This is a genomic window from Billgrantia sulfidoxydans, assembly GCF_017868775.1.
Classification (GTDB): Bacteria; Pseudomonadota; Gammaproteobacteria; order Pseudomonadales; family Halomonadaceae; genus Halomonas; species Halomonas sulfidoxydans.
Genome location: NZ_CP053381.1, coordinates 560,158 through 675,500 on the forward strand (window position 1 = coordinate 560,158; position 115,343 = coordinate 675,500).

A 115,343-nucleotide genomic window follows, 5' to 3' on the forward strand; every position below is an offset into this window, starting at 1 on the left:
GCCGCGATGCAGGGCGACGATGCCGCCGGTGAGATTGGTGTACTCGACCCGCTCCAGGCCTGCCGCTTCCATCATCGCCTTGAGCGTCTCCTGGTCGGGGTGCATGCGGATCGACTCGGCCAGGTAGCGGTAGCTGTCGGCGTCGCCCGCCACCATCTGGCCCATCACCGGCAGCAGGCGAAAGGAGTACTCGTCGTAGGCGCGAGTCAGCAACGGATTGCCGGGCTTGGAGAACTCCAGCACCAGCAGGCGGCCGCCGGGCTTGAGCACGCGGCACATGGAGCGCAGCGCGGCGTCCTTGTCGGTGACGTTGCGCAGGCCGAAGGCGATGGTGATGCAGTCGAAGCTGTTGTCGGGAAACGGCAGGCACTCGGCATTGGCCTGCACGTATTCGACGTTGCCGCCGACGCCGTGGTCGAGCAGCTTGTCGCGGCCGACCCGCAGCATCGAGGCATTGATGTCGGCCAGGACCACGCGACCGCGGGGCCCCACCAGGCGCGAGAACTTCAGCGTCAGGTCGCCGGTGCCGCCGGCGATGTCGAGCACGCTGTGGCCGGGGCGCACGCCCGCGCGCTCGATGGTGAGCCGTTTCCACAGCCGGTGAATGCCCAGCGACATGAGGTCGTTCATGACGTCGTAGCGCGCCGCCACGGAGTGGAAGACGTCGGCCACGCGCGAGGCCTTCTCCGCTAACGGCACTTCCTGGTAACCGAAATGGGTGGTGCGCTGGTCCCCGGAGGTGGAGTGAGGGCTCATGCGAAAGGGCTCCCGAGTCGCTGCGGAAAGGTGAGGCGGGCCTCGTTCAGGGCCACATTGTAGCCTTCGGCAACGGCGCTTGTCTTGACGCCCGTCTCCTACAGCTGCTTGATTTCGATGCCCAACGGCTCGCGGCTGGCGCCGGCCTTCTCCAGGCGCTCGAGGTAGTCGGCCCAGTAGGCCTCACGGTTCTCGATCAACTCGAAGAGGTATTCCCAGCTGTACAGGCCACTGTCGTGGCCGTCGTCGAAGGCGAGCTTGACGGCGTAGCGGCCCACCGGCTCGATGTTCTTCAGGCCGACATCCTTCTTGCCGACCTGCAGCACGGCCTGGCTGGGATGATGGCCGCGCACCTCGGCGGAGGGCGAGTAGACGCGCAGGTACTCGACAGCCAGGCGGTGGCTCTCGCCGTCGGGGTAGGTGAGCTCCAGCTCGCGGGCCTTCTTGTGATAGTGGATCTTGCTGGGGATGGGGGCTGTCATGGGCAGACTCCTGACGTCGAGCTTCGAGCTTCGAGCTTCGAGCTTCGAGCTTCGAGCGGCTCGTGGCCCGAAGCCCGTGGCACGTGGCTTACAGAATATACCGCGACAGATCCTCGTCCATGGCCAGCTCGCCGAGCTGGGAGTCGACGTAGGCGGCATCGATCGCCAGCGGGCTGCCGAGGTCGGCGCCCTTGAACGAGGCCTCTTCCAGCAGCCGCTCCATCACCGTGTGCAGGCGCCGCGCACCGATGTTCTCGGTGCCCTCGTTGACCTTCCAGGCGATCTCGGCGATGCGTTCGATGCCATCCTCGGTGAACTCGATCTCGAGTCCCTCGGTGGCCAGCAGCGCCTTGTATTGCTTGGTCAGCGCGGCGGAGGGCTCGGTGAGGATGCGCTTGAAGTCCTCGGGCGTGAGCGCCTCGAGCTCGACCCGGATCGGCAGGCGGCCCTGCAGTTCGGGGATCAGGTCGGAGGGGCGCGACAGGTGGAAGGCGCCGGAGGCGATGAACAGGATGTGGTCGGTCTTGACCATGCCGTACTTGGTCGAGACGGTGGAACCCTCGATCAGCGGCAGCAGGTCGCGCTGCACGCCCTCGCGGGAGACCTCGCCGCCGCTGGACTGGCCGCTGCCCTTGGCCACCTTGTCGATCTCGTCGAGGAAGACGATACCGTTCTGCTCCACGGCGTCGATGGCGCGGTGCTTGATCTCCTCCTCATTGACCAGCTTGGCGGCCTCCTCGTCGCGCAGCAGGGCGAAGGCATCCTTGACCTTGACCCGGCGGGTCTCGGTCTTGTGGCGACCCATGTTGGAGAACAGGCTCTGCAGCTGGCTGGTCATCTCCTCCATGCCCGGCGGGGTCATGATGTCGATGCCTGGCCCCTGGGGGGTGATCTCGATGTCGATCTCCTTGTCGTCGAGGTCGCCCTCGCGCAGCTTCTTGCGGAAGATCTGACGCGTCGAGCTGTCGGCACGGGGGCTCTCCTCCTGGCCGCGGGGCGGCGGCAGCAGGGCATCGAGGATGCGATCCTCGGCGGCGTCCTCGGCGCGATGGCGCACCTCGTTCTTGGCCTGCTCGCGCACCAGCTTGATGGCGGCCTCGGTGAGGTCGCGGATGATCGATTCGACGTCGCGGCCGACGTAGCCCACCTCGGTGAACTTGGTCGCCTCGACCTTGATGAAGGGCGCGCGGGCCAGTTTGGCCAGGCGCCGGGCGATCTCGGTCTTGCCGACCCCGGTGGGGCCGATCATGAGGATGTTCTTGGGCGTGACCTCGGGGCGCAGGTCGTCGTCGAGCTGCATACGCCGCCAGCGGTTGCGCAGGGCGATGGCGACGGCGCGCTTGGCGTCCTGCTGGCCGACGATGAACTGGTCCAGGGCGTGAACGATCTCGCGGGGTGTCATCTGGGACATGATGGCGGCCTTCAGAGCGTTTCGAGGGTGACGTGATGGTTGGTGAACACGCAAATGTCGCCGGCGATCTCGAGCGATTTCTCGGTGATCTCCCTGGCCGAGAGGTCGGTGTTCTCCAGCAGGGCGCGGGCCGCGGCCAGGGCGAAGTTGCCGCCCGAGCCGATGGCGATGATGCCGCGCTCCGGCTCCACCACGTCGCCATTGCCGGTGATGATCAGCGAGGCGTTCCTGTCGGCTACCGCAAGCAGGGCCTCGAGCCGGCGCAGGGCGCGGTCGGTGCGCCAGTCCTTGGCCAGCTCCACGGCCGCCTTGACCAGGTTGCCCTGGTACTTCTCCAGCTGCGCCTCGAAGCGCTCGAAGAGGGTGAAGGCATCGGCGGTGCCGCCGGCGAACCCCGCCAGCACCTGGCCGCGGTAGAGGCGGCGTACCTTGCTGGCGTTGCCCTTCATCACGGTGTTGCCCAGCGATACCTGGCCGTCGCCGGCCAGGGCTACCTGGTCACCGCGGCGCACGGAAACGATCGTGGTCATGGAGAGTGACTCCGTAACGGGGAGCCGGGGCTCCCGGTGACTTTCGGTCCCCGGCTGGCCGGGGACCGTGAAAGAGCATTCAGGGAAGGTGTGGGCGGCAGGGAGCGAATTCAAGCGCCATCGGCCGGTCCACCAGCGCGCCTCAGTTGGTGGCGCGATGGCGCAGCGGCGTGATCCCCTGGGTGGTCATCAGGTCCTCGGCGCGATTGAGCTCGCGGGTGTCGTCGTAGGGGCCCACCATGACCCGGTGCCAGGTCTCGCCGTCGGCGGACTGCACCTGGCTGACCTGGGCCATCAGGCTCAGGTTGCGCAGGCGCTGGCGCAGCTGCTCGGCGTCCTCCGGCTGGCGGAACGACGCCGCCTGCAGCATGTAGCGCGTCCCCGCCGGCGCTTCTGCCTCGGTGGCCGGGGTGGCATTCACCTCGTCGCGCAGGTTGGCGGCGATCACCTGGGCGATGGGGTCGTCGGCCGGCGCCGTCTCGCTGGCGGCACCGGCGTCGAGGGGCGGCGGCACCTCGACCGTCGGCTCGGGCGGCGAGGCGGTCGAGGCGACCTCCTTGGGGGCCACCACCTCTTCGGGCAGCAGGGTATAGAACTCGAAGGTGGGCATGGGCGGCTCGCGCGGCTCGATGGTCGGCGCGGGCTCGCTCACCTCGGTGGGCGTACGCGGGATCAGCTTGGCCAGCGGCGAGTCGCTGCCCGCCTGCCAAGGGGCGGTGCCGTGCTGGTGCTGGGCCAGCAGGAAGCCCGCCACGACCCCGCCGACGCCCCATACCCAGCCGGGCAGGCGAAAGCCCTCGCGCCGGGCCGGAGCGCGCTTGCGGCTGCTGGTGGCGCCACGTTTCTTCGGCGTGCGACGGGCGGCCATGGCTTACATCTCCTCCGGGGCGCTGACGCCCAGCAGGTCGAGGCCGTTGCGCAGCACCTGGCGCGTGGCCAGGCCCAGGGCCAGGCGGGCGTTGCGCAGCTCGTCGTCGTCGACCATGACCTTCACCGCGTTGTAGCAGGAGTGGAACTCGGCGGCGAGGTCTAGCAGGTACTGGGCGACCTGCTGCGGCTCGCGTGAGGCCGCGGCGTGATCGACCACCTCGGGGAAGCGCGCCAGGCGGTTCATCACCGCTTTTTCCTGGTCCTCCTCGAGCCGGCCCAGGCTGACCATCGCCAGGTCGTGGTCGAACCCCAGACCCTGGGCGTCGGCCTTGCGCAGCATGCTGCACACCCGGGCGTGGGCGTACTGCACGTAGTAGACCGGGTTGTCGTTGGACTGCGAGCGGGCCAGGTCGATGTCGAAGGTGAGCTGCGAGTCGGCGCGGCGCGCGGCGAGGAAGAAGCGCGTGGCGTCGCGGCCGACCTCGTCGATCAGGTCGCGTACGGTGACGTAGCTGCCGGCGCGCTTGGAGAGCTTCACCTCGACGCCGGAGCGGGTCACCATCACCATCTGGTGCAGCACGTAGTCGGGCCAGCCCTGCGGGATGCCGGCCTCCAGCGCCTGCAGGCCGGCGCGCACCCGGGTCACGGTGGAGTGATGGTCGGCCCCCTGCTCGTTGATCACCGTAGTGAAGCCGCGCTGCCACTTGTTCAGGTGGTAGGCCACGTCGGGCAGGAAGTAGGTGTAGCTGCCGTCGGACTTGCGCATCACCCGGTCCTTGTCGTCGCCGAAGTCGGTGGTGCGCAGCCACAGGGCGCCGTCCTGCTCATAGGTATGGCCCTTCTCGATCAGCCGCTCGACCGCTTCCTCGACCTTGCCCTCGCGGTACAGCGAAGACTCCAGGAAGTAGACGTCGAAGGAGACGCCGAACGCCTTGAGGTCGAGGTCCTGCTCGCGGCGCAGCCAGGCCACGGCGAACTCGCGGATGGCGTCGAGGTCGTCGGGGTCGGCCTTGGCGACGACGTGGCGGTCGTCGGCATGCACCGTCTCGCCGGCCAGGTAGTCGTTGGCCACCTCGACGATGTAGTCGCCGCGGTAGCCGTCCTCGGGCCAGCCGCCGTCGTCGGGCGTGAGGCCCTTGGCCCGGGCCTGGACGGACAGCGCCAGGTTGACGATCTGGGCGCCGGCGTCGTTGTAGTAGAACTCGCGGGTGACGTCGTGGCCGGTGGCCTCGAGCAGCCGACAGATGCAGTCGCCGATGGCCGCGCCGCGGCCGTGGCCCACGTGCAGCGGCCCGGTGGGATTGGCGGAGACGAACTCGACCTGGACCTTCTGCCCGCGCCCGGCCAGGCTGCGGCCGAACGCGTCGCCGGCGTCGAGCACCTGGCGCACGACCTGGGCGGCGGCGTCGGTGGCGGCGAAGAAGTTGATGAAGCCGGGGCCGGCGATCTCCACCCTCTCCACGGCGTCGCTCGCGGGCAGTGCCGCGATCAGCGCCTCGGCCAGTTCCCTGGGCTTGCGACCGGCCGGCTTGGCCAGCGTCAACGCCAGGTTGGTGGCATAGTCGCCATGGGCCTTGTCCTTGGTCGGATCGACCTTGATGGTCGGCGCGGCATCGGCGGGCAGCGTGCCCTGCTGCTTGAGCGTGTCGAGGGCGTTCTCGAGCAGGGAGATGATCGTCTCTTTCATGAAGCGGTTATGTCCTGTAGCGGCGGGCGCACGAGGTGACGACGAAGCCTGAGGCACTCGCGAACGAAAAGGCGCGGCCACGAAAGTTGGGCTGGTCGGCCATTATCGGCAATTGTGCCGACGCTTTAAAGGCCGCGTTCAGCTCAGGGTCTGCGGGTCGACGTCCAGCGACCAGCGCACCCGGCGTGCCTCGGGCGAGGCCTCGAGCCAGGCGGTCAACTGCGCACAGGCGGCGTGAAGCTGGCTGCGCCGGCCGGCGCTGAGCATCAGCTGCACGTGGTAGCGGTTCTGGCGCCGCTCCATGGGCGCCGGCACCGGCCCCAGGCAGTGCACGTCGGGGGCATGTTCGGCGACCCACTGGCGCAGCATGGCGCTCGCTTCGCGGCCAAGCGAGCCGGCCGCTTTCTCGCGCGGGCTCTCCAGTCGCAGCAGGGCGAGGAAGCGGTAGGGCGGCAGCGCGGCGGCGCGGCGCTCGGCCAGCAGCTGGCCGGCCAGGGCGTCGTAGCCGTGTTCGGCGAGCAGGCGCAGGTGCGGGTCGTCGGTGTGCAGGGTCTGCACCAGCACGCGGCCGGGGTGGGCGGCCCGGCCGGCGCGGCCGGCTACCTGGACGAGCAGCTGGGCGCTGTGCTCCAGGGCGCGGAAGTCGCTGGCGTAGAGCCCGGCGTCAGCGTTGACCACCACCACCAGCGTGACGTGGGGCAGGTGGTGGCCCTTGGCCAGCATCTGGGTGCCGACCAGCAGGCAGGGGGTGCCGCGCCTCACCTCACCGAGGGTCTGCTCGAAGGCGTCGCGTCGCCGCGTGCTGTCGCGGTCGATGCGGTGTACCGGCACCTTGGGGAAGAGGGCGGCCAAGGTCTCTTCGGTGCGCTCGGTGCCGCTGCCCAGCGGACGCAGGTCGGCGCTGCCGCAGCCGGGGCAGGCGTCCGGCACCGGGCGGTGTTTGTCGCAATGATGGCAGGCCAGCATCGGCGGCTGGCGGTGCAACGTCATGCGCGCGTCGCAGTGGTCACAGTCGGCCAGCCAGCCGCAGGCGTGGCAGGCCAGGGTGGGCGCGAAGCCGCGGCGATTGATGAAGACGAGGACCTGGTGGCCGGCCGCGAGCGTCTCGCGGATCGCCTCGATGGCCGGCGGGATCAGTCCGCCCTGGCGCGGGCGGCCGCGCAGGTCGATCAGCTCCAGCCGGGCCGGGGCGTGGCGGCTGGCGCGGCGGGTCAGGCGCAGGTGACGGTAGTTGCCGCGCTCGGCGTGGTAGAGGCTCTCCAGCGACGGCGTGGCGCTGCCCAGCACGAGGGGGATGCCGTGATGCTTGGCGCGGGCCACGGCCAGGTCGCGGGCGTGGTAGCGCAATCCCTCCTGCTGCTTGAACGAGCCGTCGTGCTCCTCGTCGACGATGATCGCGCCGGGCCGCGCCAGCGGCGTGAAGATCGCCGAGCGGGTGCCGATGACGATCGGCGCACGGCCGCTGGCCACCGCCTCCCAGGCGTCGAGGCGCTCGTTGTCGGTGAGCCCCGAGTGCAGCGCCACCACCGGCACCCGGAAGCGGCTGCGAAAGCGCGCCAGGGTCTGCGGCGTGAGGCCGATCTCCGGCACCAGCAACAGCGCCTGGCGCCCGCGGGCGACCACCGCCTCGATCAGCTGCAGGTAGACCTCGGTCTTGCCGCTGCCGGTCACGCCGTGCAGCAGGCAGGGGTGAAAGGCGTCGAGGCGCTCGTGAATCGCCGCCAGGGCCGTGGCCTGCTCGCGGTTGAGCGGCAGCGCCGGCTCGGCCAGCAGCTGTGAGGTGGCGGGCTCGGCGGCGGCGAGCGGTATCTCGTGGCGTTCGGCCAGCGCTTTCTCCACCAGCGCCAGCAGCTGTTCGCGGGAATAGCCCTGGGCCACTATCGCTTGGGTGGGCAAGCCGTGCGGATGCTGGCGCAGCATCGCCAGCAGCTCGGCTTGGCGCGGCGCACGTAGCAGCCGTGCATCGTCATCGCCGGGGGGCGCCAGGGCCTGCCAGCGTTCGCGCCGACGCCCGACCAGGGGGCGCCCCTGGCGCAGCAGCACCGGCATCGCCTGGTGCAGGGTGTCGCCGAGCGAATGTTGGTAGTAGCGCGCCGTGAAGCGGCACAGCCACAGCCACTCCTCGGGCAGCGGCTCGGCGTCCAGGCGGGCCTCCACCGGCTTCAGCTGCTCCAGGGGCAGGTCGCTGTGGTCGCGGCACTCCATCACCACGCCGATCACCTGGCGACGGCCGAAGGGCACGCGCACGCGAATGCCGGGCTGCCAGCCGCCAACCGGGGCGTCGCGGCACGGGCGGTAGTCGAACAGGCGTCTCAGGGGCGTGGGCACCGCCACGCGCAGCACGCGAGGCGAAGAGTGGGATTCGGGCAATTGGCCTCCGGCGTCGGCTCTGCTAGAATGTCCGGCCGTCGTGGCGCCTGGCTCTCGGGAACCAGGCCCGGCGGCTACCGGTTGGTGGAACGACGTAACGAGTAGCGACGACAGACAACCCGTATGCGGTGCCTGGCAACGGATCAGGTGGCGGCATACCGCTCCAATGAGGCTCAAGATGAAACAAGGTATTCACCCGGATTACAAGATGGTCACCGCGACTTGCTCCTGCGGCGCGACCTTCGAGGTCGGTACCACGGCCGGCCATGACCTGTCACTGGACGTCTGCTCCCAGTGCCACCCTTTCTACACCGGCAAGCAGAAGCAGGCGACCACCGGTGGACGCGTCGAGCGTTTCAACAAGCGCTTCGGTGCCGCCATCAAGCGCGGCTGATTCGCCCCTGCTGCGGCGATACGCCTCGAAAACCCGCCTTCATGGCGGGTTTTCTCGTTCTGGGGGGAAGGGAAGATATCGACCGGCGATAAGGAAAGGGTTATGGATACCGCATCTGGCATAAGTTGCAGCAAATGGTGGCGATTGTTCGCGAACGAGCGTTCAAAAGCGGCGAATGGCATGCTTGTTGAGTAATGGAAGCTTTTTCTATATTGTAGATGCCCTTACCCAAAAGTATGGATACCGGACCCTCAGCATGACAGACGCCAAGAAGCAGGCAGCGCTGGACTATCACGCCAAGCCGATTCCCGGAAAGCTCTCCGTGGAGCTGACCAAGCCCACCGCGACCGCTCGTGATCTCTCCCTTGCCTACAGTCCTGGTGTCGCCGAGCCGGTACGCGAGATCGCTCGCGACCCGGAGAACGCCTATCGCTACACCGGCAAGGGCAACCTGGTGGCAGTGATCTCCGACGGCAGCGCGATCCTCGGCCTGGGCAACCTGGGGCCGCTCGCCAGCAAGCCGGTCATGGAGGGCAAGGGCGTGCTGTTCAAGTGCTTTGCCGGCATCAACTCGGTGGATGTCGAGGTCAACGCCGAGAGCCCGCAGGCCTTCATCGATACCGTGGCGCGCATCGCCGACACTTGGGGGGGCATCAATCTCGAGGATATCAAGGCGCCCGAGTGCTTCGAGATCGAGCAGGCGTTGATCGAGCAGTGCAGCATCCCCGTGTTCCACGACGATCAGCACGGCACCGCCATCGTCACGGCAGCCGGCATGCTCAATGCGCTGGAGATCGCCGGCAAGCGCCTGGAAGAGGCCAGGATCGTCTGCCTCGGCGCCGGCGCGGCGGCCATCGCCTGCATGAAGCTGCTGGTCTCCTGCGGAGCCCGCGCCGAGAATCTGCTGATGCTCGATCGTCGCGGCGTGATCCACGCCGGCCGCGAGGGGCTCAACCCCTACAAGGCGGTATTCGCGGTGGAGACCGACAAGCGCACGCTGGACGACGCCATCGAGGGCGCCGACGTCTTCATCGGCCTGTCCGGGCCCAACCTGGTGACCGCCGAGCACATGCGCAAGATGGCGCCGAATCCCATCGTCTTCGCCTGTACCAACCCCGACCCGGAGATTCACCCCGATGTGGCACGGGAGGCGCGGCCCGACGTGATCATGGCCACCGGTCGCTCCGACTACCCCAACCAGGTCAACAACGTGCTGGGTTTTCCGTTCATCTTCCGTGGCGCGCTGGACGTGCGTGCCACGCGCATCAACGAGGAGATGAAGGTGGCGGCCGTGCATGCGCTCAAGGACCTGGCCCGTGAGCCGGTGCCCCAGGCGGTGCTCGACGCCTACGAGCGCGAGCACATGGCGTTCGGTCCCGAGTACATCATCCCCACGCCGGTCGACGTGCGGCTGCTGGAGCGCATCCCGGCGGCGGTGGCCCAGGCCGCGGTGGACTCCGGCGTGGCGCGTCGCCCCTATCCGGCCCACTACCCGCTGAAGGCCGTGGACGACGTCTACGGCGGCTGACGCCGGGCCACCTCGCCTCATGCCAGTGCGCCGGCCTTCGGGCCGGCGCACTGCGTTTCGGGGTGCTGCGGCGGATCACCAGTTATAGAGCAGTGTCACGTTGCTGGTGTGGTCGGTGTTCGCATCGGCCGTCTCGGGCGGGTTGGAGTTGTGTTTGACCTCGTGGGAGAGGCGCAGCGAAAGCCGCGAGTTGAGGCGTGTCGTGAGCGACGACACCGAGCGCGACGTGGTGTTCTCGTCGGTGGCTTCCACCGACATCTCCTGGCGCAGGTGGGAGTGGTCGGAGAAGGTCCACTGGTAGTCGAGGGCGCTGTAGACCACGCCAAGGCTCTGGCTCTCGCCCTGATCGATCCGGTCATGGCGAAAGCCCGGTCCGCCTTCGAGCGAGAGCCGGTGCCGGTCGGTGTCGATGACGTCACGCCCGTAGCCGCCGATGGTGGTGATCTGCTGGTCGTAGCCGCTGAAGCGGTCCTTCTCCCAGCGAGCGAAGCCGAACAGGTAATGTGGCCCGTTGAAGTCGTAGCGCTCGCGCCCCGAGAGCAGGTACTGCTCGGCGCTGGTCTCGCCGTCGCGGGCCACGTTGCGCACCTCGCCGCGCAGCGTGTGGGTCAGGCGACCGGTCAGCCAGGCCAGCCGGCTCTTGCCGATCAGGGTCTGGCTGTCGGTGTTGCCGGAGAGGTGGGTGTAGCCGAGTTCGGCTTCGCCGCTGAAGGTGGGGCTGTCTTCCTCGGGCTGCGGCGGGGCATAGAAGACGCTGTTGGCGAGGGCGGTGCCCGGCAGCAGCATCAGACCGGTGAAGCACCATGGAATAAAGCGTGGCATAGCAACGAACCTGTCCTGTTGTCCCGGTAACGGGCCGCCTGGGTGAGCGGCTGTTTGGCGGTTGGCAAGACGGTGGGCGGCGTCCTTGCCACCCCTCGCATACGTTCCGTTCAGAAGATTGCCTCGTAGCTGCCGGTGCCCTGCGAGCCGCTGCGCTGCTCGATCTCCTGCTCGACCCGACGCGGCTCCATGTCGGGCAGATGATCGGGATGGAAGATCTCGGTGATCCCGCCGGGCTGGCCGTCGGCCAGGCGTCGCCCGGTCTGCTCGTCGATGCGCATCCGGACCAGCTGGTCCGGCTCCTCGGGGATGGCCTCGGGCCGACCGTTCAGCGCGTTGCCCATGAAGTCGATCCAGACCGGCAGGGCGGCGTTGCCGCCATACTCGGCGATCGACTCGTTGTTGTCCTTGCCGATCCACACGGTGGCCACCAGGTCGTCGTTGTAGCCGGCAAACCAGGCGTCACGGAAGCCGTTGGTGGTGCCGGTCTTGCCCACCACGTCGCTGCGGTTGAGCGACAGGGCGGCACGCCCGGTGCCGCTCTCGATCACGTCACGCAGCATGTCGCGCAGGATGTAGACGGCCGTCGGGTCGGCGACCCTGGGCGCCACGTCGTAGCGCTTGCCGTCGATCTCGACCTCGGTCTGCCCCTCGCGACAGTCGCGGCAGGCGATCGCGGGGCGGGCCTCGCTGATGACCTGGTCGTCGCTGCCGCGGGTGATGCGTTCGATGAACCAGGGCGAGACCTGGAAGCCGCCGTTGGCCAGCACGGCATAGGCGTTGGTCATCTCCAGCGGGGTCAGGTCGGCGCTGCCCAGCGCCAGCGACAGGCCGCGGGGCAGTCGGCTCGGGCTGAAGCCGAAGCCCTCCAGGTATTCGATGGTGTTGTCGAGCCCCAGGGTCTGGAGGATGCGGATCGTCACCAGGTTGCGCGAACGCGCCAGCGCCACGCGCAGCCGGGTCGGGCCGAGGAAGTCGCCGCTGGAGTTCACCGGTCGCCAGATCTCGTTGCTGCCGTCCTGCATCACCACCGGCGCGTCGTTGACCACCGAGGAGGCGGTCATCAGGCCGGTGTCGAGGGCGGCGAGATAGACGAAGGGCTTGAAGATAGAGCCCGACTGCCGCTGCGCCTGCACCGCGCGATTGAACTTGCTGGCATTGAAGCTGAAGCCGCCCTGCAGGGCGAGAATGGCGCCGTTGGCCGGATTCATCACCACCAGCGAGCCCTCGGCGTCGGGGCGCTGGGAGAGCCGCCAGCTGCCATCTTCGCGCTGCAGGATCCGCACCAGGTCGCCGGTGTCGGCGATCTCGGCGGCGGAGCCGGGCTCGGCCCCGCGAGCCCGCGGGCTGCGGTACTCGCGAGCCCAGGAGAGGCCGTCCCAGTCGAGGGTGACGAGTTCGCCTTCCCGGCTCAGCACGCGCATCTCGCGGCCCTCGCTCCCGACCACGATGGCGGGCTGCAGGGGGCCGAAGCCCGGCGTGCGCTCCAGCACCCGCAGCCAGTTGCTGACGTCGCCGTCGATACCCTCGACGCGCGTCTGGCTGCGCTCCGCGGCCTGACGCGCGGTCTGCATGATCTCGGGCGACTCGTCGAGCTCCTCCTCCAGGCCGCGGCGCTCGGTGCGCTCCTGCGCCTCGGCGAGGCTGGCGGGGATGTTGCGCTCCTCCGGGCCGCGCCAGCCGTGGCGGGTGTCGTAGTCGATCAGGCCGCGGGCCAGGGCCTGGCGGGCGAAGGGCTGCAGCTCGCTGTCCAGGGTGGTGTGGATACGGTAGCCGCCGGTGTAGGCCTCGTCGCCGAAGCGCTCGATGGCGTACTGTCGGGCCATCTCCGCCACGTAGTCGGCGTCCACCTCGACCTGTGCCACGTAGCGGCGGGCGGTGGTCGGTTCCTGCACCGCGGCCTCGTAGGTCTCCTGGTCGATGTGGCCGAGCTCGCGCATGCGGTAGAGGATCCAGTTGCGGCGAATGAGCGAGCGCTCGGGATTGGCCAGCGGGTTGAACGACGAGGGCGCCTTGGGCAGGCCGGCGATCATCGCCTTCTGCGCCAGCGTCAGCTCGTCGAGCGGCTTGTTGTAGTAGACCTCGGCGGCGGCGGCGATGCCGTAGGCGCGGTGGCCGAGGAAGATCTTGTTGACGTAGAGCTCGAGGATCTCCTCCTTCGACAGGATCTTCTCCATCTGCAGCGCCAGCAGGATCTCGCGGATCTTGCGGGTGAAGGTGCGGTCCAGCGTCAGCAGGTAGTTGCGTGCCACCTGCATGGTGATGGTGGAGCCGCCCGACTGGATGTCGCCGCTGGCGACCAGCTCCACGGCGGCGCGTGCCAGGCCCTTGGGGTCGACGCCACGATGGTCGAAGAAGGAGGCGTCCTCGGCGGCCAGCAGAGCCTGGAGGAAGTCCTCGGGAATCTCGTCGAAGGTGACCGGCATGCGCCGCTCCTCGCCGTATTCGCCGATCAGCTTGCCGTCCCGGGTGAAGATGCGCAGGGGGGTGTGCAGCTCGAAATCCTGCAACTGGCGAACGTCGGGCAGGCCCGGCGAGAAATAGAGGGCTGCGCCGGCCACGCTGAGCAGGGCCGCGGCGGACAGCGAGACCAGCAGCCAGAAGGCCGAGAGAACTAGAGTCTTGATCCACTTCATGAAAAGACGTTATCCGTGGTGAGGGCAGGAAGGAGATGGCGATGAAAATGCGCCTTCACTGGCGTGGTCGCCATTATAAAGAACCTGAGCCGCTCGCCACCAGCGTTGAGGCAGCGCCCCGTCCAACTTTGTGTGCAGTGGCGAAATATCATGTAACCTCATTCCTAGTAATGCGGGTATGATCTTTCTCAGCCTTCCGCGCTCAGGTGCAACAGGCATACAAGAGCAGGATGACAACTAGCGGCTATCGCAACGGCATACGCAAGGGCAACGATTGATGCGACTCAGACCCTCCGGCAAGGGGTTGATCGGTGTCGATATCACCTCGGCAACGGTCAAGCTGATCGAACTCAAGCGGGTGGGCTCCCACTACCAGATCGAAAGTTATGCCGTCAGGCCGTTGCGCGAAGGTGCCGTGGTCGAGCGACGCATTCGCGACATGGGAGAAGTAGCCGATGCGCTGCGCCGCGCGGTCGAGAGCGCCCGGCCCGCGTCCCGGCTGGCCGCCGCCGCGGTGCCGGCCAGCGCGGCCATCACCAAGACCCTGACGCTGCCCGCTTCGCTCAACGATGACGAGATCGAAGCGCGTATTCAACTCGAATCAGACAAGCACATCCCGTTTCCGTTCAGCGAGGTCGCCTTCGACTTCCAGCGGCTCGGGCTCAACGCCCGCTACGGTGACCAGCAGGACGTGCTGCTGGTCGCCTGTCGCCAGCAAGACGTCGTCCAGCTCACCGATGCCCTGCACCAGTCCGGGCTGTCGCCCGCGGCGGTGGACGTCGAGACCTTCGCCATGGAGCGCGCCTTCGGCGAGCTGCGCCAGCAGCTGCCGCCGGCCGCCGGCGACGACGATTGCGTGGCACTGGTCGATATCGGCGCCACCATGAACGCTTTCCATGTGTTGCGCGGCGGGCGCATCGTCTACAGCCGCGACACCGTCTTCGGCGGGCGCCAGCTCACCGAGGAGATCCGCGCGCGCTACGGCCTGACGCTCGAGGAGGCCGGCCTGGCCAAGAAGCGGGGCGGGCTGCCGGAGGATTACCGGACCAGCGTGCTCGAGCCCTTCATCGACACCCTGGTACAGCAGGTCGGCCGTTCGCTGCAGCTCTACTACACCGCCGGACGCAAGCAGGAGGTGCGGCGCATGGTGCTGGCCGGCGGTTCCAGCGTCATCCCCGGCCTTGCCGAGCGGCTCGCCCGCGAGAGCGCGATGCAGGTGGTGATCGCCAATCCCTTCCTGCGCATGAGGATCAATTCCCGCATCGACGTCCAGACCCTGGCCAGCGATGCCCCGGCGATGGTCACTGCCTGCGGCCTGGCCATGAGGTCGCCGACATGACCATCGAAATCAACCTGCTGGCCTGGCGGGAGCAGCAGCGGGCGCGGCGCAGCCGTCGCTTCTACCTGGCGCTGACGGTCATGGCCCTGCTCGGCGGCGCGGGCGGCCTGGGGCTGACCTACCACTACGACGCCGCGCTGGCTGCCCAGCGCGAACGCAATGCGCACATTCAGGAACGCATGCAGCAACTCGATGGCGATATCCGCTCGATCGGCGAATACGAGGCCATCCGCGAGCGCATGATCGGCCAGGTGCAGGTCTTCAGCGACCTGCAGCAGGGGCGTTCGCAGACGGTCCGTGTCTTCCGCGACCTCACCCTGAGCCTGGTCGACGGCGTGCATTACCTGCAGATGAGCCGCCAGGGCGACCAGCTGCGGCTGACCGGGCGTGCCGAGAGCAACCATCGAGTCTCCGAGCAGATGCGCGCGCTGGCTGCCGCGCCGGCCTTCTCCGAGCCGGTGCTGTCGGAGGTGGAATCCGACGGCGGCGCGCGCCGCCGCTTCAGCCTCGGCGTGACCCAGCTCATGGAAGGCATGCCGCCCCCGGGGGATGAAGAGGAGGGCGAGCCATGAACCTGCGCGCCGAGGTACGCCGTCTTCGCGAGCTCGACTGGCGCGGGCTGGACCTGAAGGAGTCGGGTGCCTGGCCGCTGCTGCTGCAATGGCTCTGCTGTCTGCTGGTGCTGGGCCTGACCTTCGCCGCTACGCACTGGTACCTGGCCGGCCCCAAGGCGGACGAGCTCAAGCGCGCCGAAGCGGAGGAGGAGCGGCTGCTGATCGACTATCGCAACCGCGCCGCCCAGGCCGCTCGCCTGCCCGACATGCTCGAGCAGCTGGCCCGGCTCGAGTCGCGCATGGACGAGCTCATGGCGATGCTGCCCTCGGGGGCGGAGATCCCCTCGTTGATCGACAGCATCAGCGAGAGCGCCCTCGACCACCATCTGACCATCGACTTCATCCGCCTGCGCAGCACCGTCGAGCGCGACTTCTATGTCGAGCGCCCGTTCGATCTCCAGGTGGAGGGCGAATACCACCACATGGCGGGCTTCCTCGCCAGCGTGGCGGCACTGCCGCGAATCGTGACGCTGCACGACTTCGTGCTGGCGCCGGTGGAGGGCAGCGATCGCCTGCGCCTGTCGATGCTGGCCCGCACCTACAGTTACCGTGCCCAGCCCGAAGAGGAGGCGTCGCCATGATGCGGTCGTCGATGGCGCTGGTGGCCGGCCTGATCCTGGTGGGCTGTGCCGACCCCCATCTGGGCGAGCTGGACCGCCGGCTGAGCGACATTCGCGCCAACCCGGGGGCGCCGCGCGTACTGGAGATGCCGGAGATACCCACCTACCAATCGATACCTTACCAGGCCAGCGATCGTCGCAGCCCCTTCCGCCCCCAGCTGCCGGAGCCGGAGCAGGCGCCGGTGGGCGACAGCGACCTGGCGCCCGACCTCGAGCGGGCACGCGAACCGCTCGAGGGGTATGACCTGGAGGCGTTGAGACTGGTGGGCATCCTGACCATGAGCGGCCAGACCCATGCGCTGGTCCGGGCGCCGGAGGGCGAGGTGCATCGGCTGCGTCCCGGCAACTACCTGGGCCGTAACCATGGCCGGATCGTCAGCATCACCGGTTCGACGGTGCAGCTGGTGGAGCTAGTGCCCACCGGCGGAGGCGGCTGGATGGAGCGCACGACACAGCTGGCGCTGGAAGAGACGAGGCGCTGAGAATACTGCGGTAGCTCGTGGCAGGGCACCTGGAACAGGCAGGAGTAGGGCAACGATGAGAGATGTGATTCGCATAGTGGGAGGGCTCTGCCTGGCGCTGGTGGCAATGCCCGGCCTGGCAGCCACCGCGCTGACCGACCTGGACTTCCGCCAGGGCGAGCACGGCGAGCTGCTGATCGACCTCTCCTTCAGCGAGGGCGTGCCGGAAGTCCGTGGCTATCGGCTGGACGAGCCGGCGCGATTGACCCTCGACCTGACGGACACGACCAACGCCCTGGAGCGCCGCCGCATCGACCTCGGCATCGGCGGAGTCGAGCAGGTCACGGCGCTGGAGGCCGGCTCGCGCACGCGCCTGGTCTTCAACATGGATGGCCCGCTGCCCTACGACACGGTGCAGGAGGGCGATCGGCTGAGGCTGGTCATCGGCGGCAGGGAATCCGCCTCGGCGGCTGCGGCGCCGAGCCCCGAGCCGGCCGCTGCTTCCCGGCCCGCAGCGGCCGTACCGAGCGCGATGCCGACCATCACCGACATCGACTTCCGCCGTGGCGAGGAGGGCGCGGGCCGTCTGATCGTCACCTTCGACCGAGCCGGCATCGATGCCAGGGTGCGCGAGCCGGGCCGAAATCGCATCGTCGCCGAACTCAGCGGGGTCGAGCTGCCGGAGGCGTACAATCAGGCCCTCGACGTCACCGATTTCGGCACGCCGATTCAGCGTATCACGCCGCGCTCCGGACGCGACGGCGTTACCCTGGAAATCGAAGGCAGCGGCGAGTTCGCCATGCTTTCCACCCAGAGCGGGCGGCAGCTCACCATCGAGGCGCAGCCCGTCACCCGGCAGGAGCGCGAACAGCGCGTACGCCAGCAGTTCCCCTACACCGGCGAGCGCATCACGCTCAATTTTCAGGACATCGAGGTGCGTTCGGTGCTGGCGATCATCGCCGACTTCACCGGCCTCAACCTGGTCGCCAGCGACAGCGTCACCGGCGAGGTGACCCTCAACCTGCAGGACGTGCCCTGGGACCAGGCGCTCGACCTGGTGCTCAAGAGCCACGGCCTGGCCAGCCGCCAGGAGGGCAACGTCATCGTGGTGGCGCCGGCCAGCGAGCTGGCCAACATCGAGCGCCAGCAGCTCGAGGCGCGGGCCCAGGCCGAGACGCTGGCGCCGCTGGTGTCGGAGTACGTCCAGGTCAAGTATGCCCGCGCCGAGGACCTGGCCCAGCTGCTGCGGGGTGGCGAGGGCTTCGGGCTGCTCTCGGAGCGTGGCCGGGTGGCGGTGGATGCGCGCACCAACACGCTGCTGATCCAGGATACCGCCGACCAGATCCAGGAGATCCTCGCTACCCTCGAGCAGCTCGACGTCGCCGTGCGCCAGGTGCAGATCGAAGCGCGCATCGTCATCGCCCGCGACGGCGTGACCCAGGAGCTCGGCGTCAACTGGGGGGCCTCGGGCGGCGGCAGCCGCTTCAACCTGGGCGGTGCCTCGACCGGCACCCCCATCGCCGGGTTCGGCGACGGCCTCACCGGCCAGCGCGACGGCCGCGGGCAGTTCACCGGCGAGTTCGACGACCCCACCGGCAGCCGCTTCGAGCGCGGCGGGCTCGCGGTCGACCTGGGTAGCGCCAACCCCATGACCAGCTTCAGCTTCGGCTATCTCTCCGGCGACATCCTGCTCGACCTCGAGCTGCGCGCGCTGGAGAGCGAGAACAAGAGCCAGACCATCTCGCAGCCGCGGGTGATCACCGCCAATCAGCGCAAGGCGACGATCATCCAGGGCGAGGAGCGCGCCTTCCAGTCCATCGGCGAAGGCAACGTGCCGCAGACCGAGTTCAAGGAGGCCGAGCTGTCGCTCGAGGTGACCCCGCAGATCACCCCCGACAACCGCATCATCATGGACCTGGTGGTCAAGAACGACAGCTTCCGCGAGGCGGCGGTGGGCCAGGCGCCGCCCATCGACACCAATCGCATCGAGACCCAGGTGCTGGTCGACAACGGCGAGACGGTGGTGCTGGGCGGCATCCTCACCACCGAGCAGTTGAGCCGCCTGGCCAAGACGCCGTTCTTCGGGGACCTGCCTGTGCTGGGTAGGCTTTTCCGGTACAATGAGTCGAGCAACCAGAAAGTGGAGCTGCTGGTGTTCATCACTCCACGGATACTCGAGGACGGCCTGGCGATTCGCTGATGCAGGACTTGCCCAATCTGATACTGGTCGGCCCCATGGGAGCCGGCAAGAGCACCATCGGCCGCCTCCTGGCGGCCGAGCTTTCCCGCGACTTCCTCGACAGCGACCACGAGATCCAGGCCCGCTGCGGCGCCGACATCCCGTGGATCTTCGATGTCGAGGGCGAGGCGGGCTTTCGTCAGCGCGAAGTACAGATGATCGAAGATCTGACCGCGCGCGAGGGCGTGGTCCTTGCCACCGGTGGCGGGGCGGTGCTGCGCGAGGAGAATCGCCGGCGCCTGCGCGAGCGGGGCACCGTGGTCTATCTGTTCACCACCGTCGAGCAGCAGCTCAAGCGCGTGGCCAAGGACCGCAACCGCCCCCTGCTGCAGCGGCCCGACCGCGAGCAGGTGCTGCGCGAGATGTTCGATCTTCGCGACCCCCTCTATCGCGCCACGGCCGACATCGTGGTGCGCACCGACCGACGCAGCCCGCGGGCGGTGGTCAACGAGATCGTGCGCCGCGTGCAGCGGCTGGTCGATCCCCTACAAGCCAAGGCCTGAACCATGTCCATGAGCGAACCTCGAGCGAGCCGACGCAGCCTGCAGGTGGCGCTGGGCGAGCGCAGCTATCCCATCCACATCGGCACCGGCCTGCTGGGCGACCCCGCCTGGCTCGCGCCCTACCTGGCCGGGCGCCAGGTCATGGTCGTCACCAACGAGACGGTAGCGCCCCACTACCTGGCGCGCCTCAAGCAGGGGTTGCCGGGTGATGCCGAGGTCCGCGAGCTGGTGCTGCCCGACGGCGAGGCGACCAAGACCCTGGCCAGCGTCGGCCGCATCTGGGATGCGCTGCTCGAGGCCGGCTTCAACCGCCGCTGCACCCTGATCGCCCTGGGGGGCGGGGTGATCGGTGACATGGTCGGCTTCGCCGCTGCCTGCTATCAGCGTGGCGTGGCATTCATCCAGGTGCCCACCACGCTGCTCTCGCAGGTGGATTCCTCGGTGGGCGGCAAGACCGGCGTCAACCATCCGCTGGGCAAGAACATGATCGGCGCCTTCTGGCAGCCGCGGGCGGTGCTGATCGATACCGATACCCTGCAGACGCTGCCGGCCAAGGAGCTCTCGGCGGGGCTGGCCGAGGTAATCAAGTACGGTTTGATCCGCGACGCCGAGTTCCTGGCCTGGCTGGAGAGCGAGATGGCCGCGCTGAGAGCGCTGGAGCCGCAGGCGCTGGCCTGGGCCATCGAACGTAGCTGCCAGCTCAAGGCCGAGGTCGTCGCGGCGGACGAGACCGAGCAGGGCGTGCGCGCGCTGCTCAACCTCGGCCACACCTTCGGCCATGCCATCGAGGCGCACCAGGGCTACGGCAAGTGGCTGCACGGCGAGGCGGTGGGAACCGGCATGCTGATGGCCGCCGAGCTGTCGCAGCGCCTCGGCTGGCTGTCGCGCGCCGACGTCGAACGCACCGCCGCCATCATTGCCGCTGCCGGCCTGCCGCTGACGGCCCCCGCCGACATGGGGGTGGAGGATTTTCTCGCCCGCATGCGCCTGGACAAGAAGAACGTCGACGCGCGCCTGCGTCTCGTCCTGCTCGAGGCGCTCGGCCGAGCGGTGATCCACGACGAGACCCCTCCGCCGCTGCTCGAGGCGCTGCTGGTCGCCTTTCCGCGCCGTTGACCTGACGCGCAGATCGAGGTGGAGCTTGTAAAGAAGGCCGCACGAAGCGATTCGTGCGGCCTTTTTGCGTGGGCCTGCGCCTGGGGCGCTTTGCCCCTCAAGCATTGAATCCGTATGCCTCATGCCGGATCGGCATGGGGGAAATGGCTAATTTTAGACTAAAGTCGAATGCTCCGTTTTGGCCGTTTGGAATCCGTTTATGGGCCACGCAAGTCTTTGAACTGATGGTTTTTTTTGCTTTGCTTCATTCAGCAAGTTGCGGATTTGGCGAAGGTTTTGCTGGCGAGAGGGGAGGCTGGAGATTGCGCGTCGGGGGAGTAAGTGTCTATGCTGGGCGTCCTTTTCACGCGACGTTAGCCGGCTGTCTTTGTCAGCGCAAACGAAAAGAAAACAGATAAAAATACATAACGGCTAACGTTTGGTCAATAGTCATTCTCTGAGGCACGCCCATGAACCGAGGCCTTCATCATCCAGGCGAATTCCGTGACAACTGCGGCTTCGGCCTGATCGCGCACATGGAAGGGCAGGCCAGCCACGATCTGCTGCGTACCGCCATCGAGTCGCTCACCTGCATGACCCATCGCGGCGGCATCGCCGCCGATGGCAAGACCGGTGACGGCTGTGGCCTGTTGCTCAAGATGCCCGAGGGCTTCATGCGCGAAGTCGCCGCCGAGGCGCTGGGCGTCGAGCTCGGCGACCAGTTTGCCGTGGGCGCGGTGTTCCTGCCCGACGACGACGCCAAGGAGGCGCGCGCGCGCGGCATCCTCGAGGGCGAGCTGCGGGCCTGTGGCCTGGTCATCCGCGGCTGGCGCGACGTGCCGGTCGATCCCTCCTGCTGCGGTCCCATCGCGCGTGCCTGCCTGCCGCGCATCCGGCACCTGTTCGTCGAGCCGGGCAAGCTCGGCGATGCCGCGCGCTTCGATGTCGATCTGTTCATGGCGCGTCGTCGCGCCGAGCAGATGCTGCGCGACGAGGAGGACTTCTACGTCTGCTCGCTGTCATCCAAGGTCGTCTCCTACAAGGGCCTGATGATGCCGGTGGACCTGCCGACCTTCTACCGGGACCTGGGCGACGAGCGCCTCGAGACCGCTATCTGCGTCTTCCACCAGCGCTTCTCCACCAACACCGAGCCGCGCTGGCCGCTGGCCCAGCCGTTCCGCCTGCTCGCGCACAACGGCGAGATCAACACCATCGAGGCCAACCGCAGCTGGGCGAACTCGCGCAAGGAGAACTTCGTCAACGAGCGGCTTCCCGACATCGCCGAACTCGACGAGATCGTCAACACCGTGGGCTCCGACTCCTCGAGCATGGACAACATGCTCGAGGTGCTGCTGATGGGTGGCATGGAACTGCACCGCGCGGTGCGCATGATGGTGCCGCCGGCATGGCAGAACGTCGAGACCATGAGCGGCGAACTGCGCGCCTTCTACGAGTACAACTCCATGCACATGGAGCCGTGGGACGGCCCGGCCGGCTTGGTCATGACCGACGGTCGCCAGGCGGTCTGCATGCTCGACCGCAACGGCCTGCGTCCGGCGCGCTGGGTGATCACCAAGAACGGCTACATCACCCTGGCCTCGGAGATCGGCACCTACGACTACAAGCCCGAGGACGTGGTGGCCAAGGGCCGCGTCGGCCCGGGCCAGATACTGGCCGTGGACACCCACACCGGCGAGGTGCTGCACACCGCGGACATCGACGAGCGCCTGCAGTCCGCCTACCCCTACAAGCGCTGGCTGAAAGAGGAAGCCCACTACCTCGAGTCGGCGCTGACCGAGCTGGCCAGCTTCCAGAACATGGACGCCGAGCAGGTCAAGACCTGGCAGAAGATGTTCCAGGTCAGCTTCGAGGAGCGCGACCAGGTGCTGCGTCCGCTGGGCGAGAGCGGCCAGGAGGCGGTGGGCTCCATGGGCGACGACACCCCGATGGCGGTGCTGTCGCGCAAGCAGCGCCTGCTGACCGACTACTTCCGCCAGAAGTTCGCCCAGGTCACCAACCCGCCCATCGACCCGCTGCGTGAAGCGATCGTGATGTCGCTGGAGACCTGTATCGGTGCCGAGCTCAACGTGTTCAAGGCCACGCCCGAGCACGCTCACCGCATCATCCTGACCACGCCGGTCCTGTCGCCGCGCAAGTTCACCGCGCTGCTCGAGCAGGACGATCCGACCTTTGCGCACCAGCGGCTGAGCCTCGGCTACGACCCCGAGCAGGTGGGGCTAAAGGCGGCCATCGTCGAGCTATGCCGCCAGGCCGAGGCCGCGGTGCACGAGGGCAAGGTGATCCTGGTGCTGTCGGACGCCAACCTGGAGCAGGGCCAGCTGCCGATCCACGCCGCGCTCGCCGTGGGCGCGGTGCACCACCACCTGGGCAAGCTGGCGCTGCGCCCGCGCGCCAACCTGGTGGTCGAGACCGGCTACGCCCGCGACGCCCACCAGATGGCGGTGCTGTTCGGCGTCGGTGCCACCGCGGTGTTCCCGTGGCTGGCCTACCAGGTCATGGCCGACATGCATCGCACCGGCGAACTCACCGGCAACCCGGCGGATGCCCGCGAGAACTACCGCAAGGGCATGCAGAAGGGGCTCTACAAGATCCTCTCCAAGATGGGCATCTCGACGCTGGCTTCCTACCGCGGTTCGCAGCTGTTCGAAGCGGTGGGACTCTCCTCCGAGGTGGTCGAGCTGTGCTTCACCGGCATGGCCTCGCGCATCGAGGGCACCGGCTTCAGCGAGCTGCAGCTGCAGCAGGAGCTGCTGGCGCGCGACGCCTGGACGCCGCGCAAGGGCATCAACCAGGGTGGCCTGCTCAAGTACGTGCACGACCACGAGTACCATGCCTACAACCCCGACGTGGTCAAGGCGCTGCAGGAGGCCGTGCAGGAGGGCGACTACCGCAAGTGGAAGAAATTCGCCCAGCTGGTGAACGAGCGTCCCGCCGCGACCATCCGCGACCTGCTGGGGCTCAAGGCCGCCGAGACGGCGCTGCCGCTCGAAGAGGTGGAGTCAGTCGACGAGCTGATCCCGCGCTTCGACAGCGCCGGCATGTCGCTGGGGGCGCTCTCTCCCGAGGCCCACGAGGCGCTGGCCCAGGCCATGAACGAGGCCGGCGGGCGCTCCAACTCCGGTGAGGGCGGCGAGGACCCGGCGCGCTACGGCACCATCCGCAGCTCCAAGATCAAGCAGATCGCCTCGGGCCGCTTCGGCGTCACCCCGGCCTACCTGGTCAACGCCGAGGTGCTGCAGATCAAGGTGGCCCAGGGCGCCAAGCCCGGCGAGGGCGGTCAGCTGCCCGGCGGCAAGGTCAACGAGCTGATCGCGCGGCTGCGCTACTCGGTGCCCGGCGTGACGCTGATCTCGCCGCCGCCGCACCACGACATCTACTCCATCGAGGACCTGGCGCAGCTGATCTTCGACCTCAAGCAGGTCAACCCCGAGGCGCAGGTGTCGGTGAAGCTGGTCTCCGAGCCCGGCATCGGCACCATCGCCACCGGCGTGGCCAAGGCCTATGCCGACCTGATCACCGTGTCGGGTTACGACGGCGGCACCGCAGCGAGCCCGCTGACCTCGATCAAGCACGCCGGCAGCCCCTGGGAACTGGGCCTGCCCGAGGTGCATCAGGCGCTGCGCATCAACGGCCTGCGCGACAAGATTCGCCTGCAGACCGACGGCGGCCTCAAGACCGGCCTCGACGTGGTCAAGGCGGCGATCCTCGGCGCCGAGAGCTTCGGCTTCGGCACCGCGCCGATGGTGGCGCTGGGCTGCAAGTACCTGCGTATCTGTCACCTCAACAACTGCGCCACCGGCGTGGCCACCCAGCACCAGTACCTGCGCGACGAGCACTTCCGCGGCACTGTGGACATGGTCAAGAACTACTTCCGCTTCATTGCCGAGGAGGTGCGCGAGCTGATGGCCATGCTGGGCGTGCGCAAGCTGACCGACCTGATCGGCCGCACCGACCTGCTCGAGGTGCTGGAGGGCGATACCGCCTCCCAGCGCAGGCTCGACCTGACGCCGCTGCTGGCCAACGACTTCGTGCCGGCCGACGCACCGCAGTTCTGCCAGGTCAGCCGCAATGTGCCGCACGATCCCGGCACCAAGAACCAGGAGGTGCTGGCGACCATCGAGCAGGCCATCGCCGACAAGAGCGGCGGCGAGTTCGCCTTCACCATCACCAACTGCGACCGCTCGGTGCCGGCGCTCTCCTCCGGAGCGGTGGCCAAGCACTACGGCGAGGCGGGTCTCGATGACGCCCCGATCACGCTGCGCTTCACCGGGGTGGCGGGACAGAGCTTCGGCGTGTGGAACGCGCGTGGCCTCGACCTCTACCTCGAGGGCGACGCCAACGACTACGTCGGCAAGGGCATGAACGGCGGCAAGGTGGTGATCGTGCCGCCGCGCGGCAGCCGCTTCGAGAGCCACAAGACGGCGATCATCGGCAACACCTGCCTCTACGGCGCCACTGGCGGCAAGCTGTTCGCCGCCGGCACCGCCGGCGAGCGCTTCGCCGTGCGCAACTCCGGCGCCCACGCGGTGATCGAAGGCGCCGGCGACCACTGTTGCGAGTACATGACCGGCGGCCTGGTCTGCGTGCTCGGCGAGACCGGCGTCAACTTCGGTGCCGGCATGACCGGCGGCTTCGCCTACGTGCTCGACGAGGACCGCTCCTTCGTCGACCGCTACAACCATGAGCTGGTGGAGATCCACCGGGTCAATACCGAGGCCATGGAGGCCTATCGGCGTCACCTGAGGGAGATCATCGAGGAGTTCGTGGCCGAGACCGGCTCCGCCCGCGGCCGCGAGATACTCGACGACTTCAGCGACTTCGCCCGTCATTTCTGGCTGGTCAAGCCCAAGGCGGCGAGCCTGAACAGTCTGCTCGACGAATCGCGCAGACGCCCCGAGTGAGCCGGATTCCAGGAGACAGACAAATGGCCAACCGTTTGACCAGAAACGACTTCCAGTTCATCGACGTGGGGCGTCAGGATCCGCAGAAGAAGGACGCCCGCACGCGCTCGCGCGAGTTCGGCGAGATCTACGAGCCGTTCAAGCCCCAGGAGGCGGCCAGCCAGTCGCATCGCTGCCTGCACTGTGGCAACCCGTACTGCGAGTGGAAGTGCCCGGTGCACAACTACATCCCCAACTGGCTGCAGCTGGTTGCCGAGGGCAACATCCTCGAGGCCGCCGAGCTGTCGCACAAGACCAACTCGCTGCCCGAGGTGTGCGGCCGGGTGTGCCCGCAGGACCGCCTGTGCGAAGGCGCCTGCACGCTCAACGACGGCTTCGGCGCGGTGACCATTGGCTCGGTGGAGAAGTACATCACCGACACCGCCTTCGCCATGGGCTGGCGCCCGGACATGTCCCAGGTCACCTGGACCGACAAGAAGGTCGCCATCATCGGCGCTGGTCCGGCCGGGCTCGGCTGCGCCGACATCCTGGTGCGCAACGGGGTCAAGCCGGTGGTGTTCGACCGCTACCCCGAGATCGGCGGCCTGCTGACCTTCGGCATTCCCGAGTTCAAGCTCGACAAGACGGTGATGGAGCGCCGTCGCGCGGTGTTCGAGGAGATGGGCATCGAGTTCCGCCTGGGCATCGAGGTGGGCAAGGACGTCGACTTCGACACCCTGCTCGCCGAATACGACGCGGTGTTCCTCGGCATGGGCACCTACAAGTACATGACCGGTGGTTTCCCCGGGGAAGACCTGCCCGGCGTGCACAAGGCGCTCGACTACCTGATCGCCAACGTCAATCACTGCCTCGGCTTCGAGAAGGATCCGGCCGACTTCGTCTCGCTGGAAGGCAAGAAGGTGGTGGTGCTGGGCGGCGGCGACACCGCCATGGACTGCAACCGCACGGCGATCCGCCAAGGGGCCAGTTCGGTCACCTGCGCCTATCGCCGCGATGAAGAGAACATGCCGGGCTCCAAGCGCGAGGTGGCCAACGCCCGCGAGGAGGGCGTCGACTTCCTGTTCAACCGCCAGCCGGTGGCGGTGGTCGGCGAGGGCCGGGTCGAGGGCGTCAAGGTGGTGCGCACCCGTCTGGGCGAGCCCGACGAGAACGGTCGCCAGCGCCCCGAGGTGGTGCCCGGCTCCGAGGAGATCCTGCCGGCCGACGCCGTGGTCATCGCCTTCGGCTTCCAGCCGAGCCCGGCGCCGTGGTTCGATCGCTTCGGCATCGAGCTCGACGAGCGCGGCCGCGTGCTGGCGCCGGAGCGGGGCGCCTACGCCTTCCAGACCACCAACGAGAAGATCTTTGCCGGTGGCGACATGGTGCGCGGCTCCGACCTGGTGGTCACCGCCGTGTACGAAGGGCGCGAGGCCGGCGAGGGCATCCTCGACTACCTCGGCGTGTAACCACACCGTTCCCCACCTGCCCGCCCCGGCCAAGTGCCGGGGCGTTGTCGTTCGGCGCGCTCTTTTTCTAGACTCAGGTTCGGGTACCCGTGACAGGAACCGAACGCGACAGGAGACGATCATGGACGATTCGCTCGACATGCTGGGGCTGGCCGATGCCGATGGCGGCCCCGTGGCACCTGAGTGCCGGCACTTCGCCGACGACGGGCGCATTCCCAACAGCCCGCTGGCGACCCTGGCCTTCCGCTCGCGGGGGGTGAACCCGGTGTTCGATCGCGAGGACATCGCCGCGCGCTTCGAGCGCCTGTTCGGTGCCAACGGCTGGCGGCCGAGCTGGCGCGGCGGGGTCTACGACTACCACCACTACCACTCCATCGCCCACGAGGCCTTCGGCGTGCTATCGGGCTGGGGCAGGCTGCGCCTGGGCGGCGAGCGGGGCGATGACGTCGAGCTGCGCACCGGCGACGCCTTGGTACTGCCGGCGGGCACCGGCCACTGCCACCTCGAGGCCAGCGCCGACTTCCTGCTGCTGGCCGCCTACCCCGAGGATCAGCGCGAGCTCGACCTGATCGGCGCCGACCCGGAGGCGCACGATGCCGCCGTGGCGCGCATCGCCCGTGTCTCGCGGCCGCCGCGCGATCCGCTGGGCGGCGATACGGCGCGCTGGTGGCCTTGAGCCGCGCCCGGCGGCGGCGAAATTGAGCCATTGGTCGTAATCTGCTACGCTGTCGTCCCATCCTGGCGCGGCTTTCTGCCACGCCTCATGATCACGTTTCGACAGGTTCTTCATGACACGATATATCTTCGTGACCGGCGGCGTTGTGTCCTCTCTCGGCAAGGGCATTGCGTCGGCCTCGCTGGCGGCGATTCTCGAGGCGCGCGGCCTCAAGGTCACCATGCTCAAGCTCGATCCCTACATCAACGTGGATCCGGGCACCATGAGCCCCTTCCAGCACGGCGAGGTGTTCGTCACCGAAGATGGCGCCGAGACCGATCTCGACCTGGGCCACTACGAGCGCTTCATCCGCACCAAGATGACCCAGGGCAACAACTTCACCACCGGCCGCGTCTACGAGCACGTGCTGCGGCGCGAGCGCCGCGGCGACTACCTGGGCGGCACCGTGCAGGTGATCCCGCACATCACCGACGAGATCAAGCGCCGGGTCTATGCCGGCGGCGAGGGCTTCGACGTGGCGCTGGTGGAGATCGGCGGCACCGTGGGCGACATCGAGTCGCTGCCGTTCCTCGAGTCGATCCGCCAGATCCGTAGCGAGCAGGGGGCGAGCCGGGCGATCTTCATGCACCTGACCCTGGTGCCCTACATCAAGACCGCCGGCGAGACCAAGACCAAGCCGACCCAGCACAGCGTCAAGGAGCTGCGCTCGATCGGTATCCAGCCCGACATCCTGATCTGTCGCAGCGAGGTCGAGCTCGAGGAGACCGAGCGGCGCAAGATCGCGCTGTTCACCAACGTCGAGGAGCGCGCGGTCATCCCGCTGCAGGATGCCGATACCATTTATCGCATCCCGCTGATGCTCCACGAGCACGGCCTCGACGAGATCGTCTGCGACAAGCTGCGCCTCGAGGCCGAGCCGGCCGATCTCGCCGAATGGGTCCGCGTGCTCGATGCCAAGCTCAACCCGCTCAAGTCGATCAATATCGCCATGGTCGGCAAGTACATGGAGCTGCTCGACGCCTACAAGTCGCTCAACGAGGCGCTGATCCACGCCGGCATCCAGACCCGGGTGAAGGTCAATGTCGACTACATCGACTCCGAGGACATCGAGCGCCACGGCACCGAGCGCCTGGCCGGCAAGGACGCCATCCTGGTGCCGGGCGGCTTCGGCGAGCGCGGCGTGGAGGGCAAGATCGAGACCGCCCGCTACGCCCGCGAGAACGGCATTCCCTACCTCGGCATCTGCCTCGGCATGCAGGTCGCGGTGATCGAGTTCGCTCGCCACGTGGCCGGCTGGGAGGATGCCAACTCCACCGAGTTCACCCACGACACCCAGCATCCGGTGGTGGGCCTGATCACCGAGTGGATCAACGCCGAAGGCAAGATCGAGCTGCGCGACGAGGCCTCCGACCTGGGCGGCACCATGCGCCTGGGCGGTCAGGTCTGCCACCTCGAACCCGGCACCAAGGCGCGCGAGGCCTACGGCAGCGACGAGATCGTCGAGCGGCATCGGCATCGCTTCGAGGTCAACAATCAGTTCGTCGAGCAGCTGCAGAAGGCCGGCCTGGTGATCTCTGGCAAGAGCGTCGACAATTCCCTGGTGGAAATGATCGAACTGCCCGACCACCCGTGGTTCGTGGCCTGCCAGTTCCATCCCGAATTCACCTCCACGCCGCGCGACGGCCACCCGCTGTTCACCGGCTTCGTCAATGCGGCGCTGGAGCACAAGGCGGCGCGCACCCGGGCGCTGTCGTCGCATCAGGAGTGAGACCATGTCCGAGATGGCCCCGTCCGCACCCGAACGTCACGTTTCCATTGCCGGCCTCACCGCCGGCAATTCTTTGCCCTTGATGCTGCTCGGCGGCATGAACGTGCTGGAGTCCCGCGAGCTCGCCCTCGAGGTGGCCGAGGCCTATGTCGAGGTGACCGGCCGGCTCGGCATGCCCTACGTCTTCAAGGCCAGCTTCGACAAGGCCAACCGCAGCTCTATCCATTCGTTCCGTGGCCCCGGCCTGGAGAGGGGGCTCGCGATCCTCGCCGAGATCAAGCAGCGCTTCGGCGTGCCGGTGATCACCGACGTCCACGAGCCGTGGCAGGCCGAGCCCGTGGCCGAGGTGGCCGACATCATCCAGTTGCCGGCCTTCCTGGCGCGCCAGACCGATCTGGTGGTGGCCATGGCCAGGACCGGCGCGGTGATCAACATCAAGAAGCCGCAGTTCCTGGCGCCCCACGAGATGCGCCACATCATCCGCAAGTGCGAGGAGGCGGGCAACGACCGCGTGCTGCTGTGCGAGCGCGGCTCGAGCTTCGGATACAATAACCTGGTGGTCGACATGCTCGGCTTCGGCGACATGAAGCAGACCGGCTGCCCCGTCTTCTTCGACGTCACCCATTCGCTGCAGCGCCCGGGCGGGCGTGCCGACAGTGCCGGCGGGCGTCGCCAGCAGGTCGCCGAGCTGGCCCGGGCAGGTGTCGCCGTGGGGTTGGCCGGGCTCTTCCTGGAAGCCCATCCGGACCCCGACAGCGCGCTGTGCGACGGCCCCTGCGCGCTGCCGCTGGACCGGCTCGAGCCCTTCCTGGCCCAGCTCAAGGCGCTCGACGAACTGGTCAAGGGCTTTCCGGCACTGAACATCGAATAACGGCGGTTACCCAGGCAGTGGCGCTATAAGCCGAGAGAGACATTAGCCCCTATCGACTCAATCAACGCTGACAGAACCAAAGGACGACACCGATGACCAAGATTGTCGACATCCACGCCCTCGAGGTACTCGACTCCCGCGGCAACCCCACCGTGCAGGCCGAAGTGCGCCTCGCGAGCGGCGCCGTGGGCGTGGCCTGCGCGCCGAGCGGCGCTTCCACCGGCTCGCGCGAGGCCCTGGAACTGCGCGACGGCGACAAGTCGCGCTACCTGGGCAAGGGCGTGCTGAAGGCGGTGGAGGCCGTCAACGGCGCCATACGCGAGCGCCTGGTCGGCATGGATGCCCGCGACCAGCGTGGCCTCGACAATGCCATGCTCGAGCTCGACGGCACCGACAACAAGGCCAGCCTTGGCGCCAACGCCATTCTTGCCGTGTCGCTGGCGGCCGCCAAGGCCGCGGCCAACGCCAAGGGCATGCCGCTCTATGCCCATATCGCCGAACTCTATGGCCAGCCGGGCCAGTACCGCATGCCGGTGCCGATGATGAACATCCTCAACGGCGGCGAGCACGCCGACAACAACGTCGATATCCAGGAGTTCATGATCCAGCCGGTGGGCGCGCCCAACTTCCGCGAGGCCCTGCGGGTCGGCGCCGAGATCTTCCATGCCTTGAAGAAGGTGCTTTCCGCGCGCGGCCTGGCCACCGCGGTGGGCGACGAAGGCGGCTTCGCGCCGAACCTGGAGTCCAACGCCGAGGCGCTGGCGGTGATCAAGCAGGCCGTCGCCGATGCCGGCTACGAGCTCGGCCGCGACGTGACCCTGGCGCTCGACTGCGCCTCCTCCGAGTTCTACCAGGACGGCCAGTATCGCCTCTCCGGCGAGGGCAAGTCCTTCGATGCCAATGGTTTCGTCGACTACCTGGCCGAGCTGTGCGAGCAGTACCCGATCGTCTCCATCGAGGACGGCATGGACGAGTCCGACTGGGACGGCTGGAAGGCGCTGACCGACAAGCTCGGCGACAAGGTGCAGCTGGTCGGCGACGACCTGTTCGTCACCAACACCAAGATCCTCAAGCGCGGCATCATTGATCAGATCGGCAACTCCATCCTGATCAAGTTCAACCAGATCGGCTCGCTCTCCGAGACGCTGGACGCCATCAAGATGGCCCAGGACGCCGGCTTCACCGCGGTGATCTCCCACCGCAGCGGCGAGACCGAGGACACCACCATCGCCGACCTGGCGGTGGGCACCTCGGCCGGCCAGATCAAGACCGGCTCGCTGTGCCGTTCCGACCGGGTGGCCAAGTACAACCGCCTGCTGGTGATCGAGCAGCAGCTCGGCGATCGCGTTGGTTATCCCGGCCGCTCCGCGATCAAGGGGCAGTGAGCGCATCGCTCTGGCCATCTGGCCGACGATATCGCTGACATTTTTGTAGGACATTGACTACAAAAAGGCGAAGACCTAAGCCTACATAGCAGTGAGAAGGCCGATGCCGGAGGTGTCGGCCTTTTTCTATCCCTTTGTTTTTACTGGCTTGGCTGCTTCTTCAGTCAACTTTAGGGAGGCCTTGAAGTTGATTGGCGGCCGCTTGCGCCTTTTGCCGGACATGCCAGAATGCACGTGGGACAAGGCAGAGCGGGAGGCTCTCCGGCAGGATGCAACGGGATGCTATCGACGTGGCACGCCCGGTGTGACAGGAAGTCGCCTCCGGGCAGGGACGTTGCCGCAGGAGAGAGGGCGGAGGGAACCGCCCAAGGAAATGCTGGGAGCCGGGCGACCTATGGGTCGCCTTTTTTTTGCCTGGGCTACGGGGGCGGACGCTGCGCCGAATGCCGGCCGGCATTCGGCGCGAGTGGGCGGGTCTGGCTGGGCTCAGCGCTCCAGGTACTGCAGCTTGCCGGGCTTGCCGTCCCACTCCTCGGCGTCGGCCGGGGGATCCTTCTTCTCGGCGATGTTGGGCCACACCTCGGAGAGCTCGGCATTGAGGGCGATGAACTCCTCCTGGCCCTCGGGGAGTTCATCTTCCGAGAAGATCGCCTCGGCGGGACACTCCGGTTCGCACAGGGCGCAGTCGATGCACTCGTCCGGGTGAATCACCAGGAAGTTGGGGCCTTCGTAGAAGCAGTCCACCGGGCAGACCTCGACGCAGTCGGTGTACTTGCACTTGATGCAGTTTTCGGTGACGACAAAGGTCATGCCTGTCTCCCTCCTCGCAGCCGGGTCGTGACCTCCCGGTTGGTAATGTTCGGTATCAGCCTTAAGCCTGATGGTTATAAAAAATTAACTTTTTATAAGATGTAATTTGCTGGACGCTTCATTCTAGACAGGCCTCCCCGTGTGAGCAAGCGGCGCGACACCTAGAGCTTCTCGCGCCAGGCATAGATCAACTCCAGCGCTCGGCGCGGCGTCAGCTCATCCGGGTCAAGGCCGGCCAGATCGTCGAGCAGGGGGTGGGGCGCGGTGGCAAACAGATCGCTCTGCAACGGGGCCGGCCCGCTGTCGTGTCGAGGGGTGCCACGGTGGCCCTGGTCGACCTCCTGCTGCTCGAGCTGGGCCAGCTTGTCGCGCGCGCGTGCGATGACGGATGGCGGCACGCCGGCCAGTTGGGCCACTTGCAGGCCGTAGCTCTGGCTGGCGGGGCCCTCTTCCACCCGGTGCATGAAGACGATGCCGTCGCGATGCTCGGCGGCGGTGAGGTGCACGTTGGCCACCCCCTCGGCCTGATCGGCCAAGGCCGTCATCTCGAAGTAATGGGTGGCGAACAGGGTGAAGGCACGCGTGCGGGTCAGATGCTCGGCGCTGGCCCAGGCCAGCGACAGGCCGTCGAAGGTGCTGGTGCCGCGACCGATCTCGTCCATCAGCACCAGACTGTGGTCGCTGGCATTGTGCAGAATGCTGGCGGTCTCGGTCATCTCCACCATGAAGGTCGAGCGGCCGCCCGCCAGGTCGTCCGACGAGCCGATGCGGGTGAAGATGCGGTCCACCGGGCCGATGCAGGCCTCGTCCGCCGGCACGAAGCTGCCGGTATGGGCGAGCAGCACGATCAGCGCCGCCTGGCGCATGTAGGTCGACTTGCCCCCCATGTTGGGGCCGGTGATGACCAGCATGCGGCGGCGGTCGTCGAGCACCAGGTCGTTGGGCACGAAGGGCGTGTCGCTGACGTGCTCCACCACCGGATGTCGCCCGCCGCGAATCTCGATGCCGGGCAGTTCGGCGAGACGGGGCCGCGAGAAGCCGAGCGCCTGGGCACGCTCGGCGAAGGCCGCCAGCACGTCCAGCGCGGCCAGCGCCCGGCCGGTGCCCTGAAGCGCGTTGAGTTCGGCGTTGAGCGAGTCGAGCAGGCTGTCGTAGAGCAGCTTCTCGCGGGCCAGGGCGCGTGACTTGGCGGACAGCGCCTTGTCCTCGAACTCCTTGAGTTCGGGAATGATGAAGCGCTCGGCGTTCTTCAGGGTCTGGCGCCGGATGTAGTCGACCGGTGCCTCGCGGGCCTGGGCGCGGGGGATCTCGATGTAGTAGCCGTGCACCCGGTTGTAGCCCACCTTGAGGCCGGCCAGTCCGGTGCGCTCGCGCTCGCGGGCCTCGAGCCGCACCAGGTAGTCGCCGGCGTGCTCGGCCAGCCCGCGGTAGTCATCGAGCTCGGCGTCGAAGCCTTCGCGGATCACGCCGCCGTCGCGGATCACCACCGGCGGGTTGTCGACCAGCCCGCGGGCGAGCAGGTCGGCGAGTTCGGGGTAGGGGCGGATATGATGGCTCAGCTCGTCGAGTGCGGTCCCTTCGCTGTAGTGCTGCAGCTCGCGCTCGAGCGTGGGCAGCGCCAGCAGGGCGTCGCGCAGGCGCGCGAGATCCCGCGGCCGGGCGCTGTAGAGTGCCACCCGGGCGAGGATGCGCTCGACGTCGCCGATCGCCTTGAGCAGCTCGCGCAGGGCCACGAAGCCCTCCTGCTCGAGCAGCAGCGCGACCGCCGCCTGGCGCCCCTGCACCTGGGCACGGTCGCGCAGCGGGCGGTTGAGCCAGCGCTTGAGCAGCCGCGAGCCCATGGCGGTGGCGGTGGTATCGAGCACGCTGGCCAGGGTATTGTCGCCGCCGCCGCCGAGGTTGATGTCGATCTCGAGGTTGCGTCGACTGGCGGCGTCGATCACCACGGCATCGTCGCGGTTCTCCACGCCCAGCGCGGTGACGTGGGGCAGCCGCGAGCGCTGGGTGTCACGGGCGTACTCGACCAGCACGCCGGCGGCGGTGAGGGCGGCCTCCAGGTGGGCACAGCCGAAGCCGCGCAGGTCCTGCACCTGGAACTGGTCGCACAGCAGGCGCGTGGCCGATTCGAGATCGAACAGCCAGTCGCTCTGGCGGCGCAGCCCCGGGCGACCCTCCAGCGCGGGCGGCAGCGACAGGCTCTCGGGCAGCAGCAGCTCGGCGGGGTCGAGGCGCTGCAGTTCGGCGAGCATGTCGCCTTCGCCTTCCACCTCGAGCACGCTGAAGCGGCCGCTGGAGAGTTCCAGCCAGGCGATGCCCCAGCAGTCGCCGACCGGGTGCACGGCGACCAGCAGGTTATCGCGGCGGGCGTCGAGCAGCGCCTCGTCGTAGAGCGTGCCCGGGGTGACGATACGCACCACGCGGCGCTCCACCGGCCCCTTGCTCGTCGCCGGGTCGCCGATCTGCTCGCAGATGGCCACCGATTCGCCGGCCTTCACCAGGCGCGCCAGGTAGCCCTCGGCGCTGTGGTAGGGCACGCCGGCCATGGGAATCGGCTTGCCCGCGGACTGCCCACGCTGGGTCAGGGTGATGTCGAGCAGCGCGGCGGCGCGCCTGGCGTCGTCGAAGAACAGCTCGTAGAAATCGCCCATTCGGTAGAACAGCAGCACCTCGGGGTGCTCGCGCTTGATCTTCAGGTACTGGGCCATCATCGGCGTATGGCTCGGCACATCCGTCTTGACCGCGTCGTTCATGCTTTCTCGGCTGGCTCGTCGGTTGTGTGGGCATGGAAGGAAGCAAGGTTACCACGCCCCACCCGCGCTCGACATGCCGTAACAAAGCCACGCCGTCAGAAGGCGTCGCTTTGTCCATAATGACTGGCGCCATCGGATAAAGGGAGGCATCCATGGAGACGGAATTGTGGCAAGGCTGGGGGGCGTGGCTGGGCCAGCCGACCCTGGTGACGGCGCTCCTGCTGCTGGGCATCACGCTGGTCGCTTACCTCGTCCTGCGCCTGGCATTGCGCCTGCTCGTCGGTCGCATCGTCGACTGGTCGGCCCATGGGCGCGGGCACTGGCGGCACTATGCGGCGCATATCGCCGAGCATACCAGCCGACTGCTGCTGGCCGTGCTGGCCCTGCAGGTGGCCCTGTTCGTGGTGGAACTCGATCCGCTCTGGGAGCGGCGGGTCAGCCATTTATGGTTCCTGGTGCTGGCGTTTCAGTTCGGCCTGTGGGTGGATGCCGCACTGGGCCTGTGGAAGGAGGATACGCTGCGGTCGGAGGCCGGGCGCGACAATCAACTGACCGTGACCATGGTCGTGCTGATGTTTCGCATCGGGCTCTGGGCCGTGGTGTTGCTCTCCGTCCTGGCCAACCTGGGGGTCAATATCACCGCCTTCGTGGCCAGCCTGGGGATCGGTGGCATCGCCATCGCGCTGGCGGTGCAGACCCTGCTCGGCGACCTGTTTGCGTCGGCGTCGATCGGGGTCGACAAGCCGTTCAAGGTCGGACACTTCATCGTCTTCGATACGATCGCCGGCACGATCGAGTACATCGGGCTCAAGACCACCCGCATTCGCAGCCTCAGCGGCGAACAGGTCATCATCTCCAACACCCGCCTGCTGCAGCAGACCATCCACAACTACAACCGCATGCAGGAGCGGCGCGTGGTGTTCAACCTGTCGCTCTCCTTCCGCACGCCGCTGGACAAGGTGCGCGAGGTGCCGGAGATCGTTCGACAGGTCATCGAGTCGGTGGAGAGCACACGCTTCGATCGCGCCCACCTGCGCTTCTTCGATGACTATGCGCTGAAATATGAGGTCGTCTACTACGTGCTCAGCCCGGACTTCAACCTCTACATGGACATCCAGCAGACGATCAACTTCGGCCTGCTGGACGAACTGCGCAAGCGCGAGATCAAGTTCGCCATGCCGGTGCGCTCTCTCGAATTTCTCGACGAGGTGCCGCTGGCGGCAGAGTGGGCGGGCGCCTCGCCGGCGCGGGCCCGTGCCGACGACCGGGCGTGACGAAGCGGTGATGCCTGCCAATCAAGGGGGGATGCGCTATGGTAGCAGGCAGCCGCAGAATGCGTGGCCGGCGCCTGTCGGCCGGTCCTTACCAAAAGGAGCGATACCATGCCCCACAGTGCCTCCAGCCTGGCCAACCTCGACCTCGCCACCCTCGCCGAACGGCTCGGGCGACGCTGTCGCGAGCATGGCGTCAGCGTCACCGCCGCCGAGTCGTGCACCGGCGGCGGGGTGGCCAGTGCGATTACCTCGGTGGCCGGCAGTTCGGATTATTTCGATACCGGCTACGTGACCTACTCCAACGCCGCCAAGGCGCGCCTGCTCGGTGTACCCGAGGCAACGATCGCCCAGCACGGCGCGGTCAGCCGCGAAGTGGTGGAGGCCATGGTGGCGGGCGCCTGCCGCGACAGCGGGGCCAAGCTCGGCGTGGCGATCAGCGGCGTGGCCGGACCCGACGGCGGCACGCCGGAAAAGCCGGTGGGCACCGTGTGGCTGGCCTGGGGCAGCGAGGCACGCCAGCGGGCCGAGCGCTTCCACTTTCCCGGCGACCGCCGCGCGGTGCGCGAGCGCGCGGTACGCGAGGCCATCGTCGGGTTGATTCGTTACCTCGAAGCCGACTAGTCGCGCGGCGTTTTTTTCGTCATACTACTGTCCAACCATACAGTGTCCGGGCGAGCTCCCCACGGTGGCCCGCCTACCAACTGCACCTGCAAGCGTCTGCGAGTTCTGCGAGGAGAGCCTCATGGCACAGGATGAAAACCGTTCCAAGGCATTGAATGCCGCCCTTTCCCAGATCGAGCGCCAGTTCGGCAAGGGCACCGTGATGCGCCTGGGCGACGCGCCGCGGGTAGTGATGCCATCGGTGTCCACCGGCTCGCTGGGGCTCGACATCGCGCTCGGCATCGGCGGCCTGCCCTACGGTCGCGTGGTGGAGATCTTCGGCCCGGAATCCTCTGGCAAGACCACCCTGACCCTGTCGGTGATCGCCCAGGCCCAGCGCCAGGGCAAGACCTGCGCCTTCATCGACGCCGAGCACGCGCTCGACCCGAGCTACGCCGAGAAGCTCGGCGTCAACCTCGACGACCTGCTGGTGTCGCAGCCCGACACCGGCGAGCAGGCGCTGGAGATCTGCGACATGCTGGTGCGCTCCGGCGGGGTCGACGTGATCATCATCGACTCGGTGGCGGCGCTGACACCGCGCGCCGAGATCGAGGGCGAGATGGGCGATTCCCACGTCGGCCTGCAGGCGCGCCTGATGTCCCAGGCGCTGCGCAAGATCACCGGTCACATCAAGAACGCCAACTGCATGGTGGTGTTCATCAACCAGATCCGCATGAAGATCGGCGTCATGTTCGGCAGCCCCGAGACCACCACCGGCGGCAACGCGCTCAAGTTCTACGCCAGCGTGCGCCTCGACATCCGCCGCACCGGCTCGGTGAAGCAGGGCGACGAGGTGGTCGGCAACGAGACCCGGGTCAAGGTGGTCAAGAACAAGGTGGCGCCGCCGTTCCGCCAGGCCGAGTTCCAGATCCTCTACGGCAAGGGCATCTATCACGCCGGCGAGGTGGTCGACCTGGGCGTGCAGTGCAACCTGATCGACAAGGCCGGGGCCTGGTACAGCTACCAGGGCAACAAGATCGGCCAGGGCAAGGCCAACGCCGCCCAGTTCCTCGAGGACAACCCGGCGGTGATGGAGGAGATCGAGAGCCAGATCCGCGGCCAGCTGCTGGCCACGGTCGCGCCCAAGGAGGAGGAGGCCGAGGAGCCGGTGGCGGCCGACGCCGAGCGCGAGGACGACCTGCTCTAAGCCATGCCTGCCCGGTCCGAAGCGCCCGCGGCGTCCCCGCGGGATGACGCCATCCGCCTGCTGGCCCGGCGCGAGTACTCTCGCGCCGAACTGACCCAGCGGCTGGCGTCCCGGGCCCACCCCACGGAGGCGATCGACGCCTGTCTCGACGCGCTGGCCGAGGCCGGCCTGCAGTCCGACGCCCGTTTCGCCGAGAGCTTCCTGCGCTCGCGGGTGATGCGCGGCCAGGGTCCGCTGAAGGTGCGTGCCGAGCTGGAGCGGCGCGGCGTCGAGCGCGGCCTGATCGCGGCCGCGCTGGCCGAGGCCGAGCGGGAGGGCGAGGTCGACTGGTTCGAGCTTGCCCGCGAGGTACTCGAGCGCCGCTTCTCCGGCCCTGGCGATACCCCTCGCGAACGCGCCCGGCGCGAACGCTTCCTGGCGGCCCGCGGCTTCGATTTCGAGCAGATCCGTCATGCCCTGGCGCGACTCGGCGCCGTCGACTGAGCACGGTCATGTGCACCTCCCCTTCAGTCGCTTGACAACTGCGTTATAATGCCTCCCTTTGCGAACGCCCTAGGTGGCGCTCCTGACACGTCAAGGCGTGCGATTCGGCCAGGTTGACACGGTGCTGGACGCGCCTGCCCGTCGGGTGACCACGCTCATCGCCACGGATACCCCATGAAAAGCGCAGACATCAGACAGGCCTTTCTGAGTTACTTCGAGGAGCACGGCCACACCATCGTGCCGTCGAGCTCCCTGGTGCCGGGCAACGACCCGACGCTGCTGTTCACCAACGCCGGCATGGTGCCGTTCAAGGACGTCTTCCTCGGCCGCGACCCGCGCCCCTACGTGCGCGCCACCTCGGCGCAGCGCTGCGTGCGCGCCGGCGGCAAGCACAACGACCTCGACAACGTCGGCTACACCGCGCGCCACCACACCTTCTTCGAGATGCTGGGCAACTTCAGCTTCGGCGACTACTTCAAGCGCGACGCCATCCGCTTCGCCTGGGAGTTCCTCACCCAGCGCCTGGGGCTGCCGGCCGAGAAGCTGTGGGTCACCGTGCACGTGAGCGACGACGAGGCGGAGCGCATCTGGAAGGAGGAGATCGGCGTCGACCCGGCGCGCTTCTCCAAGCTCGACGAGGACAACTTCTGGCAGATGGGCGATACCGGCCCCTGCGGGCCCAGCTCGGAGATCTTCTTCGATCACGGCCCCGAGGTGTGGGGCGGCCCGCCCGGCAGCCCCGAGGAGGACGGCGACCGCTACATCGAGATCTGGAACCTGGTGTTCATGCAGTTCGATCGCGACGCCGCCGGCAACCTGAACCCGCTGCCCAAGCCCTCCATCGACACCGGCATGGGGCTGGAGCGCGTGGCGGCGGTGCTGCAGGGCGTGCACTCCAACTACGAGATCGACCTGTTCCAGAACCTGCTCGAGGCAGCGGCCCGTCACACCGGCCATGCGGATACCACCACGCCCTCGCTGCGGGTCATCGCCGATCACATCCGCTCCTGCGCCTTCCTCATTGCCGACGGCGTGCTGCCCTCCAACGAGGGGCGCGGCTACGTGCTGCGCCGGATCATTCGTCGCGCCATTCGCCACGGCAACAAGCTGGGCGCCAAGGGCAGCTTCTTTCACAAGCTGGTCGGCGCTCTCGATGTCGAGATGGGCGAGGCCTACCCCGAGCTGCGCGAGGCGCGCCACCAGATCGAGCGCATCCTGCTCAAGGAGGAGGAGCAGTTCGCGCGCACCCTGGAGCACGGCATGAGCCTGCTCGAGGAGGCCCTGGCCAACCTCGAGGGCGACGTGCTGCCGGGTGAGACGGTGTTCAAGCTCTACGACACCTACGGCTTCCCCTACGACCTCACCGCCGACGTCTGTCGCGAGCGCGGCGTGAGCCTCGACGAAGCCGGCTTCGAGCGCGAACTCGAGGCCCAGCGCGAACGCGCCCGTGCCGCCAGCCAGTTCGGCGCCGACTACGGCGCGGCGCTGGAGCTCGAGGGCGAGACCGCCTTCACCGGCTACGACCGGCTCGAGGATCGCGCCACGGTGACCGCCATCGTCGATGGCGAGGGCAATGCCCTGGCGGCGCTCGAACCCGAGCAGCGCGGCGTGGTGGTGCTCGACCGCACACCGTTCTACGGCGAGTCCGGCGGCCAGGTGGGCGATATCGGCTACCTGCACCTCGAAGGCGGCCGCTTCCTGGTCACCGATACCCAGAAGCAGGGCGGCCACCATCTGCACCACGGGGTGATGCTGGAGGGCACGCTGTCGGTGGGTGGCGAGGTGCGTCCCCAGGTCGATGCCGGGCTGCGGGCGGCCACCGTGCGCAATCACTCCGCCACCCACCTGATGCACAAGGCGCTGCGTCTGGTGCTGGGCGATCACGTGCAGCAGAAGGGCTCGCTGGTCACGCCCGAGCGGCTGCGCTTCGACTTCAGCCACTTCGAGGCGATGACGCCGAAGCAGCTTGCCGAGGTGGAGCGCCTGGTCAACGAGCAGATTCTGGCCAACGCGCCGACCCGCATCGAGCAGATGACCCTCGACCAGGCCAAGGCCAAGGGCGCGGCGGCGCTGTTCGAGGCCAAGTACGCCGACAGCGTGCGGGTGCTGACCATCGGCGCCGACGACTTCTCCGTCGAGCTGTGCGGCGGCACCCACGTCGCGCGCAGCGGCGACATCGGCTGCTTCCACATCGTCGCCGAACAGGGCATCGCCGCCGGGGTGCGTCGCATCGAGGCGATCACCGGCGAAGGAGCGTTGGCCTACTTCCGCGAGCAGGAGGCGCGCCTGGCACGCATCGGCGAGCGCCTCAAGGCCAAGCCGGAGCAGGTCGAGGAGCGCGTCGAGTCGCTGGTCGAGCGCAACCGCAACCTGGAGAAGGAGCTCGAGCGGCTCAAGGCCAAGCTGGCCAGCGCCGCCGGCAGCGACATGCTCAGCCAGGCGCGCGAGATCGGCGGCGTCAAGGTGCTGGCGACCCGGCTCGAGGGCGTCTCGGCCAAGGAGCTGCGCGGCGTACTCGACCAGCTCAAGAACAAGCTGGGCTCGGGCATCGTAGTGCTCGGCGTGGCGGACAGCGACGCCGGCAAGGTGAGCCTGATCGCCGGCGTCACCGACGACCTGACGTCCCGCGTGAAGGCCGGCGAGCTGGTCAACCACGTCGCCTCGCAGGTCGGCGGCAAGGGCGGTGGGCGCGCCGACATGGCCCAGGCCGGCGGCAGCGATGTCGGCGCTCTGCCGGCGGCGCTGGAGAGCGTTCCCGGCTGGGTCGAGCAGCGCCTGCAATGACGCGAGACAGGGCCGGCGACCGTGATGTCCCGGCCCTTTGACTTTGACGACTTTCACTCATCCGGGCGCGTCGCGCTCGATAAGCGAGGGAAAACCGTAGATGGCACTATACGTACAGAAATTCGGCGGCACCTCGGTAGGCTCCGTGGAGCGCATCAAGGCCGTGGCCGAGAAGGTCAAGGGCTTCCGTGACGATGGCCATCAGGTCGTGGTCGTGGTTTCCGCCATGAGCGGCGAGACCAACCGCCTGATCGGCATGGCCAACGAGATCAACGACGAGCCCACGCCGCGCGAGATGGACATGCTGGTCTCCACCGGCGAGCAGGTCACCATCTCGCTGCTGGCGCTGGCCCTGCACAAGCTCGGCGTACCGGCGACCTCCTACACCGGTTCCCAGGTCGGCATCCTTACCGACAGTGCCCACACCAAGGCGCGCATCCAGCGTATCGAGACCGACGAGATGCGCGAAGATCTCGACGAAGGCAAGGTGGTCGTGGTGGCCGGCTTCCAGGGGGTCGACGAGGAGGGCAACATCACCACGCTGGGCCGCGGCGGCTCCGATACCACCGGGGTGGCGCTGGCCGCCGCGCTGGGCGCCGACGAGTGCCAGATCTACACCGACGTGGATGGTGTCTACACCACCGATCCGCGCGTCTGCTCCAAGGCGCAGCGCCTCGACACCATCACCGTCGAGGAGATGCTCGAGCTGGCGAGCCTCGGCTCCAAGGTGCTGCAGATTCGCTCCGTCGAGTTCGCCGGCAAGTACAATGTCCCGCTGCGCGTGCTGTCCAGCTTCCAGGACGGCCCCGGCACCCTGATCGTTGCAGAATCCGACCAAGACGAGGACTCCATGGAAGAACCGCTGATTTCCGGCATCGCCTTCACTGCCAACGAGGCCAAGCTGACCCTGCTCAACACCCCTGACGTGCCGGGCGTGGCCTCGCGCATCCTCGGGCCGATCGCCGACGCCAACATCGAAGTCGACATGATCGTGCAGAACGTGGCGCCGGCCGGCGACTACACCGACTTCACCTTCACCGTGGCCAAGGGCGACTACAAGAAGACCCTGAAGATCCTCGAGGAGCAGGTGATTCCCGACCTGGGCGGCGGCGAGGTCAACGGCGACGACAACATCGCCAAGGTCTCGCTGGTCGGTGTCGGCATGCGCTCGCATGCGGGTGTGGCCTCCAAGATGTTCCGCGTCCTGGCGGACGAGAACATCAATATCCGCATGGTCTCCACTTCCGAAATCAAGATTTCGGTGGTGATCGACGAGAAGCAGATGGAACTCGCCGTGCGTGCCCTGCATACCGCTTTCGGTCTGGACAAGGCCGATATCGAGAGCGAATAGGCAAGCAACAAGAAAATTAACAAGGTACGGACGGCTTGCATACGGTGCCTGTTCTACGCTGGGGGAAGTCTGCTGCGATGAGCGGCGCGGCTTCCCTTCAACGCTGTCATGGTGTCATGGTGGGGTTGGTGGTGGTGCACAGTGGTTCATATGTTACATAATGCAAGCAGCAACTAAGCGTCGGGGATCGACGCGCATCCCGTTGCTAGTCGTCTGAGAAGGAGATCAGTCATGCTCATCCTGACCCGCCGAGTCGGAGAAACGCTGATGATCGGTGATGACATCACCGTGACCGTCCTTGGCGTCAAGGGCAACCAGGTCCGTATTGGCGTCAATGCGCCGAAGGATGTCGCCGTACATCGTGAAGAGATCTACCAGCGCATTCAGCGCGAGAAGTCCGACAATGAGGGGGGTAGCGGCTCCGCCTCGTAACGTCGTGCCGGCTTCCTCCCGTTTGGCGTAGCCAAACAAATAGCTGAATACGCTGGACAAAGGGGAGCCAAAACGATAGGATATGCGCCGTGTCGTTGAGGGAGAGGTGGCCGAGTGGCTGAAGGCGCTCCCCTGCTAAGGGAGTATGGGGTTTATAGCCCCATCGAGGGTTCGAATCCCTCCCTCTCCGCCATGCGACACGTTGTCGTTGTTCGAAGCGTGATGATGCGCCCGTAGCTCAGCTGGATAGAGTACCTGACTACGAATCAGGTGGTCGGAGGTTCGAATCCTCCCGGGCGCGCCAAGAGTGGCGAAGTGAGCACAAGCACTCGAGTCGGGGTGCGCAGGTTTCTCGTCGTGCGGTTCGAAGAAGGCATCGTTTTGCAGGATCGTGGATCTTGCCGTCAGCGCCCGTAGCTCAGCTGGATAGAGTACCTGACTACGAATCAGGTGGTCGGAGGTTCGAATCCTCCCGGGCGCGCCAGATTGTGACCCGTCCTCGTTCGAGGGCGGGTCTTCTGCTTTGGCCCCCCGGCCACGCCGCGGGGTGCGTCGATCGACTAGCCGAGCCGGCATGGGATGATGCCGGTCGCGCGATCGTTTGGGTGCCCTCGCGATGCGGTGGGCACCTTTTTTTATTCTCCTTTTATTCTCCGCAGCTGTCCTCACCTCCGCCTGACCAGGCTTCGCCGTTGTGGCCGAGCCGGGTGCTCAGGCGAGGGCGAGGTCGTTGCACTCCGGCTCCGGCTCTTTGCAGCCGAGCCCTGCCAGCAACGTCTCGAGATCATTGATGCGCTTTAGCGCCTGGAAGCGACGCGCGGCCTCGGCATCGCGCTGGCGCATGTGGTTCAGCCATTGCTTGATCAGGGAAGTGACAACTCGCTCGGGGAGTGTGGTACGCTGCAATGCAGCAAAATCTGCCAGAACCTTGGCGCGAGCCTGCCACGGCGTGGCGGCGAGCTGCTCGCCGGTTGCCAGCCAGTGGCGAATGCGCGGAGCCAGCCAGGGGTCGGCCAGCGCGCCGCGGCCCAGCATCACGTCGCGACAGCCCGAGAGGGTGCGGGCCTTCCAGTAGTCCTCGAGGCTCCAGATGTCGCCATTGGCCACGACCGGAATGCGCAGGTGGCGGCGGATGCGGCCGACCCACTCCCAGTGGGCCGGAGGGCGGTAGCCCTCGTCGCGGGTGCGGGCGTGGACGACGAGCTGCGCAGCACCGCCGTCCTCAGCGGCCCTGGCGCAGTCGAGCGCCAGGCGCCGATGCGAGAAGCCCAGGCGGATCTTGGCCGTGACCGGTATCTCGCTGCCCACGGCGGCATGGACGGCCGCCACGGCGGCGCGCACGCGGCGCGGGTCGCGCAGCAGCGAGGCGCCGCCATCGTGGCGATTGACCAGCTTTGCCGGGCAGCCGAAGTTGAGATCGACGGCGATGGCGCCTAGCCGCAACGCCTGTTCGGCATTGGTTGCCAGGGCTCCGGGGTCGCTGCCCAGCAGCTGCAGCGCCACCGGCACGCCGGAGGGCGTCGTCACGCCCGCGTCGAGCTCGGGGCAGTGGCGGCGAAACACCCTCGGCGGCAGGCGCGCATCGACGACGCGAACGAACTCCGTCACCGTCCAGTCGAAGCCGGGCCGCCGGGTCAGCAGGTCGCGGGTATGGGCATCGATCACGCCCTCCATGGGGGCGAGACCGATGCGTCCTTGTAGTAAAACAACAACTTTGTCTTCCACCATGGCGCGCTTGCAATATATCCAGAGTGTGGCAGTTTATAGGGCCGCCATTTACCGCTTGGCGACATGTTTGCGGCCATTTGCAGGCAAGTCGTGAAGGATGAGGGAGATAGTGCATGCAGGACAAGCAGTTGTTGCTCGACGGTCTGGCCCTGATGGGGGTCGGCATGGGGTTCGTTTTTGTTTTTCTTACGGTCCTCGTAATCATCACGACCCTGATGTCGAGAATCGTCTGCCGCCTGGCGCCAGCTCCCGTGCCCCCGGCCCCCGTGCCGACCTCCACGGCTGCCGACAAGACCGATGACGCCCAGCTCCTCGCCGTCATCAGCGCCGCCGTACACCGCTACCGCCGTCGCCACCGCCGCTGACCGGCGCCGCCAAGCCTCATACTACTACACAACACGCTACCTACGGGGTCATTCTGATGAGTGAGACCAAGCGCCCGCTGGGCATCACCGACGTCGTCCTGCGCGACGCCCACCAGTCGCTGTTCGCCACCCGCCTGCGGCTCGACGACATGCTGCCGATCGCCGAGAAGCTCGACCGGGTCGGCTTCTGGTCGCTCGAGTCCTGGGGTGGGGCCACCTTCGACGCCTGTATCCGCTACCTCGGCGAGGATCCGTGGGAGCGGATACGGGCGTTGAAGGAGGCCATGCCCAACACCCCGCAGCAGATGCTGCTGCGGGGCCAGAACCTGCTCGGCTACCGTCACTACGCCGACGACGTGGTCGACCGCTTCGTCGAGCGCGCCAAGACCAACGGCGTCGACGTGTTCCGCGTGTTCGACGCCATGAACGACCCGCGCAACCTGGAGCGGGCGATCCAGGCCGTGCGCAAGGTGGGCGGCCATGCCCAGGGTACCATCTCCTACACCGTGAGCCCGGTGCACACGCTGGACAGCTGGGTGGAGCTCGCCGAGACCATTGCCGCCATGGGCGCCGACTCGCTGGCGATCAAGGACATGGCTGGCCTGCTCACGCCCTACGATGCCTTCGAGCTGGTCAGCCGCCTCAAGAAGGCGCTGGACATCCCCATCCACATGCAGTGCCACGCCACCACCGGGCTCTCCACCGCCACCTACCTCAAGGCGATCGAGGCCGGGATCGACAATGTCGACACGGCCATCTCCTCGATGTCGATGACCTACGGCCACAGCCCGACCGAGTCGGTGGTGGCCATCCTCAAGGGGACCGAGCGCGACACCCATCTCGACCTCGAGCTGCTCGAGGACATCGCCGGCTACTTCCGCGAGGTGCGCAAGAAGTACGCCGCCTTCGAGGGCTCGCTGAAGGGCATCGATTCGCGCATCCTGGTCGCCCAGGTACCGGGCGGCATGCTCACCAACATGGAGAGCCAGCTCAAGGAGCAGGGCGCCGGCGACAAGCTCGATGACGTGCTGGCCGAGATCCCGCGCGTGCGCGAGGACCTGGGCTTCATCCCGCTGGTCACGCCCACTTCGCAGATCGTCGGCACCCAGGCGGTGATGAACGTGATGATGGGCGAGCGCTACAAGTCGATCTCCAAGGAGGTCCAGGCGCTGCTCAAGGGCGAGTACGGCGCCGCCCCGGCGCCGTTCGACAAGGCGCTGCAGAGCCGCGTGCTCGAGGGTGGCGAGCCGATCACCTGCCGCCCCGCCGACCTGCTCGAGCCCGAGATGGAGCGTCTGGCCGCCGAACTCAAGGAGAAGGCCGCGGCCGACGGCATCCGCCTCGCCGAGGGCGAGCGTGAGATCGACGACGTGCTGACCTACGCGCTGTTCCCGCAGATCGGACTGAAGTTCCTCAAGAACCGCGACAACCCCGAGGCCTTCGAGCCCGCTCCCCTGGCCCCCGGCCAGGAGACACCCGGCGCCAAGCTGCCGGCCGCCGCCCCGCAGGGCGGGCCCGCGGCCAAGGTGCCGGCGGCCCAGGCCGACGCGCCCGCCGGCCCCGAGACCTACACCGTCACGGTCAACGGCAAGCAGTACGTGGTCGAGGTCGCCGAGGGCGGCGAGATCGGCGCCGTGACCGAGCAGCCGGGCCCGCCGGCTGCCCGGCCCGCCGAGAGCGCCCCGGCCTCCTCCGGGGCGACGATCGCCGCCCCGCTGGCCGGCAATATCTTCAAGGTCAACGTGCGCCCCGGCGACACGGTCAAGGAGGGCGACGTGGTGATCATCCTCGAGGCCATGAAGATGGAGACCGAAGTGCGCGCCGCCACTGGCGGCACCGTGTCCGAGGTCAAGGTGGGCGAGGGCGACAGCGTCGCCGTCGGCGACACGCTGATCGTGCTCTAAGGGTCGTTATCACATGGACAAGCTACTGACCCTGTGGGAGGGCTCCGGCCTCTACAACCTGTCGTGGGGCCAGGCGGTCATGATCGCGGTGGGCCTGCTGCTGCTCTACCTGGCGATCTACAAGAAGTTCGAGCCGCTGCTGCTGGTGCCGATCGGTTTCGGCGGCATCCTCGCCAACATCCCCGAGGCCGGATTGGCGCTGTCGGCGGCCGAGCAGGCCGCGCACCTGGCGCGTCCCGGCGTGCTCGAGGAAATGGCGGCGGTACTCGGCGTGGACCTGGCGCCGGGCGCCTCGCTGGAAGCCTGGCGCCACGCCCTCGGCGAAGCGCTGCATGGCGACCTCACGCCGCAGGCCTACCGTGCGGCCAGCGACGTGGCGCAGGACGCCGGCTACGGTAACGGCATGCTCTACCAGTTCTACAGCGTGGCGATCGCCTCGGGCATCGCGCCGCTGGTGATCTTCATGGGCGTCGGGGCGATGACCGACTTCGGCCCGCTGCTGGCCAATCCGCGCACGCTGTTCCTGGGCGCGGCGGCACAGTTCGGCATCTTCGCCACCCTGCTCGGCGCGGTGGGTCTCTCGGCGCTCGGCTGGATGGACTTCTCGCTCAACCAGGCCGCCGCCATCGGCATCATCGGCGGCGCCGACGGCCCCACCTCGATCTACGTGTCGAGCGTGCTGGCCCCCGAGCTGCTGGGCGCCATCGCCGTGGCCGCCTACGCCTACATGGCACTGGTACCGCTGATCCAGCCGCCGATCATGCGCCTGCTGACCACGCAGAAGGAGCGCGAGATCACCATGACCCAGCTGCGCCCGGTGTCCAAGCTCGAGAAGATCGTCTTCCCGGTCTCGCTGCTGCTGCTGGTGGCGCTGTTCCTGCCCGACGCCGCGCCGCTGCTGGGGATGTTCTGCTTCGGCAACCTGATGCGCGAGTGCGGCGTGGTCGAGCGCCTCTCCGATACCGCGCAGAATGCGCTGATCAACATCGTCACCATCTTCCTGGGGCTTTCGGTGGGCTCCAAGCTGATGGCCGAGAGCTTCCTGGCGGTGGAGACGCTGGGTATCCTGGGGCTGGGGATCGTGGCCTTCGGCATCGGCACCGCGGCCGGCGTGCTGATGGCCAAGCTGATGAACCTCGTCAGCCACATGCCGATCAACCCGTTGATCGGCTCGGCCGGCGTGTCGGCGGTACCGATGGCGGCGCGGGTCTCCAACAAGATCGGCCTCGAGGCCAACCCGCACAACTTCCTGCTGATGCATGCCATGGGGCCCAACGTGGCCGGCGTGATCGGCTCGGCGGTGGCCGCGGGTGTGATGATCAAGTACCTGGGCTGAGCGAGACCGGCCAAAGCCTGCCAACGGCGCCCTGCGGGGCGCCGTTGGCGTTTTGGGTCGCGGCGAGGCTACCAGGCCAGCACGGCGCCGTCGGTGCGCGGTTCGGTGCCGCCGCACAGCACGCCGCTGTCGCGGTCGCGCAGGATCACCTGGCCGCGGCCGAAGCTCAGCGAATCGGTGCGCTTGACGACCTGGTGACCGCGGCGCGCCAGGGCCTGGGCCAGGTGGTCGGGGAAGTGCGGCTCGACCTCGACGGTCCTGCCCTGGGTCCATTTCCAGCGTGGCAGGTCCAGCGCCGCCTGGGGATTGAGATGGTCGTCGAGCATGGCGGCGACTACCTGCACATGGCCTTGCGGCTGCATGAAGCCGCCCATCACGCCGAACGGCCCTACCGCCTCGCCGTCGCGGGTGATGAAGCCGGGGATGATGGTGTGATAGGTGCGCTTGCCCGGGGCCAGGGCATTGGCATGGGCGGGGTCGAGCGAGAACGACCAGCCGCGGTTCTGCAGGCTGATGCCGGTGCCCGGCACCACGATCCCCGAACCGAAACCCTTGAAGTTGCTCTGGATGAACGACACCATGTTGCCCTCGCCATCGGCGGTGGCCAGGTACACCGTGCCGCCGTGGATCGGGTTGCCGTGCTGCGGGTCGAGCGCCTGTTCGCCGATCAGCCCGGCACGGGCCTCGAGGTAGTCGTCGGCCAGCAGCTGCGCCACGCTCGGCCCCATGGCGTCGCGCTCGGTGACGTAGCGAAGCCCGTCGACGTAGCCCAGCTTGGTGGCCTCGATGCGCCGATGCAGCGTTTCCACCGGATCGCGTCCCTCTTCGCCCAGGCGTTCCAGCATGCCCAGCGCCTGCAGCGCGATCAACCCGCTGCCGTTGGGCGGAATCTCCCAGATGTCGTGGCCGCGGAAGCGGGTGCCGATCGGCTCGACCCACTCGGGCTGGAAGGCCGCGAGGTCCTCGCGGCGCAGCAGGCCGCCATGTTCGCGAAAGAAGGCGTCGATGCGCTCGGCCAGCTCGCCCTCGTAGAACGCCTTGGCGCGGGTTTCGCCGATGGCGCGCAGCGTGCGGGCGTGATCGGGTGCCGCCCAGCGCTCGCCGACATGCGGCGCGCGGCCGTGCGGGGCGAAGGTGTCGAACCATGGCTCGAAGACGGCGTCGTCGTGCTGGCGATAGCTGTCGTAGGCCTCCTCCCACATCCGGTTGACCACCGGCGAGATCGGAAAGCCCGCTTCCGCCAAGGCGATGGCCGGTGCCAGCAGCTCGGCGAAGGGCAGCTTGCCGAAGCGCTCGGAGAGCGCCGCCCAGGCGGCGGGCGCTCCCGGCACGGTGACCGGCAGCAGGCCGTGCTCGGGCATGCGCTCGTGGCCCAGCGCCCTGACGGCCTCGAGGGTGGCTGCCTGGGGCGCCGGGCCGCTGGCGTTGAGGCCGTGCAGCTCGCCGTCGATCCAGACGATGGCGAAGGCATCGCTGCCCAGGCCGTTCGAGGTCGGCTCCACCACCGTCAGCGCCGCGGCGGTGGCAATCGCCGCGTCCACGGCGTTGCCGCCTCGCTGCAGGATCTGCATGCCGGCCTGCGCCCCGAGCGGCTGCGAGGTGGCGACCATGCCGCGGTCGCCGTAGGTGGCCATGCGCCGCGAGGGGCTGGGGTAGAAGTGGGGGTCATGCTGCATGGGGAGGCTCCTTGGAGGGTTTGGCCAGATCCTGGGCCTGGCGCTGATGACGTTGAATCCTGCGATTCTGGTAGAGCGAGAAGATCAACGAGGCCACCGCCAGTGCCAGGAACAGCGCCGAGAGCGGCCGGGTCAGGAAGGTCAGCCAGCTGCTGTCGAGCTCGAGCGCGCGAAACAGCTGGCGCTCCAGGTTGTTGCCCAGCACCACGCCGAGGATGAGCGGAGTCAAGGGAACGTCTGCCTTCCACAACAGGTAGCCGAGGATGCCGAAGGCGAACAGCACCCAGATGTCGAACAGGTTGTTGTTCAGGGCATAGGAGCCGATCGCGCAGAGCATCAGCACCACCGGCACCAGGATCTGCTGGGGGATCAGCGAGATCTTGGCGAACCAGCGCACCAGCATCAGCTGGCACAGCACCATGATCACGGCCCCGATCAGCAGACTGGCGTAGATCGCGCCGACCAGCACCGGATTCTGCTCGAACATCAGCGGCCCCGGGGTGATGCCATGGAGTATCAGCACGCCCATCATGATCGCCATGGGCAGGTCGCCGGGGATGCCCAGCGCCAGGGTCGGCACGAAGGCGCCGCCGGCCACGGCACTATTGGAAGCCTCCGAGGCGACGATGCCGTCCGGCGTGCCGGTGCCGAAGCGCTCCGGGTGGCGCGAGAACTTCTTGGCCTGGTCGTAGCTGACGAAGTTGGCCACGGTGCCACCGGTGCCGGGCAGGGCGCCGACCAGGCTGCCGATCAGCGAGGAGCGCACGGTGTTGAGCTTCTGCCCCGCCATGTCGCGCAGAATTCGGGCATAAGGGATGGAGACGTTGGTATCGACTCCCTTGCTCGAGTGCTTCTCGTCGCGCAGCTTCTCGATGTTTCCCATCAGCTGGGAAAATGCGAACACGCCGATCATCACCGGCAGGATCTCGAAGCCTGAGCCGAGCGCCGGCAGGCCGAAGTCGAAGCGCAGGTTGCTGTTGCGATCGTAGCCGACGGTCGTGATCAAAAGCCCCAGCGCCGCTGCCAGCAACCCCTTGAGCAGAGCGCCGTTGGAGAGCCCGGCGACCAGCGTCAGGGCAAAGACGATCAGCGCCGTGATCTCCCACGGGCGAAAGTTCATGCTGAAGCTCGCGATCAGCGGGCCGAAGAAGACCAGCACCGCCACGCTGATCAGCGTGCCGAGGAACGATGCCGCCACGCCGATTCCCAGCGCCCGGCCGGGCTGGCCTTGTTGCGCCATGGGGTAGCCATCATAGACGGTAGTGATCGAGGAGGGCGTGCCGGGAATGCCGAGCATCACGCCCGAGACGATGCCGCCCGAATAGCCGCCGACGAACACGCCCACCATCAGCGAGACGCCGCTGACCGGATCCATGGCGAAGGTGAAGGGAAAGACCACCAGAATTGCCATGGTCACGGTGAAGCCAGGGATACTGCCGCCGACGATGCCGAACAGCACGCCGATCACGATCAGCAGCAGCACGGTAGGGCTGCTGACCTGGGCAAGAGCCTGTAGAAAGAAATCAGCCATGGGTCACTCCGTAGCTATCAGGGCAGCCAGACCTTGAGGCCGAAGCGGAAGATCGCGTAAACCAGTGGCGCCAGGGTGAAGCTGACAGCGAGATTGATGGTCCACTTGCGCCTGCTGTCGACGCCCAGCAGCAGTGCCAGCGAAGCCACCAGGAAGCCCAGGGTGGCAGCCAGGTAGCCGATCAGTGGCAGCAGCAGGGCGTAGAGGCCGAACAGGGCGAACAGGGCCAGCACGGTGCGGTTGAGTGCAAGCCACTCGCCGAAGGCAAGGCGTGGCGTGGTGCGTTGCGGTGCACCGGCCAGCAGCGAGCGGATCAGGAGGAGCGTGGCGAGTACCGCGATCACCACCAGCAGGATGCGCGGAAAGAGCGCCGAGCCGTACGGCTGCCAGCTGGTGGGGGGAGGTATGTTGCCGGTCTCGACCAGCAGGATACCGGCCAGCACCAGCATGGCGAGCGCGAGGGCGCGGTCCTTGGTTAGCGTCAACATGTCGTCTCTCTCCGGCCCTGCCGGCCGGCTCCGGCCGGCAGGGCCATAGGGCTCAGTTCTGGAAGTCGATGTTCTCGGCCGCCGCGGTCAGGGCCGCCTCGTTGTCGTCCAGGAAGGCCTGGTAATCGTCACCGGCCAGGAAGCGGATCACCGAGCCGAATTCGTTCTCTATGCGGCTGCGTACCTGCTCATCTTCCAGGGCCTTTCCATAGGCCTCGGCGATGGTCTCCTGAACTTCCTGCGGGGTGCCCTTGGGCGCGAAGATGCCGCGACTGGTGGAGTGGTCCATCTCGATGCCCTGCTCGCGCAGCGTGGCCACGTCGGGCAGGCTGTCGAGCCGCTCGGGGTGCGCCACGCCCAGCGGTCGGAAGGTGCCATCCTCGAAGAAGGCGCCACCCGAGGGCAGGTTGAACATGGCGAAGTCGATCTCTTCGGCCATCAGGGCAGAAACCTGTTCGCCGGTATCCGGATAGCCGACCAGGCGGACGTCGGCCATGTCGATGCCGGCCGCGTCGAAGAACTGGGCCCAGAAGAAGTGGTCGGTCGAACTGGGAATCATGCTGAAGCGCACCTGACCGGGATTCTCGCGCACGTAGTCGGCGATCTCCGCGGCGCTCTGCACCGGGTGGTTGGCGTGAGCGGTGGGGATGTTGATGGTCTGGGTCAGCAGGGCGACCGGTTCGAAGGCGTCAAAGGAGTAGTCCACCGTGCCGGCCAGTTTGGACAGCGCGATGGTGTCGTGGCTGCCGAGCAGGGTGTAGCCGTCAGGGCGGGCATCCTTGACGTTGCGTGAGCCCAGCGTGGCGCCGGCTCCGGCCATGTTGACCGGAACGATCGATTCGCCCAGGTGCTGCTCCGCCTCCTGGGAGATCAGGCGGAAGATGATATCGGTGGCGCCGCCCGGGCCGTAGGGGATGATCAGGCGGATGTCCTGCTCGGGGTAGTCGGCCTGGGCCGTGCCGGTCAGGGCAATGCCGGTGGCAAGGCCGATGGCGGCGAGGGTGTGGGTCAGTCGTGTGCGCGTCATGTCGAAACACCTTTGCTCTTGTGGGTGGTGTGGTGATGTGCCGCTCGTCATGAGGCGGCACGGTGTGAGCGCCTACTCCGCTTGGGGCGTTATTGTCGTTGTGATGTCGTTGTCGTGAGCAGCCGGCTGGGTGGCGAGCCTCATCCGCCGAGAAAGAGCCCTCCGTAGACGAGCGCCCCCAGCACCACGAAGGCCGGATGAGTGCGAAAGCGCAGCAGGGCAATGGCGGCAGCCGAGGCGATGATCAGCGTGTGAATCAAACCGGCGCCTGCCACCCCCTCGCTGAGGAAACTCCAGGTCAGCCAGGCCATCATCATGGCGATCACCGGGCGTACCCACTGGCTCATGCGCTGGACACGCGGAGAGTGGCGGTGCCGGTAGAGCAGCCCCAGTGCACCGAGCATCAGCAGCAGCGATGGCGCCACCGTGGCCAGAACGGCTACCAGGGCGCCGCCGAAGCCGGCCACGTCGTAGCCCACGTAGCCGGCCATCTTGGTGGCGATGGGGCTCGGCAGGGCATTGCCGAGGGCGAGGGTTTCGGCGAACTGCTGGGCGTTCATCCAGCCGTAGCGGCCCACCACTTCGGCTTCGATCAACGGGATGATGGCAGGGCCGCCGCCATAGCCGATGATGTTGGGGATGAAGAAGGCGAGAAAGAGGTGCCAGTAGATCACTGGGTCGCCTCCTTGCGCCGGAGCGCGGGACGCAGCAGGGCGGCAGCCAGCAGTGCGCCGATGATCAGGCCGGGATGGACTCCGATGAGGTAGATCAGCGCCCCCGAGGTCGCCGCCAAGGCCAGGCTGGCGATCCAGCCCAGGGCGAGCCGCGACTTGTGCCAGAAGTCCAGTGTCAGCTGTCCCATCATCACCATGACCACCGGTACCACGGCCTGCCCCATGCCGCGGATCCAGGCCACGTCGCGGTAGCGGCTGAATACGGTGAGCAAGGCGATCATGGCCACGATCATGGGCAGGATGACGGCAATCACGGCCACGAGGCAGCCGAGCGAGCCGGCAACCCGGTAGCCGATATAGCCGGGCATCTTGGTGGCGATGGGGCCGGGCAGGGTGTTGCCGATGGCGAGGATATCGGCGAACTCCTCGTCGCTGAGCCAGGCATGGCGCTTGACCACCTCCTGCTGTACCAGAGGTATCATGGCAGGACCGCCGCCGAAGCCAAGCAGGCCGATGCGGGTGAAGGCCCAGAACAGCGCGCCCAGGGGCGCTTTGCGGGATGCCGTCATGCCGTCGTCTCAGGCGAATCGGTATTGAAGGTGATCGTTGATTTAGATTTCATTTGTCATCTTATGAGAAAAAAATCGATTATTGTGGCTAGAATATAGGTTGAGTCAGAAAGCAGCGTCAACCTTCGATTCCGAGACGAACAGAGGAGGGGGCATGGGGATCGCCAAACGCAAGGAGCAGCCGACGACGTCCAGTCGCATCTACGACACCCTGCGACAGGACCTGGTGAACGGCCGTTTTGCCGCAGGAGAAAAGGTCGCCATCAGTGCGCTCAAGGAGCGCTACGAGGTAGGCTTGAGCCCGCTGCGCGAGGCATTGAACCGCCTGGCGGCCTACGGTCTGCTGATCCAGGAGAACCAGCGGGGCTTCCGCGTGCCCAGCCTTGAGCGAAGCGAGCTCGACGACATCGCCGAGATGCGCAGAGAACTCGAGGGCATGGCACTGGAGCGGGCCATTCGTTTCGGCGATGCCGAGTGGGAATCCGAGCTGTTGGCCGCGGCGCATCGACTGAAGCGAGCCGACATGGCGCCGGAGAAGGTTGATGAATGGGAGCAGTTTCACGCCCGTTTCCACCGTACCCTGGTGGCGCCGTGCGGCTCGGCCTGGCTGCTGCGTTTCATCGAGCAACTGCACGACCAGTTCGACCGCTACCGCCGGATGGCACCCGAGGCGCCCGAAGTGCGCCGCGTGCTGGACGCCCAGCACGGCGAGCTGGTGCAGCTGGCGCTGGAACGTGACATCAAGGCCGCACGGGCCGTGATGGACGACCATATCCAGCGCTCCTACGAAGTGGCGCTGCGGGGCGTGACGGCGGGAGTCAGTCCGCCTCGACCAGGCTGAGATTGCCGCGCAGGCGCGCTTCCAGTGGGCTGAGATCGACCTCGGTGTCGCTGGGCCAGCCCACGCTGAGCAGCACGCCGTCGCTGGCGTAGTCGGCGGCTTCGACCGGTACGCCGTGGCTCTCGAGCCAGGCGCGGGCCTCGGCCTCGCCGGCGAAGCCGACCTTGAGCCTGAGCGCCGTGCGCTCGACCACTTCCCGTCGCGGCAGCGCGTCGAGCCCGCGGGCCACGGCCTGGGCGTAGGCGCGGGCCAGGCCGCCGGTGCCGAGCTTGGTGCCGCCGAAATAGCGCGTTACCACGCAGCCGACCTGGCCCAGCCCGGCGCCCTCCAGCACTTGAAACATGGGGCGCCCCGCAGTGCCGCCGGGCTCACCGTCGTCGGAGAAGCCGATGGCATTCTGTTCGCCGGGCGGGCCGGCGATGTAGGCACTGCAGTGGTGGCTGGCGTTGGGGTGAGTGCGACGGGCCTCGGCCAGCAGGGTCTCGAAGGCGGCGACGTCGGGGGCGTGGCAGAGCCAGGCGATGAAGCGGCTTTTCTCCACTTCCGTCACGCTCTCGCGCCAGGCGCCCGGCGGCAGGTCGGGGACCGGATAGCGCATCAGTGGGTCAGCTCGCGGCGATCCGCCTGGCGCACCACGCCCATGACCATGCCGAGCACCTGGATGTCGCTGTTCTTGAGGTAGATGGGGGCCATGTTCTCGTTGGCCGGCTGCAGGCGCACGCCGCTCTTCTCGATGTAGAGCTTCTTCAGCGTCACCTCCTGCTGGTTGATCAGCACCACGGCGGTCTCGCCGTTCTCGGCGCTCTCCTGGCGCTCGATGATGATCACGTCGCCGTCGAAGATGTTGCAGTCGACCATCGAATCGCCGCGCACCCGCAGGGCGTAGGTGTTGCGCCGCACCATGCAGGCGGGGGCGTGGATGCTGCCGCCGCTGGGGCAGGCCTCGATCGGCAGGCCCGCCGAGACGTCCCCGAGCAGGGGCACCTCGACGAGGTCGGTGGCGTCGACGCTGGCCCAGGAGGTGGCGATGGGCTGGTTGGGGCGTCGGTACAGGTACTGCATGGAAGGCGTTGGCATTGGCGTTCCCCCTCTTTGCGACCCTGTTGAAATGTACAGGTATCCTGCATCATACCAAGCGGTCGCCGGGTGGCAAGTTTTGCCGATGCCGACATGCCTTGACCTGAGGCAAGGGTGGCGCCGTGACGCACCCCCCGTCGCTAGCGGCTAGGGGCCTTTCCGTGTAGCATTTCGGTCGAATTTACCCTTTCCTGGAGAGTGCCGTTGAGCCTGCGTCTGCAAGCGCAAAGCCTGGCCTGCGAGCGTGACGACCGCTGGCTGTTCCGGGGCCTGGACCTGGATATTCGCGCTGGCGAGATCGTACGGGTGGAAGGCCCCAACGGCAGTGGCAAGACCACTCTGCTGAAGATTCTCTCCGGCCAGCTGGCCGACTACGAAGGCGAGCTGTTCTGGGGTGAGCGGCCGATGCGCAGGGCGCGGGAGTCCTTCCTCGCCAGCCTGCTCTACCTGGGCCATGCGCCGGGCGTCAAGGCCGCGCTCACGCCGTTGGAGAACCTCGCCTGGTACCAGGCATTGGCCGGTCAGTCGGGGGGTGAGGCGGCACGCTTCCAGGCGTTGGAAGAGGTCGGCCTGGCTGGCTTCGAGGACGTCCCCGCGGCGCAGCTCTCCGCCGGTCAGCAGCGCCGCGTGGCGCTGGCGAGGCTGGCGCTGACGCCGCGGCCGCTGTGGGTGCTCGACGAGCCCTTCACCGCCATCGATCGCGACGGCGTCGCGGCGCTGGAGCGGCGGCTGGTCGAGCACGCCCACCGCGGTGGCTGCGTGCTGGTCACCACCCACCACGAACTGGCGCCGTGCGCCGAGCTGCGCCGTGTCCGCCTCGGCGGGGGAGGGGCCGATGCCGGCATCTGAGGGCTCGCTGAGAGAGGGTGCGGTGATGGCTCGCGAGGAACCTCGCGGCGGCCTCGCTGTCGCAGTGTGGGCAACGTTGAAGCGGGACCTGGTATTGCTGCTGCGGCGGCGCAGTGAAGTGCTGAACCCCCTGGTGTTCTTCGCCATCGTCATTACCCTGTTCCCGATCGGCATTTCCCCCGACCCGACGCTGCTGGCGACCATCGCGCCCGGCCTGCTGTGGGTGGCGGCACTGCTGGCGGCGCTGCTGTCGCTGGACAGCCTGTTCCGGGCCGATTATGACGACGGCTCGTTGGAGCAACTGCTGCTGACACCCCAGCCGCTGGCGATGCTGGCCCTGGCCAAGGTGGCCGTGCATTGGCTGCTGACCGGCCTGCCCCTGGCGCTGATGGCCCCCGTGCTCGGCATCATGCTGGCACTGCCGGCGGGCAGCTATCTGGTATTGGCCGTCTCACTGGCACTGGGCAGTGCCAGTCTCAGCCTGATTGGTGCCATCGGAGCGGCGCTGACGGTGGGGCTCTCCCGCGGCGGCGTGCTGCTGTCGCTGCTGGTCTTGCCCCTGTACATTCCGGTGCTGATCTTCGGTGCCGGGGCCGTCCAGGCAGCCATCTTCGGCGATGGCGTGCTGGCGCACCTGGCGATCCTCGGCGCGCTGCTGGCGCTGGCCCTGATCTTCGCGCCACTGGCGATTGCGGCGTCGCTGCGCATCAGTATCAACGGTTGAGAGGTTGACGAGGCATGTGGGCCTTCATAAACAAGTTGCGTTCCCCCAAGTGGTTCTACGCCATCAGCGCCCGCCTGCAGCCCTGGTTCTGGGCCGCAGCGCTGATCCTGATCGTCACCGGCAGCGTCTGGGGGCTGGCCTTCGCCCCCGCCGACTACCAGCAGGGCAACAGCTTCCGCATCATCTACGTCCACGTGCCGGCGGCCTTCCTGGCCCAGTCGATCTTTATCTCGCTGGCGGTGACGGGCCTGGTGTTCATGGTATGGAAGATCAAGATCGCCGACATGGCCGCCACCGTCATGGCGCCACTGGGTGCGGCCATGACCTTCGTCGCGCTGTTCTCCGGCGCGGTGTGGGGCGTGCCCACCTGGGGTACCTGGTGGATGTGGGACGCGCGCCTCACCTCGATGCTGATCCTGCTGTTCCTCTACCTCGGCGTGATCGCCCTGCGCGGCGCCTTCGCCAGCCGCGACAGCGCCTCGCGTGCGGCCTCGGTGCTGGCCATGGTCGGGGTGATCAACATCCCCATCATCAAGTATTCGGTGGACTGGTGGTACACGCTGCACCAGCCCGCCACCTTCACCGTCACCGGGCGTGCCGCCATGCCGATGGAGATGTGGCTGCCGCTGCTGATCATGGTGCTGGGCTTCTACAGCTTCTTCATCGCCCTGACCCTGATGCGCACGCGCAGCGAGATCCTGCGCCGCGAGTCCAGCAAGCGCTGGGTGCGCGAGCTGGCCGAGGAGGCGACCTGATGGCCTTCGCGACGTTCCAGGAATTCTTCGCCATGGGCGGGCACGCCCCCTACGTGTGGTCGGCCTGGGGCCTGACCGCCGTACTGCTGCTGGGTGCCGTGCTGCATGCCCGCGTCGAGCGCCGCCAGGTGCTGCGCCAGCTACGGCGCCGCGTACGCCGCGAAGCCCGCCAGGCCGGACACGCCGGCGAGGCGCAACCGATCCAAACTAGCAGGGGTAGAAGCACCAATGAGGCCTAAACGTAAACAGAAGCTCTTCATGGTCCTGGGCCTGGTGTCCCTGGCGGCGATCGCCGTGGGGCTGACGCTCTATGCGCTGCGGGCCAACATCAACCTGTTCTTCAGCCCGATCCAGATCGTCGCCGGCGATGCGCCTTACGAGCGCCAGATCCGCGCCGGCGGCATGGTCAAGGAGGGCAGCGTGGCGCGCAATCCGGACAGCCTCGACGTCGAGTTCACCGTGACCGACTACGTCGAGGACGTGCGCGTGCATTACAGTGGCATCCTTCCCGACCTGTTCCGTGAAGGGCAGGGGGTGGTGGTGGTCGGCCAGCTGCAGCGCGACGGCTACATCCGGGCCGACCAGGTGCTGGCGCGCCACGACGAGAACTACATGCCGCCCGAGGTGTCCGAGGCGCTCGAGGCGGCCGGCTACTCTCCTGCCGACTACCAGGCCAAGGCCGCCGAGGTGGCTGAGCGTGTCGAGCAGCGTGAGGGCGCGAGCCAGAACTGATCCGGAGACGTCATGTTCATTCGAATGATCCCTGAAATCGGCCATTTCGCCCTGGTCATCGCCATGCTGATGGCGGCGGTGCAGGGGGTGATGCCGCTGGCCGGCGCCGCGTTGCGCCGGCCGCTGTGGATGGCCTATGCCCGGCCCATGGTCGCCGGTCAGTTCCTGTTCGTGGTCATCGCCTACCTGTGCCTGACGGCGAGCTATCTGCTCGACGACTTCAGCGTGGCCAACGTGGCCAACAACTCCAACTCGATGCTGCCGTGGTACTACAAGCTCAGCGCCGTGTGGGGCAACCACGAGGGCTCGGTGCTGCTGTGGAGCCTGATGCTGGCCGGCTGGAGCTACCTGGCGGCGCGCTTCTCCCGCGAGCTGCCGCGCGACATGGTGGCGCGCGTGGTCGGCGTGCTGGGCCTGGTCGCGGTCGGTTTCCTGGCCTTCGTGCTGGTCACCTCCAACCCCTTCGAGCGGCTGTTGCCGAACGTGCCGGGCGACGGCGCCGACCTCAACCCGCTGTTGCAGGATATCGGCCTGATCCTTCACCCGCCGATGCTCTACATGGGCTACGTGGGCTTCTCGGTGGTCTTCGCCTTCGCCATCGCCGCGCTGCTCGGCGGTCGCCTCGATGCAGCCTGGACCCGCTGGGCGCGGCCCTGGACCAACCTGGCCTGGGCCTTCCTCACCGTGGGCATCGCGCTGGGTAGCTGGTGGGCCTACTACGAGCTGGGCTGGGGCGGCTGGTGGTTCTGGGACCCGGTCGAGAACGCCTCGCTGCTGCCGTGGCTGACCGGCACCGCGCTGATGCACTCGCTGGCGGTCACCGAGAAGCGCGGCGCGTTCAAGAGCTGGACCGTGCTGCTGGCGATCTTCACCTTCTCGCTGTCGCTGCTGGGTACCTTCCTGGTGCGCTCCGGCGTGCTGACCTCGGTGCACGCCTTCGCCAACGACCCCTCGCGCGGCTTCTTCATCCTGATCCTGCTGGGCGTCACCGTCGGGCTGTCGCTGCTGATCTTCGCCCTGCGCGCGCCGCGGGTCAGCCAGCGTACCGGCTTCAACTGGCTGTCGCGCGACGCCCTGCTGCTGATCAACAACATCCTGCTGGTGATCATGACCGTCACCGTGCTGATGGGCACCGTCTATCCGCTGCTGCTCGACGCCCTCGACCTGGGCAAGATCAGCGTGGGCCCGCCCTACTTCAACGCCCTGTTCGTGCCGCTCACGGTGATCATGTGCGTGTTCATGGGCCTGGGGCCGTCGGCGCGCTGGAAGCACACCGACCCAAGCCTGCTGGTCAAGCGGCTGTGGCTCGCCGGCATCGCGGCGCTGGTCATCGCCGCGGCGATGCCGTTCGTCATCGGCGGCGAGTGGAACGCCTGGGTCGCCCTCGGCCTGGTGGCGGCGATGTGGATCGTGCTGCCGACGCTGCGCGACCTCTACGACAAGACCCGTCGCGCCGAGTCGTTCGGCGCCGGTCTCAAGAAGCTGTCGCTGGCCTACTGGGGCATGCAGCTCGGCCACCTGGGCATGGCGGTCACCATCATCGGCGTGGCGGTGGTCTCCAACTTCGAGATCGAGCGCAACGTGCGCATGTCGCCCGGCGACAGCGTCGAGGTGGCCGGCTACACCTTCACCATGCAGGAGTTGACCAGCCGCCGCGGGCCCAACTACATCGCCGACGGCGCCGCGATCGAGGTGCGCCGCGGCGACAGTCGGCGCAGTTTCATGATGAACCCCGAGAAGCGGCTCTACATCGCCCGCGGCATGCCCATGAGCCAGGTCGCGTTGCGCCCGGGGCTGCTGCGCGATCTCTACGTCGCCATGGGCGAGGACCTCGGCGACAACAGCTGGGCGATGCGCGTGCAGTACAAGCCCTTCGTCCGCTGGCTGTGGCTCGGCGCGCTGCTGATGGCGACCGGCGGCGTGCTGGCCGTGATCGACCGGCGCTACCGGCGCCTGGCGACCTCGCGCGACCCCGAGGATAGCGCCCGCGAAGGCGCGACAAGGGAGGCCACGGCATGAAACGACGCCTGCTGCTGATGCTGCCGCTGCTCGGCTTCCTGCTGCTGCTGCTGTTCCTCTACCTGGGGCTGGGGCTCAATCCGTTCCACCGCGAATCGCGGCTGGTCGAGGAGGCGCGAGCCTTCCCGGCCTTCGAGCTGACCACGCTGGAGGACCCCGAGCGGCGCGTCGACGAGTCGCTGATACCCGGCCAGGTCACCCTGGTCAACGTGTGGGGCGAATGGTGCCCCGAGTGCAAGCGCGAGATGCCGCAGCTGCTCGACCTGGCCGACCGCGGCGTGCGCCTGGTCGGCATCAACTGGAAGGACACCCGCGACAAGGCGCGGGGCTTCCTCGACGAGTTCGGCGACCCGTTCGAGGTCAACCTCTTCGACCCCGAGGGCGAGCTCGCCTTCGAGCTGGGCGTCTACGGTGCCCCCGAGTCCTTCCTGGTCGACCGCGACGGCATCATCCGTTACCACCATACCGGGTATATCTCGCCATCCGACCTGCGTGAACACATCCTGCCGGAGGTGGAAAAATGGCAGTAATCCGCTGGATGCTGGTCGCCATGGCGCTGATGCTGGCGGCCGGCCTGGTGCAGGGCGCCGCCATCGAGGTGCGTGAATTCGACGACCCGGTGCTGGAGAAGCGCTATCACAGCCTGACGGCCTCCATGCGCTGCCCCACCTGTCAGAACCAGGCGATCAACGACTCCGACGCGCCGGTCTCGGGCGACATGCGTGACCGCGTCTACCTGCTGCTGCAGGAGGGACGTTCGGACATGGAGATCCGCGACCACATGGTGCAGCGCTTCGGCGACTACATCCTCTACAACCCCCGCCTCGAGGGGCGCACCTACCTGCTGTGGGGGCTGCCCGCGGTGCTGGTCGTGGCCGGCGCCGTGCTGGTGATGCTGCTGGTGCGTGCGCGGCGCAACGCCTCGCTGCGCGCCCTGAGCGACGAGGAGCGCCGACGCCTGGAGACACTGATCAACCGAGGGGAAGGCCAATGATCGAACTGTGGCTAGCCTTTGCCCTGCTGCTGCTGCCGGCGCTGTGGCTGCTGGTGGCACCGCTGCGGCGTTCGCGCCTGGTCCACGACGCCCAGGCCAGCTTCGAGGCCAACGACCGCGCGGCGGAGCAGAACGTGGCGATCTACCGGCGCCGCCTGGCGTCGCTGGAGGCGGCGCTGGAACGCGGCGACATCGACCGCGCGCAGTTCGACGAAGACCGCCTCGAACTCGACCGCAGCCTGCTGGAAGATACCGCGAACCTCAAGCGCCGGCCGCTGCATTCGCCCACGGCGGGACGTTTCGCGGTGCCCGTCGTGGCGCTGGCCCTGGTGCTCTCCGCCATGCTCTGGTACCAGCATGAGGGCGCCGAGGGCGACCTGCGCCTGTTCGCCGCCTTCGAGCAGAGCGATTCGCTGCCGGCCCTGCTGGAGCGCCTGCAGCAGGAGGCCCAGCGTCAGCCGGACAATGCCGACGTGTGGTCCTCGCTGTTCCCGCTCTACCGCGATTCGGGACAGGGCGAAGCCGCCATCGAGGCGCTGGACCGGCTGATCGAACTCGAGGGGCGGGTACCCTCGTTGCTGGCGCAGAAGGCGCAGCTGCTGTTCTTCATCAACGACCGCACCCTCACCGACGAAGTGCAGGCGCTGGTCGACGAGACCCTTGAGCGCGACTCGCGGGAGCCGACCATCTTCGGCATGCTCGGCGTGCACGCCTTCGACCGAGGCGACTACGAGCGGGCCATCGACCACTGGCGGCGGGCCATCGCCGGGATGTCCGACTCGAGCTCGTCGCGGGCCCTGCGCGAAGGCATCCAGGTCGCCCAGCAGCGCCTCGGCGTCGCTCCCGAGGGGGCGGAAGCCGGCGTCGCCCAGGGGCCGGGGGTGCAGGTGAGCGTCCGCCTCGCCGAGGAGCTCGAGGGCCTGCTCGACGACGACACCCGCGTCTACGTCGTGGCCCGCGACATGGAGGGCGAGCTGCCGCCGCTGGCGGTCGCCCGGCTGACCCTCGGCGAGCTGCCGACCACGCTCACCCTGGACGACCGCCACGCCATGTCCGAGGCGGCGAGCCTGTCCCAGGCCAGCGAGGTGCGCCTGATCGTCCGCGTGACCCGTAGCGGTGGGGCCACGCCCGAGTCCGGCGACATGTACGGCGACCTGGAGGGCGTGCCGGTGGGTGACGTTGAAGGCGAGCCCGTGGAGGTCGTGATCGACCGTGTCATAGAATAGCCGGATGCGACTCACCTCGATCCGCCTGAGCGGTTTCAAATCCTTTGTCGACCCGGTCACGGTGCCCTTCGACGGCAACATGACGGCCATCGTCGGCCCCAACGGCTGCGGCAAGTCGAACATCATCGACGCCGTGCGCTGGGTCATGGGCGAATCCTCGGCCAAGACCCTGCGCGGCGAGTCGATGACCGACGTCATCTTCAACGGCTCCACCGCGCGCAAGCCGGTGGGGCAGGCCGCCATCGAGCTGCGCTTCGACAACAGCGACGGCACCATGGGGGGAATCTACGCCCAGTACGCCGAGATCGCAGTCAAGCGCCTGGTCTCCCGCGACGGCCAGTCAAGCTACTTCTTCAATGGCCAGAAGTGCCGCCGCCGCGACATCGCCGACCTCTTCCTCGGCACCGGCCTCGGCCCGCGCTCCTACGCCATCATCGGCCAGGGCATGATCTCGCGGCTGATCGAGGCGCGCCCGGAGGAGCTGCGCGCCACCCTCGAGGAGGCCGCCGGCATCTCCAAGTACAAGGAGCGCCGCCGCGAGACCGAGAACCGCATGCGCCGCACCCGCGAGAACCTCGAGCGCCTGGAGGACATCCGCGACGAGCTCGACAAGCAGCTCGAGCGCCTGCGGCGCCAGGCCGAGGCCGCCCGCCGCTACCAGACCCTCAAGGAGGAGGAGCACCGCCTCAAGGGCGAGCTGGCGCTGCTGCGCGGCCGCGCCCTGCGCGCCCGCCAGCGCGAGGAGGAGCACCGGGTGCGCGACCTGGAGACCGCGGTCGAGCGCGAGGTCCTCAGCCTGCGCCAGTGCGAGACCCGCCTCGAGGAGGCGCGCGCCGGCCACGACGCCCTGGCCGAGACCCTCGAGGCACGCCAGGCGCGCTTCTTCGAGACCTCCGGCGCCATCGCCCGCCTCGAGCAGAGCCTGGAGCATGCGCGCAGCCGCGAGGGACAGCTGGCCCGCGACCTCGAGAGCGCTCGTCAGGAGCTGGTCGAGCTGGATCGCCTGGGCGAGCACGACCGCGAGCGCCTGGTGCGGCTCGACGAGCGGCTCGAGACCCTGGTACCGGAGCAGGAGGAGCTCGCCGAGCAGCTCGCCGAGCTGGACGCGATGCTGGAGGAGGCCGAGCCCGGCGCGGAGGAGGCCGAGCGGGCCTTCGAGGCCTTCAGCGAGGGCTGGCGCGAGGCCAGCCGCGACGCGGAGCGCAGCCAGGACCGCCTGCGCGAGCTCGAGAACCGCCTGGCCCGGCTCGAGGCCGATGCCCAGCGCCGCCGCCAGCAGCAGCAGGAGCTGCCCGACCTGGCCGAGCTGACCGCCCGGCGCGACGAATTGAAAGAGCGGCTCGCCGAGTTCGGCTTGGCCCAGGAGGAGACCGAAGCGCGTCGTGAGCGGCTGCAGGCCGCCCGCGAGCAGGCCCGTGAAGCCGCCGCCACGCTGGAGCGTGAGCGCGAGGCCGAACGCGCCCGGCGCAGCAGCCTGCAGGGCGAACTGGCCTCCCTCGAGGCGCTGATCCAGGCCGCCCTGACCGACCCCGACGAGGCCCTCACCGAGCATCTGGCGAACCATGCGCTGGCCGAGCTGCCGCGGCTGGGCGAATCGCTCGAGGTCGAGCCCGGCTGGGAGGCCAGCGTCTCCTGGGTGCTGGCGCCCTGGCTCAAGGCGCGCCTGGCGGAGCCCGACCGCGTTCGCCCGGCAAGCGCCGCCCCGCCCGCCGAGCTGGGCGTGCTGTCGCCCCGTGGCGATGCCGAGTTCGCCCCGCACAGCCTGGCCGCCCGCGTGCGCGGGGCCGGCGCCGCCGCGGCCTGGCTGGCGCCGATCCGCTGCATGGAGGACGACGGCCAAGCCTGGCAGGCGCGCGACGGTTTGGCCGCCGGCGAGAGCCTGATCACGCCGCAGGGCCTGTGGCTGGGGCGCGACTGGGTGCGTCATCGCGGCCAGGGAGCCGGTCCCGATGCGCTGCTGGTCAGCCGGCGCCGCTTCGAGGAGGCGGCGGCCGAGCTCGACGCCATCGAGACCCGGCTGGCGGCACGCGACCAGGCCATTGCCGCCGAGCACGAGCGCGCCGAGCGGGCCGAGCACGACCTCGAGGCGATCCGCCACGAGGAGCGACGCCTGGCCGGCGAGCAGCAGCAGCTGGCGGTGCAGGACAGCGGCCTGGCCAGCCGGCTGGAGCACCTGCAGGGGCGCGCCGGCGAACTGGCCGAGGAACTGGCGGGGCTCGACGAGGCCCGCGAAGAGGCGCGACTGGCGATCGAGGAGGCGCGCGAACAGTGGCAGCAGGCCATGGCGCGGCTGGAGGAGGGCGCCGAGCAGCGCGAGCGCCTGGAGCGGGCGCGCAGCGACGCCCGCGAGCGCCTGGCATCCCTGCGTGCCCGGCAGCGGCCGCTCAACGAGCGGGTGCAGCAACTGGCGCTGGAACGTCAGCGGCTCGCCACCGAGCGCGCCGGCCTGGCCGAGCAGCAGGGGCGCAGCGGCGACACGCGCGAGCGGCTGCTGGCGCGCTGCGAGGAGTTGACCGAGGCCCTCGAGCAGCTGCGCGAACCCGACGAGGAGCAGCGCGAGAAGCTCGACGAGCTGCTGCATCGTCGCGAGGGCGACGAGCGCTCACTCAACGAGGCCAAGGCGCGCGCCGCCGAACTGGTCGAGCGGCTGCGCGAGGATGAGCTGGCGCGGCAGAACCACGAGCGCAACCTGGAGGGGATCCGCGAGCGCCTGCAGGAAGCGCGCATGCAGGTGCAGGCGCTGGCGCTCAAGGCCGAGACCCAGGACGAGCAGCTCGCCGAACTGGGCCACCAGGCCGCGGCGCTGGAGGAGCACCTCGACCCCAGTGCCACCGAATCGGCCTGGCAGACCCGCCTGGAGGAGGTCGGCGAGCGCATCCGCCGCCTGGGGGCGATCAACCTGGCGGCCATCGAGGAGTACGACCAGCAGGCCGAGCGACGCAACTATCTCGAGGCGCAGCAGTCGGAGCTCAATGAGGCGCTGGAGACGCTGGAGAAGGCGATACGACGCATCGACCAGGAGACCCGCACCCGATTCCGCGACACCTTCGAGCGAGTCAATCAGGGCCTGCAGTCACTTTTTCCACGAGTCTTCGGAGGTGGAACCGCATGGTTGACGCTGACCGGCGAGGATTTGCTCGACACCGGGGTTGCCATCATGGCGCGTCCTCCCGGAAAGAAGAACAGCACCATTCACCTTCTCTCGGGTGGGGAAAAGGCATTGACCGCCCTGTCGCTGGTCTTCGCCATCTTCCAACTCAATCCGGCACCTTTCTGCATGCTCGACGAAGTCGATGCACCGCTCGATGATGCCAATGTCGGGCGCTATGCCAAACTGGTGAAGGACATGTCCGAGTCGGTGCAGTTCATCTATATCACCCATAACAAGATCGCCATGGAGGCTGCCGAAAGGCTAATGGGCGTGACCATGCAGGAGCCCGGCGTCTCGCGCCTGGTGGCGGTCGGTGTAGAAGAGGCGGCGGCCCTCGCCGAAGCCTGAAAAGGGGTTGAAAGCGAGCGGCAAACGCGATATCAGAAGACATATCACGGTCATGACGCAGATTACAAAAGCGAATTGACAGGGAAAGGCGCAGGGTCGATTTGACTCTCGAGCGATAATGCCGGGGCTTGACAAACAAAAAAAGTGGCCCTTTTTCCGGCAATCGCGCTATGCTGTTGACGAACATCCATCCGGCATGGCGCCCTAGTGATAGGCAAGACGACCCATGGAACTTAGAGAATGGCTGATCATTCTGGGGCTGGCCCTGGTAACGCTCATCGTGATCGATGGTGTGCGTCGCCTGAAGCGTCAGCGCCGAGTGCCCCGCCTGGACCAGGTAGGGGATAACAACAACCAAGGCAATGGCCAGGCAGCGGCCGAAGGCGATGACAACTGGGAGTTGCCCAACGGCGGCGCCCGGGTCGTCAGGCCCGCCAGCTATACCCAGGTGCCGGCGAAGCCCAAGCTCGAACGCCAGGATCACCCCGGGCCCTCGCGGGTGCTGTCCGGCCTGAAGAGCGCCAGTGCCGATCCCCGGCCCATGTCGAGCCCCGATTCCGGCGCCGCCGCGGCAACGCGCCCGGCGGCGTCAGCCATGCCGGAAGCGTCGTCCGCGGCCAAGCCTGCCGAGCCGGAAGCGCCGCCCTCGACCCAGCCTGCCATGGCCGAGGCGCACGAGCGCGCGGATCGCCGGGGCGAAGCCGAAGCGCCCCCTCGTCCCGTCGAGCCCGAGCATGCCTCCCGCGTCGAAGCCGCTGCCGAACCGCCGGCACGCGACGAACGGGAAGGGCGCCACGAACCGACCCTCTCCGCGCTGGACGACGAAGCGCCGAGCGCCGTCAGCGAGCCGCTGGCCGCCGACCCCGCCGACCACGATCCCCACCACGACGAGGACGAGCGCTACCGGCTGGTCGACCTCGAAGGCATGGGCGATTCGCTCAAGGACGGCTCGCGCCGCGTGGGCGAGTCGGTGCAGCGTTTCGGCCTCTCCATCCAGCAGCGCATGGCCAAGCGCCGTGAGCAGAAGCGCGAAGAGAAGGCACGCCGCGAGCAGGCCCGCGCCGAGAAGGCAGCGCGCGAAGCCGAGCAGCGCCGCGAGGCCGCCGAGGCCCAGGCCGCCAGGGAGGCCGAGCGCCGTCGCCTGGAAGCCGAGGCCATCGAGCGAGCCGACGACGACGACCCACTGTTCGCCCCGCCGCGTTCGCGGGCGGCGGAGCCGGCGCATGCCGAGCCCGTGGCCGATCACGCCGAGCCGGCCACCGTGCAGGCCGAGCCCGTCAACGACGACGACGTGGTCCGCGCCCACCCGACGCTGGCCCGGGCGCTGCGCCACAACGTCAACGCCGAGCGCGCGCGCGACACCCTGAGCCAGGCCGACGAGATCATCGTCATCAGCGTGCTGTCGCGCGACGAGGAGGGCTTCTCCGGCGAGGCGCTGCTCAACCTGATGCTGGCCTGCGGCCTGCGCTACAGCAGCGACATGGGCATCTTCCACCGCTTCGAGACCGAGGACCCCGACAGCGAGCTGCAGTTCTCCATGGTCAACGTGCTCAAGCCGGGCACCTTCCCGATCGAAGCGATGGACGAGTTCCGCACCCCGGGCATCACCCTGCTGATGCCGCTGCCCGGTGCGCTGGACACCGCCGCCGCCTTCGAGGCGATGGTCGAGACCGCCATGGTCATCGTGCGCAACCTGGGGGGCGAGCTGAAGGATGAGAACCGCAGCGTGATGACCGCGCAGACGGTGGAGTTCGCCCGCCAGCGCGTGCAGGAGTTCGAGCGCCGCAACCGCCTCAACCGCTACCAGGTGAACTGACGCCTGACCGCGTGCCATGCCGCACCCGTCGACAACCCCGTGAGCGATCACGGGGTTGTCGTGTTGAGGGCGGCGGAGAATCCTCTTCGAGACATGACAGACGCATGAGCCAGCCCGATCAGAACACCCTCGACGAAGTCGCCAAGCTGCGCGCCGAGCTCGACGACGCCAACTACCGCTACTACGTGCTCGACGAGCCCCAGCTCACCGACGCCGAGTACGACCGCAAGCTGCGCCGCCTGCAGCAGCTGGAGCAGGCGCATCCCGAGCTGGTGACCCCCGACTCGCCGACCCAGCGGGTGGGGGCGCCGCCCGACGCCGGCTTTCCCGAGGTCGAGCACGCGGTGCCGATGCTGTCGCTGGACAATGCCCTGAGCGAGGAGGAGATCGAAGCCTTCGTCAAGCGGGTGGGCGAGCGCCTGGAGACCGACGGCGAGGCGATCCGCTTCTGCTGCGAGCCCAAGCTCGACGGCGCCGCCGTGTCGCTGGTCTACGAGCAGGGCGTGCTGATCAGCGGTGCGACCCGCGGCGACGGCCGCACCGGCGAGGGCATTACCTCCAACCTGCGCACGCTGCGCTCGATCCCGCTCAAGCTGCGCGGCGACGCCCCCGAACTGCTCGAGGTGCGCGGCGAGGTGATCATGAGCCACGACGGCTTCGAGCGTCTCAACGAGCGGGCGCGAGAGGAGGGCGGCAAGGTCTTCGCCAATCCGCGCAACGCCGCGGCGGGCAGCCTGCGCCAGCTCGACCCCGGGATCACCGCCACGCGGCCGCTCGAGTTCAGCGCCTACCAGGTGGCACGCATCGAGCCGGATCCGGGCGATGCCAGCCACAGCGAGCTGATGACTCACCTCAAGGCCTTCGGCTTTCGCAGCAGCGCCCAGCTTCGGGTGGTGACCGGCAGCCAGGGGGTCATCGACTACTGCCGCCGGCTGGGTGAGCGGCGCGACGGCCTCGGCTACGACATCGACGGCGTGGTAATCAAGGTCGACGACCTGCGCCTGCAGCGCGAGCTGGGCTTCGTCGCCCGGGCGCCGCGCTGGGCCATCGCCTTCAAGTTTCCCGCCCAGGAGGAGACCACGCGCCTCAACGACGTCGAGTTCCAGGTCGGCCGTACCGGGGCGATCACCCCGGTGGCGCGGCTCGAGCCGGTCTCGGTGGCCGGCGTCACCGTTTCCAATGCCAGCCTGCACAACGCCGACGAGATCGCGCGGCTCGGCGTGATGATCGGCGACACCGTGGCGATCCGGCGGGCCGGTGACGTCATTCCCCAGGTGGTGCGGGTGCTCGAGGAGCAGCGCCCGGACGATGCCCGCGAGATCGTCTTCCCCCGCCGCTGCCCGGTCTGCGGCTCGGAGATCGAGCGCCTCGCGGGCGAGGTAGTGGCGCGCTGCTCCGGCGGGCTCTACTGCGCCGCGCAGCGCAAGGAGGCGCTCAGGTACTTCGCCTCACGGCGGGCCATGGACATCGACGGGCTGGGCGAGAAGCTCATCGACCAGCTCGTCGAGCTCGACTGGGTCAAGACGCCCGCCGACCTGTTCCGGCTCGACGCCGAGCGCCTGGCCACGCTGCCGCGCATGGCGCGGAAATCCTCCGAGAAACTGGTCGCCGCGCTGGAGAAGGCCAAGTCCACGACCCTGCCGCGTTTCATCTTCGCGCTGGGCATCCGCGAGGTGGGCGAGGCGACGGCGGCCAACCTGGCGCGCCACTTCGGCACCCTGGATGCGCTGATGGCCGCCGAGCTGGCCGACCTCGAGGCGGTGGAGGACGTCGGTCCGGTGGTGGCGGCCCACGTGCACACCTTCTTCCGCCAGGAGCACAACCGCGAGACCATCGAGGCGCTGCGCGAGCTGGGCGTGAGCTGGGCCGAGCAGAGCGTCGGCGAGCGCCCCCAGCCGCTGGCCGGCCAGACCTGGGTGCTCACCGGCACGCTCGAGAGCATGACCCGCGACGAGGGCAAGGAACGCCTGCAGGCGCTGGGCGCCAAGGTGGCCGGCAGCGTATCGAAGAAGACCGCCGCGGTGGTGGCCGGCGAAGCCGCGGGCAGCAAGCTGGCCAAGGCCCGGGAGCTGGGCGTGGAAGTGCTCGACGAGGCCGTCTTCCTCGAGCGGCTGGCCGCCTGGGAGCGCGGTGAAGGCACAACCGGCGACGAGGAGGCCGAACCATGAGCGACGGTCGCTTCATCGAGGTGCCCTACCGCATGCTGCCGGGCGAGACCCTGGACGCCCTGCTGGAAACCTTCGTCACCCGCCAGGGCTACGACACCAGCGACACCGGCGAGGGCATGCGCGGCTGGGTCGGCCAGCTCAAGCGCCAGCTCGAGCGCGGCGAGCTGATCATCGCCCACGACCTGCAGACCGAAACCACCGAGGTGATGACGCTGGCCCAGTGGCGCGCCTTCGGCCGCGACCTGGCCGACGACGAGGAGGAGGGCTAGCGGGCGCCGCACGACCAAGGTCCAAGCGTACCGACGCGAGAATGTAACGGAGAATTGATCCAGATCAGAGGCTGAGAGCCCTCATGCGGCAAGAATGGCTCTTCTCATTCTTCCGCTGACGGTCGCGCCTCCAGGGACGGGAAACGGCGCCTCGTCCCGCTCGTTGAGTATCGCAATGCTCGCCTACGTTCGTTCTCGTCTTGCCTGCTGGAGATCCCTCCAGGGTTTCGTGCTGGTGGCGATCCTCTCTGCCTCGTTGACCGTCTTCGTCGGCGTTACCCTGGTCTCGTCGCTGCTCTATGAGAACATCCTGGCGCGCCAGGCCGAGCAGACCTCCGAGACCCTGGCCCGGCAGAGCTTCAACGCCATGCTGCAGGTGATGCGCCAGGGCTGGAGCCGCGATGAGATGGAAGCCTTCATCGACGAGACCAAGCGCGCCCATGCCGGCGCCGGCTATCGCTTCACCTTCTATCGCGGCGAGCGGGTCTCGGAGCGCTACGGGGTGATCGACCAGCCGCCCCTGGACATCGTCATTCGCTCCGCCCTCGAGACGGGCAACGAGCGGGTGTGGCGCGAGAACGGCACGGTGCGCTGGGTCATGCCGCTGGTGGCGCGGCCGGAGTGCCTCGCCTGCCACCAGAACGCGGCCACCGGCGACGTGCTGGGGGTGATCGACATCCAGCGCGACATGGCCCCGATCAGCCGCGAGATGCGCTTCAATTACCTGGCCCTGTTCATCGTCGCCGCGCTGTTGATTCTGCTGCTGGCGCTGGGCATGTCGAAGCTGTTCGCGGAGCGGATCCAGGTCACCCTCGACCAGTTCCGCGACCGCCTTGCCGCGGTCAACTCGGTCGAGGACTTCCGCAAGCTCGACGTCAGCGACACCCAGGTGCGCTTCCAGGAGCTCAACATCGCCATGCAGCAGGTCAATGCCCTGGTCGACCGGCTCAGGAACGTGGCGGTGGACAAGGATATCCTCGAGTTCGAGATTCGCCTGCTGAGCAAGTTCATCATCACCTCGGAGGTGGTGCGCGACTGGCGCGAGTTCATCAAGGAACTGCTGGCCGACATCAACACCATCATCCAGGCGCATACGCTGGTGACGATCTTCCAGGTGGAGGACGAGGGCTACGAGCTGGAGGTGTTCTGGTATCGCAAAGTGGCCCCCGAGACCCGCGAGACCTTCGAGGCGCTGCTTAGCCAGCTGCTGGAGCGCCGCCACGAGGACCCGCCCGCGGGCAGCATCCTCAAGGTCCTGCACCATACCGTGATGACCAATGGCGAAGGCGAGCTGGCGGCGCAGCTGACACCCGAGGATATCCGCCTGCAGACCAAGTCGCTGCTGCTCGAGGCGCCGAAGATCGGCGGCATCGTCGGCATCGGCGTGCAGTCGGACCTGGCCCAGGACCCGATCCGTCATATCGTCATCGACGGCATCCTGTCGACGCTGCTCAACCTGGTGGGCTCGGTCAAGGCGATCTACAAGTACACCAAGGATCTCGAGTACTACGCCACCCGCGATCCCCTGACCAGCCTGTACAACCAGCGCATCTTCAAGGACATGCTGGCCTACGAGGTGGGCCGGGCGACGCGCCACCAGGACCACTTCAGCCTGCTGATGCTCGATCTCGACAACTTCAAGACGGTCAACGACCGCCACGGTCACGCCTTCGGCGACCAGTTCCTGCACGCGGTGGCCGATACCCTGGCGCACTCGGTACGCCCCGGCGACTTCCTGGCGCGCTATGGCGGCGACGAGTTCACCGTGATCCTGCCCGAGACCGAGGAGCAGCAGGCCTACTCGGTGGCGCTGCGCATCGCCGACAAGCTGGCCGGCCAGGTGCTCACCGCGCCCGACGGCAGCGTGGTGCGGGCCACCACCTCGATCGGCATCGCCAGCTACCCCAACCACGCCGAGAACCCCCACGACCTGTTCCTGATGGCCGACAACATGATGTACAAGGCCAAGCGCCAGGGGAAGAACTGCGTGGCCCTGCCGGAACGGGAGGAGGTGGCGGAGGTGTTCCGCAAGGTGGGCGAGAAGAACCAGATGGTGCTCAGTGCGCTGGAGGAGCAGCGCATCGTGCCCTACTTCCAACCCATCGCCAACGTGGCCAGCGGCGAGGTGCATATCCACGAGCTGCTGATGCGCATCCAGCTCGACGACCGCCTGGTGCCGGCCGGCGAGTTCATCGATCTCGCCGAGAGCATCGGCGTGATCCACAAGATGGACTACCAACTGGTCGAGAAGGCCTTCGCCCAGGTTCGCGAGCAGCACTACGAGGGCATGCTGTTCATCAACCTCTCGCCCAAGTCGCTGATCGTAGGGGAGTTCATCGGCCACATCCATCAGCTGGCGATCGACTACGACATCCTGCCGGAGCGCATCGTCTTCGAACTGACCGAGCGCGAGACGGTGAGCAACCTCAAGCTGCTGGAAAAGTTCGTGCACGACCTCAAGCTCGAGGGGTTCAACTTCGCCATCGACGACTTCGGCTCGGGCTACTCCTCGTTCCGCTACCTCAAGCAGTTCCCCATCGACGTGATCAAGATCGAAGGCGAGTTCATCCGCAACATGCTCGACGACGAGACCTACATGGCCTTCGTCAAGAGCATCGTCACCCTGGCCCAGAGCCTCGGCGTCAGCACCGTCGCCGAGTTCATCGAGGACGAGGCCGTGCTCGAGGCCGTGAGGGCGCTGGGCATCGACTTCGGCCAGGGCTACCACCTGGGCCGGCCGGGGCCGCGCTTCGTCGGCCGCCGCCAGGCGGAGCGCCTGCCCAGCGACTCCTAGCCGCCGCGCACGATGTCGCGAACGACCCGTCGCCCGGGGTGCAGGTGGTCCACCAGCGGCCACTCCAGCGGCAGCGGCTCGTCGCACATCCGCGAGGCGATCAGCTCGGCGCACAGCGGCGCACTGGCCATGCCGCGCGAGCCGTGGGCGGCGCTGATCCACAGCCCCGCGTGGTGCCTGCCGGGAGCGTCGGGTATGCGGGTGGCATCCTTGGCCAGTACGGCATAGTCCTCGCGCCAGGCCTCGGCGTCGGGCACCGGCCCGGCGTAGGGCGACTTGTCGGGGCTCGCTGCGCGAACGCCCACGCGCCCGGTGAGCCGCTCGGGCGCGAGCGCGGCGCCGGCCTCGCGCAGCGCCGCCACGAAATGCGGCAGCCCGCGCTCGAGCTCTGCCAGGTTGGCGGCGTGGTCGGCCTCGCGCTCGGCCCGGTCGGTGTCGCCCGGGGCGAAGGTGGCGCCGAAGTTGAGCACGCCGTCCGCCGGCGGCGGCACGTAGCCGCCGGCACACACCACGCGGCCCAGCGCCGGGGCGCCCTCGGGCAGGGCCAGCTGGCTGACCTGGCCGCGCACCGGCTGCAGCGGCAGCGCCGCCGTCTGGGCGAAGCGGGCGGCCTCGCCGGCGGCGGCGATCACCACCTGGTCGGCGTCAATGCGCTCGCCATCGGCCAGGGTCAGCGACCAGCCCGCCGCGTCGCCGTGCAGCGCCGTCACTTCCCCGCGGCGGAAGCTGACGCCGGGCGTCTGGGCCAGGCGCACGCACAGTTCCAGCGGCCTGACCCAGGCGGCGTCGGGATAATCCAGCGCCGGCGCCTCGAGCCGTATTCCCGCCGCGCGGCTGGCCGCCTCGGCGTCGAGGCCGCGCACCACGCTCTCAGGCAGCGAATGGTTGGCCAGGAAGCGCGCCTGGCGCTGTCGCTCCTTCTCGTCCAGGGCCAGCTGCAGCACGCCGCTGGGCCGCCACAGCGACTGATCCGGGTCGAGCTGGGCCAGCCAGCGCCGGCTGTGGAGCAGGCCGGCCAGGTAGGCCCGGCTCTGCAGGTTGGTCTCCACCGCGAGCTTGACGTAGAGCGCCCCCTGCAGGTGCGTGGCGCCCAGCTCGGCGCGGTCGAGGCGATCGATCAGGGTCACCTCGATGCCGCGCCGGGCCAGGGCGGCGGCGGTGCTGGCACCGGCGATACCGGCGCCGATCACCGCCACGCGGCGCGGCGGGCGCGGCGCCGGCGGAGTGAACCAGGGCGTCTGTCCACGGCGGGTGTCGGCGGGCGGCGCGGCGATCTCGCCGGCCAGCATTTCGCGCTTGCGGCCGAAGCCCGGCACCTTGCGCCAGGCGAAGCCGGCCGCGGCCAGGCCGCGCTTGACCACCCCGGCGCAGGTGAAGGTGGCGAAGGTCGCCCCCGGCCGCGAACGGGCGGCCATGGCGGCGAACAGCTCGTTTTGCCACATCTCGGGATTCTTGGCCGGGGCGAAGCCGTCGAGGAACCAGGCATCCACCTGGCCTTCGAGCAGGGCGAGGCGCTTGGTGGCGTCGCCGAAGTGGAGGTCCAGCGTCACGCGCTCGTCGAGCCATAGCCGGTGCACGCCGGCCACCGGCTCGGGCCACTGGCTCACCAGCCGCTCGGCGCGCCGGGCCAGGTCGGGCCAGGCGGCCAGCGCCCGGGCCAGGTCGTCCCGGGTGAGCGGATAGCGCTCGGTGGAGACCAGGTGCAGCCGCGCGCCGGCCGGGGCGTGTGCGTCGAAGCAGGCCCAGGCGCAGAGCATGTTGAGTCCGGTGCCGAAGCCGGTCTCGCCGATGGTGAAGGGCCGTCGTTCGCGCCAGGCGGCCAGGCGCCGCGGCAGGTCGTTGCCGGCGAGAAAGACATGCTCGGTCTCGGCGCGGCCGTCGTGGCGCGAGAAGTAGACGTCGTCGAACTGCGTCGAGTGCGGCGCGTGCTCGCCGGTGTCGTCGCTCAGCCAGTCGAGGCGTGCGGGTTCGAGACCGGCCAGCGGCGGAAGGGAAGGATAGGACACTGACATCTCCACGAACGGTAAGCTGCTCAAAAAATGATCGATGGCGCCGTGACGGCATGGCATGGTGGATCTCGACGACCATCCGCGGCGTTTCAACAGCGTTATCCACAGAAGCTGTGAGCAAAACCTCTGTGGATAAACGTTCCCGTCGGGGAGGTGTTGCGGGAGTTGTTATTCGGCCTTCACGGCAGCACTTTCTTGAACGGCTTCACCGTCGCCTTGGCGTAGACCCCGGCGATCATGTAGGGGTCGGCGTCGGCCCAGGCCCGGGCGGTCTCGAGGCTGTCGAACTCGGCCACCACCAAGCTGCCGCTGAAGCCGGCATCGCCGGGGTTCTCGGCATCCACCGCGGGGTGCGGGCCGGCCAGCACCAGGCGGCCCTCGTCCCGCAGCTTCTCCAGGCGGGCCAAATGGTCGGGGCGGGCGGCCAGGCGGCGCTCCAGGCTGTTCTTCACGTCTTCACTGATGATTGCGTACAGCATCGCAGCGTTTCCTCTGGCAAGCGCGGTATCTCCGCAGACTCAAAGCGTGCGTTGACCGACCGTCGCCGGGCGCGCACCATGGGCCATCATTTTGACAAAGTTGCCTGCCTGCGTCATGCCACAGCCCTCCCTGCCCGCGCGCTTCGAAGGCGATTCCGCTCCCCTGGGGGTCGATCTCCACATGCACTCCACCGCCTCGGACGGTGCCCTGGCGCCCGCCGAGGTCGTGGCCCTGTGTGCCGCGCGCGGGGTGAGGCTGATGGCGCTGACCGATCACGACACCGTGGCCGGCGTGGCCGAGGCCGGCGAGGCGGCCATCCGCCTGGGTGTGAGCCTGCTGCCGGCGACGGAGCTCTCGACCCGCTGGCACGGGGTCGGCATCCACGTGGTGGGGTTGCTGCCGCAGGGGGCCCGCGGGGCGCTCGCCGAGGGGCTCGAAGCCCAGGCCCGGGCGCGGGAGGCCCGCGCCGAGGAGATCGCCGGGCGCATGGAGAAGCTCGGGCTCGACGACGCCCTGGCCCGAGCCCGCGAGCAGGCCGGCCCCCATCGCCCCCTGGGGCGGCCGGACTTCGCCCGGGCGCTGGTGGCGGCGGGGCTGGTGCCCGACATGGCCACGGCGTTCCGCAAGCATCTCGGCAGCGGCAAGGCGGGCGACGTCAAGGCGCACTGGCCGGCCCTGGCCGAAGTGGTGGGCTGGGTGGTCGAGGCGGGCGGCGTGGCGGTGCTGGCGCATCCCCTGCGCTACGGGCTGACCCGACGCAAGCGCGGGCAGCTGCTGGACGACTTCATCGCCGCCGGCGGCCAGGCCGCCGAGCTGGTCAGCGGCTTCCAGAACGCCGACGTGACCCGCGACCTGGCCCGCCAGCTCGACGAGCGGGCGCTGCATGCCTCGCTCGGCAGCGACTTCCACTTCCCCGGCGGTCACCTGGCGCCGGGCAGCATGAGCCCGCCACCGCGCACCGCCGTGCCGCCGGTGTGGACCCATCCGCTGCTGGCCGGTGTCGTCGCGGCGGGCTGCGACGCGTCCGCCTCCGGCGCGCTATAGTGGGCGGCATGCATCCAACACGACAGGGAGCCCGTGCATGAGTCAGTTCTTCCAGATTCACCCGGAAAACCCGCAGAAGCGGCTGATCGACCAGGCGGTGCAGATCGTGCGCCAGGGCGGGGTGGTTGCCTACCCCACCGACTCCGGCTATGCCCTGGGCTGCCATCTGGGGGACAAGAAGGCGATCGAGAAGATCAAGTGGCTGCGTTCGCTGGACGACAAGCACAACTTCACCCTGGTGTGCTCCGACCTCTCCGACATCGGCACCTACGCCAAGGTCGACAACAGCGTGTTCCGCCTGCTCAAGGCCAACACCCCGGGCGCCTACACCTTCATCCTCAACGCCACCTCTGAGGTGCCACGCCTGCTGCTGCACCCCAAGCGGCGCTCCATCGGCGTGCGCGTGCCCGATCATCGCATCACCCACGCCCTGCTCGAGGCCCTGGGCGAACCGCTGATGAGCGTGACCCTGATCCCGGTGGGTGAAGCGCTGCCGATGACCGATGCGGAGGAGATCCGCGAGCGCTACGGCGCCCACCTGGACCTGATCATCGACGGCGGCGCCTGCCACCTGGAGGCCACCAGCGTGATCGACCTGCGCGAGCTGCCGCCGACCGTCGTGCGCGAGGGGCGCGGCGACCTGGCGCCGTTCCAGGCATAGCCTGGGCGAATCACTCGTCCGACCCCGGTTCGCCGTAGCGTCCTGCGGCGGCGAGGCGAGGGTCCGCCGAGGTCTCATCGAGCCAGGTGCCGCACAGTAGGCAGTAGCGGGCGCGCCGCTCATGCTTGTCATGACCGCAGCCGGGGCAGGCCTCGTCGGAGTAGCGCTCTTCGCGGATGGCGCGGATCACCTGCGCCGAGAACACCCCGGTGGGCACCGCAATGATCGAGTAGCCGATCAGCATCAGCATGACGGTGATCGCCTTGCCCAGCGAGGTCATCGGCACGATATCGCCATAGCCCACCGTGGTCAGGCTGACGATGGCCCAGTAGATCGACATCGGGATGCTGGTGAAGCCCGCCTCGGGCGATTCGATGGTGTACATCACGGCGGCGAAGATCGTCACCACCATGAAAATGCTGAAGAAGAACAGGATGATCTGACGTACGCTGCGCCGGAGGGCATCCAGCAGCAGGCGGCTCTCGCTGACGAACTGCATCAGGCGCAGCACGCGGAAGATCCGCAGCACCCGCAGCAGGCGCACGATCACCAGCGTTTCCCAGCTGCCGGGCAGGATCAGCATCAGCCAGGTGGGCAGCACGGCGAGCACGTCGACGATGCCGTAGAAGCTGCGCAGATAGCGCCAGGGTTTCTCAAGGCAGTAGACGCGCAGCGCCAGCTCGACGGTGAAGATCAGCGTGAAGCCCCACTCCAGCCAGTAGAACCACTCCCCATAGGCGGCTTCCCAGGCGGCGATGCTGTCCAGGAGCACGATCGCCACGCTGGCCAGGATCACCGCGATCAGGGCGATGTCGAAGCCCTTGGCCAGCGGCGTGTCGGATTCGAAGATGATCTGGAACAGCCGGGTGCGTACCCCGTCGCCACCCGGCCGAAACGGCTCGCTCATTCCTTTGCTCCCTGAAGCGGTTCTGTTGGGGCGCCTAAGGTGCCAGGCGATGCGCCAGGCGCACGGCCACGCGGCCGAAATCCACGTCGAGCCAATCGCGCCGCTGCAGCCTGGCGGCGAGGGTGCCGGCGTCGCCGTCACCGTCGGCGGCAATCGCCAGCAGCGCCTGCCTGGCCGTGGCCTTCCACTCATCGTCGCCGGTATCGGTCCAGGCATCCAGGGCCAGCAATGCACGCCGCAGCCGCTCGCCATCAGCCGAGCCTTGCGGCAGCGTCCAGCGGCCGCTGAGCAGGGCACTGCCGCGAACGGCCTTGCTGGCCTCGGCGGGGCGCAGGGGGACCGTCTCGGCGAAGGCCAGCGCCAGGCTCCACAGCGCCTGCGGGTCGCCATCCTTGAGTTCCAGCTCCAGTTCGTGGATCGGCACGCGGCGGCCGGCGGCACGAATCTCGCCCTGGTCCAGCGCCACCTCGATGCTGGCCTCGGCCAGCTCCAGGCGCCAGGCCCGGCGCTCGAAGTCGGTGGAGAAGCGCGGCTCGAGCCGTGCCAGTACCTCTTCTCCCAGCGCGGCCACGGGGGGCAGGGCGGCAAGCCCGGCGCGGTCGAGGCTGCCCGACGCCACCGGCCACTCCCACTCGCGCCGCCGGCTGAAGCCGCCGCTGCCCTCACCGCTGGTCTTGAGCGTCTGCACCCAGCGCTCGTCACGGCGACGCAGGCGCAGCGCCATGCGTGCGGCCTCGAGGTCGCCTTCGGGCGTGTCGAAGTAGGTGTTCGCCAGGCGCTGGGCCTCGTCCACTCCGCCGCGCAGGAAGGGGTGCTGCAGCAGGCGTTCCGGCCCCGTTTCGCCAAGGGCCAGTTTCATCTCGATCTCTTCGCTCATGCCTCTTCCTGCTATATGACTGGTGTGAGTACGTGTCAGGAACTATCGTGGGATCAAATATTTCGATGACGTGACAGGGTGCCATTCTTTATACTGGCGCCGCCATTCCACAAGCGCATTAAAACGCCATGGTCAAAACCAACCCGTTTTCGGCGATGTTCGGCCGTTCGCCGTTCCAGCCACTGCTGGCCCATATCGCCAAGTCCAACGAGTGTGCCGACCAGCTGCTGCCCTTCTTCGAGGCATCGCTTGCCGGTGACTGGGACGAGGCCGCCAGGGTCCGCGAGACCATCACGCAGCTGGAGCACGAGGCCGACAGCCTCAAGACCGAACTGCGCCTCAACCTGCCCAACACCCTGTTCCTGCCCGTTTCCCGCAGCGATCTGCTCGACCTGATCAGCGTCCAGGACAAGATCGCCAACAAGGTGCGCGACATCACCGGGATCATGCTCGGCCGCCGCATGCGGGTGCCCGATGAGCTGGCCCAGCCCATGCGCGACTACATGCACACCGCCGTGGCCTGCGTCGCCCAGGCGCGCCAGGCGCTGGAGGAACTCCAGGACCTGCTGGAATCGGGCTTCGGCCGGCATGTCTCCGACGTGATGCAGAACCTGATCCGCGAGCTGCACATCCTCGAACAGCAGGCCGACCAGCAGCAGATCGCCATTCGCCGCCAGCTCTTCGACCTCGAAGACAGGCTCAAGCCGGTAGACGTGGTCTTTCTCTACAAGATCATCGACTGGGTCGGCGAGCTTTCCGATCGCGCCGAGCGCGTCGGCAGCCGTCTCCAGATTCTCACTGCCCGGTAGGGCATCGCCGCCCGGCCTGGCCGGGGCATGCCCTCTCAACCTGACAGCCACATAGGATCCAACCCCCTATGTCGATCATTGCAGAGCACGCGAATACCTTCATCATCCTGGCCTGCCTCTTCGGCTTCTTCATGGCCTGGGGCGTCGGCGCCAACGACGTCGCCAACGCCATGGGTACCTCGGTCGGCTCCAGGGCGATCACCATCAAGCAGGCGATCTTCATCGCCGTGATCTTCGAGTTCCTCGGCGCCTGGCTTGCCGGCGGCGAGGTCACCCAGACCATCCGCAAGGGCATCATCGACCCCGCCTCGCTGCAGAACGACCCCCAACTGCTGATCTACGGCATGCTGGCCTCGCTGCTGGCCGCCGGGACCTGGCTGCTGGTGGCCTCGATGAAGGGCTGGCCGGTGTCGACCACGCACTCCATCGTCGGCGCCATCGTCGGCTTCGCCCTGGCGGGGCTCGGCATCGATGCCGTGGGCTGGGCAAAGGTGGGGCAGATCGCCGCCAGCTGGGTGGTGTCGCCGCTGCTGTCGGGCGTCATCGCCTTCACCCTGTTCAAGTCGGTCCAGCACCTGATCTTCGAGGCCAAGGACCCGTTCGCCGCGGCCAAGCGCTACGTGCCGTTCTACGTGCTGCTGGTCGGCTTCGCCATCTGCATGGTGACCCTCACCAAGGGGCTCAAGCACCTGGGCCTGAACCTGGGCTTCGGCACCAATTTCCTGCTCTCGCTGCTGTTCGGCCTCGGCATGATGGCGCTGGGCGGCTGGATGGAGCGGCGTGTGCAGGCCGGCAGCCGCCAGAGCGACCACTTCGGTTTCACCGGGGTCGAGCGGGTGTTCGGGGTGCTGATGATCTTCACCGCCTGCGCCATGGCCTTCGCCCACGGCTCCAACGACGTGGCCAACGCCGTCGGCCCGCTGGCGGCGGTGATCAGCGTCGTCGAGCACGGCGGCACCATCGGGGCCTCGGCGCTGGTGCCCTGGTGGGTGCTGGTGCTGGGCGGCGGCGGTATCGTGGTGGGCCTGGTGACCTACGGCCACAAGGTCATCGCCACGGTCGGCACCGGCATCACCGAGCTGACCCCTAGCCGCGGCTTCGCCGCCACCCTGGCCGCGGCGCTGACCGTGGTGCTGGCCTCGGGCACCGGGCTGCCGATCTCCACCACCCACACCCTGGTGGGCGCGGTGCTCGGCGTCGGCCTCGCCCGCGGCATGGCGGCGCTCAACCTGCGCGTGATCGGCACCATCGCGATGTCGTGGCTGATCACTCTGCCGGCCGGGGCGGGCCTGGCTATACTGTTCTTCTTCATGTTCAAGGGAATCTTCGGGTAAGGACAATCCACGAGCCACGAGCCACGAGCCACGAGCCACGAGCCACGAGCCACGAGCCACGAGCTAGGGAAGGAGCATAATCTTCCCGAAGCCCGAAGCCCGAAGCCCGAAGCCCGAAGCCCGAAGCCCGAAGCCCGAAGCCCGAAGCCCGAAGCCCGAAGCCCGAAGCCCGAAACGGCGGTACCACAACAGTGGTGCCGCCGTTTTCGTCGCTCTGATATAGTCGAAGCCGATACACCCTTCCTTTCATCTGCTGCCGGAGAGCGGCCTTGGACACTCGTTTCCCCTTCGTCGACTGGTTCCGCAATTCCTCCCCCTACATCAATGCACACCGGGGCCGAACCTTCGTGATCCTGATCGAGGGCGAGGCCATGGCGCGAGGACGAGGCGAGCAGCTGATCCAGGACTTGGCGTTGCTGCATACCCTCGGCGTGCGGCTGGTCGTGGTGTTCGGCATCCGCCCCCAGGTGGAGCAGGCGCTGAGCGACGCCGGCATCGAGCCGCGGCGCCATGACGGGCGCTGGGTGGCCGACGAGGCGATCATGGCCTGCGTCGAGCGGGTCGCCGCCGAGCAGCGCCTGTGGCTCGAGGCGCGGCTATCGCTGGGCCTGCCCAACACGCCGCTGCACGGGGTCGAGCTGACCGCGGTCTCCGGCAACCTGGTGATGGCCAAACCGCTGGGCGTGCGCGAAGGCGTCGACTACGACCACAGCGGCGAGGTGCGCCGGGTGCGGGTATCGGCGGTGCAGGGGCTGCTCGATCGTGGCTCGCTGGTGCTGCTGCCGCCGCTGGGCTTCTCCAGCACCGGCGAGGTGTTTGACCTGGACGCCGCCGAAGTGGCCCAGCACGCGGCCATGGCGCTGTCCGCCGACAAGCTGATCCTGCTGGGCGAGGCGGCCGGGCTGTACGATGAGAATGGCGCCCTGCAGCGCCAGCTGACGCCCGCCGAAGCCGAGCCGCTGCTGAGCCAGATCGAGGCGGGCTGCGAGCAGGCGCGCCACATCGCCGCCGCCTGCGCCGCGGCGCGCCACGGCGTGGCACGCACGCACCTGCTCTCGTGGCAGGATCATGACGCCCTGCTGGGCGAGCTGTTCACCCGCGATGGCGTCGGCACCATGATCACCCGGCACCGCTACGAGCAGCTGCGCCCGGCCGAGCTCGGCGACATCGCCGGCCTGCTGGAACTGCTCGAGCCGCTGGAGCGCCGTGGCATGCTGGTGCCGCGCTCGCGCGAGCGCCTGGAGCACGAGATCGACGACTACCTGGTGATCGAGCGCGACGGCATGATCATCGGCTGTGCGGCGCTGCACTGCTTCGCCGAGGCCGAGATGGGCGAGCTGGCCTGCCTGGCCATCCACGTCGACTACCGCGGTGGGGCGCGGGGCACCCTGCTGCTGTCCGGCGTCGAGCGCCGCGCGCGCCGGCTCGGGCTCAACGCGCTGTTCGTGCTGACCACCCACACCGCCCACTGGTTCGTCGAGCACGGCTTCCGTCCCTCGGACATCGATTCGCTGCCCACGCTGCGTCGCGACACCTACAACCACGCCCGCAAGTCGAAGATCCTCGTCAAACCGCTCGGCTGAGGGGCCCGTATCAGCGCCTGATACAGGCTGGCTCCTGGGCCCGCCGCCGCTCTGGACCCTGTTTCGGGCGGTGGCTGTCGCTTTGGGGCAACGCCGCCTTCGCGGTTGTCTCCAAAAGGCAACAAGGCAACGCATTGTTTTCTATAGCGCAGCGGGGGATCGTTCGAAAGGGTGTCTCCAATCGATGACGAAAAGTGGCGCCGTCACTCGCTTTTCATCTCGGTTTTACCGCAGGGTGGCGGCATGCCACTTCACAGTGCGTTTTAACACCCTGAATTTAAAGACGTATAAAGATTCCTGGCACGCTATTGGCACTATACTAGGTGAGCAACGAAAGAAGTGATTCAAACGGCTCGAATCACTTCGGATCGTCGAGAGGCTCGGGGACCACCACCCCCCCCCATGCCCTGTGCGACCCGGGCATCACGACGATAAACGTTCGCTCCGCGATGTGTAACTTAGGTTGCGATGAGACGGGTGCCGCCGACAGGCATGGAACGGTACCAGAAGGGCAAGGATGCCCCGGCAAGGATGCCTCATCCCCTTCGGGGGATCGAATTTCGGGCCAGCGCTGCTGAACATCTCGCAGCGGTGGCGCCAAAGGACGAAGCAGGGCGGTTCGCTGCCCGCCCGTACCGACGGCTCCTGGTGGCACAGCGTCGGTAATGGGGCTTCGGGACCCTCGGGTCCGCTGAAAGTATGGGTCATGGCTCGACCAGGCGAACGATGCCCATATTTTCAACCCCTTCAGTTCCCTGCGTATTGGGCCGGCACTTAGCCGGCCTCTTTTTTTTCCGGGGGGTTGTGACGGGGCAGTAGCCGAGCGTGGAACTCTGTTATCCTTCAGGAACGTACCATGGTGGTCCCTTTTCCTCTCCTGAATAGAACATTGGTCATGACCAAACGGGTCTCGCGCCGCTGGCGTCCACGCTCATTGCTGCAGCTCGTGCTGCTGGCGTTCCTGGTAGTGATGCTGCCGTTGGGAATCCTGATGTACCAGGCCGGTCAGGCCTTGTCCGAACTGTCTCGCCTGGCGGATGTGAGCGCTCGCCAGGCGGTGGAAGAGAGCCGGCGTGCCCGGGTGTTGAGCAGCCTGGCCGTCGAGATGGAGCGCAGCGCGCGCCAGTATGCGGTGCTCGAGCAGGAGAGTCTGCTCGATCTGTATGCCGAGCGTCACGGCGAGTTCCAGGAACTGCTGGCGCAGCAGCGCCGCTTCCTGCCGAACGACCCCGACGTGCTGGCGCTGGAGGAGCAGCTGCTGCTGCTGTCGCAGCTGCCGGAACTGGACGCCGACGCGCTGGAGGTCTGGCTGTCGCTGTTCGTGCCGTTCGCCGAGCATACCGAGGCGATGCGCCGCGCCACCAATCGCCAGATCGACGCCAGCATCGAGATGATCAGTGCGCGGGCGGAAGCGGTACAGTCGCGGCTGTGGTTGCAGACCACGGCGCTGGTTTCCGCCAGCCTGCTGCTCATGCTGCTGTTCAGCTGGCTGATCATCCGCCCGGTGCGCCAGCTCGAGCGGCGCATTCTCAGCATCGGCAGCGGCGTGGAGACCAATGACCGCGATACCATCCAGGGGCCCGCCGAGCTGGTGCAGCTCGGCGACCGGCTCGACTGGCTGTCGACCCGGCTCAGCGACCTCGAGGCCCAGAAGCAGCAGTTCCTGCGCCACATGTCGCATGAACTCAAGACCCCGCTGGCCAGCGTACGCGAGGGCTCGGCGCTGCTGGCCGACGGCGTGGCCGGCGAGCTGAGCCCCCGCCAGCGCGAGATCCTGACGCTGATCGATGCCAGCGGCCGCGAGCTGCAGCGGCTGATCGAGCAGCTGCTCGACTACAACCTGCTGCAGCACAACCAGCGCATCAGCCTCGAGCGGGTGGACCTCGCCACGCTGGTCAAGACCACGCTGTCCAAGCACCGCCTGGCGCTGGAGAACAAGGGCATGCGCGTCATCGCCTTCGATGGCCCGCTGGAGTGGGTGGTCGACCGTACCGCGGTGGGGCGCATTCTCGACAACCTGGTCTCCAACGCCATCGCCTACGGCGAGGACGGCGGCGAGCTGATGATTCGCGCCCATGCCGGGCGCGAGCACCTGATCCTCGACGTGGCCAACACCGGCGAGCCCATCGCCGAGCACGACCGCGCGCGCCTGTTCGAGCCGTTCTACCAGGGCCGGTCGCGGCGCAAGGGGCCGCTCAAGGGCTCCGGCATCGGGCTCTCGGTGGCCGCCGACTGCGCACGCATCCAGAACGGCAGCCTGGTGCTGCTCGAGGATCGCGATTTCGATGTGTGTTTCCGCCTGACGCTTCCGCGCCAGGCGCTTCCCTTGACCACGGAAAACAATAAGATTGAGCCCGTCGAAGTGGGCATCAACGCAAGGAGCGATGAACGATGCGGGTAAGAAAAAAAGGCTGTGCAAAGAAGGTGTTCGGTGCTGGCGGACTGATCCTGTTGATGGGCGGCTGCCAGTACCTGCCCGATCAAGGCGGGCTTGGCACCGAGCCGGAAGCGCCTCAGGCGGCCGGCTGCCGGGGTGGGGAGCCGACGTTCGAGAACGAGGCCTGCCTGCTGCCCAACTGGGTGGCGTACGGGCTGGCCTCGCAGCGCGGCGATAGCGAGTGGCGCCGCCAGGCGCTCAACGAGCTGGACGCCGCCCACGACAGGAGCGAGGCCGAGCGCGAGCTGGCGCGGGCCGTGGCCTTGGCCTGGGGCAGCGAGCGGGAATGGCGCCAGGCGGCGGAGCTCTACCAGGAGCACACGCATGCCGCCCCGGCCGACCTGCAGCCGCTGCTGCGCTACTGGCGCAACGAGCTGGAAGGGCGGCGCTCCCTGGCCAACCAGAGCACGGATGCCCGCGCCCAGGTGGTCTCCTTGCAGCGAGAGAATGCCGAACTCTCCGAAAAGCTCGAGGCGCTGACCGCCATTGAGCAGAACATGAACCTGCGACAACAATCGCCCTGAAGGGCGACCGGTTAATACGGGAGAAAGACGTGATGGAAGCGGCTCGATTGATCGAAACACGCAAGAATGAGGCTCGCAGGCCGGCGGCGCGCACGTCGGGCGCGAAATCCGGCAATGCCCACGTTCTGCTGGTCGACGACGACGTCAGTCTATTGCGTCTGCTCGGCATGCGCCTGGAGAGCCGCGGCTACCGGGTGACCACCGCCGAGAGCGGCGCCGAGGCACTGCGCAAGCTCGCGGCCGAGCGCCCCGACATCGTGCTCTCCGACCTGCGCATGGACGAGATGGACGGCCTTGCCCTGTTCCAGGCGATCCAGCGCGAGGTGCCGGGGCTGCCGGTTATCATTCTGACCGCCCACGGCTCCATCCCCGACGCCGTGAATGCTACCCAGCAGGGGGTGTTCAGCTTCCTCACCAAGCCGGTGGACCGCGACGAGTTGTTTAGCGCCATCGACGAGGCGCTGACCCACCTGCCGACCGGCAACGGCGACGACAGCGAGGCCTGGCGCGCCAGCATCATCACCCGCAGCCCCGAGATGGAGCGGGTGCTGGAGCAGGCGCGCATGGTGGCCTCGTCGGACGTCAGCGTGCTGATCACCGGCCCTTCCGGTTCGGGCAAGGAGCTGCTGGCACGCGCGATCCACGACGCCAGCCCGCGCGCCAACAAACCGTTCGTGGCGATCAACTGCGGCGCGCTGCCCGAACAGCTGCTGGAGAGCGAGCTGTTCGGCCACGCCAAGGGCGCCTTCACCGGCGCGGTGAGCGACCACAAGGGCCTGTTCCAGGCCGCCGAGGGCGGCACCCTGTTCCTCGACGAGATCGGCGACATGCCGCTGCCACTGCAGGTCAAGCTGCTGCGCGCGCTGCAGGAGCGCCAGATCCGCCCGCTGGGCTCGACCCAGTCGATCCCGGTCAACGTGCGTATCCTCTCCGCCACTCACCGTGACCTCAGCCAGGCGATGCACCAGGGCGAGTTCCGCGAGGACTTCTTCTACCGCCTCAACGTGGTCAACCTGAAGCTGCCGGCGCTGAAGGACCGCGCCGAGGACGTGCCGCTGCTGGCGCGTCACCTGGTAGCCCAGGCGGCGGAGCGCCACAAGCCGTTCGTCAAGGGGTTCTCGCCGGAGGCGCTCAACCTGCTCGCCACCAGCGCCTGGCCCGGCAACGTGCGCCAGCTGGTCAACGTGGTGGAGCAGTGCGTGGCGCTGACCCGCTCGCCAATGATCCCCGAGGCCCTGGTGGCCCAGGCGCTGGCGGCGGAGGACTGCGCGCTGCCGACCTTCAATGACGCCCGCGCCAGCTTTGAGCGCAGCTACCTGGTCAAGGTGCTCAAGATCACCGAGGGCAACGTGACCCAGGCGGCACGCATCGCCGGGCGCAACCGCACCGACTTCTACAAGCTGCTCAGCCGCCACGAACTGGAGCCGAGCACCTTCAAGCCGGAGTGACGCCGGCCGAGCCGACACCGAGAGCGCCTGACCCAGGCGCTCTCTTCATTTGAGGCGGCGCTTGACCTCTACCTTCAACCTACCCTCGCCCAGCCGGGCCGTCAGTGCCTGGCCGGGCTGGGCGTCGGTTGCGCGCCGTATCACCCTGCCTGAATCGTCCTGCAGGATGGCGTAGCCGCGCCCCAGCACCGCCAGCGGGCTCACCGCCTGCAGCTGCCGCGCCAGGCCGGCCAGGCGCTCGCCCCGGCGCGTCAGGTCGCGCTGCATGGCCAGCGCGAGCCGGGCCCGGGCACGTGCCAGCCGTTCCCCGGCTCGTTCGACCCCGCGCCGCGGGTGGCAGGCGCCCATGCGCCGCTGCAGGTGGTCCAACTGGCGGCGGTCGGCGGCGAGCCGCATGTGCATGGCGCGCCGCAGGCGGGCCTCCAGCTCGCCCAGGGTCTGGCGCTGGCGGGCGACAACCTCGCCGGGGTGGCGCAGCCGCGCACGCAGGTGGTCGAGCCGCTGGCCCTCGCGTTCGAGCCGCGCCTGGGTGCAACGCCAGAGCTGGCGCTCCAGCCCGGCCAGGCGTTGCCGCAGGTCGCGCCCATCCGGCACCAGCATCTCGGCGGCGGCGGAAGGCGTCGGGGCGCGCACGTCGGCGGCCAGGTCCGACAGGGTGAGGTCGACCTCGTGGCCCACCGCCGACATCACCGGCAGGCGCGAATGGAAGATCGCCCGCGCCAGGTGTTCGTCGTTGAAGGCCCACAGGTCCTCCAGACTGCCGCCGCCGCGGGTGATCAGGATCACGTCGCGGGCCGGGTCGAGCGCCTGCTGGCGGTTGAGCAGCCCCAGCGCGGCGATCAGCGTCGGGGCCGCCTCGCGACCCTGCACGGGCACCGCGATCAGCGTCACGTGGGCCAGCGGCCAGCGCGCGGCGAGCACCGCCAGCACGTCGCGGATGGCGGCGCCGGTGGGCGAGGTGAGCACCAGCAGGTGGCGGGGCGGGCAGGGCAGGGGGCGCGCATTGGCGAAGACGCCCTCGGCGGCGAGACGCTGCTTGAGCCGTTCCAGCGCGAGCAGCAGCTCGCCCTCGCCGGCCGGCTGCACCGCTTCGGCAATCAACTGGTAGTCGCCGCGCGGCTCGAACAGCGACACCCGCCCGCGCACCCGCACCCGGTCGCCGTCGCGCATGGGCGCGGCGACGAAGCGCGCACGGTTGCGGAACAGCGCCCCGCGCAGCTGCGCCGAGCTGTCCTTGAGGGTGAAGTAGACGTGCCCCGAGGCCGGCCGCGAGACGCCGGAGAGCTCGCCCTCGACCCATACCTCGCCGATGCCCTGTTCGAGCAGCAGCCGGGCGCGGCGGTTCACTTCGCTGACGGAGAGCGCGCTAGCGGTGGGCTGGGGCATGAGACGGCGGTTCCTGGGCCTCGACGAGAGCCCTCAAGGCTAGCATGGCGCCGGCGTGCCAGCACGCGGGAGGCAGGCGAAAAAAAGCGCCGGGAAGGCCCGGCGCAAGAGCGTCATGGGGAGGGACACGTCAACTTTTTACTCGAAATCGTCTTCGACATCGTCTTCGGTGACTTCTCCGCCGTCACCGACGGGGCCTGCACCGGTGGTACCGGTGGTCTGCCACACGCCTTCACGCTCACCGCGCTCATCGATGCGACGGTTGCGCTCATCGTCGAACCACTCCTCGTTGTACTCGGGGAAGTTCTCGAGTTCGTCCTCGCTGGCGTCGACCATGATGCGGTGGGAGACGTCGTCGTCATCGCGCTCGGTCTCCAGGGTGAAGTGCTCGATGCCGACCACCACTTCATCGCCGCCGATGCCCCACAGGCCGCCCGCGTTCACTACCACGGCGCTGACCTTGCCTTCGTCATCAAGCAGGAGGTTCTCGACGTTGCCGACGTCCTCGTCGCTGTCGTCGACGTGGTAGACGTCGGCGCCGATGATGTCGTCGGCGGAGTAGAGGCCCTGGGCCGCCTTGGGATCGTTCTCCTGCGCGATCGCCTGGGTCCCGAGGGCCAGGCTACCGGTTACGGCTGCCACTGCGATGGTAAGTAGATGCTTTTGCATGATCGCTCTCCTTTCCATGGTTCGGATCTTGCTCAGTGGGAAGTCAATCTCCGCTCTAGAGGTTGCGTGCCCACTCATCGGCCTGGCGTTCCGCTTCTTCACGCTCCAGGCCATAGCGCTGTTGCAGCTTGCCGATCAGCTGCTCCCGCTTGCCGGCAATCTGGTCGAGTTCCTCGTCGCTGAATTCGCCCCAGCTGGCACGGGCCTTGCCCATGTACTCTTTCCATTTGCCTTCGATCTGGTCCCAGTTCATCTCGTCACTCCTTCCATGAGTGAATATGACGTGTACTTCATCAAACTAGATCAGGTGCCTGGCGCTGTAAGTCAAAGTCGGTTTCGGACTGTTTCGAAGCGTAATTAGGAGCGCGGCGGGCTAGACCAGCAAGCGGCGGAAGGCACGCAGCATCAGCGGCATCAGGAGCATCAAGGCCGTGATCCGCAGCAGGTGATGAGAGGTCACGAATGCAGGGTCGATGCCGAGCGAAAGGGCAACGAGGCTCAGCTCCGGGGCGCCGCCGGGCATGTTGGCCAGTAGCGCCGCCGCCATGGAGTACCCGGTCACCACATGAATGCTCCAGGCCGCCGCGATGGCAAGCATCAGCAGCATCGTTGCTTGCAGCGTCGCCATCCACAGGTTGAAGGCCACGGCGGCTAGCGGCGTGCCCCCGAAGCGGATGCCCACCGAGACCCCGATAATGACCTGGGCGATGGCCAGCACCGAAGGGGGAACCACCGCATGAGTCAGCCCAGTGAGGTGAAGTGTTGCCGACACCAGCGCGGGGCCGAACAGGAAGGCATTGGGCAGGCGCAGCAGGCGGCCCAGGCCGATGCCGGCCACGCCTGAGCCCACCAGCCAGGCCATATCGGAGAGCGAGGGAAGCCACAGCCAGGAGGCGGCGTCGGCGGGGCGCATGCCGAGCTCGACATGGCCCAGCACGTCAAGCAACGGGGGTATCGCAAGCAGCAGGACCAGGATGCGGGTGGCGTGGGTCAGGCCGACGATGCGCAGGTCCGCCCCCGACTCCATGGCCATGGCAGTGATCGCCGAAACGCCGCCGGGAATGCCGGCGTACAGGGAGGTCTCGACGGAATAACCGGCCACTCGATGCGCGAACCAGAACGAGAACGCCCACATCACGGACGTGGCGAGCAGCATCATGCCGAGGCTGATCGTCCACGACGCGACGTCGCCGGCCATGTCGGGGGAGAAGGCCGACCCCAGCATGACGCCGATCACCGCCAGCACGGCCTTGCGCGCCGACCCCGGGCCGCGCAGCCGCATCCCGGCCAGGCTGGGCAGGGTCGTGGCCAGCATGGCACCCAGCAGCCAGGGCAGCGGCAGGCCGGCCCAGTAAGCGAGGCTGCCGCCGAGCAGGCCCAGCAGCAGGGTGGGGAGAAAGGCGCGCAGGGCGTCGAATCGGGTTCGCTTCGAGGGCAAGGCCGGTATCCGCATCAGGACATCAGGAACGGGGGTATCGCCGGGGCCGGGCCCCGGCGGGGGTCAGGCGCGTCCCAGGCGCGCCTTGACCAGCCTGGGCAGCAGCCACGGCAGCACCAGCAGCGCCGCGGCGGCGATCCACAGGCCCAGCGAGATGCCCGAGCGCCACAGGATCTCCACCTCGCCGCCGCTGATCGACAGGGCGCGGCGCAGGTTCTGCTCCATCAGCCCGCCCAGCACGTAGCCGAGGATCACCGGGGCCAGCGAGAAGCCCAGCTTGCGCAGCAGGTAGCCGAACACGCCGATGACCAGCATCAGGTAGATGGCGGTGAGGTCGGAGTGGAGCTGGTAGACCCCGACGAAGGCCAGGATGGCGATACCCGGCACCAGCACCCAGCGCGGGATGGTCAGCACCCGGGCGAACACACCGGCGAGCGGCAGGTTGAGTGCCAGCAGCACCAGGTTGCCGATGTACAGCGAAGCGATCAGGCCGCCGGCGACTTCCGGGCGTTCGCTGAACATCATCGGCCCGGGGGTGATGTTGTAGAGCATCAGCGCGCCGAGCAGCACGGCGGTGGTGCCGGAACCGGGAATGCCCAGGGTCAGCATCGGCACGAACGAGCCCGCCGCCGCTGCATTGTTGGCCGACTCCGGTGCCGCCAGGCCGCGCATGTCGCCGTTGCCGAAGGTGCCTTCCTTGTCGGAGAGGCGCTTCTCGGTGGTGTAGGACACCGCGCCGGCCACCGAGGCCCCGGTACCCGGCAGCACGCCGATGATGAAGCCGATCAGCCCCGAGCGCAGCATGGCGCCCTTGCAGAAGAGCACCTCCTTGAGGGTGACGAAGACCCGCCCCAGCGGAGGAATGTCGCCGCTGGAATCCTTGCGGTTGGCATGCTCGAGCATCAGCAGGATCTCGCTGATGGCGAACAGGCCGATGATCATCACCACGAAGTCGATGCCGTCGTAGAGTTCGGCCATGCCGAAGGTATAACGCAGCACCCCGGTGCCCGAATCGACGCCGACGGTGCCGATCAGCACGCCCAGCACCGCGCCGATGGCGGTCTTGATCGGGTCCTTGCCCATCATCACCGACATCGAGGCGAAGGCGAACACCATCAGGGCGAAGAACTCGGCGGGGCCGAACATCACCGCGACTTCCGCCAGCAGCGGGGCGAACAGCGTCAGGCCGAGGATGGCGATGGTCGCGCCGACGAAGGAACTGACCGCCGACAGGCCCAGTGCCGGGCCGGCGAGCCCCTGCTTGGCCAGCGGGTGGCCGTCGAGGGTGGTCATGACCGCCCCGGCATCGCCGGGCACGTTGAGCAGGATGCTCGACATGCGGCCGCCGTATTCGGCCCCGGTGTAGATGCCGGCGAGCAGGATCAGCGCCGATTCGGCCGGTAGGCCCAGGGTGTAGGCCAGCGGCATCAGGATGGCGATGCCGTTGATCGGGCCGATGCCGGGCAGGGCGCCGAACAGCGTGCCGAGCAGGGCGCCGAGGAAGGCCAGCCCGAGATTCAGCGGGCTCAGCGCAACGCCGAAGCCCTGGATCAGGAAATCGAACATGAGGGCGTTCCTCTAGAGTAACGGGCGCAGCCAGTCACCGCTGGGCAGCGAGATCCCAAGCCCGGCGGTGAACACGTAATAGCTACCCACGGCCATCAGCACGCCGGTCAGCAGCGCCTTGCCCCAGGGGGCGGCGAAGGCCCGGGCCAGGGCGACCGTCGTCAGCAGTGAGGTAGCGATGAAGCCCAGCCGCGTGAACAGCAGCGCGTAGACCAGCAGCGCGGCGAGCACCGCCAGCAGCTTCACGGCCAGGGAGCGGTCGGGCCAGTGGCCGTTGCTCCCGGGCTTGAGCACCAGCACCAGCGACAGCGCGGCGAGCAGGATGGCGAGAATCAGCGGAAAGGCCTTGGGCCCCACGGGATCGTAGCTGAAGGGCACGTGAAGCCTGGCGGCCTGGACGGCGACGAACGCCGCCAGACCGATCAGGCACAGGCCCAGCACTCGGTCGGCGGCGAGCTTCATTGGCTCAGACCCACTTCATCGGCAAGTGACTGGAACTGCGCGACCTGCTCCTGGACGTAGCTGTCGAAGTCGGGCCCGAAGCGCGACATCGGGAACAGCCCGCGGGCCTCGCGCAGCTCGGCGAACTGCTCCGACTCGGAAAGCTCGGTGAGCCGCTCGACCCAGGCGGCGTAGGCTTCGTCGTCGACCTCGGGTCCCATGTAGTAGCCGCGCCAGATCGGCCACTGCACGTCGTAGCCCTGCTCGGCGGCGGTGGGAATCTCGGCATAGGGGCCGTCCATGCGCTCTTCGGAGAGGGCCGCCAGCACGCGGATCTTGCCGCTCTCGAGCTGCGACTTGAGCTCGGAGAGGTCGCCGGTGAAGACCTGGATGTGGTCGCCGAGCAGCGCCGCCAGCGCCTCGCCGCCACCCTCGAAGGCGACGTAGCGCAGATCCTGTGGCGCAATGTCGGCGGACTTGGCGGTCAGCGCCGCCTTCATCCAGTCCTGGCTGCCGATCGTGCCGCCGGCGCCGAAGGCGATCTCGCCGGGGCTCTCGCGCAGATCGTCCATCAGCTCGTCGAGGTTCTGCCAGGGCGCATCGGCACTGACCACGATGGCGCCATAGTCGACGCCCAGGGCGCCCAGCCAGCGCACTTCGGTGGCGTCGTACTGGCCGAACTTGCCCAGCGCCAGGTTGACCGCCGCGCCGGTACTGGCCGCCACGATCAGGTTGGGGTCGTCCTTGCGCACGCCGTTGACATGGTTGTAGGCCACGGCACCGATGCCGCCCGGCATGTAGGTGACGACCATCGGCTGGTCGATCAACCCGGTCTCCTGCAGGCCGTTGGCCGCCAAGCGGCAGGTCAGGTCGTAGCCGCCGCCCGGCTTGGCCGGGGCGATGCACTCGGTGGAATCGGATTGGGCCTGGGCGCCGCCGGCCACCAGCATGCCGCCCAGCAGGGCCAGCCCGGAGCAGTGACGGAAAGCCTTGTTGATCTTCATGGCGAACTCCTGTTCTCTTGTTCTGGGAATGCGGAGAGGGATTTCCCCGCCTGCCATCGCCGTGGATGCCAGAACGGCCATGCTAGGCGCCCAACCTTTCATCAACCTGTCATCTCGCCACCGCCTCATAGGACTTTGGTCGTATGCGCCTGCTCGTCGTCGAGGACGATCCTCTCATCGCCCGTTCGCTGCACCAGGCCCTGACGCCGCTGGGCAATACCGTCGAAGGCTTCGCAAGCCATGCCGAGGCCAGCGCGGCGCTGCGCCACGACAGCTTCGACCTGATCCTGCTCGACCTGGGCCTGCCCGACGGCGACGGCCTGACGCTGCTCGGCGAACTGCGCGAGCGCGGCGACACCACCCCGGTGCTGATCCTCACCGCCCGCGACGGCATCGACGACCGCGTGCGCGGGCTCGACCTGGGCGCCGACGACTACCTCGCCAAGCCGTTCTCGCTCGCCGAGCTCGAGGCGCGGGTGCGCGCCCTGTTGCGGCGCAGCCAGCAGCGCAGCGACAACCGCCTGCGCCTCGGCGCGCTGTGCTTCGACCCGGCCCTGGGCGTGGCCACGCTGCATGACGAGCCCCTTGAGCTGCCGCGCCGCGAACTGTGCCTGCTGGAAGACCTGCTGCTGCATGCCGGCAGCATCACCCCGCGCGAGATGCTCGAGAACCGGCTGTTCGGTTTCGGCGAGGTGGGCTCCAATGCCCTGGAGGTCTACATCAGCCGCCTGCGCAAGCGGCTGAAGGACAGCGGGCTGCGCATCCGCACCTTTCGCGGCCTGGGCTATCGGCTCGAGGAAGCGCGCGAGTGATCGAGGTCGACGGCACGCTCAAGTCGCGCCTCGCGATCTGGCTGTCGGTCACCGTGAGCGCCCTGGGCGCGCTGCTGCTGGTCGAGGCCTATGTCAGCTCGCAGCGCGCCGCCGAGCGCGCCTACGACAGCCAGCTCGAATCGGCGGCGCTGACCATTGCCGAGGCCGTGCAGTGGCAGGAAGGGCAGCCGGTGGTGGAGATTCCCGCCGCGGCATTGCAGATCATCGCCACCCGCCATCAGGAGCGGGTCTTCTACGCCGTGCTCGACGCCGAGGGCCGGCGGGTCTCGGCCAACCTGGATATCCCCATTGCGGCCGAACGGCGTGCCGAGGTGGCCGAGGGGCCGGTGTGGACGAACGCCGAACACAGCGGCGCCGAGTGGCGCCTGCATGGCTGGGAGTTCGACTCGGCGGGCTGGGAGACCCAGGACCCGGTGCAGATCTGGGTCGGCCACACCCTGGCCGGGCGCCAGGCCCTGGTCCAGGAGCTGTTCGTGGGCGCGGTGAGCCGCTTCTTGGTCATGGTGCTGGTGGCAGGGCTGCTGATGCTGCTGGCGATGCGGGTGGCGTTGAAGCCCATGCGTCGCCTGCGCCAGCTGCTGCGCCAGCGCGAGGCCGACGACATGCGCCCGCTCGATGCGCGGGTGCCGGAAGAGCTGCGCGAGCTGGCCGAAACGCTCGATACCCTGTTCGCTCGCCAGCGAGAGAGCCGCGATGCGCTGCTGCGTTTCACCGCCGATGCCAGCCACCAGCTCAAGACGCCGCTGTCGGGGCTGCAGAGCACCAGCGAGCTGGCCTTGAAGAGCCCCCGGCCCGAGGAGTGGCACCGGGCGCTGGCGGCGGTCCACCAGGGGGCCGAGCGCACCAGCCGCCTGGCGAGCCAGCTGCTCAGCCTGGCGCGATTGCGTCACGTCGCCGATGGCCGTGCGATGAGCCGGCTCGACCTGGCGGCGCTGCTGCGCGAGACCGTGTTCGACTGGGCCGGGCGCGACGTCGCCCGGGGCCACGACCTGGGCCTGGCCGAACTTCCCGCTACCCCGATCCCCGTGCGCGGTGAGCCGTGGGCGCTGCGGGAACTGCTCGGCAACCTGATCGACAATGCCCTGCGCTACACGCCGCCGGGCAGCGTGATCACCCTGGGTCTGGTGCAGCACGCTGGAGCCAAGGGGCGCGCCGGGGAGGTCGAGCTCTACATCGAGGACGACGGTCCCGGCGTGTCCCCCGAGATGCTGGAGCGCCTGCATCAGCCCTTCGAGCGTGGCGGCCGCCAGGACACCGAAGGCTCGGGGCTGGGGCTGGCGATCGTCGACTCCATTGCCCGGCGCCACGACGCCCGCCTGAAGGTGGCGCCGCGCACGCCGCGTGGGCTGCGAATCAGCGTCTCTTTCCCCCTGGAGAACCGACCATGATGCCCCGCTGTTTCCACGCCTTCGCGTTCGTCGCTCTGCTGCTGGCGGCGGCACCGGGCCGGGCGGCGACTCCGCTCGTGGTCGAGGCGGCGCTCGACCGCGAGGTGGTCGCACCGCTGCTGGCCGCCTTCGAGCTGGCGCATCCCGACATCGAGCTGGACTTCCGCGACCGCTCCACGCTGGAGGTCGACGAGCGCGTGGCCGGCGCGGCCCCGGCGCCGGACGTGGTGATCAGCTCGGCCATGCCGTGGCAGATGGCACGCGTCAACGAGGGCTACGCCAGCCGCCTGGATTCGGCCGAGGCGCGGGCCTGGCCGGAGTGGGCCAAGTGGCGCGACGAGGTGTTCGGCTTCACCTTCGAGCCGATCGTCATGGCCTACCGCCTCGACCTGTCGCGCCACATGATGCCGCCGGCCACCCATGCCGACCTGCACACCCTGCTGACCGAGCAGCGGGAACGGCTGCGCGGGCGGGTGACCTCCTACTCGCCGGCACACAGCGGGGTGGGCTACACGCTGTTCCAGCAGGATGCCCGCTATACCACCCGTTTCTGGGACCTGGTCGCCGCCATGGGCAACGCCGAGGCCGTGCTCGAAGCCAACACCCGCGACATGCTCGAAGGCATCAGCGAAGGGCGCTACTGGCTGGGCTACAACCTGCTGGGTTCCTACGCCATGGTGTGGGCCCAGGAGCATCCCGAAGTGATCGTCCAGGTGCCCCAGGACTACTCGCTGGTGATGATGCGCATGGCGTTCATCCATCGGGATGCGCCAAATCCGCGCGCCGCAGAGACCTTCCTCAACTTCCTGCTCAGCCGGGAAGGGCAGCACGTGCTGGCGGGCGAGACCCCGCTGTTCAGCATTCACCCGGAGGTGACCGGCCCCTATACCGCGCAGCGCCTGCGCGACCAGGTCGGCGATCGGCTCTATCCCATTCCGCTCAATGCCTCGCTGCTGGCCTTCGTCGACCCGCAGCGCCGCGACGCCTTCATGCAGCGCTGGCGGCGCGAATTCGAACGCCGTTGACCCGCCGGCGAGCCGGCCTTCGCATTGCCCGGGCCTTGGCCGGAGCGCTATAATGGTCGATTACTTTCCCCACTCCCCCACCAGCACTGGGTGTTGCCGACTATGTTACGTATGGCCCAAGAAGCTCTTACGTTCGACGACGTATTACTCGTACCCGGCTACTCGGAAGTCCTGCCCAAGGACGTCAGCCTGCGGACCCGCCTGACCCGCGACCTCTACCTCAACATCCCCCTCGTCTCCGCCGCCATGGATACCGTGACCGAAGCCCGCCTGGCCATCGCCATGGCCCAGGAAGGCGGCATCGGCATCATCCACAAGAACATGGCCATCTCGGCCCAGGCCGCCGAGGTGCGCAAGGTCAAGAAGCACGAGAGCGTGATCGTCAAGGACCCGGTGACCGTGGGGCCCAAGGCCAAGCTCGAGGACCTGCTGGCGATGGCCCAGGAGTACGGCTTCTCCGGCTTCCCGGTGGTGGAGGGCGAGACCCTGGTGGGGATCGTGACCGAGCGCGACATGCGCTTCCAGCCCAACCACGGCGACCGCGTGACCGACATCATGACCCCGCGCGAGCGGCTGGTCACCGTGCCCGAGGGCACCGCGCTGGACGTGATCAAGAGCAAGATGCAGGAGCACCGGGTCGAGAAGATGCTGGTGGTCAACGACGCCTTCCATCTACGCGGCCTGGTCACCTTCAAGGACATCGAGAAGGCACGCACCTTCCCCAACGCCGCCAAGGACGCCGACGGCCGCCTGCTGGTCGGCGCCGCGGTGGGCACCGGCCCGGAGACCCCTGATCGCGTGGCCGCGCTGGCCGAGGCCGGCGTCGACGTGGTCATCGTCGACACCGCCCACGGCCACTCCAAGGGCGTGATCGACCGCGTGGCCTGGGTCAAGGAGCATTTCCCGCAGATCCAGGTGGTCGGCGGCAACATCGCCACCGCCGCCGCCGCCCGCGCCCTGGCCGAAGCCGGCGCCGATGGCGTCAAGGTGGGCATCGGCCCCGGCTCCATCTGCACCACCCGCGTGGTGGCAGGCGTCGGCGTGCCGCAGATCACCGCGGTTTCCAACGTTGCCGAGGCGCTCAAGGAGTTCGACATTCCGCTGATCGCCGACGGCGGCGTGCGCTTCTCCGGCGACCTGGCCAAGGCCATCGCCGCCGGCGCCAGCGCGGTGATGGTGGGTGGCCTGCTGGCCGGTACCGAGGAAGCCCCGGGCGAGGTCGAGCTGTTCCAGGGCCGTACCTACAAGGCCTACCGCGGCATGGGCTCGATGGGCGCCATGGCCCAGAGCCAGGGCAGCGCCGACCGCTACTTCCAGGACAAGGACGCCGGCGCCGAGAAGCTGGTGCCGGAAGGCATCGAAGGCCGCGTGCCCTACAAGGGCGTGATGAGCGCCATCGTCCACCAGCTGATGGGCGGCCTGCGCGCCTCCATGGGCTACACCGGCTGCCGCGACATCCAGGAGATGCGCACCAAGCCGGAGTTCGTGCAGATCACCGGCGCCGGCTTCGCCGAATCGCACGTGCATGACGTGCAGATCACCAAAGAAGCGCCCAATTATCGGGCAGGTTAACCGCCAGCTCGAAAGAGACAAACGCGGCGGGTATCATCCCGCCGCACGCTTTTGCATCCGGCCCGCCGCCATACGCTGCCAGTAGAGACGACCCGATGACCGACATTCACGCCCACAAGATCCTCATCCTCGACTTCGGCTCCCAGTACACCCAGCTGATCGCCCGCCGCGTGCGCGAGATCGGCGTGTACTCCGAAGTGCGTGCCTTCGACATCACCGAGGAGGAGATCCGCGAGTACGCCCCCAACGGCATCATCCTCTCCGGCGGCCCGGAATCCACCGTGGCGGCCGGCTCGCCCCGCGCGCCCCAGTGCGTGTTCGAGATGGGCCTGCCGGTGCTCGGCATCTGCTACGGCATGCAGACCATGGCGGTGCAGCTCGGCGGCGAGGTGGAAGGCTCCAACAAGCAGGAGTTCGGCTACGCCCAGGTCAAGGTCGACGGCAGCGACGAGCTGTTCCGCGACATCAAGGACCACGTCGACCACGACGGCAAGGCGCTGCTCGACGTGTGGATGAGCCACGGCGACAAGGTCGCCCGTGCGCCGGAGCCCTTCACCGTCACCGCCTCGACCCCGAGCTGCCCCGTGGCCGCCATGACCTGGCCCGAGAAGCGCTTCTACGCCGTGCAGTTCCACCCCGAGGTGACCCATACCCTGCAAGGCATGCGCATCCTCGAGCACTTCGTGGTCGGCATCTGCGGCGCCGAGAAGCTGTGGACCCCGGCACGCATCATCGAAGACCAGATCGCCCGCGTGCGCGACCAGGTCGGCGACCGCCACGTGCTGCTCGGCCTCTCCGGCGGCGTGGACTCCTCGGTGGTGGCCGCGCTCTTGCACCGCGCCATCGGCGACCAGCTCACCTGCGTGTTCGTCGACAACGGCCTGCTGCGCAAGAACGAAGGCGACCAGGTGATGGAAACCTTCGCCCAGCACATGGGCGTGAAGGTGATCCGCGTGGACGCCGAAGACCTGTTCCTCTCCAAGCTGGAAGGCGAGAACGACCCGGAGGCCAAGCGCAAGATCATCGGCAACACCTTCATCGACGTGTTCGATGAAGAGGCCAGCAAGATCGAAGGCGTCGACTTCCTGGCCCAGGGCACCATCTACCCCGACGTGATCGAATCCGCCGCCAGCAAGACCGGCAAGGCCCACGTGATCAAGTCGCACCACAACGTCGGCGGCCTGCCCGAGACCATGAAGCTGCAGCTGGTCGAACCGCTGCGCGAACTGTTCAAGGACGAAGTGCGCAAGCTCGGCCTGGAACTCGGCCTGCCCTACGACATGGTGTACCGCCACCCCTTCCCGGGGCCGGGCCTGGGCGTGCGCATCCTCGGCGAAGTGAAGAAGGAGTACGCCGACATCCTGCGCGAAGCAGACGCCATCTTCATCGAGGAACTGCACAACGCCGACTGGTACCACAAGACCAGCCAGGCCTTCGCCGTGTTCCTGCCGGTGAAATCCGTCGGCGTAGTCGGCGACGGCCGCCGCTACGAATGGGTCATCGCCCTGCGCGCCGTGGAAACCATCGACTTCATGACCGCACGCTGGGCCCACCTGCCGTACGAGCTGCTGGAGAAAGTCTCCAACCGCATCATCAACGAGATCCGCGGCGTCTCCCGCGTGACGTACGACGTCAGCAGCAAGCCACCCGCGACGATCGAGTGGGAGTGAGGCGCGTCTAGGCAGAACGCCTGACACAGCTAAGCTGACCGAGATCAAGGGCTTACCATTTGGTAAGCCCTTTTTCTTTGCAATTCGTTACAGGGTTTTGTTTACTCGGGTTAAGGTCGCCGAGACGACCACCGATAGAACAGGTAGTACAACGCAGACAGGGCTGTCGCAGGGAAATGATGTCATCCCCGGGCGGTAGTGTGCTTTGCCAAATAAAGGTAACTTATACCGATAACGCGACCTTCGTTATAAGCCTAGGAAACTTTTAATGCAGAGTTCTGCTTATGACCCAAAGCGGACATGGTGGAGCGCAGCAGGTGCCCGAATTGGGTGGTTAGGTACTTTCCTCTAATCAGAGCTGTTGATGAATACTTTAGCTCCTTTAGGGTCTGGCGAGGCATATTCTGGTACAATTTTGGCCGGTCTGATTGTGTAGCGTATATCAACGGTACAACAAGTGTATCCATCTCGTGAAAAAAGGTCGAGCTTGCTCCAAAATCACGATTTCCTCAAGGAGCTGCTGACCCTGGCGAAGCAGGTGGAGTCGGTCAATGAAAGGCCAAGGCTAAAGCTAAAGCGGCCCTGATCAAACTGTTCGCCAAGGTGAAGAACGGCAAGACGCCAATGGTGGTCGAGCGGGTCGTGACCGACATCGACGAAATCGTGCGGCTGGTCCGGCTCCCGGCTGAAAAAACACCAAAGCCGGAGAGCGCGGGGTTCAGAAGGCCCTGAGTAGAGTCATTTGCATTAAATATCACGCCAAAGACCTAGAACTATTTGACAGGCATTTGGATATATCCGGCAGTACTATTGAGAAGAGATGGTAATGGGGATTTATGGCTAAAACAGGGCAGGCAAAGAAAACCATGGAAAACTGCAGAGGCGATACCTTTGGCGGTTGGCCTGCCCACACCCTACTGGAGGCGGGCGACATTCCCATTGCCCAAATCGCCGAGCTTGCCTTGCGTGAAGGACAGAGCTCAAACCCTTTGTATAGGGTCCACCGCTGGTTTGCTCGCCGGGTGGGCTCTCAGTTCCGCTCGATCCTCACCGCGCTGACCCTTCCCCCTGGCAAGGCCGACGCTTTTTGGCATACCTATCTCGGCAAGACCTCCGTACATGGCGCAGTTGTTCTCGATCCATTCATCGGCGGCGGAACGAGTTTGGTGGAGTCCATGCGCTGCAACGCCCGAGTGATTGGTTTTGATATCGACCCGGTAGCGACCATTATTACCCGATTTGAATTGGCCGCCTCCCAGATGGAGGATCACTACCCGGAAATCGAGCAGATCTGCAATGAGGTCGCCCAACTAATTACGCCGTTGCACCGGACAATGGTGAACGGCGTCGAACGGGATGTTCTTCATCATTTCTGGGTCCAGGTGAAGCAGTGCTCGAATTGCCAGAGCGATGTAGAGCTCCATCCCCATTTTCAACTGGCCTACTCCAAAGAGAAGGGTCTGCAGTGGGTATTCTGCAAGGACTGTCATGCGGTCCATGAATTGCCGATTGAGCGTAAGGTGCTGCACTGCACATGCGGCAAGCGCACCACTATCAGCGCGGGCACGCACGGGAACGGGATCATGACATGCCCGACTTGCAAGCACACCCAGAAAATCGCAGCGGACGACCTTGACGGTGCCGAACGTCCCGCTTGGAGACTCTTTGCCCAGGAGTATCTGGTCGGAACCGGCAAAAACTGCACAAGGCATTTCAAGCGCGTGGAAGAAGCGGACCAGGCGTTGTACGACCGAGCCACCCGGAAACTACGGATGATAGGAAACGGCTTGCTTGTACCGACGAGAAGCATTCCCCGCGAGGGGCGTTCGGATGGACGACCGCTGATCCACGGGATTCGGCACTACGCAGACTTTTTCAACAACCGGCAGAAGCTTCACCTGCACCTTCTCGGTTCTGCCATCAGCAGAGTGGAAAGTGATGAGGCACGGCGCTGCCTTGAGCTGGCCTTTAGCGAACATCTCACTACGAACTGCATGTACACAGCCTATGCGTTTGGCTATCGTCGAACCAGCCCAATGTTCTCCATCCACTCATACCGGCACATCACCCGTCCGGTCGAGCTCAACCCTTGGCAGGATGGTGTCGGACGGGGAACGTTCATCAACACGGTTCGGAAAATATCAAAGGCGATTGCCTTTGCCAAAGCGCCCGAGGAGCTGCATCCGCAAGGCACCAGAATCGCCTACGAAGATGATTTTCGGCGTGAACAAGCCTGCCTTGGCTCTGTCGATGATGTATTGAACGGCAGCGCCACGGCGGCGATTGAAACGCAGTCTTCCGAGGAACTCCACTTACTACCGGACGGTTCAGTGGATCTCGTGCTAACTGATCCACCTTACTTCGACAATTTGAGCTACTCGGAACTCTCGGACTTTTATTTAGCCTGGCATCAGGCTTTGGGAATCGCACCGCCCCCATATGACGACAACGTCACTCCCGCTCCGATACTACAGAACCTCGCCATCACGCGACGGTCCGGCGAGGCCATTAAGGGATACCAGGAACGGCTTCAGCAGATTTTCATGGAATGCAACCGAGTGCTCAAGCCGGACGGGATCTGCGTGTTCACCTACCACCATAAACTTGCATCGGCATGGGATGCTCTCGGCACGGCTCTGCTTCATTCTGGACTCTCGGTAACCAAGGTTCTGCCTATGCGTGGTGAAGGTCAAGGGGGGCTTCACACTTACGATGGGACCATCAAGTGGGACGCGGTGCTGGTCTGCCGCAAGAAGAGAGGCGTCAACAAGGAGGGCGTTCCAGTCATCAGCGAAACCGCCTTCAAAGACGCCATCTTGGAGGCGGGCTCTCATTTTGAGGTCTTGTCCACCCATAAGCGGATCGGCTTTAAAGCACCTGATTTCAGCAACTTGGCTCGGGCGTTGGTCGTCAGCAGAAGTTTCTTAGGCGAGGCGGACGCCAGCACACGACTGATATCGGATGCATTGAAGAACATACCAACCCCGGGAGAGTTGTGATGGCGAAACTTGATAAAGGAACGCTTGCCCTAACATTCAAATTCGACTGCGACCGGTTTCTCCGATTTCGTCTGGCCAGCGATGTTGAGAGGGACTCACTTGGCGTCTCAGCCGAAACCTACAAACGCCCTGGTATTGAACTTATCAAAGCGGCCGGGCGGCGTTGGGAAGCCGACAAGTATCAGGATCTGATTGATACCTCGGATGATGGGAAAGTTGTGTTCCTGCTCGAGGACAAGATCGATGATCTTCTGGGACGGAAGCCCTTCAAAAAGATCCAGAACCTTTTTGACATCCTCCGGCAACAGGAACCACCCCAGGCAATTATCGAGGCGGAATTTACGGTTCCTACAAACATTACTCCCGGTCTTCAAAAAGCATACGACGATTTCGGTCTAGATCAGGTAAGAGTGCGCCCGGACATCCTTTGGATTCGTCCAGGCGGTACTGGTGCTCCACTGATCGGTAATGGAATTGTGCCTGAATACGAAATCCATATCATCGACGTAAAAATGGCTGCGGAACCATCACTACGGCACTTTACAGAGGTGACCTACTACGCTCTGGCATTGGCCACAGCCATCCAGCAAGAAGGGCTTGGCAGCAGATATGCCGTTTCGGCAGAAGGCACCATCTGGCCAGGAAGCCACGACATCAACGCGTTCAGGAACCTAGTCCAGCTATATCAGGCCAAGGGAGCCACAGATCCCGTTTCCGAAGCCCTCAGCGAGACGCTGATTCGGGTTCCGTATGAAGTCTATGAAGTCCACGTGCAGCAGTTTTTCGAGGATCGTCTTCTCCGGGTTCTGCAGACCGATATGGAGGATGCCAGTTGGCATGTCGGCCCCAAGTGCCAGCTTTGCGACTACGTTCGCTACTGCCGAGACAAGGCATCCGAATGCGATCATCTTTCCCGGCTGGCCTGGCTCAATCAGGGGCAGGCGGAACTGCTCCGTTCAAATGGCATCACCACTACGGCGGAACTGGCCGAAGCTGTTACTACCGCCGATGATCGGTGGCAATCCGTTATCGACTCCAGCCACCAGTTGCGGGCGGATGGGCCAGCGCTGGCAACTCGCGCCCGATCCCTGACCGAGGGGGCGCCCTTGCCGGTCGACGGGAGGCGCAGTGCGATGATCCCTGCCTGGACTGACCAAAGTATCTTTATCACGATCCATTTCGACCCGGGCTCTGGTATCTCCTTTGCCTTGGGCGCGACGCGGCTCTATTTCCCACACGGCCGCAAACCGGGCGATCCACCGGTAACGAACGAAAAGATTTTCATCGTCGACCGTGTCGATGCGATGAACCCGGAAACGGAACGCGAGAGGCTGAAGGAATTTGCGACTGTAGTTTCTGAATGGTTAGAGGAGGTGTCGACCCTCAACAAAGGTCTACCTGCCCGTGACCGTCTCTCTTCCCATATCTTCTTCTGGGACATGCTGGAGGTGCGTCAGCTCAAGCGCATGTTCGAGCGTCATATGCAGAACCCTGACGTGATCGAACTGATTGAGGTGCTTACCCGTTTCTTCCCGCCGGACAGCCTGCTGCCCGATCCGGATGCCTTTAAATCCCAGCCTGGGACAATCGTCAAAGAAGTTCTTCGAATGCTTGTTGGCCTGCCGGTTGCCCACGATTACTCCCTGTTTGATGCTGCGAACAGTTTCTTTCCAAATATCCGGGAGGATGGCACCCCGTATAAGTTCGGCCTGCCTTTTGGATTCGCTACCCCAATGAGTGATCAGATTCCTTTCGAACGGGCCTATGAGCTGTGGCAGGACAAAATCTTCGTCCGCCATTTCAATAAGCTTTATCCTACTGATCCATCCAAGTGGCGGCGCTACACCCGGGACGAACTCTACGATGGTATCAAGCAGGCTACGAAGGTTCACCTGCAAGCTTTGCAGCACATTGTCCGGAGACTGCGTGAGAACTACAAAGACCGGTTGGTGCTGAAAAAGAGCGGTTTCTCTTCCGCAAGATCCTCTCAGGCAAGCGTGCCGGAGGCGGCAAGAAGCTTGATCGCCTTTGAGAAGCTCAATGTTGCGTGCCAAGAAATGGAAAACCGGAACACTCGCTCACTGCCTGTCGATGAACGGGAAGCGAGGTTTTTTTCGATACGCGGGTTGACCTTGAAGCTTCAAGTAGAGGCTGATCCGATCATCGATGAGATCAAGTTTGTGAATCCACAGTACCAACACGAAACGCTTTATGTTTTCGATTTTTCCCCGACTAGCAGAGATTCCCGAATCAAGGAAGGTGAATTTACCGTCGCCCTATCCAACGAGAATGTATACGTGGATCTCGACGAACCATGGCGTCAGCGACTTGGATTGGGCTTCCAGGATGCAGAGGAACTGCTGGGTGAACACGGTCTTACCGAGCGGTGGATGACAAACAAGTCGATAGGTGCATTGCTTCAGGTAGAGGTCATTCGGCTGGAGGCCATGCAGGACAATCCCTATTTGGTCCTTAAGCCGGGTCACCAGGGGCTCTTTCAGTTTGCCGTCGCGCAAGGACTCGTGGCACTCGACTCACCGCTTGTCCTCGATCCGGTGTATCGGGATTTCTCAAGTGACAGGATAGAAAAAGCATTGAGATCTGTCGGCGGCAAGGCAGCACCGATTAAACGTCCCAGGAAGCGGAGGTAAGGCAATGGCTAAGAGACCGACAAAAATGACTGAACCAGCCCATAGCCTGATGTATACCCCCGGCTCACTGGCGGCAGGAAAAACCTTCTCTGATACCAACCAGCTATACGCGAATGTAACTCCATATCTGAAGGATGCCTTTAACGAAAAGCAGGAATCCCTTTTCCACGATGCATTCAGAAACAGGATTTCTTTGCTTTGGGGGCCGCCGGGAACGGGAAAGACCACGGTCTTGGCCGGGACTATTCTCGGGTGGGTTGAGCATTACGCCGAAGCGGGAATTCCGCTGCGTATCGGTATCGGGTCCAGTAACTACAACGCTATCGATAATGTCCTCAACGAAGTCCTGGAGCTGATTAACAGACGGACGGCCACGGTCGGAGTGTTAGCTTGTCCGGTTCGTGTCACAAGGGTGAGGAGCGACTCATCTGCGCCTCCCTTAAGTGATCAGATCGAAGATATGCCGAGGACCTCCGCAAGGGCTCAGGGATTTGTGAATTCCCTGAAAGGCGACGACCCCGGGATCATCATCGTCGGTGGAACCTGGCAACAGCTTGGTCGACTGGCCGAGAAAGACCACCAGGATAGTGAGCCGACCGCCGAATGGTTTGACCTGCTGGTGATCGATGAGGCGTCACAGGTTCAGGTTGCTGCGGCTGCGGCCTACTTTCTGCTTTTGAAGTCTGATGGGCATGTTGTCCTCGCGGGTGATGACCGGCAGCTCGGGCCGATCTACGGCTTCCAGATGAAGGACAGCGTTCAAGGGCTGTTTGACTGCATTTTCTCTTACATGAAGGAGACTCACGGCATCACTCCGGTGCAGCTTAAACACAACTACCGGACCAACGTGGAAATTTCCGCATGGCCCTGTAAGCGTTTTTATCAGAACGAGTACGAGGCGTTCTTCCCGGAGAGAAAACTGGATCTCACCATCAATTTTGATGGAAGACCTACCGACTGGCCTGAGCAATTGCCATGGTCCGACCAGTTCCTCCGCATTCTTGATCCAGCCTGCCCCGTAGTGGTGATTAGCTACTCTGCCAACACTTATACATTGTCGAATCCTTTCGAGGCGCAGATCGTTTCCACTTTGACCCTTTTGTACAAGAAGCTGGTTGATGCGCAACAGGTCGGAGTAAGTACTCAAGAGTTTTGGACACAGAAAATCGGCATCGTAACTCCCCATAGAGCCCAGATGGCATCCATCAGAAACCTACTTGTGGATGCGGCCGGCATGACGATGGACCCACCACCATTTGTGGACACTGTGGACCGGTTCCAGGGCCAAGAACGCGATCTTATCCTTTCCAGTTATGTGGTGGCTGACCGGGATTTTGTTGCATCTGAAGATACGTTCATCCTAAGCCCGAGACGATTCAATGTGACGCTGACGCGAGCAAGAAGCAAGTTTGTGATGCTTATCAGCGACGCGCTACTCCAGTATCTGCCATCCGATCCAGACGTGGCCCGTGACGCTGCTCACCTGCAGCTCTTCGCAGAACAGTATTGCAACTCGGTATGCGATACTATCGATTTGCCGTTCTTTGAACGCGGTGCTCTGTCGAGCATGAGATGCAAATTAAGGGGGCGATACGAGAATGGTGCTTGATGAAAACAATGCCGATCTATTTGTAGAAGTACGGTGGGTTACTGAACAATACCTTCCGTGCTTGTATAGATTGATTACGACTCGAAACCGAGGAAACGCATGCTTTTTATTCTTTTACTTTTCAGGGGGAGGGTAGTCGTGAGGTGTTTGGTACGGCTCTGTGTGGTACAGATTTGTCGAGAGCTGAAATATTTCAAGGCGCAGTTCATGTCATTGGCAGAAATATCTGATGTAATTGTTGCAGAGCTTCAAGAGCTGCTGGTGGAGGGGCTGCACACGTATAGAAAACGGCCGAATTTCGCACGCCACCAACCAGTCAGCACTATCTTCGCGAGTCAGATGCGAACGGTCTGAGTTTCGGTGGCTATGCCTAGGTGAAATCTCGCGCCGGGGCGTGGCTTGGTGACCTCGGGGCTACCTGAATTGCAGGTGTAAAATTGATTGTTATACTTCTTATGGTAGTTTTTATCAGTTATGATGATTTGCGTTAAGTAACAATTGTTATGAAGGCTTGTCATAAATAGCATCATCGTTATGAGGGCAGTTAATATGTGCTAAAATTACAGTCGGCAAGCTTTGCCATCTAAAAATATAAAGAGCTATTAGGAAGTGCTATTTGTGTCTTTAACTCTAACAATAGTTTTTTAATTGAGAGCATCCTGAAGAATGATGCGCAGGGTGTATACAATTGGCATACCTTGATAGACCTCACATCTGGTGAGCTATCTAAACCGTGATTAGACTATTAGTCTTGACGCAAGGGCCCATGTTAGGGCCCTTTTTTACAGTGGTTTCCATTCATCTGCCAACAGAAGTCCGGCCTGAAAGGCATCGACAAGCTATTCATCCGATGTTGGCAGTTGTGACCATAGCTCTTTCAGTGATCTTGGTGGCAAGTAGGTTATAGTTATGACCTCGAAAAAAGGGTTTATGTTTATGACAGTATTCACAAAACCTTTTTCTCCACCTTCCATGAAGTCACCTGTTGTGCCTTCTGGAACGTAAACCGTGGTAATCCGCCTGGGAAAGTCAATGCGCTGCACCTCCATGAGACTGTAGCTTTCCCTCATCAGGGCTACTACTAGACCCTGATCAATACCTGAGGAGCTGATGGTACATGCATCGGTACCAGCAACAGTCAACAAGATCATGTCGACTTCAGCGTCTTCGTCGAGAGCCAATTGGTAGCCACTTCCCTGCTTAGGGGGCGTAGGCGGCATTAGTTCAGGAAGCTGGTGGGCAGGAATGGGGTCCAAGCCTTGCTCATCTGCAATTGACACGGTGCTCTGGTAATCGGCGTCGGTGCTGAAGCAGTACCGATCGAAATTGGACACAAACTGTTCAGCCCATTGAAAGGGCTCCTGTGCGTCAGCTTGGACTGGGCCGAGCAGCTGGATGTAAGTCAACACCATCACTGCGATATTGCGGGTAAGAAGTTGCATTGGGTTCCCTGAGTTTATGCTTGACTACGCTCGACGTGAACGAACGCATATGGTCCCACATTCTCACCGCCGAGCAAGGTCAGTTTGCGTCATTTACTTGGTGAAATGCAGCTCGGTGTATTTCACCAAGGATTTTTAGGAGTGAGCATTCCTGCGCCTAAGTCCTTACGAGCCGCACAGCCCTGCCACGAGCAATCCGGCCCCAGCCCGCCGTATAGACGGTGAGGGGCCAATCGGTGTCGCCACCCAGCGCTATCACAACGTGGGTTAAGCAGGTTGCCGCAACAATGAGGAAACGCGACTGTTGCGGCTCAGCGGTCTGACAAATTAGAATCCCTGCATGTGCACCTCTGTGGAATGGCCTAACGGCGCCATAGCTACTATCAGCCACAGGACCATGAGAAGAGACTGGTAAGTTTGGCAAGACCTGCCTGGCCTTCACCGTGTTCCTGCTGGTGAAGGTCGTCGACGGCCATCCCCACAGCTACGAATGGGACCTAGCCCTGCGCGCCGTGGAAACCATCGACATCATGACCGACCATTGGGCGCACCTGCACTTGGAAACTGTTTCCTCTTGCACCATGTACGACGTCAGCAGCAAGCCACCGGCGATGATCGAGTGGGAGTGATTTTCGCTAATTCTTTCAGCCTTAAGGTAAGCACCCCTCTAACGTTACTTAATTCCAAGGGAAGGATATGTTTCACATCTTGAAAGAACTTTATTGGCTCCGCTCCATGAGCGAACCGCGCATGGATCGTCACCGCTACTGGCTGGCTGCCTACTTGCTGTTAAGCGTACAGCTGGGTGCTGCGTTTCTTATGAGCCAAGACCAGTTCTTATGGAGCATGATGCCAGATTTTTATCCTGAAGCTTTCTTTTGGATAAGCTATTTCACGCCGCACGTCTCGATGGATCTCGCATTGATCGTTCTGTACATTATCGTGGGTATTAACGCCTTCGGGCGGGCTTTTGGTGGCCTCGCCGGGATCGGCATTTACTCATTAGGGGCTCTGGCCTCAGCGTCCAGTTGGGCGGCATCGCGTGGTATGGATGAGCCCCTTTGGTACCCACTACTATCGATAGTGATGCTGGCAATAATAGGTATCGTGGCGCTGTTCATGGGTTTCACGTTACGCTCTCTTCGCGATGTCGACCCGTCACATGCGCTCTTGCGACAGCGCCCGGACATACCTTTGGAAAAACAGCTGGATTGCCTGTCCTTCTTGCGCCGCTACCTGTTAGCCCACTTGGTGATCAACGTGATGGGTGTCGCAATTATCGGCATCATGTTTTGGCGTCTCAACAACCTATCAGTGATGGGGTACTATGGGGTAGCCGATACAACGTTAAAGATCGGTGGTTTTTTCCTACTGCTACTGGCAGTGCTGGGATGCATCTGGATTCTTAAGCTAGTCGTCAAGCGATTGAATAGTTTCACCGATGCTACGATGGCAATTATATGCTGGGGTATAGTCCTGACAGTCGTCATCGGAGGCGGTACGGTCTGGCTGGCAATAAACGAGTTTTATAGTAGTGGGTGGCTATTTCTACTGGCCAAAACCATCGGTCTTAGCCTGTGGCCTATCAGCATTGCCGCTCATATTTATTTGCTAACCAATCCCTCGAAACAGCTTTCCTCTGCAGAGGTGGAAATGGCGGAATCATCAGCGCAGGGACCTGCCACTTCACCGCAGATCGATACCTGACGCCCCCGGAGTGCCTCGGCTATCGAACACCAGTCCAATCAGTACTGAAGCTTCATAAAGCGGGCGCCTCAAGGGCGCCCGCTTTCGTTATGACCTTACAGTCAGAAACGATCAACCCGGAACGGTGTCATATCCACCGCCGGCTCTTCGCCCGCCATCATCTGGGCGAGCCACAGGCCCGCCTTGCCGGGGGCGGGCCGATTACCGGCTTCATGTCGGGCAGGCAGGGGCGGGCGCCTTTCCAAGGCTGGCTGTCGCGACGCTTGCCCAGTGGGAACAGCTTGCGTGCCACCTTTTCGGCGGCGGCCAGCTGCTTGTACTGGGGCGGCGATTCCAGGTCGGCCAGCTCGGCGCCGGTGGTGAGGCGAATGCCGGCGCGCATGGGTTCGAGCAGGAAGCCCTTTTCGGCGTCCATCACCCAGTGGTTGAGCTTGGCATCCCCTTCGGCGGAGTAGTGCATGTGGTAGCCGCGCTTCACGAACAGCGGCACTTTTATGCCGAGCCTTCCCAGCAACTCTCCGGCCCAGGGGCCCAGGGCTACCACTACTTCATCTGCCTGCGCTCGTAGCGCTTGCCGCTCGAGTTCAGCCAGTAGTCCAGCAGCGGGCCCGCCGCGCTCAGCATGCCGGTGGGGCGATAGCGGATGTCCACCTGGCGGTTGGGCAGTACCCGCAGCGATTAGCGCAGCACTTTGAGCGGATGGGGGGTGAGCAGCTCAAGGCGCGCACCGCCACCCGACGCGGCAAGCTGAAAGCCCTACTGGGGGCACTTGGTACGGGCCAAGCCAGCGACGCTGAACGGTCGCTGCTGGCCCGACTCGAGCTGGATCGGCCCACCGGCTGGAATGAGCGCCTGGAGCGGCGGCTGGTGCTGCAGGCGCTGCGATCTAGCTAGGCCATGTCACAATCAGGCAGCCACTTCTTCCTCGTCCTCGATCGCCAGCTCGAGGTGGAAGTGAGCCGGCCCCGTCAGGTTGACCAGGGCGTCCAGACTGAACTTGTTGATGCGGCCGTTCAGCAAGTCGTTGAGGCGAGGCTGCGTGATGCCCAGTCGATGCGCGGCCTCACTCTGAGTGATATCCCACTCCTGGACACGACCGGCGATCTTCGCCATGAGCTCGGAGCGCAGACGCATGTTCAGCGCCTCTTCGGGAGTATCCTCAATGGCGTCCCATACGCTGTCATAATACTCGATGGCCATGGTGTCACCTCGCTTGGTGGCCGGGGCTTAGGGCAGCACTTTGTATCGCTGCTTTCCTTGGCTTCTGTGAGGCTATATCAATACGGATATAATGGGCTCATCAACCGAACGGTTCAAGCTCGGTGCTGCAAGCCCTCCACTGTGGCGAATGGGGAGTGACCAAGGGGCAGGGGAGTCGTAGAGAGGCATTAAAAAAACGGGCGCCTCAAGGGCGCCCGTTTTCGTTATGGCCTCACCTTCAGAAGCGGTCGACGCGGAACGGTGCCATATCCACCGCGGGCTTTTCGCCATCGATCATCTGGGCGAGCAGTTCGCCGGTGGCCGGGCCGAGGGTGAAGCCCTGGTGGCCGTGACCGAAGGCGAGCCACAGCCCTTCCTTGTTGGGGGCGGGGCCGATCACCGGCTTCATGTCGGGCAGGCAGGGGCGGGCGCCTTTCCAGGGCTGGCTGTCGCGACGCTTGCCCAGCGGGAACAGCTTGCGTGCCACCTTCTCGGCGGCGGCCAGCTGCTTGTACTGGGGCGGCGACTCCAGGTCGGCCAGCTCGGCGCCGGTGGTCAGGCGAATGCCGGCGCGCATCGGTTCTAGCAGGAAGCCCTTCTCGGCATCCATTACCCAGTGGTTGAGCTTGGCTTCCCCTTCGGCGGAGTAGTGCATGTGGTAGCCGCGCTTCACGAACAGCGGCACTTTCATGCCCAGCCTTCCCAGCAGCTCTCCGGCCCAGGGGCCGAGGGCCACCACCACTTCATCTGCCTCCAGGGGGCCTTCGCTGGTATCGACTCGCCAGCCGCCCTCGACCTGGAGCACGTCCTCGACGCTGGCCTGCTTGATGTGACCGCCCTGTTCAGCAAAGCTGCGGGCGTAGGCCTGCACCAGGCCGCCCGGGTCCGAGACCATCCACGGCTGCGTCCAGTGGATCGCCCCGACCAGCCCCTTGCCCAGATGCGGCTCCTTGGCGTAGAGCGCCTCGGCATCCAGCACCTCGTACTCGACCCCGAAGCGCTCGTGGTTTTCCTGGGCTTCTTGCTGGCGCTCCTCCAACTCCTTTTGAGTGCGGTAAAGCTCCAGCCAGCCGCCCTTGCGCACCAGCGCCTCGGCGCCGGCGGCCTCGATCATCGGCGCGTGGGCATCCTGGCAGCGCATGATCAGCGAGGCCCACTCGTTCACGATGCGCTCGTAGCGCTTGCCGCTCGAGTTCAGCCAGTAGTCCAGCAGCGGGCCCGCCGCGCTCAGCATGCCGGTGGGGCGGTAGCGGATGTCCACCTGGCGGTTGGGCACCACCCGCAGCAGGGTGGCGATATCGCGGGGGAAGGCGTAGGGGCGCACCGCCTCGCGCTGGATGATGCCGGCATTGCCGAAGGAGGTCTCGAGCCCCGGCTCGCGGCGGTCCACCAGCGTGACGTCATGGCCGCGACGCACCAGATGCCAGGCCACGGATACGCCGACCATGCCGGCACCAAGAACGATGATATTGCGGGCCATGAAGGTCTCCCTGCCGATGGAAAATGGAAAGCTCCGCCACGGGGCAGAGCCTGTCATGGGCGGAGTTTATCAGCACTTCCCAGAAAATCGGCTACCTGCTGAAAATTAAGATTATCGCTCTATATTTTGAATAGAAGGCGGAATCTTTGCCCGTAAATAGAGTGGTGAATGGAATTATTTGCGTTTCTGACTCCTGGGCCTGCGTTGGACACCAGCTAGGCAGCGAGCCGCTAGCTACCGAGTGCCTTCCGCTCCCGTGCGACTGACCGGAGCGGCGCCGCCAGCGTGGATGGACGGCGCTGCGCGGACTAGCCTCAATGTAGTCAATTTTGCTCAACAGTGGCGGAGGGAGAGGTGCGATGCTGAAGGCGGTCTTGCTCGACATCAGTGGCGTGCTGAGCGAGGACGGCGAGGCCCTGCCCGGCGCCGTGGAGGCGGTGGCGCGGCTGCAGTCCAGCGGCCTGGCGCTGCGCTTCCTGACCAACACCTCGCGCAAGACATCGGCCGCGGTGTGCGACGAGCTGCAGCGACTGGGCTTCGCCCCGGCGCCCGAGCAGGTGTTCACCGCACCGGGGGCCATCCGTCGCTATCTCCAGCGCAGTGGTCTTCGTCCCTACCTGCTGATCCATGAGCGGCTCGAGCCCGAGTTTGCCGACCTGCCCTGCGAAGCGCCCAACGCGGTGGTGCTCGGCGATGCCGAGCAGCGCCTGGACTATGCCCACCTCGACGAGGCCTTCCGGCTGCTGCTGGAGGGAGCGCCGTTGCTTGCCGTGGGCACCAACCGCTACTTTCGCCAGTCGGGCACCCTGCACTTGGACGCGGGGCCCTTCGTGCGCGCCCTGGAATATGCCGCCGGCATCGAGGCCAAGGTGCTGGGAAAACCCGCGAGCGATTTCTTTCATGCCGTGCTCGACGACATCGGCGTGGCACCCGGCGAGGCGCTGATGGTGGGCGATGACGTGGAGTGCGATGTG

The 115,343-nt window shown here is 66.5% G+C and carries 93 protein-coding genes, 3 tRNA genes and 2 pseudogenes (2 of these 98 only partly in view); 63 read left to right on the forward strand and 35 right to left on the reverse strand.

The features are described from left to right. From ubiE to HNO51_RS02700, 7 genes are all read right to left on the reverse strand, one after another. Nucleotides 1-756, reverse strand: partial view of a bifunctional demethylmenaquinone methyltransferase/2-methoxy-6-polyprenyl-1,4-benzoquinol methylase UbiE gene (gene ubiE / locus HNO51_RS02670; protein WP_197449516.1) — the 5' portion only. Its footprint begins 12 nt before the window's first position; the window shows 756 of its 768 coding nt (coding positions 1-756); its start codon is at nt 754-756; the stop codon falls past the left edge of the window. Between the two features lie 98 nt (nt 757-854). Beyond that, on the reverse strand, nt 855-1,238 hold the full coding sequence (locus tag HNO51_RS02675; protein WP_197449517.1) for a gamma-butyrobetaine hydroxylase family protein: 384 nt from the start codon (nt 1,236-1,238) through the stop codon (nt 855-857). Nucleotides 1,239-1,326: 88 nt separating this feature from the next. Then, on the reverse strand, nt 1,327-2,649 hold the full coding sequence (gene hslU, locus HNO51_RS02680; protein ID WP_197449518.1) for an ATP-dependent protease ATPase subunit HslU: 1,323 nt from the start codon (nt 2,647-2,649) through the stop codon (nt 1,327-1,329). Nucleotides 2,650-2,660: 11 nt separating this feature from the next. Then, nucleotides 2,661-3,179 (reverse strand): ATP-dependent protease subunit HslV, encoded by a 519-nt coding sequence (gene hslV / locus HNO51_RS02685; RefSeq protein ID WP_197449519.1) that lies wholly within the window; start codon nt 3,177-3,179, stop codon nt 2,661-2,663. A gap of 142 nt (nt 3,180-3,321) precedes the next feature. Next, nucleotides 3,322-4,047, reverse strand: a complete 726-nt coding sequence (locus HNO51_RS02690; protein ID WP_209538400.1) for an SPOR domain-containing protein — start codon at nt 4,045-4,047, stop codon at nt 3,322-3,324. Between the two features lie 3 nt (nt 4,048-4,050). Further along, nucleotides 4,051-5,736 carry an arginine--tRNA ligase gene (gene argS, locus HNO51_RS02695; RefSeq protein WP_209538401.1) on the reverse strand — a complete coding sequence of 562 codons (1,686 nt, stop codon included), beginning with the start codon at nt 5,734-5,736 and terminating at the stop codon, nt 4,051-4,053. A gap of 138 nt (nt 5,737-5,874) precedes the next feature. Next, nucleotides 5,875-8,106, reverse strand: coding sequence for a primosomal protein N' (locus HNO51_RS02700; protein ID WP_209538402.1), 2,232 nt, complete (start codon nt 8,104-8,106; stop codon nt 5,875-5,877). Between the two features lie 178 nt (nt 8,107-8,284). Here HNO51_RS02700 and rpmE point away from each other — a divergent pair, with 178 nt between their 5' ends. Beyond that, nucleotides 8,285-8,500: a 50S ribosomal protein L31 gene (gene rpmE / locus HNO51_RS02705; protein ID WP_111412913.1), complete on the forward strand. Its 216-nt coding sequence runs from the start codon at nt 8,285-8,287 to the stop codon at nt 8,498-8,500. A gap of 256 nt (nt 8,501-8,756) precedes the next feature. After that, nucleotides 8,757-10,028, forward strand: coding sequence for a malic enzyme-like NAD(P)-binding protein (locus tag HNO51_RS02710; protein WP_197449523.1), 1,272 nt, complete (start codon nt 8,757-8,759; stop codon nt 10,026-10,028). Nucleotides 10,029-10,103: 75 nt separating this feature from the next. On the opposite strand, the gene HNO51_RS02715 is transcribed toward HNO51_RS02710, so the two are convergent. Continuing rightward, the gene (locus HNO51_RS02715; RefSeq protein ID WP_197449524.1) at nt 10,104-10,850 is read right to left on the reverse strand and encodes a DUF481 domain-containing protein; all 747 of its coding nucleotides are present in this window, start codon (nt 10,848-10,850) and stop codon (nt 10,104-10,106) included. A gap of 110 nt (nt 10,851-10,960) precedes the next feature. Beyond that, complete coding sequence (locus tag HNO51_RS02720; protein ID WP_209538403.1) at nt 10,961-13,486, reverse strand: penicillin-binding protein 1A; 2,526 nt, start codon at nt 13,484-13,486, stop codon at nt 10,961-10,963. 277 nt (nt 13,487-13,763) lie between these two features. Here HNO51_RS02720 and pilM point away from each other — a divergent pair, with 277 nt between their 5' ends. The 13 genes from pilM (at nt 13,764) to eno (ending at nt 31,424) form a co-directional block, all read left to right on the forward strand. Then, nucleotides 13,764-14,825 carry a type IV pilus assembly protein PilM gene (pilM, locus tag HNO51_RS02725; protein WP_197449526.1) on the forward strand — a complete coding sequence of 354 codons (1,062 nt, stop codon included), beginning with the start codon at nt 13,764-13,766 and terminating at the stop codon, nt 14,823-14,825. Next, nucleotides 14,822-15,397, forward strand: a complete 576-nt coding sequence (locus tag HNO51_RS02730; RefSeq protein ID WP_197449527.1) for a PilN domain-containing protein — start codon at nt 14,822-14,824, stop codon at nt 15,395-15,397. The genes pilM and HNO51_RS02730 overlap by 4 nt, the downstream gene beginning before the upstream one ends. Beyond that, nucleotides 15,394-16,020, forward strand: a complete 627-nt coding sequence (locus tag HNO51_RS02735) for a type IV pilus inner membrane component PilO (protein WP_209538404.1) — start codon at nt 15,394-15,396, stop codon at nt 16,018-16,020. The genes HNO51_RS02730 and HNO51_RS02735 overlap by 4 nt, the downstream gene beginning before the upstream one ends. Beyond that, nucleotides 16,017-16,541, forward strand: coding sequence for a pilus assembly protein PilP (locus HNO51_RS02740; RefSeq protein WP_234283625.1), 525 nt, complete (start codon nt 16,017-16,019; stop codon nt 16,539-16,541). Before HNO51_RS02735 ends, HNO51_RS02740 begins: the two co-directional genes overlap by 4 nt. Nucleotides 16,542-16,596: 55 nt before the next feature. Continuing rightward, nucleotides 16,597-18,720, forward strand: a complete 2,124-nt coding sequence (locus HNO51_RS02745; RefSeq protein WP_209538405.1) for a type IV pilus secretin PilQ — start codon at nt 16,597-16,599, stop codon at nt 18,718-18,720. Further along, the gene (gene aroK / locus HNO51_RS02750; protein ID WP_197449530.1) at nt 18,720-19,262 is read left to right on the forward strand and encodes a shikimate kinase AroK; all 543 of its coding nucleotides are present in this window, start codon (nt 18,720-18,722) and stop codon (nt 19,260-19,262) included. The genes HNO51_RS02745 and aroK overlap by 1 nt, the downstream gene beginning before the upstream one ends. A gap of 9 nt (nt 19,263-19,271) precedes the next feature. Beyond that, on the forward strand, nt 19,272-20,378 hold the full coding sequence (gene aroB, locus HNO51_RS02755; RefSeq protein WP_209538406.1) for a 3-dehydroquinate synthase: 1,107 nt from the start codon (nt 19,272-19,274) through the stop codon (nt 20,376-20,378). A gap of 449 nt (nt 20,379-20,827) precedes the next feature. Continuing rightward, nucleotides 20,828-25,279: a glutamate synthase large subunit gene (gene gltB / locus HNO51_RS02760; RefSeq protein WP_209538407.1), complete on the forward strand. Its 4,452-nt coding sequence runs from the start codon at nt 20,828-20,830 to the stop codon at nt 25,277-25,279. 23 nt (nt 25,280-25,302) lie between these two features. Beyond that, nucleotides 25,303-26,724, forward strand: a complete 1,422-nt coding sequence (locus HNO51_RS02765) for an FAD-dependent oxidoreductase (protein ID WP_197449533.1) — start codon at nt 25,303-25,305, stop codon at nt 26,722-26,724. A gap of 121 nt (nt 26,725-26,845) precedes the next feature. Then, complete coding sequence (locus HNO51_RS02770) at nt 26,846-27,400, forward strand: cupin domain-containing protein (protein WP_197449534.1); 555 nt, start codon at nt 26,846-26,848, stop codon at nt 27,398-27,400. A 112-nt stretch (nt 27,401-27,512) separates the two neighbouring features. Further along, the gene (locus HNO51_RS02775) at nt 27,513-29,168 is read left to right on the forward strand and encodes a CTP synthase (protein WP_197449535.1); all 1,656 of its coding nucleotides are present in this window, start codon (nt 27,513-27,515) and stop codon (nt 29,166-29,168) included. Nucleotides 29,169-29,172: 4 nt separating this feature from the next. Next, complete coding sequence (gene kdsA, locus HNO51_RS02780; protein ID WP_422674249.1) at nt 29,173-30,039, forward strand: 3-deoxy-8-phosphooctulonate synthase; 867 nt, start codon at nt 29,173-29,175, stop codon at nt 30,037-30,039. A 92-nt stretch (nt 30,040-30,131) separates the two neighbouring features. Then, nucleotides 30,132-31,424: a phosphopyruvate hydratase gene (gene eno / locus HNO51_RS02785; RefSeq protein ID WP_209538408.1), complete on the forward strand. Its 1,293-nt coding sequence runs from the start codon at nt 30,132-30,134 to the stop codon at nt 31,422-31,424. 486 nt (nt 31,425-31,910) lie between these two features. Here the strand turns inward: eno and fdxA are convergent, their stop codons facing one another. Continuing rightward, nucleotides 31,911-32,234, reverse strand: coding sequence for a ferredoxin FdxA (gene fdxA, locus HNO51_RS02790; RefSeq protein ID WP_010630102.1), 324 nt, complete (start codon nt 32,232-32,234; stop codon nt 31,911-31,913). Nucleotides 32,235-32,395: 161 nt separating this feature from the next. Beyond that, nucleotides 32,396-34,984 (reverse strand): DNA mismatch repair protein MutS, encoded by a 2,589-nt coding sequence (gene mutS / locus HNO51_RS02795; RefSeq protein WP_197449537.1) that lies wholly within the window; start codon nt 34,982-34,984, stop codon nt 32,396-32,398. A 152-nt stretch (nt 34,985-35,136) separates the two neighbouring features. Here mutS and HNO51_RS02800 point away from each other — a divergent pair, with 152 nt between their 5' ends. From HNO51_RS02800 to HNO51_RS02845, 10 genes are all read left to right on the forward strand, one after another. Continuing rightward, nucleotides 35,137-36,258, forward strand: a complete 1,122-nt coding sequence (locus tag HNO51_RS02800) for a mechanosensitive ion channel family protein (protein WP_209538409.1) — start codon at nt 35,137-35,139, stop codon at nt 36,256-36,258. Nucleotides 36,259-36,366: 108 nt separating this feature from the next. Then, nucleotides 36,367-36,879 carry a CinA family protein gene (locus tag HNO51_RS02805; protein WP_197449538.1) on the forward strand — a complete coding sequence of 171 codons (513 nt, stop codon included), beginning with the start codon at nt 36,367-36,369 and terminating at the stop codon, nt 36,877-36,879. A 121-nt stretch (nt 36,880-37,000) separates the two neighbouring features. Next, nucleotides 37,001-38,065 carry a recombinase RecA gene (gene recA / locus HNO51_RS02810; protein ID WP_197449539.1) on the forward strand — a complete coding sequence of 355 codons (1,065 nt, stop codon included), beginning with the start codon at nt 37,001-37,003 and terminating at the stop codon, nt 38,063-38,065. 3 nt (nt 38,066-38,068) lie between these two features. Further along, nucleotides 38,069-38,548, forward strand: a complete 480-nt coding sequence (locus HNO51_RS02815; RefSeq protein ID WP_197449540.1) for a regulatory protein RecX — start codon at nt 38,069-38,071, stop codon at nt 38,546-38,548. A 174-nt stretch (nt 38,549-38,722) separates the two neighbouring features. Continuing rightward, the gene (gene alaS, locus HNO51_RS02820; RefSeq protein ID WP_209538410.1) at nt 38,723-41,332 is read left to right on the forward strand and encodes an alanine--tRNA ligase; all 2,610 of its coding nucleotides are present in this window, start codon (nt 38,723-38,725) and stop codon (nt 41,330-41,332) included. A 100-nt stretch (nt 41,333-41,432) separates the two neighbouring features. Beyond that, nucleotides 41,433-42,683: an aspartate kinase gene (locus tag HNO51_RS02825; RefSeq protein WP_111412936.1), complete on the forward strand. Its 1,251-nt coding sequence runs from the start codon at nt 41,433-41,435 to the stop codon at nt 42,681-42,683. Nucleotides 42,684-42,914: 231 nt separating this feature from the next. Then, nucleotides 42,915-43,115: a carbon storage regulator CsrA gene (gene csrA, locus HNO51_RS02830; protein ID WP_197449542.1), complete on the forward strand. Its 201-nt coding sequence runs from the start codon at nt 42,915-42,917 to the stop codon at nt 43,113-43,115. Nucleotides 43,116-43,215: 100 nt separating this feature from the next. Next, nucleotides 43,216-43,308, forward strand: a tRNA-Ser gene (locus HNO51_RS02835). A gap of 34 nt (nt 43,309-43,342) precedes the next feature. Beyond that, nucleotides 43,343-43,419, forward strand: a tRNA-Arg gene (locus HNO51_RS02840). Nucleotides 43,420-43,522: 103 nt separating this feature from the next. Next, nucleotides 43,523-43,599: transfer RNA gene (locus tag HNO51_RS02845), tRNA-Arg, on the forward strand. A gap of 227 nt (nt 43,600-43,826) precedes the next feature. On the opposite strand, the gene HNO51_RS02850 is transcribed toward HNO51_RS02845, so the two are convergent. After that, a complete protein-coding gene (locus HNO51_RS02850) occupies nt 43,827-44,789 on the reverse strand; it encodes a tRNA dihydrouridine synthase (RefSeq protein WP_197450900.1) in 963 nt (320 codons plus the stop codon). A gap of 167 nt (nt 44,790-44,956) precedes the next feature. Here HNO51_RS02850 and HNO51_RS02855 point away from each other — a divergent pair, with 167 nt between their 5' ends. Genes HNO51_RS02855 through HNO51_RS02865 form a run of 3 tightly spaced genes read left to right on the forward strand, consistent with a single transcriptional unit; the run spans nt 44,957 to nt 48,448 of the window. Next, a complete protein-coding gene (locus tag HNO51_RS02855; protein WP_209538411.1) occupies nt 44,957-45,208 on the forward strand; it encodes an OadG family protein in 252 nt (83 codons plus the stop codon). 56 nt (nt 45,209-45,264) lie between these two features. Next, on the forward strand, nt 45,265-47,112 hold the full coding sequence (gene oadA / locus HNO51_RS02860) for a sodium-extruding oxaloacetate decarboxylase subunit alpha (RefSeq protein WP_209538412.1): 1,848 nt from the start codon (nt 45,265-45,267) through the stop codon (nt 47,110-47,112). Between the two features lie 13 nt (nt 47,113-47,125). Then, nucleotides 47,126-48,448 carry a sodium ion-translocating decarboxylase subunit beta gene (locus tag HNO51_RS02865; protein WP_197449545.1) on the forward strand — a complete coding sequence of 441 codons (1,323 nt, stop codon included), beginning with the start codon at nt 47,126-47,128 and terminating at the stop codon, nt 48,446-48,448. A 68-nt stretch (nt 48,449-48,516) separates the two neighbouring features. Here HNO51_RS02865 and HNO51_RS02870 read toward each other — a convergent pair whose 3' ends face one another. From HNO51_RS02870 to HNO51_RS02895, 6 genes are all read right to left on the reverse strand, one after another. Next, nucleotides 48,517-50,124, reverse strand: coding sequence for a gamma-glutamyltransferase family protein (locus tag HNO51_RS02870; RefSeq protein WP_209538413.1), 1,608 nt, complete (start codon nt 50,122-50,124; stop codon nt 48,517-48,519). Beyond that, the gene (locus HNO51_RS02875) at nt 50,114-51,655 is read right to left on the reverse strand and encodes a tripartite tricarboxylate transporter permease (RefSeq protein ID WP_209538414.1); all 1,542 of its coding nucleotides are present in this window, start codon (nt 51,653-51,655) and stop codon (nt 50,114-50,116) included. The genes HNO51_RS02870 and HNO51_RS02875 overlap by 11 nt, the downstream gene beginning before the upstream one ends. A 17-nt stretch (nt 51,656-51,672) precedes the next feature. Beyond that, complete coding sequence (locus tag HNO51_RS02880; RefSeq protein WP_209538415.1) at nt 51,673-52,143, reverse strand: tripartite tricarboxylate transporter TctB family protein; 471 nt, start codon at nt 52,141-52,143, stop codon at nt 51,673-51,675. A gap of 52 nt (nt 52,144-52,195) precedes the next feature. After that, a complete protein-coding gene (locus tag HNO51_RS02885; RefSeq protein WP_197449549.1) occupies nt 52,196-53,170 on the reverse strand; it encodes a Bug family tripartite tricarboxylate transporter substrate binding protein in 975 nt (324 codons plus the stop codon). A 140-nt stretch (nt 53,171-53,310) separates the two neighbouring features. Further along, complete coding sequence (locus HNO51_RS02890; RefSeq protein WP_197449550.1) at nt 53,311-53,844, reverse strand: chromate transporter; 534 nt, start codon at nt 53,842-53,844, stop codon at nt 53,311-53,313. After that, nucleotides 53,841-54,413, reverse strand: coding sequence for a chromate transporter (locus HNO51_RS02895; protein ID WP_197449551.1), 573 nt, complete (start codon nt 54,411-54,413; stop codon nt 53,841-53,843). Before HNO51_RS02895 ends, HNO51_RS02890 begins: the two co-directional genes overlap by 4 nt. 154 nt (nt 54,414-54,567) lie before the next feature. On the opposite strand from HNO51_RS02895, the gene HNO51_RS02900 reads away from it, so the two are divergent. After that, on the forward strand, nt 54,568-55,254 hold the full coding sequence (locus HNO51_RS02900) for a GntR family transcriptional regulator (RefSeq protein ID WP_197449552.1): 687 nt from the start codon (nt 54,568-54,570) through the stop codon (nt 55,252-55,254). Here HNO51_RS02900 and HNO51_RS02905 read toward each other — a convergent pair. Then, the gene (locus tag HNO51_RS02905) at nt 55,232-55,852 is read right to left on the reverse strand and encodes an IMPACT family protein (RefSeq protein WP_197449553.1); all 621 of its coding nucleotides are present in this window, start codon (nt 55,850-55,852) and stop codon (nt 55,232-55,234) included. The genes HNO51_RS02900 and HNO51_RS02905 overlap by 23 nt on opposite strands. Further along, nucleotides 55,852-56,331 (reverse strand): LexA family protein, encoded by a 480-nt coding sequence (locus tag HNO51_RS02910; protein WP_234283624.1) that lies wholly within the window; start codon nt 56,329-56,331, stop codon nt 55,852-55,854. The genes HNO51_RS02905 and HNO51_RS02910 overlap by 1 nt, the downstream gene beginning before the upstream one ends. Nucleotides 56,332-56,535: 204 nt before the next feature. Here HNO51_RS02910 and ccmA point away from each other — a divergent pair, with 204 nt between their 5' ends. The 14 genes from ccmA (at nt 56,536) to HNO51_RS02980 (ending at nt 74,176) form a co-directional block, all read left to right on the forward strand. Next, entirely contained in the window at nt 56,536-57,180 is a 645-nt protein-coding gene (gene ccmA, locus HNO51_RS02915; RefSeq protein ID WP_209538416.1) for a cytochrome c biogenesis heme-transporting ATPase CcmA, read from the forward strand. Then, entirely contained in the window at nt 57,167-57,904 is a 738-nt protein-coding gene (ccmB, locus tag HNO51_RS02920) for a heme exporter protein CcmB (RefSeq protein ID WP_234283622.1), read from the forward strand. Before ccmA ends, ccmB begins: the two co-directional genes overlap by 14 nt. Before the next feature lie 14 nt (nt 57,905-57,918). Continuing rightward, nucleotides 57,919-58,659, forward strand: coding sequence for a heme ABC transporter permease (locus HNO51_RS02925; protein WP_197449555.1), 741 nt, complete (start codon nt 57,919-57,921; stop codon nt 58,657-58,659). Beyond that, on the forward strand, nt 58,659-58,898 hold the full coding sequence (gene ccmD, locus HNO51_RS02930) for a heme exporter protein CcmD (protein ID WP_197449556.1): 240 nt from the start codon (nt 58,659-58,661) through the stop codon (nt 58,896-58,898). Before HNO51_RS02925 ends, ccmD begins: the two co-directional genes overlap by 1 nt. Then, a complete protein-coding gene (ccmE, locus tag HNO51_RS02935; protein ID WP_197449557.1) occupies nt 58,888-59,391 on the forward strand; it encodes a cytochrome c maturation protein CcmE in 504 nt (167 codons plus the stop codon). The genes ccmD and ccmE overlap by 11 nt, the downstream gene beginning before the upstream one ends. Before the next feature lie 12 nt (nt 59,392-59,403). Next, complete coding sequence (locus tag HNO51_RS02940; protein WP_276571217.1) at nt 59,404-61,410, forward strand: heme lyase CcmF/NrfE family subunit; 2,007 nt, start codon at nt 59,404-59,406, stop codon at nt 61,408-61,410. After that, nucleotides 61,407-61,940 carry a DsbE family thiol:disulfide interchange protein gene (locus tag HNO51_RS02945; protein ID WP_197449558.1) on the forward strand — a complete coding sequence of 178 codons (534 nt, stop codon included), beginning with the start codon at nt 61,407-61,409 and terminating at the stop codon, nt 61,938-61,940. Before HNO51_RS02940 ends, HNO51_RS02945 begins: the two co-directional genes overlap by 4 nt. Then, nucleotides 61,931-62,404, forward strand: a complete 474-nt coding sequence (locus HNO51_RS02950) for a cytochrome c-type biogenesis protein (protein WP_197449559.1) — start codon at nt 61,931-61,933, stop codon at nt 62,402-62,404. The genes HNO51_RS02945 and HNO51_RS02950 overlap by 10 nt, the downstream gene beginning before the upstream one ends. Beyond that, nucleotides 62,401-63,630, forward strand: a complete 1,230-nt coding sequence (gene ccmI / locus HNO51_RS02955) for a c-type cytochrome biogenesis protein CcmI (RefSeq protein ID WP_209538417.1) — start codon at nt 62,401-62,403, stop codon at nt 63,628-63,630. Before HNO51_RS02950 ends, ccmI begins: the two co-directional genes overlap by 4 nt. A 4-nt stretch (nt 63,631-63,634) precedes the next feature. Next, nucleotides 63,635-67,129: a chromosome segregation protein SMC gene (smc, locus tag HNO51_RS02960; protein ID WP_209538418.1), complete on the forward strand. Its 3,495-nt coding sequence runs from the start codon at nt 63,635-63,637 to the stop codon at nt 67,127-67,129. A 226-nt stretch (nt 67,130-67,355) separates the two neighbouring features. Next, nucleotides 67,356-68,945 (forward strand): cell division protein ZipA, encoded by a 1,590-nt coding sequence (gene zipA, locus HNO51_RS02965; protein ID WP_209538419.1) that lies wholly within the window; start codon nt 67,356-67,358, stop codon nt 68,943-68,945. Nucleotides 68,946-69,049: 104 nt separating this feature from the next. Beyond that, nucleotides 69,050-71,113 carry an NAD-dependent DNA ligase LigA gene (gene ligA, locus HNO51_RS02970; protein WP_209538420.1) on the forward strand — a complete coding sequence of 688 codons (2,064 nt, stop codon included), beginning with the start codon at nt 69,050-69,052 and terminating at the stop codon, nt 71,111-71,113. After that, on the forward strand, nt 71,110-71,382 hold the full coding sequence (locus HNO51_RS02975; protein WP_197449564.1) for a YheU family protein: 273 nt from the start codon (nt 71,110-71,112) through the stop codon (nt 71,380-71,382). Before ligA ends, HNO51_RS02975 begins: the two co-directional genes overlap by 4 nt. Nucleotides 71,383-71,557: 175 nt before the next feature. Continuing rightward, a complete protein-coding gene (locus HNO51_RS02980; RefSeq protein WP_209538421.1) occupies nt 71,558-74,176 on the forward strand; it encodes a putative bifunctional diguanylate cyclase/phosphodiesterase in 2,619 nt (872 codons plus the stop codon). On the opposite strand, the gene mnmC is transcribed toward HNO51_RS02980, so the two are convergent. Together mnmC and HNO51_RS02990 are read right to left on the reverse strand one after the other, a co-directional pair. Continuing rightward, on the reverse strand, nt 74,173-76,188 hold the full coding sequence (gene mnmC / locus HNO51_RS02985) for a bifunctional tRNA (5-methylaminomethyl-2-thiouridine)(34)-methyltransferase MnmC2/FAD-dependent 5-carboxymethylaminomethyl-2-thiouridine(34) oxidoreductase MnmC1 (RefSeq protein ID WP_209538422.1): 2,016 nt from the start codon (nt 76,186-76,188) through the stop codon (nt 74,173-74,175). The genes HNO51_RS02980 and mnmC overlap by 4 nt on opposite strands. Before the next feature lie 176 nt (nt 76,189-76,364). Beyond that, complete coding sequence (locus HNO51_RS02990) at nt 76,365-76,664, reverse strand: YciI family protein (protein ID WP_197449567.1); 300 nt, start codon at nt 76,662-76,664, stop codon at nt 76,365-76,367. A 115-nt stretch (nt 76,665-76,779) separates the two neighbouring features. Here HNO51_RS02990 and HNO51_RS02995 point away from each other — a divergent pair, with 115 nt between their 5' ends. Together HNO51_RS02995 and HNO51_RS03000 are read left to right on the forward strand one after the other, a co-directional pair. Continuing rightward, a complete protein-coding gene (locus HNO51_RS02995) occupies nt 76,780-77,709 on the forward strand; it encodes a PHP domain-containing protein (protein WP_209538423.1) in 930 nt (309 codons plus the stop codon). Between the two features lie 37 nt (nt 77,710-77,746). Beyond that, a complete protein-coding gene (locus HNO51_RS03000) occupies nt 77,747-78,370 on the forward strand; it encodes an L-threonylcarbamoyladenylate synthase (protein ID WP_197449569.1) in 624 nt (207 codons plus the stop codon). A gap of 10 nt (nt 78,371-78,380) precedes the next feature. Here the strand turns inward: HNO51_RS03000 and HNO51_RS03005 are convergent, their stop codons facing one another. Continuing rightward, nucleotides 78,381-79,277, reverse strand: coding sequence for an ion transporter (locus HNO51_RS03005; protein WP_209538424.1), 897 nt, complete (start codon nt 79,275-79,277; stop codon nt 78,381-78,383). Between the two features lie 34 nt (nt 79,278-79,311). Beyond that, a complete protein-coding gene (locus HNO51_RS03010) occupies nt 79,312-80,154 on the reverse strand; it encodes a CYTH domain-containing protein (RefSeq protein WP_209538425.1) in 843 nt (280 codons plus the stop codon). A gap of 128 nt (nt 80,155-80,282) precedes the next feature. Here HNO51_RS03010 and HNO51_RS03015 point away from each other — a divergent pair, with 128 nt between their 5' ends. The 6 genes from HNO51_RS03015 (at nt 80,283) to glrR (ending at nt 88,289) form a co-directional block, all read left to right on the forward strand. Next, the gene (locus tag HNO51_RS03015; protein WP_197449572.1) at nt 80,283-80,963 is read left to right on the forward strand and encodes a TIGR00153 family protein; all 681 of its coding nucleotides are present in this window, start codon (nt 80,283-80,285) and stop codon (nt 80,961-80,963) included. Between the two features lie 68 nt (nt 80,964-81,031). Next, nucleotides 81,032-82,297 (forward strand): inorganic phosphate transporter, encoded by a 1,266-nt coding sequence (locus tag HNO51_RS03020; RefSeq protein ID WP_197449573.1) that lies wholly within the window; start codon nt 81,032-81,034, stop codon nt 82,295-82,297. 269 nt (nt 82,298-82,566) lie between these two features. Further along, a complete protein-coding gene (argA, locus tag HNO51_RS03025) occupies nt 82,567-83,880 on the forward strand; it encodes an amino-acid N-acetyltransferase (RefSeq protein WP_197449574.1) in 1,314 nt (437 codons plus the stop codon). 895 nt (nt 83,881-84,775) lie between these two features. Continuing rightward, nucleotides 84,776-86,281: a sensor histidine kinase gene (locus tag HNO51_RS03030; protein ID WP_209538426.1), complete on the forward strand. Its 1,506-nt coding sequence runs from the start codon at nt 84,776-84,778 to the stop codon at nt 86,279-86,281. Continuing rightward, nucleotides 86,272-86,841 (forward strand): hypothetical protein, encoded by a 570-nt coding sequence (locus HNO51_RS03035; protein ID WP_209538427.1) that lies wholly within the window; start codon nt 86,272-86,274, stop codon nt 86,839-86,841. Before HNO51_RS03030 ends, HNO51_RS03035 begins: the two co-directional genes overlap by 10 nt. A gap of 167 nt (nt 86,842-87,008) precedes the next feature. Beyond that, entirely contained in the window at nt 87,009-88,289 is a 1,281-nt protein-coding gene (glrR, locus tag HNO51_RS03040) for a two-component system response regulator GlrR (RefSeq protein WP_242597246.1), read from the forward strand. 45 nt (nt 88,290-88,334) lie between these two features. Here the strand turns inward: glrR and xseA are convergent, their stop codons facing one another. The 7 genes from xseA to HNO51_RS03075 all read right to left on the reverse strand — a co-directional run bounded on the left by xseA (nt 88,335) and on the right by HNO51_RS03075 (nt 94,793). Beyond that, nucleotides 88,335-89,675, reverse strand: coding sequence for an exodeoxyribonuclease VII large subunit (xseA, locus tag HNO51_RS03045; RefSeq protein ID WP_209538428.1), 1,341 nt, complete (start codon nt 89,673-89,675; stop codon nt 88,335-88,337). A 138-nt stretch (nt 89,676-89,813) separates the two neighbouring features. Beyond that, the gene (locus HNO51_RS03050; protein ID WP_209538429.1) at nt 89,814-90,344 is read right to left on the reverse strand and encodes a PRC-barrel domain-containing protein; all 531 of its coding nucleotides are present in this window, start codon (nt 90,342-90,344) and stop codon (nt 89,814-89,816) included. Between the two features lie 55 nt (nt 90,345-90,399). Next, the gene (locus HNO51_RS03055; protein WP_167112124.1) at nt 90,400-90,597 is read right to left on the reverse strand and encodes a CsbD family protein; all 198 of its coding nucleotides are present in this window, start codon (nt 90,595-90,597) and stop codon (nt 90,400-90,402) included. 120 nt (nt 90,598-90,717) lie between these two features. Continuing rightward, the gene (locus tag HNO51_RS03060; protein WP_242597185.1) at nt 90,718-91,782 is read right to left on the reverse strand and encodes an AbrB family transcriptional regulator; all 1,065 of its coding nucleotides are present in this window, start codon (nt 91,780-91,782) and stop codon (nt 90,718-90,720) included. A gap of 63 nt (nt 91,783-91,845) precedes the next feature. Beyond that, a complete protein-coding gene (locus HNO51_RS03065; RefSeq protein ID WP_209538431.1) occupies nt 91,846-93,348 on the reverse strand; it encodes a tripartite tricarboxylate transporter permease in 1,503 nt (500 codons plus the stop codon). Between the two features lie 12 nt (nt 93,349-93,360). Continuing rightward, complete coding sequence (locus HNO51_RS03070; RefSeq protein WP_197449581.1) at nt 93,361-93,810, reverse strand: tripartite tricarboxylate transporter TctB family protein; 450 nt, start codon at nt 93,808-93,810, stop codon at nt 93,361-93,363. Beyond that, on the reverse strand, nt 93,807-94,793 hold the full coding sequence (locus HNO51_RS03075) for a Bug family tripartite tricarboxylate transporter substrate binding protein (RefSeq protein WP_209538432.1): 987 nt from the start codon (nt 94,791-94,793) through the stop codon (nt 93,807-93,809). Before HNO51_RS03075 ends, HNO51_RS03070 begins: the two co-directional genes overlap by 4 nt. Nucleotides 94,794-94,936: 143 nt before the next feature. Here HNO51_RS03075 and HNO51_RS03080 point away from each other — a divergent pair, with 143 nt between their 5' ends. The 8 genes from HNO51_RS03080 to HNO51_RS03115 all read left to right on the forward strand — a co-directional run bounded on the left by HNO51_RS03080 (nt 94,937) and on the right by HNO51_RS03115 (nt 108,540). Next, a complete protein-coding gene (locus HNO51_RS03080) occupies nt 94,937-95,605 on the forward strand; it encodes a response regulator (protein ID WP_209538433.1) in 669 nt (222 codons plus the stop codon). Further along, a complete protein-coding gene (locus tag HNO51_RS03085; protein WP_209538434.1) occupies nt 95,602-97,014 on the forward strand; it encodes a sensor histidine kinase in 1,413 nt (470 codons plus the stop codon). Before HNO51_RS03080 ends, HNO51_RS03085 begins: the two co-directional genes overlap by 4 nt. Beyond that, nucleotides 97,011-98,039, forward strand: a complete 1,029-nt coding sequence (locus HNO51_RS03090) for an ABC transporter substrate-binding protein (RefSeq protein WP_242597186.1) — start codon at nt 97,011-97,013, stop codon at nt 98,037-98,039. Before HNO51_RS03085 ends, HNO51_RS03090 begins: the two co-directional genes overlap by 4 nt. 102 nt (nt 98,040-98,141) lie before the next feature. Further along, nucleotides 98,142-99,611 (forward strand): IMP dehydrogenase, encoded by a 1,470-nt coding sequence (gene guaB / locus HNO51_RS03095; RefSeq protein ID WP_209538435.1) that lies wholly within the window; start codon nt 98,142-98,144, stop codon nt 99,609-99,611. 95 nt (nt 99,612-99,706) lie between these two features. Then, complete coding sequence (gene guaA, locus HNO51_RS03100) at nt 99,707-101,281, forward strand: glutamine-hydrolyzing GMP synthase (protein WP_209538436.1); 1,575 nt, start codon at nt 99,707-99,709, stop codon at nt 101,279-101,281. Nucleotides 101,282-102,147: 866 nt separating this feature from the next. Further along, nucleotides 102,148-104,280 carry a DNA methyltransferase gene (locus HNO51_RS03105; RefSeq protein ID WP_242597187.1) on the forward strand — a complete coding sequence of 711 codons (2,133 nt, stop codon included), beginning with the start codon at nt 102,148-102,150 and terminating at the stop codon, nt 104,278-104,280. After that, nucleotides 104,280-106,931 carry a hypothetical protein gene (locus HNO51_RS03110; protein ID WP_209538438.1) on the forward strand — a complete coding sequence of 884 codons (2,652 nt, stop codon included), beginning with the start codon at nt 104,280-104,282 and terminating at the stop codon, nt 106,929-106,931. The genes HNO51_RS03105 and HNO51_RS03110 overlap by 1 nt, the downstream gene beginning before the upstream one ends. A gap of 25 nt (nt 106,932-106,956) precedes the next feature. Continuing rightward, on the forward strand, nt 106,957-108,540 hold the full coding sequence (locus HNO51_RS03115; RefSeq protein WP_209538439.1) for an AAA domain-containing protein: 1,584 nt from the start codon (nt 106,957-106,959) through the stop codon (nt 108,538-108,540). Between the two features lie 839 nt (nt 108,541-109,379). Here the strand turns inward: HNO51_RS03115 and HNO51_RS03120 are convergent. Beyond that, nucleotides 109,380-109,982, reverse strand: a complete 603-nt coding sequence (locus HNO51_RS03120; RefSeq protein WP_209538440.1) for a hypothetical protein — start codon at nt 109,980-109,982, stop codon at nt 109,380-109,382. A gap of 410 nt (nt 109,983-110,392) precedes the next feature. Between HNO51_RS03120 and HNO51_RS03125 the strand changes: the two are divergent. Both HNO51_RS03125 and HNO51_RS03130 read left to right on the forward strand, forming a co-directional pair. Beyond that, nucleotides 110,393-110,611, forward strand: a pseudogene (locus tag HNO51_RS03125) (GMP synthase (glutamine-hydrolyzing)); the annotation flags it as partial. A 67-nt stretch (nt 110,612-110,678) separates the two neighbouring features. Next, a complete protein-coding gene (locus HNO51_RS03130) occupies nt 110,679-111,689 on the forward strand; it encodes a hypothetical protein (protein WP_209538441.1) in 1,011 nt (336 codons plus the stop codon). Nucleotides 111,690-111,790: 101 nt separating this feature from the next. Here the strand turns inward: HNO51_RS03130 and HNO51_RS03135 are convergent. Then, nucleotides 111,791-112,248, reverse strand: a pseudogene (locus tag HNO51_RS03135) (NAD(P)/FAD-dependent oxidoreductase); the annotation flags it as partial. A gap of 140 nt (nt 112,249-112,388) precedes the next feature. Here HNO51_RS03135 and HNO51_RS03140 point away from each other — a divergent pair. Then, nucleotides 112,389-112,583 (forward strand): hypothetical protein, encoded by a 195-nt coding sequence (locus HNO51_RS03140; protein ID WP_209538442.1) that lies wholly within the window; start codon nt 112,389-112,391, stop codon nt 112,581-112,583. A 12-nt stretch (nt 112,584-112,595) separates the two neighbouring features. Here the strand turns inward: HNO51_RS03140 and HNO51_RS03145 are convergent, their stop codons facing one another. Together HNO51_RS03145 and HNO51_RS03150 are read right to left on the reverse strand one after the other, a co-directional pair. Beyond that, nucleotides 112,596-112,889 carry a helix-turn-helix domain-containing protein gene (locus tag HNO51_RS03145; protein ID WP_209538443.1) on the reverse strand — a complete coding sequence of 98 codons (294 nt, stop codon included), beginning with the start codon at nt 112,887-112,889 and terminating at the stop codon, nt 112,596-112,598. Nucleotides 112,890-113,127: 238 nt separating this feature from the next. Then, nucleotides 113,128-114,369: an NAD(P)/FAD-dependent oxidoreductase gene (locus tag HNO51_RS03150; RefSeq protein ID WP_209538444.1), complete on the reverse strand. Its 1,242-nt coding sequence runs from the start codon at nt 114,367-114,369 to the stop codon at nt 113,128-113,130. Between the two features lie 359 nt (nt 114,370-114,728). Here HNO51_RS03150 and HNO51_RS03155 point away from each other — a divergent pair, with 359 nt between their 5' ends. Continuing rightward, nucleotides 114,729-115,343 carry the 5' portion of a TIGR01458 family HAD-type hydrolase gene (locus HNO51_RS03155; protein ID WP_209538445.1) on the forward strand. The gene runs 141 nt beyond the window's last position, so 615 of the gene's 756 nt are visible here — the first part of the coding sequence; it begins with the start codon at nt 114,729-114,731; its stop codon lies off the right edge, out of view.

Bases quoted from the DNA above. Each gene is read 5' to 3' on its own strand.
- HNO51_RS03000 (WP_197449569.1), top strand. From the start codon at position 77,747: ATGAGTCAGTTCTTCCAGATTCACCCGGAAAACCCGCAGAAGCGGCTG.
- xseA (WP_209538428.1), bottom strand. From the start codon at position 89,675: ATGCCCCAGCCCACCGCTAGCGCGCTCTCCGTCAGCGAAGTGAACCGC.
- smc (WP_209538418.1), top strand. From the start codon at position 63,635: ATGCGACTCACCTCGATCCGCCTGAGCGGTTTCAAATCCTTTGTCGAC.
- HNO51_RS03090 (WP_242597186.1), top strand. From the start codon at position 97,011: ATGATGCCCCGCTGTTTCCACGCCTTCGCGTTCGTCGCTCTGCTGCTG.
- HNO51_RS03050 (WP_209538429.1), bottom strand. From the start codon at position 90,344: ATGCAAAAGCATCTACTTACCATCGCAGTGGCAGCCGTAACCGGTAGC.
- pilM (WP_197449526.1), top strand. From the start codon at position 13,764: ATGCGACTCAGACCCTCCGGCAAGGGGTTGATCGGTGTCGATATCACC.
- HNO51_RS02815 (WP_197449540.1), top strand. From the start codon at position 38,069: ATGCCTGCCCGGTCCGAAGCGCCCGCGGCGTCCCCGCGGGATGACGCC.
- HNO51_RS03110 (WP_209538438.1), top strand. From the start codon at position 104,280: ATGGCGAAACTTGATAAAGGAACGCTTGCCCTAACATTCAAATTCGAC.
- zipA (WP_209538419.1), top strand. From the start codon at position 67,356: ATGGAACTTAGAGAATGGCTGATCATTCTGGGGCTGGCCCTGGTAACG.
- fdxA (WP_010630102.1), bottom strand. From the start codon at position 32,234: ATGACCTTTGTCGTCACCGAAAACTGCATCAAGTGCAAGTACACCGAC.
- HNO51_RS02855 (WP_209538411.1), top strand. From the start codon at position 44,957: ATGCAGGACAAGCAGTTGTTGCTCGACGGTCTGGCCCTGATGGGGGTC.
- HNO51_RS03115 (WP_209538439.1), top strand. From the start codon at position 106,957: ATGACTGAACCAGCCCATAGCCTGATGTATACCCCCGGCTCACTGGCG.
- HNO51_RS03010 (WP_209538425.1), bottom strand. From the start codon at position 80,154: ATGAGCGAAGAGATCGAGATGAAACTGGCCCTTGGCGAAACGGGGCCG.
- HNO51_RS02875 (WP_209538414.1), bottom strand. From the start codon at position 51,655: ATGGCTGATTTCTTTCTACAGGCTCTTGCCCAGGTCAGCAGCCCTACC.
- HNO51_RS02775 (WP_197449535.1), top strand. From the start codon at position 27,513: ATGACACGATATATCTTCGTGACCGGCGGCGTTGTGTCCTCTCTCGGC.
- HNO51_RS03150 (WP_209538444.1), bottom strand. From the start codon at position 114,369: ATGGCCCGCAATATCATCGTTCTTGGTGCCGGCATGGTCGGCGTATCC.
- hslU (WP_197449518.1), bottom strand. From the start codon at position 2,649: ATGTCCCAGATGACACCCCGCGAGATCGTTCACGCCCTGGACCAGTTC.
- HNO51_RS03055 (WP_167112124.1), bottom strand. From the start codon at position 90,597: ATGAACTGGGACCAGATCGAAGGCAAATGGAAAGAGTACATGGGCAAG.
- HNO51_RS03075 (WP_209538432.1), bottom strand. From the start codon at position 94,793: ATGAAGATCAACAAGGCTTTCCGTCACTGCTCCGGGCTGGCCCTGCTG.
- rpmE (WP_111412913.1), top strand. From the start codon at position 8,285: ATGAAACAAGGTATTCACCCGGATTACAAGATGGTCACCGCGACTTGC.
- mutS (WP_197449537.1), bottom strand. From the start codon at position 34,984: ATGAACGACGCGGTCAAGACGGATGTGCCGAGCCATACGCCGATGATG.
- aroK (WP_197449530.1), top strand. From the start codon at position 18,720: ATGCAGGACTTGCCCAATCTGATACTGGTCGGCCCCATGGGAGCCGGC.
- recA (WP_197449539.1), top strand. From the start codon at position 37,001: ATGGCACAGGATGAAAACCGTTCCAAGGCATTGAATGCCGCCCTTTCC.
- mnmC (WP_209538422.1), bottom strand. From the start codon at position 76,188: ATGTCAGTGTCCTATCCTTCCCTTCCGCCGCTGGCCGGTCTCGAACCC.
- gltB (WP_209538407.1), top strand. From the start codon at position 20,828: ATGAACCGAGGCCTTCATCATCCAGGCGAATTCCGTGACAACTGCGGC.
- hslV (WP_197449519.1), bottom strand. From the start codon at position 3,179: ATGACCACGATCGTTTCCGTGCGCCGCGGTGACCAGGTAGCCCTGGCC.
- HNO51_RS03030 (WP_209538426.1), top strand. From the start codon at position 84,776: ATGACCAAACGGGTCTCGCGCCGCTGGCGTCCACGCTCATTGCTGCAG.
- HNO51_RS03130 (WP_209538441.1), top strand. From the start codon at position 110,679: ATGTTTCACATCTTGAAAGAACTTTATTGGCTCCGCTCCATGAGCGAA.
- HNO51_RS02770 (WP_197449534.1), top strand. From the start codon at position 26,846: ATGGACGATTCGCTCGACATGCTGGGGCTGGCCGATGCCGATGGCGGC.
- HNO51_RS02765 (WP_197449533.1), top strand. From the start codon at position 25,303: ATGGCCAACCGTTTGACCAGAAACGACTTCCAGTTCATCGACGTGGGG.
- HNO51_RS02690 (WP_209538400.1), bottom strand. From the start codon at position 4,047: ATGGCCGCCCGTCGCACGCCGAAGAAACGTGGCGCCACCAGCAGCCGC.
- HNO51_RS02825 (WP_111412936.1), top strand. From the start codon at position 41,433: ATGGCACTATACGTACAGAAATTCGGCGGCACCTCGGTAGGCTCCGTG.
- glrR (WP_242597246.1), top strand. From the start codon at position 87,009: ATGCGCCTGGAGAGCCGCGGCTACCGGGTGACCACCGCCGAGAGCGGC.
- HNO51_RS02945 (WP_197449558.1), top strand. From the start codon at position 61,407: ATGAAACGACGCCTGCTGCTGATGCTGCCGCTGCTCGGCTTCCTGCTG.
- HNO51_RS02905 (WP_197449553.1), bottom strand. From the start codon at position 55,852: ATGCGCTATCCGGTCCCCGACCTGCCGCCGGGCGCCTGGCGCGAGAGC.
- alaS (WP_209538410.1), top strand. From the start codon at position 38,723: ATGAAAAGCGCAGACATCAGACAGGCCTTTCTGAGTTACTTCGAGGAG.
- HNO51_RS02865 (WP_197449545.1), top strand. From the start codon at position 47,126: ATGGACAAGCTACTGACCCTGTGGGAGGGCTCCGGCCTCTACAACCTG.
- HNO51_RS03120 (WP_209538440.1), bottom strand. From the start codon at position 109,982: ATGCAACTTCTTACCCGCAATATCGCAGTGATGGTGTTGACTTACATC.
- HNO51_RS03015 (WP_197449572.1), top strand. From the start codon at position 80,283: ATGGTCAAAACCAACCCGTTTTCGGCGATGTTCGGCCGTTCGCCGTTC.
- HNO51_RS03035 (WP_209538427.1), top strand. From the start codon at position 86,272: ATGCGGGTAAGAAAAAAAGGCTGTGCAAAGAAGGTGTTCGGTGCTGGC.
- HNO51_RS02870 (WP_209538413.1), bottom strand. From the start codon at position 50,124: ATGCAGCATGACCCCCACTTCTACCCCAGCCCCTCGCGGCGCATGGCC.
- HNO51_RS03140 (WP_209538442.1), top strand. From the start codon at position 112,389: ATGGGGGGTGAGCAGCTCAAGGCGCGCACCGCCACCCGACGCGGCAAG.
- HNO51_RS03065 (WP_209538431.1), bottom strand. From the start codon at position 93,348: ATGTTCGATTTCCTGATCCAGGGCTTCGGCGTTGCGCTGAGCCCGCTG.
- HNO51_RS02720 (WP_209538403.1), bottom strand. From the start codon at position 13,486: ATGAAGTGGATCAAGACTCTAGTTCTCTCGGCCTTCTGGCTGCTGGTC.
- HNO51_RS02995 (WP_209538423.1), top strand. From the start codon at position 76,780: ATGCCACAGCCCTCCCTGCCCGCGCGCTTCGAAGGCGATTCCGCTCCC.
- HNO51_RS02925 (WP_197449555.1), top strand. From the start codon at position 57,919: ATGTGGGCCTTCATAAACAAGTTGCGTTCCCCCAAGTGGTTCTACGCC.
- HNO51_RS02885 (WP_197449549.1), bottom strand. From the start codon at position 53,170: ATGACGCGCACACGACTGACCCACACCCTCGCCGCCATCGGCCTTGCC.
- ccmI (WP_209538417.1), top strand. From the start codon at position 62,401: ATGATCGAACTGTGGCTAGCCTTTGCCCTGCTGCTGCTGCCGGCGCTG.
- eno (WP_209538408.1), top strand. From the start codon at position 30,132: ATGACCAAGATTGTCGACATCCACGCCCTCGAGGTACTCGACTCCCGC.
- HNO51_RS03070 (WP_197449581.1), bottom strand. From the start codon at position 93,810: ATGAAGCTCGCCGCCGACCGAGTGCTGGGCCTGTGCCTGATCGGTCTG.
- HNO51_RS02990 (WP_197449567.1), bottom strand. From the start codon at position 76,664: ATGCTGTACGCAATCATCAGTGAAGACGTGAAGAACAGCCTGGAGCGC.
- HNO51_RS03080 (WP_209538433.1), top strand. From the start codon at position 94,937: ATGCGCCTGCTCGTCGTCGAGGACGATCCTCTCATCGCCCGTTCGCTG.
- HNO51_RS02900 (WP_197449552.1), top strand. From the start codon at position 54,568: ATGGGGATCGCCAAACGCAAGGAGCAGCCGACGACGTCCAGTCGCATC.
- ligA (WP_209538420.1), top strand. From the start codon at position 69,050: ATGAGCCAGCCCGATCAGAACACCCTCGACGAAGTCGCCAAGCTGCGC.
- HNO51_RS02940 (WP_276571217.1), top strand. From the start codon at position 59,404: ATGTTCATTCGAATGATCCCTGAAATCGGCCATTTCGCCCTGGTCATC.
- HNO51_RS02850 (WP_197450900.1), bottom strand. From the start codon at position 44,789: ATGGAGGGCGTGATCGATGCCCATACCCGCGACCTGCTGACCCGGCGG.
- ccmE (WP_197449557.1), top strand. From the start codon at position 58,888: ATGAGGCCTAAACGTAAACAGAAGCTCTTCATGGTCCTGGGCCTGGTG.
- HNO51_RS03105 (WP_242597187.1), top strand. From the start codon at position 102,148: ATGGAAAACTGCAGAGGCGATACCTTTGGCGGTTGGCCTGCCCACACC.
- ccmB (WP_234283622.1), top strand. From the start codon at position 57,167: ATGCCGGCATCTGAGGGCTCGCTGAGAGAGGGTGCGGTGATGGCTCGC.
- HNO51_RS03005 (WP_209538424.1), bottom strand. From the start codon at position 79,277: ATGAGCGAGCCGTTTCGGCCGGGTGGCGACGGGGTACGCACCCGGCTG.
- HNO51_RS02800 (WP_209538409.1), top strand. From the start codon at position 35,137: ATGGAGACGGAATTGTGGCAAGGCTGGGGGGCGTGGCTGGGCCAGCCG.
- HNO51_RS02735 (WP_209538404.1), top strand. From the start codon at position 15,394: ATGAACCTGCGCGCCGAGGTACGCCGTCTTCGCGAGCTCGACTGGCGC.
- HNO51_RS02740 (WP_234283625.1), top strand. From the start codon at position 16,017: ATGATGCGGTCGTCGATGGCGCTGGTGGCCGGCCTGATCCTGGTGGGC.
- HNO51_RS02710 (WP_197449523.1), top strand. From the start codon at position 8,757: ATGACAGACGCCAAGAAGCAGGCAGCGCTGGACTATCACGCCAAGCCG.
- HNO51_RS02950 (WP_197449559.1), top strand. From the start codon at position 61,931: ATGGCAGTAATCCGCTGGATGCTGGTCGCCATGGCGCTGATGCTGGCG.
- HNO51_RS02980 (WP_209538421.1), top strand. From the start codon at position 71,558: ATGCTCGCCTACGTTCGTTCTCGTCTTGCCTGCTGGAGATCCCTCCAG.
- aroB (WP_209538406.1), top strand. From the start codon at position 19,272: ATGAGCGAACCTCGAGCGAGCCGACGCAGCCTGCAGGTGGCGCTGGGC.
- HNO51_RS02975 (WP_197449564.1), top strand. From the start codon at position 71,110: ATGAGCGACGGTCGCTTCATCGAGGTGCCCTACCGCATGCTGCCGGGC.
- HNO51_RS02880 (WP_209538415.1), bottom strand. From the start codon at position 52,143: ATGTTGACGCTAACCAAGGACCGCGCCCTCGCGCTCGCCATGCTGGTG.
- HNO51_RS02675 (WP_197449517.1), bottom strand. From the start codon at position 1,238: ATGACAGCCCCCATCCCCAGCAAGATCCACTATCACAAGAAGGCCCGC.
- HNO51_RS03145 (WP_209538443.1), bottom strand. From the start codon at position 112,889: ATGGCCATCGAGTATTATGACAGCGTATGGGACGCCATTGAGGATACT.
- HNO51_RS02745 (WP_209538405.1), top strand. From the start codon at position 16,597: ATGAGAGATGTGATTCGCATAGTGGGAGGGCTCTGCCTGGCGCTGGTG.
- HNO51_RS02805 (WP_197449538.1), top strand. From the start codon at position 36,367: ATGCCCCACAGTGCCTCCAGCCTGGCCAACCTCGACCTCGCCACCCTC.
- HNO51_RS02715 (WP_197449524.1), bottom strand. From the start codon at position 10,850: ATGCCACGCTTTATTCCATGGTGCTTCACCGGTCTGATGCTGCTGCCG.
- HNO51_RS02910 (WP_234283624.1), bottom strand. From the start codon at position 56,331: ATGCCAACGCCTTCCATGCAGTACCTGTACCGACGCCCCAACCAGCCC.
- guaB (WP_209538435.1), top strand. From the start codon at position 98,142: ATGTTACGTATGGCCCAAGAAGCTCTTACGTTCGACGACGTATTACTC.
- oadA (WP_209538412.1), top strand. From the start codon at position 45,265: ATGAGTGAGACCAAGCGCCCGCTGGGCATCACCGACGTCGTCCTGCGC.
- HNO51_RS02730 (WP_197449527.1), top strand. From the start codon at position 14,822: ATGACCATCGAAATCAACCTGCTGGCCTGGCGGGAGCAGCAGCGGGCG.
- HNO51_RS03020 (WP_197449573.1), top strand. From the start codon at position 81,032: ATGTCGATCATTGCAGAGCACGCGAATACCTTCATCATCCTGGCCTGC.
- kdsA (WP_422674249.1), top strand. From the start codon at position 29,173: ATGTCCGAGATGGCCCCGTCCGCACCCGAACGTCACGTTTCCATTGCC.
- csrA (WP_197449542.1), top strand. From the start codon at position 42,915: ATGCTCATCCTGACCCGCCGAGTCGGAGAAACGCTGATGATCGGTGAT.
- argS (WP_209538401.1), bottom strand. From the start codon at position 5,736: ATGAAAGAGACGATCATCTCCCTGCTCGAGAACGCCCTCGACACGCTC.
- HNO51_RS02895 (WP_197449551.1), bottom strand. From the start codon at position 54,413: ATGACGGCATCCCGCAAAGCGCCCCTGGGCGCGCTGTTCTGGGCCTTC.
- ccmD (WP_197449556.1), top strand. From the start codon at position 58,659: ATGGCCTTCGCGACGTTCCAGGAATTCTTCGCCATGGGCGGGCACGCC.
- guaA (WP_209538436.1), top strand. From the start codon at position 99,707: ATGACCGACATTCACGCCCACAAGATCCTCATCCTCGACTTCGGCTCC.